This window comes from Paraburkholderia bannensis (assembly GCF_014200455.1).
Lineage (GTDB): Bacteria > Pseudomonadota > Gammaproteobacteria > Burkholderiales > Burkholderiaceae > Paraburkholderia > Paraburkholderia bannensis_A.
In genome coordinates, this window is record NZ_JACHBW010000014.1 from 57,672 (window position 1) to 173,014 (window position 115,343).

A 115,343-nucleotide genomic window follows, 5' to 3' on the forward strand; every position below is an offset into this window, starting at 1 on the left:
CGGCGATATAAAGCCGCGACTCGTCCGGCGAAAACGCCAGCCCGTTCGGCTTGACGAAATCGTCGGCAACGCGCCGCGCTTCGCGTTCACCGCGTGCGAGCGCGTAGACATGACAGCCGCCAAGTTCGCCATCCGCGCGAAAACCTTCGTAGTCGCTCATGATCCCGTAGTCGGGATCGGTGAACCAGATCGTGCCCTGCGAATCGACGATCAGATCGTTCGGCGAATTGAAGCGTCGGCCTTCAAAGTGCGAAACCAGCACCGCCACGCTGCCGTCGTGCTCCGTGCGTGAAATGCAGCGCCGGCCGTGCTCGCAGCTCACGAGCCGGCCTTCATGGTCGCGCGTGTTGCCGTTGCTGAAATTCGCGTTGATGCGAAACACGCCCACGCCCATGCCGGGCGCCCAGCGCATCATGCGGTTGTTGGGAATGTCGCTCCACACCAGCATGTCCCACGCCGGAAAATACGCCGGCCCCTCGGTCCAGAGGCAATCGCCGGCGATCTTTTCCAGCGGCGCGTTCGCCTGGATCAGCGAGCGAAAGCGCGCGTCGTGCACCTCGTAGTCGTTCTGCTTCATGCGCGTTTCTTTTCCGCCCAGGGCAGTTCGTCTTCCACGTAGGCCTTGACGATGGCATGGAACGACGCATCGCCCGAGAAGCCCAGCTTTTTCGCGCGCGTGACGTTCCAGCTCGACGGCCAACTGCTGACGATGCGCTCGATCACCTCGTCGGGCACCCACTCCACGCGCCCCACGGCCTTCAGGCCGCCGAACTTGCTCAGCTCTTCGATCATTTCGTCCACCGTCGTCGATACGCCCGGCAGATTGACGATGCGCCGCGTGCCCAGCGCTTGCGCATCGATCTCGCTGGCCGTTACGAGGCACTGCACCGCCTTGCGCGGCGACAGCAGCCAGATGCTGGTCGAGCCGCTCACGGGGCACACGGCCGTCTCGCCGTTTAGCGCCTCGCGCACGATGCCGCTCGCGAACGACGACGCCGCGCCGCTCGGACGCCCCGGCCGCACCGCGACGGTCGGCAGGCGCAGCACGCGCCCATCGACGAAACCGCGCCGCGAATAATCGCCGATCAGCAGTTCGGCCATTGCCTTCTGCACGCCATACGACGACTGCGGATCGAGCGCGGTATCGTCCTGCACTTCCTCGGGCAGCGCGCCGCCGTAGACCGCCACCGAACTGGTGAAGACGAGTCGCGGATGATGTCCGCGCGCGCGGCAGACTTCGAGCAGCGCACGCGTGCCATCGAGATTGATGCGCAGGCCCAGATCGAACTCCGCTTCCGCCTCGGCGCTCAGGATGGCGGCCAGATGGAAGATCACGGCCGTCTCCGTGTCGATCAGGCGCTCCAGCACCGCACGATCCGCCACATCGCCGGTTTCGACGCGCACGCGCGCATCGTCAGGCAAAGGCGACGCCGCGGGCGTGGTGTCGAGCAGAATCAGCTCGGTGATCGGCTCGGGCGTGCCGGCGTTCTGCAATGTCTTGCGCAACGCGCCGCGCGCGAGCAGATCGCGCGCAAGACGTTGCCCCAGAAACCCCGCACCACCGGTAATCAGCACTTTCATGTTCGATTGCTCCGTTCATGCTTGTGGGAACTGCGACGACTGAAACGGACCTGCGCGCCGCCAAATGACGTCAGCGCGCCGGCATATAAGGCCGGATCCAGCCGAGACCCGCCGACGCCGTCGTGCGCGGACGGTACTCGCAGCCGATCCAGCCGGTATAGCCGAGCGCATCGATGCGCTCGAACAGCCAGGGATAGTTGAGCTCGCCACGATCGGGCTCGTTGCGACCGGGCACGCCCGCGATCTGGATATGACCGATGCCCGACATATCGCGTTCGAGCTTCACGCTCAGATCGCCTTCGACGATCTGGCAGTGATAGCAGTCGAACTGGACCTGGAGATTGGGCGCACCGATTTCCTTGCAGATGGCGTGCGCGTCATCCTGGCGATTGAGCAGATAGCCCGGCATGTCGCGCGGGTTGATCGGCTCGATCAGGATCGTGACGCCTTCGGCCTGTGCGGCCTGCGCCGCGAAGGCGAGGTTCTTCAGATACGTTTCGCGCTGCGCCGCGCGCAGTTCGGGCGACGCGACGATCCCCGCCATGACGTGCAGCTTGCGGTTGCCGAGTACGCGCGCATAGGCCAGCGCCTGATCGATGCTGCGGCGGAATTCGTCTTCGCGGCCGGGCAAGGAGGCAATGCCGCGCTCGCCGTTGGCCCAGTCGCCCGGCTGCGTGTTGAACAGCACTTGCGTGAGCCCTGCCGCATCGAGCCGCGCCTTCAATTCCTCGGGCGTGTACTCGTAGGGAAACAGATACTCGACCGCCTCGAAACCGTCATGCGCCGCCGCCGCGAAACGGTCTGGAAAAGCGTGCTCGGTGTACATCATGGACAGATTGGCGGCAAAACGAGGCATCGAAAACTCCGGGGACGAACGAGGTGGTAAAACTGGCTTCACAGCGCTTTTCACAACGCATTTCACCACGCATTTCACAAAACTGGCAGCAAATCATTCTAAAAGCGCCTCACTACGCCAGCATCCGCGATAACCCTGAGACCGGTAACACGCTTGCGCCATCCGGCCGTCCGACAACAAACTGCACCGAGCCTTACATGGCATGTAATATGGAGCCTCTCGTGTGCGCGCCGCGCATTCAGCCCATGCGTGGGCATTCATACGCATTCGTACCCGTTCGTACCCGCTTCAACTACCTCTGCCGGTGATCTCCCTTTCCCGCCTTTCGTTTGCCCTCTGCGCCCTGCTACTCGCCAGCTTCACGGCGAGCGCCAGTCTCGCCGCCACGCCACGCTCGCACCACGGCGTGCCCCACGCGCATGTCGCGGCGAAGAAGAAAAAACTCACGCGCAAGCCGCGTCCGGTGCATCGCGCCACGCCCGCCGTCGTCACGAGCAAGCTGCCGGAGGCGAAACGGCGAGCGAAAGCAGCGCAGCGCACCAGACCCCGCCACCTGCCGCCGTCGCGCGCCTCCCTCGGCACAACGGCCCTGCCGACTGTCGCGAGCGCTTCAAGCGCCAACGCGCCGCGCCTGCTCGCGCGCTGCGGCTTCACGATGGCCTCGCGCACGCGGCTCTTTTCGCGCAATGTCTATATCGTCGATGAACAGACGCACACGCAGCTCTATGCGCGCAACGCCGATCACGTCGTACCCATCGCTTCGGTCTCCAAGCTGATGACCGCCGTAGTCTGGCTCGACCAGCGCCGCGCGCCGCTCGCGCAACGCATCGGCGTCACCAGCGCCGATCTGGACACGCTCAAGTTCACCAGCTCGCGCCTCTCGGTCGGTTCGAGCCTCACGCGCGCCGACATGCTGCATATCGCGCTGATGTCGTCCGAGAACCGCGCGGCGGCGGCACTCTCGCGCGACTATCCGGGCGGCCGCCCCGCCTTCGTCGCCGCGATGAACGCCAAGGCGCGCAGCCTCGGCATGGCGCACACGCACTTCGTCAACGCCACGGGCCTCTCGCCGCACAACGTCTCCACCGCGCGCGAACTGGCGAATCTGGTGCGCGCGGCCAATGGCTATCCGCTGATCCGGCGCTATTCGACCGACGACGAGCAACAGGTGCCGACCGGCCACGGCGAGCTTCAATATGTGAGCAGCAACCGTCTCGTGCGTTATGGCCGCGTCCAGGCGAGCGTGCAGAAAACCGGCTTCATCAACGAATCCGGCCACAACATGGTGATGCGCTTGATGGTGCATGGCCGCCGCCCCGTGATCGTGACGATGCTCGACAGCGCGAGCGCCGAAGGCTCGCGTCTGGACGGCGAACGGATTTCGCACTGGCTCAATTGCTCGCTGCGTTAGCCCCAGCAAAGCCGTTGCGCTACCGCTTCGCAAACCATTACAACGGCAGCGCATGCGTCGACAGAATCTCCTTGAGCACCATGAAGGATCGCACCTGCCGCACGCCCGGCAGATACAGCAACTGCTCCGCATGCAGCCGGTTGAAGCTTTCGCTGTCGCGCGTGCGCACCAGCATGAAGTAATCGAATTCGCCCGTCACCACGTGACACTCCATACAGCCTGAGACCTTGCGCGCCGCCTTCTCGAATTCGGCGAAGGCCTCGGGCGTCGATCGATCGAGCACGAAGCCGATCACCACCACCATCCCCGCGCCCAGCGCTTTCGGATCGAGCAGCGCCACCACGCTGCGAATCAAGCCCATCTCCTTGAGCCGCTCCACCCGCCGCAGGCAGGCCGGCGCGCTCAGCTTCACCTTGCTCGCCAGACTCACGTTCGAGATCGACGCATCCGTTTGCAACTGCCGCAGGATCGCGCGATCGATGCGGTCCAGCACCGGCGCGGCAGGCGCGGCGGCGTCGGTTTTGCGGGCTAATTTCATTGCGTGCTTCCCATACAAGACGAACGAAAAGTTTGTCGGCTGATGACTTCACGCCTCCAAAGTAAGTAATCGATATTTATTTCGCAAGCTCATTTTTCGCGTGCATTTCTATCATCCTTCTATCGCGACGGAACAATCCATCCTCGATAAACCAGGGAGCGACACATGAACCTCGACCGATTTCCCCGTTATCCACTCACGTTCGGCCCCAGCCCGATCCAGCCGCTCAAGCGTTTGTCCGCGCATCTCGGCGGCAAGGTCGAGTTGTATGCGAAGCGCGAAGACTGCAATAGCGGCCTCGCCTTTGGCGGCAACAAGACGCGCAAGCTCGAATACCTGATCCCGCAGGCGCTCGAACAGGGTTGCGACACGCTGGTTTCGATTGGGGGCATCCAGTCGAACCAGACGCGCCAGGTGGCCGCCGTGGCCGCGCATCTCGGGCTCAAATGCGTGCTCGTGCAGGAGAACTGGGTCAACTATCACGATGCGGTGTACGACCGCGTCGGCAATATCGAAATGTCGCGCATCCTGGGTGCGGACGTGCGGCTCGTGCCCGATGGTTTCGACATCGGCATCCGGCCCAGTTGGGAAGACGCGCTCGAAAGCGTGCGCCGTGCGGGCGGCAAACCGTTCCCGATTCCGGCGGGTTGTTCGGAACATCCGCTTGGCGGGCTGGGCTTCGTGCGCTTCGCCGAGGAAGTGCGCGAGCAGGAAGCGCAGATGGGCATGCGCTTCGACTACATCGTCGTATGCTCGGTGACGGGGAGCACGCAGGCCGGCATGGTGGTGGGCTTCGCAAAGGATGGGCGCGCCGATCGCGTGATCGGCATCGACGCATCGGCCAAGCCGGCGCAGACGCGCGACCAGATCGCCCGCATCGCACGTCATACGGCTGAAATCGTCGAGCTCGGCAAGCCGGTTCGCGACCACGACATCGTGCTCGACACGCGCTATGGCGGCCCGGAATATGGCCTGCCGAACGACGGGACGCTGGAAGCGATCCGGCTATGCGCGCGGCTCGAAGGGATGCTGACCGATCCGGTCTACGAGGGCAAATCGATGCAGGGAATGATCGACAAGGTGCGGTTGGGCGAGTTTCCGGAAGGCTCGAAGGTGCTCTATGCGCATCTGGGCGGCGTGCCCGCGCTCAACGCGTATAGCTTCCTGTTTCGCGACGGTTGAGCATCATGCGCGCCGCCTTCGATGTCGACGCCTCGCGCACATCGCGGCTGCGCGCGCCCTGATCGCTTCCACAGGTGTGCGCCGTGATCGCGCGCTATCCCGTTCAGGGCTAGTCGTTCGATCCCGCGTAATTCACCACCTCGACCCGGTTCGCGCCCTTGCCCACCGGATACTGTCTGGTCTCATGCAACGCGCCCGTCTTCGCATCGATGCGATAGACGCTCATGGTCGGCGACCACTGCCCGACTGCGAACAGGCAACGCCCCGAAGGATGTCGCCGATACCGCGCCGAAGCAAGCCATCGGCCTGTCCGGTTCGATCTTCAATATGTTCGGCAACGTGGGCGGCATCGTCACGCCCATCGTGATCGGCTATCTGGTGGCGAAAACCGGTTCGTTCGACAGCGCGCTGGCATTCGGCGGCGTGAACGCTGCGGTCACGGTCTTCAGCTATCTCGTCATCGTGAAGGAGATCAAGCGGGTGGAAGTGGCTTGAAGCGGTCTTCGCGCCCACGCCGGGAATCATCGACGCACTCGCCGCACCGCCTGCGCAGCACAACAGCATCGGCCAGCGCGATCCCCAGCGCGAAATCGCCAGAGCGCAAGCCAGCGCGCCAATCACATCGAAGTCTCCCCATCGTTTTTGTTGCGTGTGCATGCGCGCTTTAGCGCGTCAAGCTGGCGTCCACCAGACGCACGAGTTGCAGCAATGTTTGCGTGCAAGGCACTGCCATCGATACGGCGCGCGCGGCCTCGACAACCGCGCCGTTGATCGCCTCGATTTCGGTCCTGCGGCCCGCCAGCACGTCCTGCAACATCGATGGCCGATGCGAGCGATGATTCGCCAGCGCATGGCGCACGTTCGCGACCATATGCGTCTCGTCGACGGCAACGCCAGTGGCGCGCGCGACCGCAGCCACTTCGGCGACGATCTTCAGCGCGAGCTCAGGGCCGTCGGGCACGTTCGAGAGTTCGCCCACCGTGCATTGCGTGATCGCGCAGAGGCTGTTGAGCGCCGCATTGAACGCGACCTTTTCCCAGATCGTGATCCACACGTCAGGGTCGGCGCTGCATGCCAGGCCCGCCGAGTTGAGCGCCGCCACCGTGCGCGCGACGCTCACGCGCGTTTCGCCATCGGCGCTCATCAGGCGCGTCATGCCGCTGCCATGCGAACTCACACGGCCCGCCGAAGGTTTGTCGGCGGGCCACGTCGTCACGCCCACCATGATGCGTTCGCGCGGCACGCTGCGCGCAAGGCGCTCGACATTGCCCAGCCCGTTCTGCAGTGACAGCACCGAGGTATGCGGGCCGATCAAAGCACGCGCCGCATCGAGCGCCGCTTCGGTGTGCATCGTCTTCGTGAAGACGATCAGCAGCTCGGGCGCGCGCTGCGCCGCTTCGGGACGCAGCGCGCGCAACTTCACGACCACACGCTCGCCCCTGTCGGTGGACAGGCGCAGGCCGTCGCGGCGGATCGCCTCCAGATGCGCTTCGTCGATATCGAGCAGCGTGACATCGTGCCCCGCCTCCGCCAGCAGACCGCCGAACAACGACCCCATCGCCCCCGCGCCGAGAATCGCTATCTCCATCGTTTCATGCATTGCAGTCTCCTTCACACGTTGTCACGTTGTTTTATCCGAAGTCGTCAGCCGACGACGATTTCCACCAAGGCTGGCCACTGTACAGCCAACGCTTCGCGTAGCGCACCGGCCAACGCCACGACGTCCTCCACCGCGCCGCCCACCACGAAGGCGGGACGCGCACAGCCATCGAGGAGCGCGCCGATGCGCGTGAAGTCGATGACCGCATCGCGCACTGTCCACGTCTGCCGGGGATTGCCGGGATTGAATCTGCTGCGGCGCGCTGCCTGTCATTGCGCGATCTCCGGTTTGTTGAGCCTGTCGAATCGGGCATCTTGAATCGTCGATCGATTATCAGCGTCCCTCGGGTAACCAAAAATTTCCGATTCTGGCAAAAGGCATTACCTTTGGGCATGACCTACACCTTCCAGCATCTTCAGGCCTGCGCGACCATCGCCGAGTGCTGAACACGGAAGCATCAGTTGGCACGATTGCCGCCATAAGCGGACAAAAAATGCGCCATTTTGTGGTTCTGAATATTATGCCGAAAGCGGTGATACGCGTCGTTTTTGAGCCACGATAGGGAATTAGCGCGGGGCGCTGCTCAGGAGAGGGCCGCGGATGGAGGATTCAATGTGGGCTTTCAGGCGCAACAGTAAGATATGCTTAGCGACTCCACCCCGGTGGAGTTAAAGCAACGCCCGCAGGCATAGCGGGCGCGTCTGTCGTGACCCGCTGTCGCTGGGAGACCGCGTTAAGATAAACAGCCGGACGCGAGCAGTTCCTTAAACGCGGCTGAACGACTGCCTACCTCAGGCGAATACGCGCAGCACCGAACTGATGTCCGCTGCGTTAAACCCTAACGATGCGGCCTGCCGGTAGCAACTTTCCGCCGTATCAAGTAATGGCGTGGGGGCATGCGCATCAGCAGCCAACTGGCGCACAAGTTCCAGAGATTTGGCAAAAGACGCGATGGTCCCGCCCTGAGGACTGAAGTTTTCCCTGGCCATGCTTGGGCCACGAACCGCCAGCATAGAGGAACCTGCTGCAGACGTTGACAAGGTTTGCACAATCGATTGTGCGTCAAGGCCATAACGTGTTCCCAGGGCGATAGCCTCGGCAGCAGCCGCTGTATGGATTGCCACAAGTTGAACTGCCAGCAGCTTCATAGTCGCAGCTGCCCCGAAATCACCCAAGAACATTACCCTGTCGGCCCATGCATCAAATACATGCGCTATCGCAGCAAAAGCAGACTCGTTACCGGACACGAATACACTCGCCTGCCGGGCCGCAATCATGAACGGCGTCCCGCTAACCTCGCAATCGAGCATACTTGCGCCATAATTCGCGGCGATAACGCGTGCACGTTCTTTCAACTCCAAAGGGTACGTTCCAAGGCTAACGATGACATGATCGGGAGTTAGAGCACCGAGAAACCCCTCATCACGAAAAAGGGACTCTACAGCGTCACCATCTGGCAATGTCAGGAGGACCACTCGCGACGAACGAACTACCGCTTCTGCGCTAGAACAGGCTATCCCACCTTCACGGACAAACTCTTCCATTGGGGAGCGTCGGAAGGCGTTGACATACACTTGACGCCCCAATAGGTGTTTTGCGATCTCGGTACCGACTGCTCCCAGCCCGATGATTCCGACATGAGAAGTCTGCGTCTTCAATAACCTGGTCATCTTGTCCTCTACTCAACTGACGCTGCGCCGTTAGAAAACGAAACCTTCATCGTTAGCCCGCCTTCCATCAGAAGCCATTCGCGCAGTTGATAAGTGATGACGCCTTGACTGACCAGTGGATCTGTTTCGGCCACTTCGCGCGCCTGGTCGAGGCCAGTGACTCGTAGAATTGTTAGTCCGCCGCTTGCACCAGGGGGAGCTCCGCTACTTAGAAATGGCCCCGACGCGAAGATGAGCCCCTCCTTTTCCTTTGCGACCATCCAATCCAAATGCGCGCTCAGATCGAGGTCACTCATTTGCCTCCCGGTTGACTCGCGAAGCATGACAACAAGCTTGAGGTTGAGCATCCTTGCAAGAACCTCCTGAAGTGTACCGGTCATTGTCTTTCCATCAGTTTGGTTAGCAAATCGTCTCGCATCCTCCAACTACACTAGCGACGCAAAAATTACTTTCAACTGCAATGCTTGTGTTTGCAAATATACGACGAATGGTGATGGTTTTCATTGACGAGAGATATTCAGGTTAACCACTATGAGTGCTTCCGGGCGACAACCAGCCCTCGCCGAATCTGCTAGTGACCGTCAGGAACCGCGTTCGCAAGATGACATTGGCCCGCGAGTGGCAATCAAAAGATAGAGGTCCGGCTACTTAGAAGAGCTACATTTTGACCGGCGTTTTGAAGGAATCGCCATTCAGCGAGGAACGGAGGATAATATCCAGAATCGCGTTGGAGATCCGCCAATCCGATTCAGGGCAAAACATCCTTCGCAAGGCGAAACGGTCGGGAGACAATGTGGACCAGAAGGTACTTTCCGTCATGATCGCCGACGACCATACAATCGTCCGCGCGGGGATCGCAGCGCTCCTGACACACTATGCAGGATTCGAAGTGATCGGCGAAGCCAATAATGGCGTGGAAGCCGTGGAAATGTACCGCACGCACCGGCCGGATGTCGTCTTGATGGATTTGCGGATGCCTGAGATGGGTGGCGTGGCTGCAATCACGCAAATCAAATCGATAAATTCCAATGCCGCAGTCGTAATTCTCACCACGTTCGATGGTGATGAAGACATCTATCGCGGGATGAAAGCCGGCGCCAAAGGTTATGTTCTGAAGGACGCAAAGCCTGACGAGCTCATAGACTGTATCAAGGCCGTGAATCGGGGTCAAAACTATATTCCTTCCAACGTTGCGGCTAAACTGGTCAACCGGTTTGCGTCGCTTGAGTTGACAGACCGAGAGACTGAAATCCTCACCCATGTAGCAAACGGCGAGTCGAATAAGCGCATTGCGTCAAACCTCGAGATAACGGAGGGGACGGTAAAAACGCACATTGCGACAATTCTGGGAAAACTGGATGCGACCAGCCGTACAGAAGCGGTAGCGATTGCCCGCCGTAGGGGCCTCATTGAAGACTGAAGTCCGGCGCAAAATATCGTCCTCAACATCGTGAGACAAAAACACAATTGCAGGCGATCTGCGCTAGCCGGAGCGCCCTCGCGTCGCCAGGCCGGGCGCCTCATGTTCAGCGAGGGGTAACACTCAGAGGTGGTGCATCGACGGGATAGACAGCCCCTCGCTGCCGTGACGACAATCGCATTGAAGTTTCAAACTTATCTGGACTAGCAGCACGGCGTCACGCGCAAACTCCAGCTAGCCGATCCCTGGCATAGAGATGAAATTGCGCAACCCTTTCATCCGTTCGACCCACCTTGCAATATTTTTGAATTTGCTCATATCTATTCCTCCTTCACCAGCAAGTGCGGTATACGGAAAACACGCAATATCCCCGATTGTCGGCTGTCCAAGTTCAACCCATTCCCGGTCCGCCAGATGATGGTCAAGTATTTCGAAGGCTCTCACGGCTCCCGCCTGCAGCTTCGGCAAATCCATTTGATAATTCAATATCTTCACCAGGCGGGCACCGGCTGAGTTCATGATTTCACCGCCGCCTGTCGACAGCCACTGGCTGATTTTTCCCATCGCTTCGGCATTATCGGGATACCATGAATTCGTCGTATCGTAACGTTTTGCAAGATAGACGAGAATGGCCTGGGCATCTCTTAAACGCAAGTCATCATCTTCAAAAATTGGTATTTCCCCAAACGGGTTAAGCTTGAGATACGTTTCCGTCTTGTGCTCCTTGTTCACGAAATCCACGGGTACTTTCTCGTAGTCAAGCCCAAGAAATGACAAAAACAGGCGAACTTTGTAGCAGCTTCCCGACAGTTCAAAATCATAAAGGCGGCGCATTTGATCCTCCGGATGATGGCACTCTCATCTACCAGCAGCTTTGGCGTGCCACGAAACATGGTCGGCCACAAAGGTCGATACAAAGTAGTAGCTGTGATCAAATCTCTCGTGTCTTCGCAAAGTAACCGATTGCCCGGCAATCCGGCACGCCTCCTCTAACAATTCAGGTTTCAACTGCGAATGAACATACTCGTCTGCCATGCCTTGATCTATCAGAATCCCATCGGGAAAGCGCACACCGGTCGACGTCAAAAGCTCGCAGGCGTCGGCGCGCCGCCACGCCTGCTCGTTACCACCAAGATAACGAGGAAGCGCATGCCGGCCCCACGGGGAGCGCATTGCCGAGCAAATTGGCGCGAAGGCACTCACCGAGCCGAATATTCGTGGATACTTGAAAGCGAGGGTTAGAGCGCCGTGCCCTCCCATGGAGTGACCGGTGATTCCCACAAACGATCGACCCAACCCAAACTCGGCGACGACGATCGGAATCAGTTCCTTGACGATATAACTTTCCATCTTGTAGAACGAGGACCACGGAGGCTCGGTAGCGTCCAGATAAAATCCTGCGCCGCCCCCAAATTCCCAACTTTCGGATTCTCCCGGGATGTTCGCTCCGCGCGGGCTGGTGTCCGGAAAAAGGAGAGCAATTTTCGCCTGGGAGGCGTACGCCTGTGCGACCGCCTTGCTGGCAAACGTCTCCTCATTGCATGAGAGGCCGGCAAGGCATACGAGAAGTGGAACGTTAGAAAGGTTGCCGGTTTCAGGAACGAACAAGCCAAACCTCATTGGCAGGCCAATAATGGTCGAGTCGTGCCGATAGAAACGCTGCCAGCCAGAAAAACTGGCGTGCTGATTGAGCAGTTTCATGACTTTCGGCCTAGAAGACGACCACCGATCGTATGGATTCTCCCCGTTTCATCAGACTGAACCCCTCATTGATGTCCGCGAGCGTGAGATGATGCGTGATTAGCTCATCAATATTCAGCTTGCCTTCCATATACCAGTCAACAATCCTGGGTACATCGGTGCGTCCCCGGGCACCACCAAACGCTGAGCCTTTCCACTGACGTCCGGTCACCAGTTGAAAAGGTCGTGTGCTGATTTCCTGACCGGAAGCGGCCACGCCGATAATGAACGACTCGCCCCAACCCTTGTGACAACACTCCAACGCCTGGCGCATGGTAGTTACGCTACCGATGCATTCAAACGAGTAGTCCGCGCCGCCGTCCGTAATTTCAACAATTCGCGCGACAACTTCGTCAACATCGGTCGGATTCACAAAATGAGTCATGCCATATTTTTCCGCGAGCGGGACACGGGACGGATTAATATCGACGCCCACAATTCTGTTCGCGCCAACCATCTTCGCACCCTGTATCACATTCAGCCCTATGCCGCCCAGACCGAAAACCACCACATTGGCGCCGGCCTCCACCTTTGCCGAGAACACCACTGCGCCCACGCCTGTCGTAACACCGCAGCCGATGTAACAGATCTTGTCAAAAGGCGCATCCTCTCTAACCCTGGCGACCGCGATTTCGGGCACTACGATGTAGTTGGAAAAAGTAGAAGTTCCCATGTAGTGGAAGAGCGGCGCCCCTCCAACGGAGAATCGAGATGTGCCATCTGGCATCAAGCCTTGGCCTTGTGTTAACCGGATAGCCTGACACAGGTTTGTCTTGCGCGAGAGACAAAACTTGCACTGCCTGCACTCGGGCGTGTACAGCGGGATTACATGGTCGCCCTTCCGGACGGAATGGACATCGGCGCCGACGTCGACGACGACGCCGGCTCCTTCATGACCTAAAATCGCCGGGAAGACGCCTTCCGGGTCCGCTCCGGAGAGCGTGTAGTAGTCGGTATGACACACCCCTGTAGCTTTTACCTCAATCAGGACCTCTCCCGCGCGGGGGCCGTCAAGATCGACCTCTTCAACGGTCAATGGCTCACCTGCTCGCCAGGCGATTGCGGCCATGGTCTTCATTTGACGACTCCCGGGCTGGTTGAATATCTTTATAGTCTGGCAGTTGCCACGGCTAGCGCGCGCCCAATGATGGTTAAGACGCCCTATCCCAAAAGGTGGACCGCGTCGACATGACCGCTCAGAATTCGAGCCGGGCCCAATGCGCCGATACGAAATATGCTTCGAGTCACCTCTTTGGCTGACCGCGAACGCCCGTTGGCGCAAATGAGATGTGAAACCGCGAATTGTGTGTTTCGCTTGGGTTGTCGTCATCGGCCTCGCATTTCCGATCTGAGAGCCAAGGTTTCCGGCTGGGACGTCGATAAAAAGGCCTGCATTTCTGCAGGCCAGAAAAAAGCGGGGAACGACACCCGCTGGAGGTGAGGATGAACGCGGAACTGTTTTCGCCAGTACCTGACCAAACACAGCACTATACGGACTGATACGCACCTGCTGCGTAAGTGAGTTCGTAACTATGCGAATAGATCTCGAGGATATTACCGAAGGGGTCCTCCATATAGACCATTCGGTAAGGCTTCTCGCCCGGAAAGTAGAATCGCACAGGCATTCGCTGCTTCCCGCCAGCCGCCACAATTTCTTTCGCCAGACCCTCAACATCGGGATCCTGAACACAAAAATGAAAGATGCCCGTCTTCCAGTATTCAAAGTTGTTATGCGGATTTTCACTGTTAGTGAACTGGAAAACCTCGACTCCGATTCGATCTCCCGTTGACATGTGTGCGATTTTGAAATTTCCCCAGCCTTTTCCGAACACGTCGGTACACATCACGCCGACGGCTGACTCATCCTCAGTAATTGTGGTCGGTGGCATGATGAGGTACCAGCCCAAAACGCTCGTGTAAAAGTTCACAGCCGCCTCTACGTCAGGCACGGACAGCCCGATGTGAGAGAAAGATCGCGGATAGGCTTTGTCATGCGACATGAGAAACCTCCGTTAAGCCGCAGCAATGTGCGTCCGTCGATACGAGCAGCAACGCGTCGAGTGACTTTGTCTACAATAACCTGGTAGCGTCGCCGTTACGCTCATCCTTCCTGCCTCAGGACCATGAGCGAGAGGCCTGCAAATCCCATTAATCCGATTGTCGGCCCGCAAATCCAGATTCGGCCATGTGAATGGTCTTGAGCACCGCAACCTTCAGCATCGCCTGCCAGTCCGGAGCATCCGCAGGATCCAAGCCCCTCTTCGCTTGCCAGTTCATGGTGAAATCGAGTTCGCATCCACTATCCGTAACCAGAATCATGTTAGTTACGAAGCCTCGATAGACCGGGTGGTCGACAAGTTTGAAGACTATCGTCATAGACCGGGCGTCCCAAACAATCAATTCGTGGATGGGATCGCCAGGCCCGTGCATCATGCGCTCGACAGCGTTATCAGCGTATCGCCTCAGGATCTCCGCGGACGTAACATCGGGAACGTATCTTTCTGGACTCTCGATTTTATCGAGCAGAAGTTCCCAGAGGATCTTTGGTGATGCCGTTGAAGCCGTGCGGTGCATTGCGAGCGCCATGTCGTCTCCAGGAAAGATTCAAAACTCCACGATCGCCAATGAAAAACTAACAGAGCGCCAGCACGTTCGCATCTCTCTTTTTGCATAGGAGGTGTTACCGAGAACGTAACAGCACTGGCTTACTTCTTCGGTCACCAGGTGGCGGCGTGGAATTCACCCTTATCTCTCTGCTCATCACGCCGCGGCAGTTGCCTACCCGTCTATGCGCTTCAAAAGAAGCGCGAGGCATACGCCGGATACCGCACATGCAAATGCGAAGCGGTAATTGTCAGCGAGTGCCAGTGTGGTCGCCTGCACGCGAACGGCCCTGTCTAACAAGGCGAATGCTGACCCCGGAATGTCTGCGGCGCTTTGCGGCGCAGCCCCAAATGGGATGCTCTCGGCTACGAGTCGGTTCACCGTCAGCGGGTCGTACAACGAGACTTTGAGCCCCAGAACATTGGAATGGAACTGCTCACGCACACGTTCGAGAACACCAATCGACGTTGCGCCGACTTGACCACCGAACAGCCGCGCCGTTTGCACAACAGCACCAAATGTCAACGCGTATTGCAGCGTCACGTGCTTCGAGAAATAGTAGATGATTGACGTAAGCGCCATGGTCTGCCCAAGGGCCTGAATTAGCTGGGACGGTATGAACTGAGTCTCCGCCCAGTCCGGCGTGATTAGACTTCCCATTGCGAATGCAAGCGCGATCGTCGCAAAGCCCGTCACGATTATTTTTCGTGGATCAATGCGGAGCAGCACCATCGCGACCATCGGAGCAAATAAGAACTGAGGAATAGCCACCCATCGTAGGGTCTCCCCAACCTGCAACGGCCTCAGTCCACGTACTATCGACAAATACAGTGGCGGTATGAAATTCGTGTTGAGTACCATCAGTCGGACCAGCACAACGAGGCAAACCATCAGCGCAACGTTTCGTCTTAGAAAAAATGTCAGGTCTAAACCCGGATGTTCTGCTACGAATTCCCTCACGATAAATGCTGCGATTAATACGATCCCGCAATACACCAGCAAGCCAATGATTGGAGACTGGAACCAGAACAAGCGCTCACCTTGATCAAGCGCGGCATAGAGGAGACTAAAGCCCGTGGCTCCGAGCAACATCCCGATGTAATCGCCCTTCCCGGCCTGTGCTTTCGTCGGCTCGGCGGGCATGGCAGCCAGCAAGGCTGCAATGAAACCCACTGCCAGTACTGCGTTTTGCCAGAACAGCCAGTGCCAAGACAAATGCTCGCTATACCAGCCTTCAAGAGTCGCCGAAAGATTCAGGGACATCTCCAGGTTCATCGCGTAAGCTGCGACACCGAAGGGAACGAGATTCGGAGGCAGGGCCCGGATGACGAAACCTACGGTGACGGGCACAAACACTCCAGAAGCGGCACCGGCCAAGGCCTGCAGAGCCAGAAATGTGGGATAACCGCCAGAGAGCGGCAGGAGAGTCTCCGCAAGCAGAAAGGTGCAGGCCCCCGTGAGCAGTACGCGCCGCGTCCCCATCACAAAGGCCGCCCAGACCGCGATCGGTCCGACGAACATCTGGGCAACGGTGAAGGTCGTGTTGATCCAGGCGCCCTCGTCAAATCCGACACCAAGTGCGCCACGAATGTCGGCCAAACCGAGGACAGTAATACGCGACGTCAGTGTGGAGATAATTGCGCCTAGCAACACGGCAAATATTGCGGCCACCGGTCGGGTCTTGAGCTCCCGGAAATCAGTGCTGAGAGACGGCTTCCTGCCAATGATCGCGTCTGTCATAGCGTGCTCGGTTTCCGTGGGACGTCAGCGAAGAGTACCGCTCGGTGGCGCGCACACCACACATCAAGTTGCAGGCCTTTCCCTATTCCTTTTGATAGACGCCCCCCTGCGCCGCCGGCAACAGGTCAAGCAGATAAGCACGTGATTAAATTGATGTGCCGATTTGAACAGCAGGAGACGCTGTGTCTGAGGTGCAGAAACCAATCGGAACAACCAGGACCGTCAGGGGCATCGCCTTTCTGGCGCTTCTCGCATTTGCAGCAATCCTTGGCGCAATCATCTATTTTGCCTACCGGAGCGGCGAGAGGAGCACCGACGATGCTTACGTTACCGGGCATCTGCACCCTATATCGTGCAGGGTTTCCGGCACTGTCGAAGCGGTAATGGTTGACGACAACCAATTTGTACATGCGGGCGATGAACTCGCCCGGATTGACACCCGCGATTTTGAAGTTCGTGTGGCTCTTGAGCAGGCGAGAGTCGAACAGGCAATTTCCAACCAGGAAAGTGCGCGCGCTGCGATTGACCAGGCCAATGCAACCATTGCGAGTGCGGCCGCAGACAGCAGGAAAGCACAACTCGATTTTGCGCGAGCGGGTGAACTGATCCGTGAAACACCCCGTGGATTATCCCAGCAGGAATACGACGCTTCCGAGGCTGCGCAGGCTTCTGCACGAGCGAAGCTGCAACAGGCCTATGCCCAGTTGGAGGCTGCCAAAGCCAACCTCGTTGCAGCCCAGGCCGTTGAACGACAAAGTCGGGCAAATGTGCGGGACGCGAGCTTACAACTATCTTATACACATATACTTTCCCCTGTCGACGGCTATGTCGGACGAAAGACCATCGAAACAGGAGCCCGAATTTCCGCGGGAGAGACGCTTCTGTCGGTAGTCGAGCCTCGAGTATGGGTTGTCGCGAACTTTCGCGAAACTCAGCTAAGTCGGGTCCAGGTGGGAGACCCCGTCGAAATCTCCGTTGACGCGCTGCCCGCACTTAAACTTCACGGGCACGTTGACAGCGTCTCACCGGCGACGGGTGCCCAGTTCGCCCTTCTACCTCCCGATAACGCCACAGGTAACTTCACTAAAGTCGTGCAGCGGGTCCCCGTCAAAATACTGCTCGACAATTTCGACCACGGGCGCGCGCGCTTAGCGCCCGGTCTTTCGGTTACGGCAACGCTTGACGCGAAGCCTGCTCATGAATCCGACTAATAATCGAAATCGCCAGGCGCGTTTCGCATTTGGCCCGTTATTACTGTCAGGGGCATTTTTACTTACGGGATGCAACCTCGCGCCGAATTATGTGCGCCCGCAAGTTTCTGTAGACGGATTCTTCGCTCATCGCCAGCAAGCACCTGGAGGACAAGCGCCGCTCGGTCAAAATTGGTGGACCGCTTTCGGCGACGCCCAGCTTGATTCGCTGGTCGACAATGCCTTGGCTGCAAATCTGGACCTCAAGACGGCTGTCGCGCGCATTGAGCAAGCCCGAGCAGCGCTCGAGTCTTCTGATTCGTTCCTGTGGCCAACGGTCGATACTCGCCCAGGCTTCACGCGAAATCGCGTATCTGGCACGGTGGACAATGCTCTACCCAAGCGGATGATGCGAACGTGGGCGGTTCCATTGAACGCAAGCTACGAAGTCGATCTTTGGGGACGCGTAAGAGGTGACATCAAAGCAGGAGAGGAAAACCTCCTGTCTTCGGAAGCCGCCGCGGAATCTGCCAGACTGAGCATAGCAGCGGAAGTTAGCAGTCTCTATCTGACGCTCAAGTATACGGACCTCGACATAATCCAGCTGCGGCATGCAATTGATCTGCGGCGCGTCGCTCTTCAGCTAAATGAAGGTCGCCGCAAGGCTGGAGTCGCCAGCGATCTCGACGTCTTACGTGCAGAAACAGAACTAAGCACGACGGAGGCAGACCTCGCAGATGCGGTTCAGACCCGCGAAAACCTTGTGGACGGACTGGCGGTCCTTTGCGGCCGCTCTGCTACGGACTTCACCGTGTCTACGAATTATTCGCCCTTGACGATCCCAGTGGTACCTGTTGGATTGCCTGCGGAGTTGATTGAAAGGCGACCGGACGTCTACGCGGCGGAGCGTCAGTTGATTGCCGCGAACGAACAGATAGGCATAGCAAGGACCGCTTACCTGCCCTCCCTGACGCTAACCGCTGACGGCGGCTTTGCCAGCCGCGACCTTGGCACCTTCCTCGATAGAAACAGCTCTGTCTGGAGTCTGGCTGTCGGCCTGGGGCTCACGATTTTTGACGGAGGACGCCGCGACGCCTTGGTACGTTCGGCAACGGCGGGCTATGACGGCACGCGGGCGCTTTACGAAAAAAGCGTCCTTGAGGCTATACGTGAAGTTCAGGATTCGCTGAACGATATCGAAGCTAGCCGTGCCAGAGTGACAAAGTACGTCGAAGCCTCAAGAACCTCAGAAGCAACCGCGAGCCTTTCGCGCAGCAGATACCGGCATGGGTACATCAGCTATTTCGAGGTTGTCGATTCCGACCGTAACGCCCTTAACGCACAAAGAACACTGATCCATAGTCAGCAGGCTCTCGCTGTATCGACCGTGTCGCTTGTCAAAGCTTTGGGCGGTGGCTGGCAATCCTCGGACCTGGAGGTCAGATCGGCGTCTGGCGGCCCGGCAAGGTAAGAGAGTAAAAGCGGGACACTGCCTTAATGCCAGCTGACGCAGTTTTGAAATCAATCCGGTCGATGCTCACTTTGGCGTCACTTTACACCGTATCCAGCATGCCTCTGAGCTTTGAGCTAAGGTCCGCTTGCGCGTGAAGCCCATCTCGAACTCTTGTCATCACTTGCGCACGAACTTCCGCCGTGGCAGAGATTTTTTCCATTGATAATAAAACGTCATGAGTGCGCGAAATACCAACCTCGGCGTGCTCAATTACATCTTCGATGCCATTCACCGCTTTAGACGCAGCATCGTTCAGTGCGCTTGCGATGATACCAATCTCGCGGCTGGCATCTGCAGACCGCTCAGCAAGCTTTCGCACCTCTGCAGCAACGACCGCGAAGCCCTTACCTGCTTCTCTCGCGTGAGCCGCCTCAATCGTTGCATTGATCGACAAGAGGCCGGTCTGACGTGCGATTGCCTGCATGGTCTCGACAATCGGCCGAATCGACTGGGACTGCGCAGATAGTCGCTGGAAAGTGACGGCCGACGCCCGAGCAAATTCCGCAAGCTTATCGATTACTTTTGCCGCCTCCTGCGTGTTATTTGCTCCGTCAGCCACGTATTTTGCGGCGTCTCGCGCAATGCCTGAGGCCTCTTCCATTGCTTCAATGGACTGCCCAGAGCACGCAACGAGCTGACCTATCAGCGGTTCAATTAACGGCCGGAGGTCGTCCTGAACGCCATTGACATCACCAAGAGCATGGTCCGCAAAATGAGCAGAGCACTCCTCAGCCCTGGTCGGAACCAGCGCATCCATCTGCGATTGTCCAGTCATGCTCCGACGCCGGGCAGCGCTCCACGCCACGAGAGCGATTACGGCATTAGTGGCAGCACTAATCGCTAGCCCGGTGCATGCAATCGTCAGGCTACCGGCCGACGCAGTAGATACCAGCCACACAGCAATGACGAGGCATGCCGCAGAAAGCATAAGAGATATCCACCGAAAAGCTTGCATAACTCTACCTGAACGGAAAATGAAATACGCAGGTTGGGGAGCACAGCTGCGTAATGCAACGTTACCGGCCTATTTCACAGCCACAGAAGGAGCGCGACGTGCGCCTGAGTGACGCCACCCTGACGATACACATTGATTCCGCAACCGATCATTTGACTATCGTGTTTTCCAGCACACCAATCTTTTCGATTTCGAGCCTTACAACGTCGCCAATCTTCAGGAATTTTCTGTGAGCCATTCCCACGCCGGCGGGAGTCCCCGTAAGGATGACGTCTCCGGGATAGAGCGTGGTTCGCGAACTCAGATAGGCAATCTGCTCCGCAACATTGAAAATCATGTTGCTGGTGTTGGAGTCTTGCATCAGTTCGCCGTTGACCCATAGCTTCAGACCGAGGTTATAGGGGTCTTCGATGAATCCGGAGGGTACGAGTGAAGGACCCAAGGGGCACGAACCGTCAAAGCACTTCTGCGATACCCAGTCGTATGCGAAGGGTGAGTCTGCCGGGGCATCAGCGCGTTTCACATGATCTCGGGCGGAAAGGTCATTAGCTACGCTGTAACCAGCGACGTAGTCCATCGCCGACTCAATCGAAATATTCTTTGCCTGCCTTCCGATAATCACTGCGAGTTCGATTTCCCAATCGAGCTTTGTCGAATAAGCGGGCAACTGGACGTGAGCACGGTGACCGGTGAGCGCGCTGCGCGGCGTCTTAACGAAATGCCAAGGCAACTGGCCGGATGCCTTCGGGTTCTGGATTGGCACCCCCAGTACTCGCGACATCTCCTCCATGTGATCAACGTAGTTGGCGCCAGACCCGTACACAGCTGCCGGATTCACAACCGGCGAATGGAGCACGACCGTCGAAACCGGAACGCCTGCAAGCTCCCTTCCGCGTATTGGAAAATCCAGCGCGTCGACCGCCGTCGCAATCTCTCCGACCGCTGCCTCCCAGTTTTCAAGTATGCCCAAAACCGACTGATACTCCGGTCGAGTTTTGCTGATTAGAGCGGTCAATGCTTCCACAACGGGATAAACCTTGTCGCGGACGAGAATCCCGGCAGTTGGTATCCTGGCGGAAGACAGATATGTAACAAGCGAGAACGGGGCTGTCATCAAATGAACCTTCGGCTATTTTTGCAACGTCTTACATTACTTCTAGAAGCGGTCACCGAAATCGAACACATCGTCATGCTGGAAACCATCGTAATGCTGGATTTCCCACCAGTTATGATCAAGATCCTCGATGTAAAACGAGTAGACACCGTGCTGCAAAACCACGTCTGTCACCTGGCGTATCCCATAGTCACTTTGCTGGCTTTTAGCGGCATCGTGGGCAGCGTCTACTTCTTCGCGACTCGAAACGTCGATGCCCCAGTGGTTCAACAGGTTCGTCGGATGGAGGTCATCGCCGACCTCAACACAAAAAATATGGAATTTGTTGTGCCCAAACCGAATGGCCATTGCCGGCATCGCATGGCGAACGCACTCAAGCCCGAGGAACTCTTCGTAAAAACGGCGCGACTCATTGAGATTGCGGCACTCCAAGGTGCCATGCCCAAGCGCGTACGGTTTGACAATCGACGGCTTTGTTGCATCGGTGTGTGACGTTTCGGTGTTCATGATGTCTCCTCTCACTCTGCTAATGCTGTTGTATGGCCCGACTTTTCAACTGCGGTCAGGAAAGAATCCGCAAAGAACTCGTCAGGAGGCAAGCCGCGATGCGCAGTGAAATCAGCGCGCGCCGCATCCACCATCGCAGGCGCACCGCACGCATAGACTTGATGACCGGAGAGATCAGCAAAGTCCTCCATGACAATTTGATGGACAAAGCCGAGCCTGCCGGACCAGCCGCATTCGGGGGTCGCATGCGACAAGACGGGAACGAAACGGATATGGCTGTGCTCAAGCTCCCAGCGCTGAGCGACCTCGTAGGCGTATATGTCTGCCCGTTTTCGCCCCCCCCAATAAATATGAATCGGGCGTTTGATATTGCGCTTGATCGATTGCTCTACGATTGCCTTGATCGGTGCGAAACCCGTGCCGCTGGCCAACAAGACCATCGGCTTATCGGAGTCTTCGCGCAGGAAGAATGTTCCGAACGGCCCTTCAAAGCGGAACAGGTCGCGTTCTTTGGCGGTCGAAAACAAGTGGTCCGTGAAAAGCCCGCCGGGGATGTGGCGGATATGGAGCTGGATGAACGGCAAACCTTCTTCGTCCGGAGCACCAGCGAGAGAATAGCAGCGGCGCTCGCCGTTGGCGGTAATCATCTCCACGTACTGTCCCGCCATATAACGCATATTTTCGTTAGGCGGCATACGCAGCGTCAGCACTGCAACATCCGGCGCTGGACGCTCCAACTTTACGAGTCTGCAGGGATATATCTTCGGCTCGATCGCTGCGAGGCCTTCGAGTTCGCTGACCTCTACGACAAGGTCTGTCAGCGGTTTGGCGCAACACAGAAGCGCATATCCTTCCGCTCTGGCCGACTCGCTCAGATAGGTTGCAAGGACACTGCCGTGGTCTACGCTTCCTTCGATCACCTTGCCTTTGCACGTGTTGCAAACCCCGGTCCTGCAGCTGTACGGCAGTGAATTGCCAGCCGCCAGCCCGGCCGCAAGGATGGTCTTCCCCTCACCGACTACAAAGGCATGCCCGCTAGGTTTTAATACAACGTTGAACGACATCTCCGGCTCCACAATTAACTTGTATTTACAAACGTACGGATACATTTGCATTTACAAGTATTGTAGCTGGAAACTTTCCCCTTTCAACGCCACACAGTGTAAACACCTAGTCCTCAGCCAGAGGCTTCGCATGGACGGCGATGACGGAAATATTTTGATCGGCCTGCGTAAGTAATCGCTTAAGAAGGACGACATCTTATGTAAACATATGTTCTGGCGCGATCCGCTCATCAAGCTCGGCAGACGGAACCACCTTCCATGCTAACTCCCGCCCCTGATCCGTAAGCGTCACTGAAACCGCACGAGCATCGTCCTCCGCAAAACTTTTCATCGATTGTCTCCCGTCCTTAGGGTTTTTCACTAGCCGAGTCTAACAATTTGTGCTTGCAGTGCCGGCAGGCATATGTTGCAATTTATTTGCGTTTGCAAGTGTTCCAAACGCAAATTCATCAGTACCCTGCAAAAGGATCATCGAGGTGAGCCACGGACCATGGAGGTCCAATGTCCAACTGGCAATCTCTACTCAAATTTATATAGCAGTCCTAATTTATATACACATTAAAAGGTATGCTGAAATGATCACACTGGAACGGAGATACCAGTCATCGGGGGCAATCGGGAGGAAACTGATCAACTGCGGTGTGAAATACACGGCTGCGCTTGCCGCCGCACTGGCCGCGCTGGCACCTCTGGTTGCCAACGCAACCGAAGGGGGAGGGTCAATCTACCCTATCGGCGTGAACACAATTCTCGCTGGCTTCATGCCATCTCCAGGCGATTACGCCTATCTATATGGCGCAAGGTACGATTCAAACCATACCCTCGATGGTTCGGGTAACGACAAGGCCGGGATCAACAACTTTGGAGCTCATGTCAATGCCCTGGCGTTTCGTTATGACCATGTCTGGGACGGTGTCACGTTTCTCGGCGCTAACCTGATGACACGTATCGGAGTTCCGTTTGTCGACCTGCACCTTCACTTCGACGTGAAAACTCCCAAAGGGATTGTTCATAAAGATTCGTCGGATACCGGTCTATCCGATGCCGCCATTATCCCGCTCGCATTGGGCTGGCACAGCCCTCACCTGAACCAGATGGTTGGCATCGAATTTTTCCTGCCGACGGGGGACTACGACGTACATCGACTGGCCAACGTTGGACGTCACTATTACAGCATTTCGCCCGAGTATTTCTTCACCTTGAAGCCCATCGACAAGGTGGAGATCAGTGCCAAGGTCATGTATCTGTTCAACACCACGAACCACGAGACAAACTATAGCTCAGGCGACGAACTCATTATCGACTACAACCTCGGGTATCAGGTCACCCCAAAGCTGCAGGTCGGTGCGAACGGGTATTTTTACAAGCAGACCACCAACGACGTGCAGAACGGAGCAATCGTGAATGGCGGCAACGAGGGGCGCGTTCTGTCTGCGGGTCCATTCATCAAGTACCAACCCACCAGGAGCCTGGCGCTAGTCTTTAAATGGCAGCACGAGATGCTGGTGGAGAACCGCACCCGGGGTGACCGGTTCTGGTTGCAGGTTGCTTATAAATTCAGGTAGCGCGATCTGTCGGGGGCCTTCCTGTCCCGGTCCGGCTACTTAACCAGTTCCGGACTGGCAATTTCCTGCTCGATTGTGTCCAGACGCTCGTAGACATCGACGAGAGTGCGTTTTAGAAGCTTGAGGTTGGCGGCCGACAGTTCGCTCACTGCGACTGTTTCAAAGTGCTGCGCAATGGGCATCAGCTCTTCGACCAGTTTGTGACCGCGCGCCGTCAGGTTGATTGCAACCGTTCTCGCGTTGTTTTCAAGGCGACTGCGAGAAACGAGGTCAAGCTTTTCCATGCTTCCTATCAGCCTCGATAACGTCGACAGCTCGACCGTAGTCATCGCGGCAAGGTCGTTCAGGCGCTGATCCGGCGTCTCCCACAAGGCCGCCATTACCCGATACATGGGAAGACTTACACCATACGGCGCTATGCGGCGCGAGAACAGCTCGCCCATGCGAACGCCGACGCGGTTAAGGATGTACGGAAAGGAATCGGTCAATTTGTACACGAATCGCATCCTTTGTAGTCATCGAACAATTCTATCAAAACAACTGTTCCCACTGCATTACTTTCATTGCCAACTCTTGCATTTGCAACTATAGTAAATCCAACAAGGCACCTTTCTCTGCCTCGCCAACAAGGAGACAATATGGATGCCCCATCCATTCAGCAACCAGAGGTCGGAACAACATTCCGCGCGGCCATGCGCCGGCTGGCTTCCACCGTGACCATCGTCACATCCGCCGATGGCGCTCGCCATCACGGCATGACAATGACGGCCGTGAGTTCGCTTTCAATGGATCCGCCGTCAATGATTGTCTGCGTGAATCAGTCGACGTTTCTCCACGACATCATGCTTTCGGCCCGGCGATTTTGCGTCAATGTGCTGCGGCACGACCATGCGGCAGTTTCGACCGCGTTTAGCGGGGCATCCTCCCCGGAAGAGCGGTTCCAGATTGGGGCATGGCTCCAGACCGAAGATGGCATCGACTATCTCAGCGATGCCCAGGCGAACATTTTCTGCAAAAAAGTCGCCGCAGTTCCGTTCGGCACGCACACCGTTTTTATTGGAACAGCCGTTGACGTGGCGCTCAACGACGACGCAAAGCCGCTGCTTTATCGCAACGCCGCATATTGCTAGCCACCGTATTAACTGGCTTGGCACGACTGCGTGTGCCGGCCTTTTTCAAAATGAGGTCCATCATGATTGTTGCGGAAAAAGAGCTTGAATTTGCCGCCTCTTCCACCACTGCAGGGGTAACGGTAAATCAGTTGCGGGAAAAGATCGCCGCGTTCGGCCCCACCCTTCTGGCCGGCGCCGCGCAGGTGGAAACCGCGCGCCGCGTGCCGATGGCAAGCATTGAGGCGCTGCGGGAGGCGGGCTACTTTGAAATCCTGAAGCCGCGCGCATTTGGCGGACAGGAATTCGACTTTTCGGCACTCGTGGACCTGAATATCGACCTGGCCAAATACTGTGCTTCCACTGCGTGGGTTGCGGGCCTTCTATCGGCCCATCAGTGGCTCGTTGCCAATTTCCCGGAGCAGGCTCAGAAAGACGTCTGGAGCGATCCCAACGCGCTGGTGTGTGGCTCCTACGCTCCGGTATGCGCCGCGCAGCCAGCGGACGGTGGGTACGTCTTAAGCGGCCGATGGAGCTTTGCAAGCGGCTGCGAATGTGCTCAGTGGGCGCTCTGCGCCGCCATCCTGCCGCCCGGCGAGGGCCGCGAAAAACCGGCGCCGGCGTTTCTGCTTGTCCCTGCCACAGACTATACGATTGACGACACGTGGCACGTGGTCGGGCTGGCCGGCACGGGCAGCAAAACACTCGTCATCGACAACGTCTTTGTGCCGGCCCACCGCGCACTCATGTTCTCAGACACCGTAACTGGCAAGACCCCGGGCGCTCAACTGCACAACCATAACCCTGTCTATGCGATCCCGATGCTCAGCTCTGTCCCATCGTGCCTCGCCTCAGTTGCTGTGGGCGCCGCACATGGAGCACTAGAAGATTATCTGGCACGCACCAGCAACCGCGTGACGCGCGGCGCCGTGGCAGGTGGTCAAAACAAAATGGCCGAGTTTCCGACCATCCAGTTGCGTGTTGCCGAAGCGGCCGCTTCATGTGACGCGGCAAAAAAAGTACTGCTCTCGGACCTGCGCGAGCGCGAGGAGACCGTCAAGAACGGACAGGAAATTTCGGTGGAAGAACGCATCACCAGCCGACGCGGTCAAGCCTTCTCCGTATCCCTTGCAATCCGCGCGACCGAAGCTCTCAACGCGTCAACGGGCGGCCAGGGCCTGGATCTGTCACATCCGGTGCAAAGAGCATGGCGTGATGCGAACGCCGTTGGGCGGCACATCAGCATGAATTGGGACACCGTTGGCACGATGTACGGCCAGATGGCCTTGGGTCTCGAGCCAAAAGGTCAATACTGATAGTTATTGGAGATAGAAATGGCAGTTAAAGTTGATAGAAAAATCGCACTCGAAGAGCACTTTGCCATCGAGGAGACAGTGTCCGACTCTGCCGGCTTCGTGCCGCCTTCATACTGGGTTGAACTCAAGAGCCGCTTGCTCGACGTTCAGCACCGTCGAATCGAGGAAATGGACAAGCACGGTCTGGATCTCATGATCTTGTCCCTGAATGCCCCGACGGTGCAGGCTATTCCTGATACCCAGGCGGCCTACGACCTTGCACGTCGAGCCAACGACTTCCTCGCAGAACAGGTCACCAAACGGCCGGATCGCTTCAAGGGATTTGCCGCGCTGCCAATGCAATCGCCGGAACTTGCTGCCAGGGAACTGGAGCGATGCGTGAAGGAACTCGGTTTCGTTGGCGCTTTGGTTAATGGATTTTCGCAGGTCGGGGACGAAAAGACGACCGTCTACTATGACCAGGCGCAGTTCCGCCCTTTCTGGGCAAAGGTCGAAGAGCTGAACGTGCCCTTCTATCTGCATCCCCGCAACCCGCTTCCTTCCCACGCGCCTATTTACGAAGGACACCCGTGGCTGCTCGGACCGACATGGGCATTCGGGCAGGAGACGGCAGTTCACGCGCTTCGACTAATGGGCTCCGGCTTGTTCGACGAGCATCCCAAGCTCCAGATCATCCTCGGACACATGGGCGAAGGCTTACCATACAGCATGTGGCGAGTCGATAACCGAAATGCGTGGGTCAAGGCAGCGCCGAACTACCCTGCGAAGAAGCCGATCGCCGAGTATTTCCGCGCAAATTTCTATCTGACGACCTCGGGGAATTTCCGCACCCAGACGCTAATTGACGCAATCCTTGAAATTGGGTCCGACCGCATTCTGTTTTCGACCGACTGGCCATTCGAAAACGTCGACCATGCGGCAGACTGGTTCGACTCGGCTTCAATCAGCGACAACGACCGGCTGAAAATCGGCCGCACAAATGCCGCGCGGCTGTTCAAACTGGCTGAATGACCCAAATGCATTAGGCACTCGGTCGACAGGTCACAAACGGACAAGGAGTTAGCCCAAGCGGTAGCCCTTGTCCCGATAAATGGAGTGAGACACCATGAACGCACAGGTTATCAACGTGCACGACGAACTGGCCGATGCCAGCGTCGGAAAAACTCATATCAGACTGGGAATCATCCTGGCGCTACTTACGCTGTTTGACGGCTACGACACGTTTAACCCTGCTTACGTGATCCACTACGTTCGCGGCCCTTGGGGACTTACGCTACAGCAAGCTGGCTTGCTGGTGTCCACCGGTCTCCTTGGCTTTCTTTGCGGAGCAACGCTGCACGGTTTCGTAGCCGATCGTGTTGGCCGAAGGGTCACCCTGTTGGGCGGTCTTTCGATTGCCACAGTTTTCTCGCTAGCAACTGCTTTTTTTGCGCATTCCTTCGTCTCTTTCTGCGCGATTCGCGTTTGCACCGGCATTGGCCTCGGTGTGTTGCTGCCTCTGTCGACGACCTACATTAACGAGCTCGCACCGCGAAGGGTCGCAAATACATTCGCTCTGTGGGGCGTTGCACTCGGTTGGGCGATGGGCGGAGCTGCAGCGGGTGTGGTGGGCATATTCGTCACTCCGCTGACGGGATGGCAAGGCTTGTATTGGGTTGGCGCGTCATCGGTCGCCCTGATACCACTCATTTATTGGTACCTTCCCGAATCGCCCAAGTTTCTCGCATTGCGCAGTCGTGATGCGGAGTTGAAAGAGATTCTTTGCACTATCCGGCCAGAGCGAGAAGAGCTATATAAAAACGCGTCCATAGCGAGCGCGGGAGCGGCGACGCAAAGCTCCGTGTCCGCCCTTCTTGGTTCCCAGTACCGGCAACTCTCAATTGCTATCTGGACGGCGAGCTTTCTTTCCCTCTTTTGCGTATTTGGCTTATCCGGGTGGATACCAACGTTAATGCAAACACGTGGCGAGAGTTTCGCAGTCAGCTTTGGCTTCGGTGCACTGATGCAAGTGATGTCCTTTATCGGAGGCTTGTCCTGCGGTCACCTTGTCGACAGGTTCGGTCGACCACGCGCCTGGCTGTCCGCCTGGTGGTTTGGAGGTGCATTCTCCATTCTCGCGATGATATTTCTGAAAGGACACGCGGTAAATCTGATAAGCACAGCCGCCGCCGGCTTCTGCATCATCGGCGCCCAGTTCGTCTTGAACAACTACACGGCTGCATCCTACGAGACCGGCGTGCGTGCTACAGGCGTCGGCATGGAGCTTGGAATCGGACGGCTCGGCGCGATTCTGGGGCCCTTCATCGGAGGCGCTTTGCAGCAGAGCTTCGGCGGCTCGAACGTGATGCTTCTCGCGATCGTCTTGTCAGCCGCTGGCGCGGCCACAGCTGTACTTTTCGCTACCAGAAAACAGAGCTCTCAGGCGTCAGAACAGAACAGACTATCGGCGGCAGCCGCCCCCGAGGCGATACAGGGATAACAGGAAAGACGCATGACACACAACGCCGTTTCCAGAACGACAGAGTTCGTTTACGAGTCGCTACCGACACGGGTCATATTTGGGTCTGGGACACTCAACAACGTGGAACAGGAGGCGAAGCGTCTTGGGATGTCCCGGATTCTCCTGCTTTGCGGCCAGCCACACGAAAGCGTGACAAGCTCCATTGCTAAAAGCCTGGGCGACATCTACGGCGCAACATTTCTTGGCGCCCGCATGCATACTCCGGTGAACGTCACAGAGGAAGCAATGGCGCTGGTAAAAACCTCGCAGATTGACGGAATTGTTTCCATTGGTGGAGGATCGACCACGGGTCTCTCAAAGGCAATCGCCCTGCGCACCGATTTGCCGCAAATCATTTTGCCCACGACATACGCAGGCTCCGAGATGACGCCGATTCTCGGAGAAACCGACAACGGCATCAAGACAACCCAGCGAAGCCCGAAAGTTCTTCCTGAAACCGTTATCTACGATGTCGAGCTGACTCTTGACTTGCCACCGGCTATCGCAGGCGTTAGCGGTATGAACGCCGTAGCCCATGCTGTGGAAGCGCTCTACTCCCGAGATGCAAATCCCGTCATAAGTGCTCTCGCTATCGAGAGCGTCGCAGCTCTCTTGCGCTCGCTTCCACGTATCCGAAATGAGATGCACGACCTCGGCGCGAGATCGGACGCTCTCTATGGCGCCTGGCTTGCCGGCATATGTCTTGGGTCGGTAGGGATGGCTCTGCACCACAAGCTCTGCCACACGTTGGGGGGTATGTTCGATCTGCCGCACGCTGAGACGCACGCGGCTTTGCTGCCCCATGTACTCGCCTATAACAGCCCGGCGATACCGGAGGTGATGCAGCGGCTGTCCCATAGCCTTGGCGTCGACGACCCTGCACTTCACCTGTACCGCGTCAATCAGGCAATCGGCGCGACGCCCGCTCTCGCGGACATTGGCATGCCCGAGGATGGCATCGAACGCGCTACCGACCTCGCGCTCGCAAATCCATACTGGAATCCACGACCACTTGAGCGACACGCGATACGGGATCTGCTAGCCCGGGCCTACCGGGGTGATGAACCGAAACCATGAAACGCGGAACGCAGCATTCTCGCCTTTAAGCTACATCTGGACAGAAACCATGAATGCAAGCACGAAACAATCGTTTCCATTATTTGATGAGGCGCATTCCGCCGAAGCGGTGAATGCGCGCATTGGCCCCAACGTTGACCCACGCACTCGGGAAATAGCCAGCGCGGTTGTGCGACACCTTCACGCCGCTGTGAAGGAAATTGAGCCGACCCATGAGGAATGGCTCGCCGCGATCAACTTCCTGACGAACACGGGACACATGTGTTCCGACTGGCGGCAAGAGTTCATCCTCCTGTCGGACGTACTTGGTGTATCGATGCTCGTCGACGCCATCAATCATCGCAGACCGACACAGGCGACCGAGAACACGATCCTCGGACCGTTCTTCGTGGACGGGCTGTCGATATCTGATAACGGCACTAACATCTGTCGCGATGGCAAAGGCGAGCCTTTGGTCGTGCACTCACGGGTAGTCGACATCAAAGGTGCACCAATCTCCGGTGCGACCATCGACGTCTGGCAGACCAACGATGATGGCTTTTACGACGTGCAACAGCAAGGCATACAGCCTGAAGGGAATTTGCGAGGCAAGTTCACCAGCGATGCCGATGGGCGGTTCTGGTTTCGTTCTGTCAAGCCGCGCTTCTATCCGATACCGGATGACGGCCCGGTCGGGAAAATGCTTGGGAAGCTCGGGCGCCATCCCAACCGCGCGGCGCATATCCACTTCATTATCGAGGCGCCGGGCTTCGAAACGGTCATAACCCACATCTTCGCGCCGGATTGCCCTTATCTGCAGGAGGATACCGTTTTCGGCGTCAAGGAGAGCCTCATCGGTCGGTTTGAGCACGTTGAAGACGCGGATGCGGCTGAAAAACTGGGTTTTACGTCGCCCTTCTGGTCTGTTGAACAGGACTTCGTGCTTAAGCCATTGGCGTAGGCAGGCAGTCACAAGACGACAAAATGTCGGGTTACCGGTGGTGCGCGTAAAGAACGTCGCCCTTTATCTGGCTAGCAGGTCATGAACGTCGGCCTTTGGGAAGCAGATGCTGTCGTTGTGAAGCGACCGGCGCTGCTTCTCCTTTTTTGAGGCAACGTTTTGTTCCATTCCCCAGCTTTGCGACCTGCAAACCCGTTCGCATGGCAGTCGGGCGAAATGAGCCGCAAGGCAAACCTTCCGCGAATTTAATGACCGGCAAGTTCAGGTTTCACTAGCCGTCCAGGCTTTGTTCAGCCGCCCCAAAAATCGATTCGGCCGCCCCGGACTTCAGCCAGCGTTACTGCGGTTCGTAACTTGGAATCACGAAGTCAGCCAAGGCTACCATGTTGCTACGCTGGCGAGACACGCGCCGCCGATGCCTTGCGACTCCCGCGTCCCGTCAGCGGTGCGGCACACGGTGACCATGGGTGGCTGCCATTCTTCATAAAAATTACGCTCTCCCCCAACGTCGATGGAACCTCCAGCGAATGGCAGCTAATATTCAGGCAGCTGGATAAAGATTATCGCGCTGAACAAACCAAAGCGCCCCGTCTTCCAGGATATATCCGCTGTGCCCGGCACGCGAAGCTGTTGCAGCCGGAATGCTTCTTACACGAGAGAATACGTCCGTCGACCGTCTCAACGCCTCTGAACCGCCAACCGTGAGCACAGCCCCGCCCCGCGCTTCAGCCCTTAGTCCAACGCCGCCACACCGTGGGAATGAGGGCGTAGAAAGCTTTCAGCGTGTAAATTCCGCGTTGCAGGGCAGCCTCGAAAAGCTGGTCAACGCCTCGCGACCGGAAGAAATTCTCAGCACCCTGCTCTCAGAGGTGCGTGCAGTGCTGCGCGGGAAAGGAGCATGTCTCTTCGAATATGACCCGGCAAGAGATTGGCTGCAAATGACGCTCATCCTGTCTCCCGGCTACGCGTCAGATCCAGCGCTTGCCCCTGACCTGCAACCTTTCACCGTCGGGATATCGGCAACGCAAAGCCGCTTTTGGCGGCAGCTCATGGACACGCGACGCCCGTTCCTCATCGACGCAGCAAAAGAGGAACATGCCGAACTGTTTTGGCCCGGCACACGACAATGGCATATCGAATCGAATGAGCCCTTGGCCGTCGGAATTCCTTTGGCAGTAGGCGACGTTGCCCTCGGTTTCCTCGGGGTCTCGTTTTCAGGTCGCATCGATCTCTCAGATGCTGATCTGAATCTAGCGCAGGCGTTCGGCCATCAGGCAGCACTGACCCTGCATATGCTCAGGCTAGCCGAAGTGGCAAAACAGGCGGCTCTGGCCAAAGAGCGGGAGCGTGCCGCACGGCAGAGAGTCCGGGAACTCTCTGCAACCAATGACGCATTAAAACGCGCGTTAGATAGCCTTTCCGAAGAACCCGATATAAACCGGTCCATTAGCGGCATACTCGGCTCGATTGCAAGAGACCTCGGCGCGGATCACGGAGCGCTTTGGTTACGGGACCCGGCAACTGACACATACGCGGTGCGCCTCGTGTATTACAAGGGCGAGTTCGTAGATGCACGCTCTGGGCACCCTGCGACCAAGTCTTGGCCTCTCGCGCGTGACCTGCGGTGGCGCAGCCATATAAGGCGGCGCCGACCGATCCTGCACAAAGTCGCCGAACTGCCCGACTTGACCGATACCGACCGTGCGCTATTCACGCGGCTGGGTATCAAGCAATTGCTGGGGCTTCCACTAACGCTCGGTAGCGAAGTGATCGGTAGTTTCACCCTTCGCTTCACTACAGACCAATTCTTCTCCAGCGAACGGCTTGCGCTAGCGCAGACACTAGCCCACCAGGCAACGCTTGCCCTTCAACTGACCAGGCTTGCCGCCGATGGGCAAGAAAAAGAGAGGGTAGCGGCCACCCTGCTGGAACGAAATCGGCTCGCGAGAGATATTCACGACACGATTGCGCAGCATTTTATGGGCGTAATCGTCAATCTGGACGCTGGATTAACCAGCCCGGATCTCAAGACGCTAGCGCACCACGCGGAAAAAGCCCGAGAAACAGCGCGTTCCGGCCTTGAGGAGGCACGACTGTCTGTGAAGGCGTTACGAGCAGCCGCATTACAGACCGGTAGCATTTCACAAGGACTGCGGAAGGTCATCGATGCTTGCCTGGAGAATAGTCAGATAAGCTGGACGTTATCGGTTCCAGAAAATCTTCCGGCGCTCCACGAGACAGTTGAGCAGGAATTCGTGCGGATCGTCCAGGAGGCCTGCACAAATGTCAGGAAGCACTCTGGCGCGACACGCGTATTGGTGTCGCTCGACTATGCGGAGCAAGCTTTCCGGCTTTCCATTTCCGATGACGGCAATGGATTCGACATAGGCGCGCCCACGGAGGGTTTTGGACTAATTGGAATGGGCGAACGTGCAAAGCGGGTAGGTGCAACCCTGACCGTTTCCAGCAGGGTCAAGGAAGGCACCGTTGTGCGCGTTATGCTGCAGCCAACGCCTGATGAGAACACCCCGCCGCAAAGCTCAATCAAGCCTGACGCGAGAGACACAGGTAGCGCTATTTTCTGAGAACCTGCTCTGGCGGACTTCCGGGCGCCAGCGATGCGGCGCGTGCCAGCAGCACTTCGCGGTCGCGCGCGTTCTGCGTGAGCGCGGCGGCGCTTTCGAATGCCGCGCGTGCTTCATCTGGGCGCCCGAGTTTCGCGAGCAGGTCGCCGCGCACGGCGGGCAGCCACGGATACTGGCGCAGCGCAGGTTCCGCCTCCAACGCCTCGATCAACGCAAGCGCGGCTTGCGGACCCTGCGCCATGCCCACCGCCACGGCCCGGTTCAGACGCACGACCGGCGACGGATCGAGGCGCAACAATGCATCGTAAAGGCCGACAATGCGCGCCCAGTCGGTCTGCGCGGCGCTCGGCGCGCCTGCGTGGCAAGCCGCGAGCGCAGCCTGCAGCGCATACGGCCCAGGCACGCCCGAAGCCGCCGATGCACATTGCTGTGCCCGTTCGAGCGCCGCGAAGCCGCGCCGAATCAAGAGCCGGTCCCAGCGCGCGCGGTCCTGATCCGCCAGCAACACGGCGCGGCCTGCGCGATCCACGCGCGCGGGCAGGCGCGACGCCTGCAACTCCATCAGCGCGGCCAGTCCATGCACTTCGGCTTCCGCGGGCGCGAGTCCCTCCAGCATTCGCCCCAGCCGCAACGCTTCCTCGCAAAGCGCCGGACGCATCCAGTCCGCGCCCGAGGTGGCCGCATAGCCCTCGTTGAAAATCAGATAGATCACTTCGAGCACCGAAGCCAGGCGCCCGGCGCGCGCCTTCGCGTCGGGCACTTCGAACGGCACCTTCGCCGCCGCGAGCGCACGCCTGGCCCGCACGATGCGCTGCGCGACGGTGGCCTCGGCCACCAGAAAGGCTCGTGCGATTTCAGGCGTACTGAGGCCGCCCAGCAGGCGCAGCGTGAGCGCCACGCGCTGCTCGCGCGGCAGCACGGGATGGCAGGCGACGAACATGAGCCGCAACAGATCGTCGCCAATCTCGTTCTCGCGCGCGGCGTCGAGCGCATCGGCAATATCGGGAGCGAAATGCGCCTCCAGCGCTTCGAGATCCGCGCCGATCGCCCGGTGGGCGCGGGCGTGCGCGGCCGCGCGCCGCAAGCGGTCGAGCGCACGATGTCTGGCGGCGGTCATGAGCCACGCTCCGGGGTTGGCGGGGATGCCGCTCGCGGACCAGCTTTCGAGCGCCGCGACCAATGCGTCCTGCGCGGCATCTTCGGCGAGGCCCACGTCGCGCAGCACACGCGCGGCGTAAGCGATCACGCGCGCGCGCTCGATGCGCCAGACCGCCTCGATCGAACGATGGACCGCGGCAACCTTCCCGCCGTCCTGAGCCGTGCCCGGAGCCGCATCCTGAGCCATCAATGCGCGCCCTTCTCCACCGCTTCCGGCGACATATACATCAGTTCCCAGATATGGCCGTCCGGGTCTTCGAAACTGCGGCCGTACATGGCGTCGCCGTAATCCATCGGCGGGCGCTTCGAGGTGGCGCCTGCCGCCAGCGCCTTATCCACCAGCGTATTGACCTCGTCGCGCGACTCGCACGACAGGCAGGTGAGCACTTCGGTCTGCTCGCGCGCATCGACGAGCCTTTTATCAGTGAAGGTGCGCATGAAATCCGTCGTGAGCAGCATTGCAAAAATGTTTTCGCCGATCACCATGCATGCGGCTTTGTCGTTGGTGAATTTAGGCTCGAAGCGAAAACCGAGCGCGCCGAAGAAGTCCATCGAGCGCTTCAGATCGCTCACGCCCAGATTGACGAAAATGTGCTTGTGCATGATCGTTTCCTTGCTTGACTGAGGCTTGTATATTGATTTGGATAGCCAATTATTTGAATTTGCTCTGCGTTTCGAGCTTGCGAAAGCGTTCGATGCTTTCCAGATTTTCGAAGTCGTCGATTTCATAAAGCTGGCGCACTTCGATCTCGCCATCCATCTCCTTGCCGAAGGGCGCCGGAAAACGCCGTGCCCATTCGAGCGCTTCGTCGCGCGAACGCACCTGGATCAAGGTGTAACCGGCGATGAGTTCCTTTGTTTCCGCATACGGGCCATCGACAATATTGGGCTTGCCGTCCTTGTAGCGCACGCGAAAGCCATTCGAACTGGGCTGCAGCCCCGCTGCATCGAGCAGCACGCCCGCGCGCGCCAGCTCCTCGTGGTAGGTCGCCATATCGGCGAAGATGGTTTCATCAGCGGGTTGCTCGCCCGCTTCGCTTAGCGCATTGGCGCGCACCATGATCATGAATCGCATTGCGTTCTCCTGTGTGCGTGGATCGTGCTGATCGCATCGATCGTATCGGTCGTCGGGGAGTGAAAGCGGCATCGTGCGATGCGCTCATTGACACGACGCGCGACGCACACGCAAATCGACACAGCAAAGCGATTTTTTTACGGTTCCAGGGAAAGCACCAGGATTTCCTGGCTAGCGGAAGCACGGCCCCGTTTCGCGGACCTCGACGCTAGCCCATTGCGCCGCCGGGCAAGTGCGCGCGATTGCCAGCGCTTCTTCGCGCGTGGCGCAATCGACGAGGAAAAAACCGCCGATCATTTCCTTCGCCTCCGAAAACGGTCCGTCGACCACGCTCGTGCGCCCTTCGCGCACTTCCACGCGCGCGGCGTCGGTATCGGAAACCAGTGATTGCACATCGAGCAGAACGCCGCGCGCGTCGAGGTCTTCGGCGAATTCCACCATGCGCGCGTAGAGCGCTTCGCCTTCGGCTTGTGTGCGCGCTGCACGCTGGCCGCGCGGCTCGCTGATAAGCAGTAGATAGGGCATGTAGTGCCTACTCCATAAGATGCGCTTTGGCTCGGGAATCTGACGCGACTGTCAGCATAGCGCGCCGTCGCCTTCCCTGTTGCGGGCGGGATCGGAGTTTGGCTATCCGCTGCCAAAGGCAATGCCTTCAGCCAATGCCGTCAAGCAAGAGAAACTCAAACGTTCGAATGTTCGACCTGTTTTTCGGGAATCTCCGCACGCACGCGCAAATGACGCATGCAGGCCAGCACGGCAGGCATGGCGCGAATCGTCATGACCGACCTAGCAACCGCGAGTAACAATGGATAAAGCAGATTGTGATCGGCATGCGTGAACTCTACGATCAACACCACGGCGGTCAGCGGCATCTGCATGGAAGCGGCGAGAAACGCGCCTGCTCCAACCAGCGCACATGCACCGGGCGCGAGCGTCGGAAAGAAAAGACTCCACACGCCACCAAGCACCACGGCGAGCAATGCGCCGTTTGTCAGACCGGGGGTGAGCAGACCACCTTCTGCGCCCGCACGCAGGCTCGAAGACTCGATCGCAACCTTCAGCACAAGCAGCACGGCGGCCAGCGCGATGGTAAGACTGCCATCGAAGGACAGCGACGCGGCGCCTTTGCCGTTACCAGCGAGTTGCGGAAACACAATCACCAGCGCGCCGATCGCCGTGAAGTTCACGATCGACCACACGACCAGTTTCAAACCCCGCGGCGCCTGCGCGCGCGCACTGGAAGTGAGCTTGACGAAGCCTAATGCAGCGAGACCGAACAGCGGCCCGCAAACGGCGGCCCAGATCAGCAGCGGGCCGTTTGAGTAGAAGGCGGGAACGAGGTATTGCTGCTCGTTGCCCAAGCCGCTCCACGCCACGATCGCGGCGATGGTCGACGTCACCAGCGCGACAATCATGGCGCGCGGGGCAAACGTGCCCAGCAGCACTTCCAGCACGAACACCGCGCCGCCCAGCGGCACGGTGTATACCGCGGCCAGGCCCGCGCCCGCGCCGCACGCCACCATGAGACGGCAATCGTCGCTCGTGAGTCCCGCACGATGGGCAAGACGACCAGCAAACAGCGAGCCGATTTCGCGTGGGGCGACTTCCCGTCCGAGCGGCGAGCCCAGCGCGACCGTCACGATCTGCAGCAGCGCATGCACCATGCGTGCTGACGAAAGGCATACGCGGATCGGTGGAATTCACCGCCTTGCGAATGCTGACCAGCGGCTTGCCGTCGCGATACAACGCCCAGCCGATGCCCGCGACAGCGCCACAGAGCGACAGAACCGCAAGCCGGCGCAACGGCGATGCGGCGCTCACGCCTTCGAGAAAGCTTTCATGACCCACCCACTCGCCGATGCTGTAGTCATAGGCGACGTGCTGGATGGCATGCAGCAGCAATGCGAGCCCAATCCCGCCAAGCCCCGCGCCCATGCCCGTGAGGACCGTGACGAGCGCGAATGTCAAAGGCTTGCTGGGGGACTCGGCGGTGGAACTGGAACTCATGGGAGCGGCCTGAAAATGGGCATTAAGGGATAACCCGAATGGTATCCCGAGCGATACATGCGTTTCGTTACTTATTTTTCTCAATCAATGCGCTGATCGCATATATAGGGTGGAATTCACACGGTCCGGGTCCGCGTCGATCGCCCGCCTCGTCGTTGGACCTGCACGTGATGCGTAAGCGGCGGGCGGTTCTCGAAGTATTGCTGGATGCCTTTCTCAATCGCATCGGCCATCTTTTGCCGATAGGCGGTGTTCAAAATGCCTTTTCTATTCTTCTGGATTACTGATGAATGCTCTCTCCACCAGAACCGACGGAATATCGGGCGCCTTCAGAGCCGCGAATGCCGCCTGCCCGACACCGCTGCCATGCACTTGATTGATCTGGCCAATCTCATCACGCACGAACGCGGCATATTTGCGCGAGTCGTTCATTCTTCAAGCGCGAGCATAAGACCTTGAGGAGCAACACATACTCGTTGGATAGATGTCGATCGACTGTCTTGATTGATTTTCCTGCGCTCCACCTTTTAATAACTTGGCATTTCTTATTAATATTCAGACCATCTGGATACGCTGCAAGGTCGCGCGTTGCTCGTGCCAAGTCGACCCTATTTGGCGACACCACTCCCCCTATCGAATAATTGACCAAACCAAGATCAAATGCTCACATCTCACCCATCGAGTCGGGATTTACCCCAAGCGAATGAAGGCGCAAACCCCGCATGAGCGCCTCCAAACCCAGCAACGACAAAGGTTTCAGGCCGATCACCCCGCGCCGGCATGGCACAACGCAGCATCCCCGCTTCTTGACATAGACGCCTCCGTCCTCTTAAATAAATCAACTTGATTTATTTAAAGCGGGCCTTCAGGCCCCACCCGGAGGAGACGCGTGAGAAGTCCGCATGTGGGCCAGGGCAGCAATTCGGCCAATGTTCGCCGCTTCAATGAGCGCCTGCTATTGCAGGCGTTGCGGCGCGCCGGCGAAGCCTCGAAGGCCGATCTCGCCCGCCTCGCGAACCTCACCAGCACGGCGGTGGGCAGCATCATCACCTCGCTGATCCAGAGCGGCCTGATCGAGTTGAGCGGTCGACGCCTGGACGGCGGACGCGGGCAACCCGCCTCGCTGCTGCGCCTTTCGCCGCGCGGCGCGTTCGCCATCGGCGTGCGTCTGGACCGGACCAATATCGAAACCGTGCTGGTGAACTTCGCGGGCCAGATGATCGAGCGCCGCTCGCACGACATGCTGTTGCCCGGTCCGGCGCAAGCGCAGGAAATCGTCCAGCACGACATCCGCGAACTATCAGGACTGCTAGACAAGGAAGAACGCAAGCGTCTCGCCGGCATCGGCGTGGCACAGCCGTACAACCTGGGTAGCTGGCTGCGCGAACTGGGCCTGCCCCACGATACCTTCCGCGTCTGGAGCGAAGTCGATTTCGCGGGCGAGCTGGGCCGCGCGCTGGCGCTGCCGGTGTTCAGCGAGAACGACGGCAATGCCGCCGCCATCGCCGAAATCTTCTACGGTTGCGGGCGTCAACGCGACGATTTCCTCTACCTCTTCCTGGGCCCGGCCATCGGCGGCGGCATTGCGGTGGGCGGCGACTGCGTGCGCGGCCTGACCGGCAACGCGGGCGATTTCGCGGTGATGCCGGTGCCGCCCAGCACCCTGCCCTCGGCGTACAAGCCCGACGGCAAGTGGGACATCCTTCTGTCGCGCGCGTCGCTGATCGCGCTGCGCCGGCACCTGCAATATCGCGGCGCGCGCGTCGAAAGCCGCGCCGATATCGAAGGTCATATCGCCAGCGGTCATCCCGCCGTGGAAGAGTGGCTCGACGACTGCATCGACGCGCTAGCGCCCGCGCTGCGTTCGGCGCTGTGCGTGCTCGACGTGCCCGCCGTGGTGCTGGACGCGGACGTGGACGCGGGCCTCATCGACACACTCATGGAGCGGCTGCGCGGGGCCGTCGCGGCCACCGCGCCCGAAGCGAGCGGCACGCCCGAGCTGGTGCGTGGCACCTTCGGCCCGGATGCAGGCGCGCTCGGCGCGGCCACGCTGCCGATGTTCTTCAATTTTTCTCCGCGCGCGGGCATCTTGATGGGCGCCGGCGCGCAGATGCAGACAACGTCGCAAAACCCAACGCAAATGCTGGCGCAAGCCCAGGAGGTGAGCCATGTCGCGCTCTGAGTCGACGCCCCCGCTGCTGGAAATGCGGGGCATCAGCAAGACCTTTCCCGGCGTGCGCGCGCTCGACAATGTGCGCCTCTCGGTCTGGCCCGGCGAGATCCATTCGCTGATGGGCGAGAACGGTGCGGGCAAGTCCACGCTCATGAAGATTCTCTCGGGCGCTTACCAGGCCGATCCGGGCGGCGAAATCCTGCTCGACGGCCAGGCCGTGTTGATCGACGGACCGCTAGCCGCGCGCGAACTGGGCGTGGCCGTGATCTATCAGGAGCTGAGCCTTGCGCCCAATCTGAGCGTGGCCGAAAACATCTATGCGGGCCGCGAGCTGCGCAAAGGCGGCCGCCGCTTCGGCATGGTCGACCGCGCGGCGATGGAGCGCGGCAGCGAGGACGTGCTCACGCGTCTGGGCGCGACCTTTGGGCCAACCACGCTGGTGGGTTCGCTGTCGATCGCCGAACGCCAGCTGGTGGAAATCGCGCGCGCCGTGCATACCAAAGCGCGCATCATCGTGATGGACGAACCCACCACGCCGCTCTCCTCGCGCGAAACCGAACGTCTTTTCAAGCTGATTCTGCAACTGCGCGAGGAAGGCCTCGCGATCATCTACATCAGCCATCGCATGGCCGAGATTTACGAGCTGTCCGACCGCGTTTCGGTGCTGCGCGACGGCAGCTACGTCGGCACGCTGATGCGCGAGGAACTCAGCGCGGAAAGCCTCGTCGGCATGATGGTGGGCCGCGATATTTCGGGGTTCTACAAAAAGGCCCACGCGCCTTACGATCCGGGCAAGGTGGTATTGACCGTGCGCGACGTTGCCGACGGCAAACGCGTGCGCGGCTGCAGTCTCGATCTGCATGCGGGAGAAGTGCTCGGCATCGCGGGGCTGGTTGGCGCGGGCCGGACGGAACTGGCGCGCCTGATCTTCGGCGCGGAACCGCGCGCACGCGGCGAGATTGCTATCGACGGTCGCACCCTTGCCGTGCATACGCCGCGCGATGCCATCGACGCGGGCCTCGTCTATCTGACCGAAGACCGCAAGCATCAAGGCCTGTTTCTCGACATGAGCGTGCGCGACAACATCAACGTCGCCGTGGCCGGACGCGATGCGCGCTTTGGCGTGCTCGATCTCGCACGCGGCTCGGCCCGCGCAAAGGATTCGATTCGCGCGCTGTCGATTCGCGTACCCAGCCCGCGCGTCAATGTGGGTGCGCTCTCGGGCGGCAATCAGCAGAAGGTGCTGCTTTCGCGCCTGCTGGAAACCAGGCCGCGCGTGCTGATCCTCGATGAGCCGACTCGCGGCGTCGATATTGGTGCGAAGTCGGAGATCTACCGCATCATCAACGACCTCGCCAAAGCCGGCGTGGGCATCATCGTGATTTCGAGCGAGCTGCCCGAGATCATCGGCGTGGCCGATCGCGTGCTCGTCATGCGAGAAGGCGAATTCGCCGGAGAGCTGGGCGGCTATACCGGCAAGCCCATTGGCCAGGAAGCCATCATCGAACTCGCCACCGGCTCGCGGGGCGCGCTGGACGAAGCCGCCTGACACACGGCTGGCGGCATCGAAACACCTAAAAGACGAACGCAGCACGCACCCGTCGAAGAGATATTGAGGAGCACGACATCATGAAGAACATTATTCCCCGCCACGGCGTCGCGGCCAATGCCACACAAGCGGCGCAAGGCACGCAGTCCACGCGCAGCCAGGCCATCGACGGCCATCGCGCGCGTATGAAATCCATCATGCGCACCGCCGGCATGCTGCCGGTGCTGGTGCTGCTATGCATCGGCTTCGGCCTGCTCAACGACGGCTTCTTCACCTTCGAGAATCTGTCGATCGTCACGCAGCAGGCCTCGATCAATATCGTGCTTGCCGCGGGCATGACGTTCGTGATTCTCACGGGCGGCATCGATCTTTCGGTGGGCTCGATTCTCGCCGCTGCCGCCGTCGCCGCCATGCTCGGTTCGACCATTGCGGGCATGGGCTGGCTCGGCATTCCGGCTGCGCTGGGCGTGGGCTTGGGCTTCGGCGTCATCAACGGCGCGCTGATTTCCCTGCTGCGCCTGCCGCCGTTTATCGTCACGCTCGGCTCGCTCACGGCGGTGCGCGGCATCGCGCGTCTGATGGGCCACGACACCACGATCTTCAACCCGCAACTGTCGTTCGCGTTTATCGGCAACGGCTCGGTGCTCGGCGTGCCCTGGCTCGTGATCATCGCGCTCGTGGTGGTGGCCGCTTCGTGGTTCGTGCTGCGCCGTACCGTGCTCGGCCTGCATATTTACTCGGTGGGCGGCAATCCGGAAGCGGCGCGCCTCTCGGGCATCAAGGTCTGGGCGATCGAAATGTTTGTCTATGCCGTCTCGGGGCTGCTCGCTGGCCTCGGCGCGGTGATGTCGGCGGCGCGCCTCTACGCGGCAAACGGTTTGCAACTGGGTCAGTCGTATGAGCTCGACGCCATCGCGGCCGTGATTCTGGGCGGCACGAGCTTCGTGGGCGGCGTGGGTTCGATCGTCGGCACGCTGATCGGCGCGCTCATCATCGCGGTGCTCACCAACGGCCTCGTGCTGCTGGGTGTATCGGACATCTGGCAATACATCATCAAGGGTCTGGTGATCGTCGGCGCGGTGGCGCTCGACCGTTATCGCCAGCGCGGCTCCGCTCGCACCTGAAACGCTTTACCCAAAAACATCAACGGATTAAAACCGCGGGCGCAAGCGGTCCTCCTGCGCCCGCCCTGCACGACACTAACAGGACCTCTCTGGAGACATGTTCATGTTCAAGAAAAAGACTCTGCTCGCCGCTGCCGCTCTGACGATGGGATTCGCGCTCCAGGGCGCGCATGCCGCCGACAAGCAATTGAAGTCGATCGGCATCACCGTGGGTTCGCTTGGCAATCCTTACTTCGTGACCATCGTGCAGGGCGCGGAAGCCAAGGCGAAACAGATCAATCCGAACGCCAAAGTCACGGCCGTTTCCGCCGACTACGATCTGAACAAGCAGTTCACGCAGATCGACAACTTCATTTCGGCGCATGTGGACATGATTCTGTTGAACGCGTCCGATCCGAAGGCGATCGAGCCCGCTGTGCGCAAGGCGCGCGCCGCCGGCATCGTGGTGGTGGCCGTGGACGTGAGCGCAGCGGGCGCGGACGCCACCGTGCAGACCGATAACGTGAAGGCCGGTGAAATCTCCTGCGAATTTCTCTCGAAGAAGATCAACGGCAAGGGCAACGTGATTATCGAAAATGGCCCGCAGGTTTCCGCGGTGATCGATCGCGTGAACGGCTGCAAGCAGGTGCTCGCGAAATCGCCGGGCATCAAGGTGCTCTCCGACGATCAGGACGGCAAAGGTTCGCGCGAAGGCGGCATGAACGCGATGCAGGGTTATCTGACGCGCTTCCCGCAAGTGGCGGGCGTGTTCACCATCAACGATCCGCAGGCCGTGGGCAGCGATCTGGCTGCGAAGCAACTGCATCGCAGCAATATCGTGATTACGTCGGTGGACGGCGCACCCGATATCGAATCGGCTCTCAAGACGGATACGCTGGTGCAGGCTTCGGCAAGCCAGGACCCGTGGAAGATGGCGCAAACGGCGGTGAGCGTGGGCTACGACATCATGAACGGCAAGAAGCCCGCCAATCCGCTGATCCAGATGACGCCGCAACTCGTGACGCGCGATAACGTGGGCAGCTACAAGGGCTGGTCGTCGCAGCATTAAGCGCGGCGCGGGTCGAAGGTTTTACGCAAAAAGGGCGGCTTTCATAGCCGCCCTTTCGTTATTCCCGCAGCTTTACCGCAGTTTTACCGCAGCTTTACGACAGCACCGCATCCTTCGTCGTCACGCGGCGCGGAATGATCTTGAGATCATAGAACGTATCGGCGATCTTCTGCTGTTCCGCGATGACGCCCGCGGCGATCGGCCGGTATTCATGCGCGTAGTGCGAAAGACCAATCTGAATCGTTGCGGCGTCAAGCCCCTGAATCGGCGCGAGTTTCGCGGCGGCGGCGGCCGGATTCGCACGCACCCACTGCCCCGTCTTGCCGAGTTCGTCCAGCGCGACATTGAGCGCGTCCTTGCGCTTGATGGCAAATTCGCGCTGGCTCAGGAAGAACTGATGATGGCTGGCCACGCCGCTCGCGTCCGCCAGCAGTCGTGCGCCGTCCTGCGATTCCACTGCTGCGAGGAACGGGTCCCACACGGCCCAGGCGTCGATCGAGCCGCTTTGCAGCGCCGCGCGCGCATCGGCGGGTGCAAGGTACACGGGCTGAATATCGGTCAGCGCGATGCCGTGCTTTTGCAGCAGCGCGACGATAAACCAGTGCACGTCCGAACCGCGATTGAAGCCGATTTTCTTGCCCTTGAGGTCGGCGACCGATTTGATCGGCGACTGCTTCGCGACCACCACGCCTTCCGCGTGCGGCGTCGGCAATTCATAGGCCGTGTAGACGAAATCCGCGCCTGCGGCCTGCGCGAACACAGGCGGTGCTTCACCCACATAACCGAAGTCGATCGCCCCCACATTCAGCCCTTCGAGCAATTGCGGGCCTGCCGGGAATTCGGTCCACGAGACCTTGATGCCTTGCGGCGCGAGGCGCTGTTCGAGCGTGCCGCTGGCCTTGAGCAGCACGAGCGTGCTTGCGGCTTTCTGATAGCCGATACGGAATTGATCGGGTTGATATTTGGCCCAGGCAGGCAGCGCGGCGCCGGCGAGCGTGGCGCCAAGCGCGGCGAGCAGGGTGCGGCGACGTTCAAAGCGAATAGGGTTATTCATGGCTAAAGCGTAGCGTGACAGTGCAATGGAAGGTGCAAAAAATGCTACCTGTCACGCCGCATGAGCAGAAGTAACGAATCGCGCTAAGCAAATGACGCTGCGGGGATAGCGGTTTCGACGTTAATGCGCCGGATACAGCAAACGCGTCAAACGCACTCGATACGGTTGCGGCCGCCCTTCTTCGCGCGATAGAGCGCGACGTCGCTGCGCGAGAGCGTGATCTCGGCGCTGGCGTCATCGACCCGCAACGGCGTCACGCCAATGCTCACCGTGAGCGCCACCGCGCCTTCCTGCGCGCGCAGCGGCGCCTGCGCGATGCAGTCCTGAATGCGGCGCGCGACGATGCACGCGCCGTCCAAATCCGCGCCGCTGAGCAGGATCGCAAACTCCTCGCCGCCGATGCGCCCCGCCACGTCGCCACCATGCAGATGGTTGCGCAGCACATCGGCAAAATGGCGCAGCGCTTCGTCGCCGACCGCATGGCCGAAGCGGTCGTTGATCGATTTGAAGTGATCGAGGTCGCACATCATCAGCGCGCATTGCGGGCTGCCCGTGCGCCGCAACAGCACGAGTTGCGCGTCGAGACGGGACATGAAATGTCGCCGGTTCGCGAGGCGCGTGAGGCCGTCGGTCGTGGCAAATTCCTGCAATTCGGCTTCGATGCGCTTGCGTTCCGTGACATCCGTGATGAAGCCGTGCCAGACCGTCGATCCATCGTCGCGGCGTTGCGGCCGCGCATCGCCCTGACGCCAGCGCAGTCCTTGCTGTGGCAGCCGCACGCGATATTCCAGATGCCAGGGCGCGAGCGTGGCCGCCGATTCCGCGAGCGAGGCGCGCCAGGCGTCGATATCGTCGGGATGGATCAGCGCGTCGATGCCGGCGGCGTCGCTGGCCACCTGCTCCGGCGTCAACTCGTAGATCTCGCGGATGCCCGCACTGGCGTACGGAAACGAGGTGTGCCCGTCGGGCTCCCGGCGACACTGGAACACGAGACCCGGCACTTCATTGGTGAGATTGGTGATCAGATTGACCGATTCGCGCAGGCGTTCGGCCATTTCGCGCATCGAGGTCACGTCGGTCGAGGTGCCCACCATGCGCAGTGCGCGGCCATCGGCATCGCGCGCCGTGACCTTGCCGCGGCTGCAGATCCATTTATAGCTGCCGTCCTTGCAGCGGATGCGGTGTTCGACTTCGTACTGGTCGGTTTTGCCCTCGAAGTGCGCCTGCATGGTCGCCTGGACGTAGGCGAGGTCTTCGGGATGCAGACGAAGATAGCTGTCTTCAATGCGGCTCGTGATTTCGTCCTCGGCGTAACCGAGCATCGCCTTCCAGCCCTTCGAATAGCGGATCTCGCCCGTCACCACGTTGCGGTCCCAGATGCCCGTGCCACTGCCCGCGATCGCCAGCGCCAGCAGCCGTTCGCGCTCGCGCAGCGAGGCCAGTTCGGCGTGCAGGTCCGTTTCGGTCTGACTTGTCTCGCGCGTCTTGTCGGAAGGCGTCGTAAGCGCGGCGATCATGCTAGCGAAGTCGTCGAGGCTGGCGCGCTGCGCCGCCGTCAGTTCGCGCGGCGCGGGGTCGAGCAGACACAGACTGCCCAGCGCATCGCCGTTCGGGCCGGTGAGCGGCCAGGCGGCCACGAAGCGGTATGGCAGCGCGCTGACGCGTGACAGACATGCCTGCCACGCAGGGTCGGAGCCCAGATCGTTGACGACGAGCGGCGCGCCACTCCCTTCACTCGAATGACGATCATTGATGCGCTTCAGTTCCTGCAGCGCCTCGCACAACGTCGCATCCACGCCCGCGCCCAGCCGCTCGCGCCCGTCCACAGTGGCGCCGGGCAACAGGCAGGCGGCAGCCACGCCAAAATGACGGGCTGCCAGCCGCATCAGCGCGTCCAGCAATGGATCGCCTTCGGCCCGACCCACCCGCCCGTCGTTGCGCGAACCACGACCGGGCGCGACCGCAGGGACAGGCGGCGCAAGCGCGGCTTCGGCAGGCGACGGAGTGGCAGACATGACACGCGTTCAGGCTGAGGAATCGAGCGGCTAGTATATAGCGCGCGAAATTAACCGCAATGCATGATCCGTCGGCAAAAAAATCATCAAAAAATCGGTTGCATTAAAGGCGATTTAAAGGCTGGACGATTCAGCGGTGCTAACGATCCACCGGCCCGCGCAGGCGGAACACCCACCAGCCCAGCAGCACCGTGAATCCGGCCACGAGCACCACCATCAGCCAGAAGCCGTGATGATTTTCGGCGAGTGGAATACCGCCCACGTTCATGCCGAAAAAACCCGCGACGATATTGATCGGCAAAGCCAGCACCGTCACCAGCGTGAGCGTAAAGAGCGTACGGTTGTTCTGTTCTTCGAGACGCGCGCCGATCTCTTCCTGCAACAGCTTGATGCGTTCGACCAGCCCCGCCATATCGCCCAGCACGAGCGTGAATTCTTCAGTGGTTTCGCGCAGATCCTGCATATCGGCGATCTGCAGCCAGCGCGGCGGCCGCGCGAGCAGGCGGAACACGGCGCCCGGCTCGGGCGCGAGCATGCGTTGCAGGCGCACCAGGATGCGGCGCATGGCGGCAAGATCGTGGCGGCTGCCGAAGCGGCGCGAGGCGAGAAACTGGTCCTCGGCGCGATCGACATCGACGCTCGTGCGCCGCACGATCTCCACCATCAGATCGGCCTGGTCGCGCAACAGGTGAATCAGCAGATCGGCGGGCGAGCGGAAGGTTTCGCCGTTGCGCACATCGCCGCGCAGACGGTCGATGGAACGCAGCGGCTTCATGCGCGCCGTCACCAGCAGACGTTCGTGCGTAAACGACCAGAGCGTGGCGATCTGCGAGGGCGTGAGTTCGAAATCGAACATCACGTCGTTGACGACGGCATAGAGCGCGCCATCCACCTGCTCGATGCGCGTGGAGTGCGAACCCTCCACCAGCATCTCGAAGAAGCTTTCCGGCAGGTCCAGATGCGCGCGCATCCACGAGGCGCTCGCGGCATGCGCGAGATTGAAGTGCAGCCAGTAGAACGCGCCGTCGTGGGCTTGATCCTGCTGGCCGCCCTGCAGCGCGGCGAGCACATCTTCGCCCTTGACGGGCTGGCCCGGCTCGCCTGGCATGAAGCGGAATCCGCAGATCAAGCCCGACATGTCGGCGCCGTAGGTTGCAATGGACGAAGCGAGATCCATGGTCAGGTGGCCGTTTAATCGGCGCAAGCATGCCATATCCGCGCTTTTGCAGGCAAGCGCGCGCTTTCGTTCGTCCGACACACCCATGACATATTGACCGCGTTGCCGCACCGGTTTGCGTCGCTTCGTAAGCGATGCGCAGCCGCCCCGCTCAAACCCACACGTCGTTCTGCGCCGTGCGGCCGCCTTGCGCGCCGTCGCCGGTATTGAGCACGCCGCGTGGCTCGATCAGCAGCAGTTTCACTTCGGCGGGCGCGCTGGGCTTGTGTTCGACGCCCCTGGGCACCACGGCCATCTGCCCCGCGCGCACCACGAGGGTTTCATCGCCATTAGGACCGCCGCGAATGCCGATGTGCAGTTCGCCTTCGAGGACGATAAACGTTTCGTCGGTATCGGCGTGGCAATGCCAGAGAAAATCGCCCAGCAGTTTGACGACCTTGAACTGATAGTCGTTCATTTCGGCGACCACGCGCGGCTGCCAGTGCCCGTCGATCTGCGCGATCTTGCTGATGAAATCAATCGTCTGGGCCTGGCCGCGCGTGGCGGGCTGCGTGTGCAGGGAAAGTGACATGGCGAACTCCGTTCAATAAACCGATGACGCCAAGCGTAGCCGCGCCTGCGCCGCCCGTATTGAACGATCGTGGCGATTCGACCTTCAGCCGCGTGCGACCCGCTGCCAGGTTCCCGGCGTCATGCCGAAGGCCTTGCTGAAATGGCGCGCCATGTGGCTCTGGTCGGCGAAACCCGCCGCCGCCGCCGCGTGAGACAGCGCCGTGCCGGCCAGCAGCATGCGCCGCACTGCGTCGAGCCGGCGCATCGTCAGGTAGCGGTACGGGCTCGTGCCGTAAAAGTGACGGAAATCGCGCGACAGACTCCAGCGGTCGCGCCCCGTCAGCGCTTCCAGTTCCTCCAGCGCCACCGTGCGCGAACAATGCTCGTGCAGGAATTCGCGCGCACGGCGAGCCGCACGATAATCGCCAGCCGATGAAAGCCGGCCCGTGCCCGTGATCGCCGCCAGCGAATGGATGAATTCGCTCAGCGCGTCGTTCTGTTCGAGCGGTTCGAGCGTATGGCTCATCTGTTGCAGCAAGGACTCGGTGGCCGCCGACAGCCGCGGATCGGTCGTCAGGCCGCCTTCCAGAAACGGCAGCGCACTGCCGCTTAGCGCGTCCTGGAAGACCGAAGGCTGCACGTAGATCATGCGGTACTGGAAGCCCTCGCCCGTGCCGGCCTGGCCGTCGTGCGGTTCGTCGGGATGCAGCACGATGGTGTGGCCCGGCAGGCTGTCGCATTGTCCGCGCCGGTAGTTGAAGCGCTGCACGCCCGCCAGCGTGCGGCCGATTGCGTAGGTGTCGTGGCGGTGCATCGCATAGGCTTTGCCGTGGAAAAACGCTTCGATGCGCTCAACGCCTGCGATCGGCTCGGCGCGCTCGACCCAGTCGGGGCCGACGCGGTTGCGGTGTCGGTTCATGAAATCGGCGAATGAAAGACCGGCCGCCAGGCGACCGTTGCCGACGATTGTGGCACGATGCGCGGCCATCGGCAGGCATTGACTCCGCGTGCGGCAATAGTGGCGCCTTATCCGCTGCCCGATTGCGCATTCCGCTCGCCAAAGCCCTCCACTCGACGCAGCCCTGGACGCCCGCCAGCAAGCACGCGCCGGAACCGCCCCGCACGCGCGGCAAGCGGATGCAGGCGGCGCGCGTGGTGATGGGCCAGAAAGGCATTGCGGGTACGGCTATTAACGAAATCACCGCGGAGGCGGGCACTGCATTATTCGACGAAAAAGTCACCGGCGAAGTGTTTTGCAGTCCAGAGCGTGCGCGCGTGGTCGGTGTGCTGTCGCCATGCAGGGCGAACGTGAATCAGGTCCCAGGCGGCTATCTGATCGAGGAAAGCGTGTGAGGCTTCAACTCGGCCATCTATCACGCCAACTGCGACTTGCTGGGCATTGCGCTCGACACTTTCCCGGAATTGCTGCCACGCCGCCGCATCCAGTACACGGGGTACAGCATGGTGCGCAAACTGGAGAGCGAATAAACCTCGCTTCGATTCACCATTCCGATCAATCCGTCGCCTGCAAGACGCGACGAAAAAACGGCATCCGGAAACGTTTCCAGTTGCCGCACGCGCTTTTCGACCGGCCCGATGCAAGCGGCGCTGCAACGAGCATGCGGCATACCCAACGTTCGCGTAAGGGCATGTAAGGCGAACCCACCCGCCGCCAATCCGCGAGCCCATTCGATTCGCCGTTCTACAGCACGAATCCGCCATTCAATGCGTATTTTTGTGTGCTACGGGACAAACCCTCCCCCAACTCCGTGCGCAGTATGACTACACTTATTTTCGTCGGCAGCGCTCGCCGGCACGATGACTACTGGAGGTGTGCTGTGCCCCGCCTGATCCCCGCCTGCACCTCGCGCCCCGCCGCCGCGCTTGCTGTTCTTTTCGTCGGCACTGTCTGCCTCACCGTTCATGCAGGCACCCCTGCGCAGGCCGCCAAAGCATCCCAGGCGGCGCAGGCGTCTGATCAATCCGCTGCCGATCAAGCCGCCGCCGAGAAACATCCCGCCGCCTCGCCCGCAGCGATGGCGACGCCGGACTTCTTCGCGCTGGCCGACCGTTACGGTCCGGCCGTCGTGCACGTGATCGCGCGCGGCGGCGACGATCAGTCGGCGCCGCCCGAGCAGGAAGCGATCGACAACGACGATCCGTTCACCGCTTTCTTCAAGCGCACGCCGCGACCGCCCACTGCGGTCCAGACGCCAGGGCAGACCCAAGGTCAGGTCCAGAGTCAGGCCCAGAGTCAGGCCCAGAACGGCGGCGAACCGCGCGTGATGACGGGCAGCGGCTCGGGCTTCATCGTGAGCCCCGACGGCGTCGTGCTCACCACCGCGCACGTGGTGGACAACGCCCAGCAAGTCACGGTGCAGCTGACCGACAAGCGCGAGTTCAAGGCGGAGGTCGTCGCCGTCGATCCGCAGAGCGACGTCGCCGTGCTGCAGGTGAATGCGCACGATCTGCCGAGCGTGCCGCTGGGCGATTCGTCGAAATTGCGCGCGGGCGAACCGGTGCTCTCGATCGGCTCGCCAGACAGTTTCCAGAACACCGTGACGACAGGCATCGTCAGCGCGGCTTCGCGCACGCTGCCGGACGGCAATACGTTCCCCTTCTTCCAGACCAATGTGGCCGTCAATCCGGACAACTCGGGCGGACCGCTCTTCAATCGCTCGGGCGAGGTGGTCGGCATCGACGTGCAGGTCTACGCCGACCGCGACAGTTATACGGGACTGACCTTCGGCATTCCGATCGAAGCGGCAAACAGGTTCCGCGCGCAATTACAGGCGGCGCGCAAGACCGGCCCGGCAAATCAGCCCGATCAGGCCGACCCGGCCAACGCGGCGGCGGGTCCCACGCGCACTTTCGGCATGCAGGTAGAGGACGTGAGCCCGGGACTCGCGGCGGCGCTCGGCTTGCCGCATGCGGGCGGCGCGCTGGTCGACGCCGTGGATGCCGATTCGATCGGCGCGGCCGCGGGCGTGAAAGCGGGCGACGTGATCGTGCAGGTTGGCGAGCAGCAGGTGGACAGCGCGGCGACGCTCGCGAGCCAGCTCGCCGCCGTGCCGCCCGCCACGCAGACGCCGCTCAAGGTGATCCGCAACCGTCGGCCGATGCTCACGCGCTTCTCGAACGCGGCGCTCGATACGAAGCCCACGCGCACCGCCAAGGCGGCGATCACGGCCAGGAACGTCAAACCCTTGCATGCTGCTCCGCCAGCCCAGGCTGCTGACCAAACCGCCGCTTCGGTCGATCAGGCCGACGCCGCCGATGTGCAGGACGCCGCCGCCCCGGCTCCACGCGACGCGCGCGCCGTGGCCACCGTCACCGCCGATACGGACGGCGTCGCGGTCACACGCGTGAGCACCTCGGCGAAGATGGCCAAGCCCGCGCCCGTCCACAGTACGGCTGACCGGCTCGGCCTCGTCAGCCATGCGCTGAGCGAAGACGAACGCCGCTCAAGCGGCTTGCCGCTCGGTTTGATGGTGGACGCGGCAAGCGGCCCGGCCGCGCGCGCGGGCGTGCGCCCGGGTGACATCGTGCTGTCGCTCAACGACACGCTGGTCGAAACGCACGACCAGGCCGTCGCGCTCGAAGCGAAGGCGACGCGCAGCATGGCCCTGCTTATCCAGCGCAATAACGCGCGCAGTTTCGTCGACGTCAAATTGCAATGACGATATGGCCCGATGCCACTTCGGGCCATATCACACACTCCGCTACAAAGCCGCTACAAATCCGGACGGAATAACTCCCAGGCTGGTGCGTTCTTATCCATGCAGGCAGCGTCGAAACGAAGCCGATTCATCTGAACCGGCTCGATCGGCGGCTGCCGCGAGACCACACCATCTTATGAGGAGTTCGAAATGTCTATCCGCCGCGTATTGATCGCCACACTCGTCGCCGCCGCTTCCGTGGGCGCTGTCACCGAGGCATCGGCACAAGGTCTCACCCGCGAAGAAGTGCGCCAGCAATTGATCGAAGCCGAGGCCAACGGCTCGCGCTTTGTCACCGATACGTCTTATCCCGACGTCAGCCCCGTGTTCGCCCAGCAGGTTGAGCACGCCGCGCCAGCCCATGAAGCGAGCGGCATGGGCATGCCCCCAGCCGGCAAGAGCGATGCGGGCGCGCCGCCGACGGCCTGCGTCGGCCCGGCGAGCTACTGCAATATCTATCAGGGAAGTTGACGCCTCGATGTCGCCAGGCAAAAGCGTACAACGCCGAAACCCCGCTCATTGCGAGCGGGATTTCGGCGTTGGCATGCGAAAAGGTTTTTGATTGCGCCGCGCCGCTGCGCGGCCAGAAGTCAACGCAAGGTCAACGAGAAGTCAGCGCGAAGTCAACGAGAGGTCAGCGAGAAGTCAACTGCGCATAAACATCGTGCGAAAGTTGCAGCAGCACCTTGCGGTCGATGCCGCCCGACAGCGCGTAACCGAAGTCCCCGTCGATCCAGTAGAACACGCTCACGGGACCGTCTTCGTAAAGCTTGAATGCGGTGGTATTGCTGCTTACCTTGCGATGCGAGATGCACAGCGTCACGCGTTCGCCTTTCGCGTTGCGATACATGAACTGCGCGACATCGCCGTCCGGCCCCGGCAGCAAACGCCCGCCCATCAGTTCGAAACCGCTGCGCGACAGCATCGGCGGATGCACATCGGTGCCGAGCCGGTTGGCGAGCCATTGCACGAAATCCTGCTCCTGGCGTGCGCCCATCGTATCGGGGCGCTGGACTTCGGGCATATAGACCACATGCGCGAGCGCGGCTTCGTGAACGAAGTTCATGGTCGAGTCCGCGCTGACACTGCGCAGCGCCGCGTGGGTCGCCGCAACGTCGCCGCCATTCATCATGTCCGCCCCATAATGCGTGCCCCAGCCGATGCCGATACCCACCACCAGCGCCGCCGCAAAACCCGCGAACTTCGGCCAGTTGGCGGCCTCGCGCGGGTGATGCCTGACGGGACGCGGCGTCGCTGCCGCACGGTCGTCGGCAGCAGAATCCGACACCAGATCGCGCAGTCTCGCCGGCACCGGCTCGCTCAGCACGCGGTCGTAACGCTCGTGCAGCAGGCTGTTCAGCGAGAAGAAGTCGCTGGTGCGCGCCGCGAGTTCGGGGTTGCGTTCGAGTTCGCGCTCGACATCGGCGCGACGGGCTTCGGACAACGTGCCATCCACGTAGGCGTGGATCTCGTCTTCGGTCACGGGAAGTTGTTGCTCGCTCATCGCACCACCTTCAGGTTCGCACGCGGGACGGTTCCGGCCATCAGCGCCCGCAGGCGCTCCCGGCCTCTCGACAGCCTCGACATCACGGTGCCGATCGGCACGTCGAGCGCCAGCGCCACGTCGGCGTAACTCATTTCCTCCAGCCCCACCAGCAGGACGACTTCGCGCTGCTCGACCGGCAGGCGCTGCAAGGCGAAGTCGAGATCGCGCACTTCGAGCGTGCCGGTCTGGGTGGCGGGAACCGCGTAATCGGTTTCGGGCACGCTGTCGTCATCGACGGAGACATGCACGCCGCGCGCCGCCGATTTGCGCACCTGGTTCACAAACAGGTTGTGCATGATCGTGAATAGCCAGGCGCGCAGATCGGTGCCGGCGCGAAACAGCTCGGTGCGCGCGAGCGCGCGTTCGAGGGTGTCCTGCACCAGATCGTCGGCCAGTTCGCGGTTATTGATCAGCGCGCGGGCATATCGCCTCAGTCGCGGTACGTGTTCAATCAGCTCGTCACGGATGTCCATGTTCCATCCTTGTGTGCCCTCTCATTGCCGGGGTTGCGCGTCCCCGCGCGTATCCACGTTCGATCCGGTTTGTGCAATGTTTTGCGGCTCCCTCTCCATTTGCAGAGTCGCGGCGTCGGCGGCCCGCATCAGTCCGTGCGTGCGCGCGTTGCCCGCCAGCACCCAACGTTCGCCGTGCCCGATCCAGCCGATCAGGCGCAATCCGCCTACCCGGCGCGCGCTCCACTGCGGCGCATCGCGCTCGAACCACGCGCGCGTGGCGAGCAGCACGACCGGCTCCCCTTCGGCGTTCAGATAAGTCCAGCGTTGCGCGCGCGCGAACGGGCCGAGTTCGATCGTGCCCGACGCCACGAAGCGCAGGCCCACGGCGCTCAGATCGAACGGTGCAGGCCCGGCGGCGTGTGCGCCGGGCGCAAGCGCGTCGGCCACGGTGTCCGAAGCGCCTGAGGTGCCCGAGGTGCCTGAAGTCCCTGATCCCGGCGCATTTCCGCCGCCGGCTTCCATCAGCGCCATCACCGCTGCGTTGTTGAGCGCCTGAACACTGGGCTCGGATATCGCCAGCCACGCCAGCGCAGCGCCCGCCAGCGCGAGCGCCGCCATGAAGGCGGTCAGGCCGCGCCGCAGCGCACGCGAACGCGGCAACAAAGCCGGTCGCATCGACGCCATTTCGGACGCAACACCTGTTAGCGCAGCTTCGCCGAACGAGCGCCGCATCTGCGCATTGAGCCGTCGATAGAACAGGATCCGATGCCATTCGCCGGGCCGCCGCGCCAGATAGCGGCGCACGCGCGCCACCCGGTCGCTGGGCAGCGAGCCGTCGGTGTAGGCCTGAATATCGGCCTCGGAAACCGGCCGCTCGTCGGGCGGCCCCTGCGGAACCATGATCGTCGCGTGAATAAATGGGGACGATGGGCTAACGCGCGGCCAGCGCGCTTATTCCAGCAGAGCCAGGAAGATTTTTAAGGGCGAGATGATGGGCCTTTGACCGGCAACTGGCAACTGGCAACTCGCAAGTGGCCCAGATTGCACACCCGCTCAGCTGCGCGCCGTCACTTCGTTCGAGAACGCCACGCGGTTGCGGCCTTCGCGTTTGGCCCGATAAAGCGCGGCATCGGCTTCCTCGATCAGCGCTGTTTCGGCCAGCCCCGCCGACGGCGTCAGCGTCGCCACGCCCACGCTGATCGTCAGATGTTCGCTGACCTTCGATCCTACGTGCGGCAATTGCAGCGCCGCCACGTCGCGGCGCATTTTCTCCGCCATCAGGCGCGCGAACGCGCTGCCCGCGCCCGGCATCACCACCGCGAATTCCTCGCCGCCGAAACGCGCCACCAGATCGCGCGGCTGGCTCACCTCGCGGCGGATCGTGGTTGCCACGGAGCGCAGCACGTTGTCGCCCGCCACGTGGCCGTAGGTGTCGTTATAAGGCTTGAAGTAATCGACATCGATCATCAGCAGCGAGACTTCGGTGTTCTCGCGCTGCGCGCGCCGCCATTCCGCGCCGAGGAATTCGTCCAGATAGCGCCGGTTCGACAGCCCCGTCAAACCGTCCGAATGCGTGAGGCGGCGCAGTTCCAGATTCGCCCGCAGCAATTCCTGTTGCGAGCGGCGCAGCGCCCGGTAGGCCTCGTCGCGCTGAAGCATATTTACATAGGATCGCGAATGATATTTGACTCGCGCGATCAGCTCGATGCTGTCGGGCAGCTTGACGAGGTAATCGTTGGCGCCCGCCGCAAAAGCCGCGCTCTTGATCGCGGGCTCTTCCTTGGTCGACAGCACGATGATCGGCACGTCGCGCGTGGCGTCATTGGCGCGGTAGGCGCGCACCAGCGTGAGGCCGTCGGTGCCGGGCATCACGAGATCCTGCAGGATCACGGTCGGGCGCACCTGCTCGGCCATGCCCACGGCCTGCTCCGGATGCGAGCAATAGTGAAAGTCGATTTCGCGCTCGCTCGACAGTGCGCGCCGCACCGCCTCGGCGACGATCGCCTGATCGTCCACCAGCAGCACCATCATGGGCACATCGGCCGCGCCGGGCAAAGGCTGCTCAAGCGCCGTGCGCACGGCCTCCAGCGCGCCTTCGAGCGAAGCCTCGTCGGGCCCGCCTTCGGTCAGCGCAGCGTCAGGCGCGGATGAATCGTTCGGCTTCTCGGTCATGATGTCAGTCGCTTGGTGTATCCAGTATCGATGCGTGCGCGTCGGGCGAAGTTCCGGCAAGGGCGGCTATGCGTTCGGCATCATGCGGCGCGCGGCGTGCCCAGACGCCTCACCAGCTCGGTCGCGATGTCGGGCAGCGGCAGGATCGCGCGCGCGGCGTCCAGTGCCGCAGCCGCCTTCGGCATGCCGTACACGGCGCTGGTCGCCTGGTCCTGGGCGATCGTGTAGCAGCCCTTCGCGCGCAGCGCCTTCAGACCGATCGCGCCGTCGCGACCCATGCCCGTAAGCAGCACGCCGATGGCCTCGCCCCGCCAGTTCTCGACCACGCTATGGAAAAACGTGTCCACGGAGGGGCGGTACGGCGTCTCGGCAGGCTCGCGAGTGTAAGCCAGCTTGCCGTTTGCTGTCATGCGCAGGTGATCGTTGGTCGCCGCCAGCAGCGCCTCGCCCGGAGTCGGACGGTCGCCTTCACGGGCGATGCGCACCTTGAGCGCGGTCTGCCCGTCGAGCCAGTCGGCCATGCCCACGGCAAACGACTGGTCCACATGCTGCACGATCACGATGCCAGCGTTCAGCCCGGCAGGCAGCGCGCCCAGCACGCTCGCCAGCGCCGTCGGTCCGCCCGCCGATGCGCCGATCGCCACCAGCGGCGCCAGCACGCCAGTCCCCGCAGCGAGCGCCGCCGGAGCGCGCGTCGCTTCGGTCACGCCATTCACGCGGCCAATCTGGTCGATCTTGGCGAGCAGCAGGTCCATGGTGCTGCGCGCGTCCGCGCCCGCCAGCGTGGGGGTATCGACAGCATCGAGCGCGCCCGCGCCCATCGCCTCGTACACACGCCAGGCATTCGCGCCCACGCTGCTCGTGACGATCAGGATCGGGCACGGCGAGCGCGCCATGATGCGCCGCGTCGCCTCCACGCCGTCGATTTTCGGCATCACCAGATCCATGAGGATCACGTCGGGCTGCTGCGCCGCGCAGAAGTCGACGGCCTGCTCGCCGTCGGCCGCCACCCATAGCACGCGATGCCCGGGCCGCGCCGCAATCGCATGGCGCAGCGCCTCGACCGCGAGGGGCATGTCGTTCGCGATACCGATGTTCATCAGGTCGCCTCTCCGATCAAATCGTTCACGGCGTCGAGCAGCGCTTCGTCGTGGAAGCTGCCCTTGGTCAGGTAGTAATCGGCGCCGGCGTCGAGGCCGCGCCGCCGGTCGTCTTCGCGGTCCTTGTACGAGACGATCATCACGGGCACGTTGCGTTGATGCGGGTCGCTACGAATCATCGTGACGAGTTCGATGCCGTCCATGCGCGGCATGTCCACATCGGTGATGACCAGGTCGAACTGGCCGTTGCGCAGCGTGTTCCAGCCATCCATGCCGTCCACCGCGACCGTCACCGCATAGCCGCGTTTTTCGAGCAGCTTGCGCTCCAGCTCGCGCACGGTCAAGGAATCCTCAACCACCAGAATACGCCGGCGTTCGCGCGCGGCGGTGCTCGCCCTGCGCGTGACGCCCGCTAGCTGCCCTTCGCGCACGAGGCGCGCCACCGAAGCGACGATATCCTCGACATCGACGATCAGCGTCACGGTGCCGTCTTCGAGCAGCGCGGCGGCCGCCACGTTGCGCACCTTGCCGACGCGCGCATCGAGCGGCTGCACCGCCAGCGTGCGCTCGCCCGCGAAGCCGTCGACGGCGATGCCGTAGAACGCCGCGTCGTGGCCCGTGCCGTCGCTGATGAGCAGCACGCTCACATCGCCCGACGCGTTCGCGGCCGCCGTGGCGTCGCTCGCGCCGAGCAACTGGCGCGCGGTGACGAGGCCGATCGGCCGCCCTTCGTGGACGATATGCTGCTGGCCTTCGAGCATGTCGATGGACTCGCGCGGCACGCGCAGCGCACGCCGTACATGCGCGAGCGGAAACGCGTAAGCCTCGCCCGCGACATCGACGATCAGGCTGCGCACCACGGAAAGCGTGAGCGGCAATTGCAGCACGAAGCGCGTGCCGCGCCCCGCCGCGCTTTCGATGCGCACCGTGCCGCGCACCGCCTTGGCGAAGTTCTGCACGGCGTCGAGGCCCACGCCGCGCCCGGACACATCGGTCACGCGCTCGCGCATCGAAAAACCCGGCAGCAGCAGGAACTCCAGCAACTCCGGCTCGGACATGGTTTCAACCGCATCGGCCTGCGCGAGGCCGCGCGCCACGATCGCGCGCTTGAGCGCGGGCAGGTCCACGCCCGCGCCATCGTCGGCCACGGTGATCAGCAGCTTGCCCGCGCTGTGCCGTGCTTCGAGCGTGAGGCTCGCTTCTTCCGGCTTGCCGAGAAGCCGACGTGTGCCGGGATCTTCGATGCCGTGATCGAGCGCGTTGCGCAGCAGGTGGCCCAGCGGCGCGTCGAGCATGTCGAGGATGTCGCGGTCGACCTGGGTGTTCTCGCCTTCGATGACGAAGCGCACGCGCTTGCCGAGCGAGCGCGCGAGGTCGCGCACGATGCGCGGATAGGCGTGCGCCGTATCGCTGAACGGGCGCATGCGGCATTCGAGCGCCGAATCGTAGAGGCGTTGCGCGAGCTGGGTGCCGCGCCGGTCGATGCGATCGAGGTCGTCGAAGCGTTCGGCAAGCTGGCCGCCGAGCGCGGATAACTGCTCGCGGATCGCGGCGAGCGCCGCGCGCGCGTCGGGGCCGAGCGTATCGCCGTGGTGCTCGCTGAAGTTGCCGAGCGCGGCGAGCACGTCGCCCTGGGCGCGGCGCACGCGCAGCAGGCCGTTGGCGAACGGCCGCATGCGGCGCGACTCCACCAGCGATTCGCCCGCCAGACCCAGCAGACGTTCGAGCGTGCCGGCGCGCACCCGCAGCATGCGGTCGCCGTCGCGTTCGCGGCGCGCGGCGCCGGCCTGGGCTGCGGGCTGGGTGGCCGCTTCAGGGGTAACGGTGACTGCGGCGCTAGCTGCGGCGGCGGGGTCCGCAAACTCGCTGATCACCTCGCTGAAAGGTTCTGCCGGCTGCCGCGCTTCCTGCGGCGCTTCATTCGACGCTTGCACGCTGGCGAGACTCGCGGCGAGCAAGGCTTCCGGATCGAGCGGCGCCGACGGCTCAAGCGTGGCGGGAGCAGCCGATGCCGCGTTGCCGCTATTGACCAGCCGCTCGACAAAACCGTCCACCACGTCGCGCGCCAGCGGCGGCGCGCTCGCGTCGCCCGCCGCCATCAGCAGATCGATGCCGACCAGCAGCGCGTCGATGCGCCCCGCATCGACCGTCAGCAAGCCATGCTGCGCGGCGACGAAGCAATCTTCCATCGCGCTCGCCACGTCGACGGCCTCGGGCAGCCCGACGATGCGCGCCGCGCCCTTGAGCGAATGCGTCGCGCGCATGCAGGCTTCGAGCGTGGCGGCGTCGGCGGGCGTCGCTTCCAGCGCGAGCAGGCCCGCCGCGAGCGTGCGCGTCTGGGTTTGCGCCTCCTCGCGGAACAGGTCGAGCAGCGAGCGGCGGCTCAGTTCGTCATCGCTCATCGCAGGCTCCGGGTCAGTGCGCCAAACAGCGCATCGGGTTCGAGCACGCCTACCGAGCGGCCGCGCCACAGGAACACGCCGCGCACGTTGCGCCCTGCCGCGTGGGCCAGCGTGGCGGGTGCGGGCAGCCGTTCATCGGCGCCAAAATAGGCCACGCCTTCGACATCGTCGACCGGGAACGCCGTCATCTCGCCGTCCCATTCGGTGACGAGCAGGCGCGGCGTGGCGATGCGCGCGCCCTCGGACGCCGCGATCTGTGCGCTCGCATCGATGTGCAGCAGTTCCGCCAGCGACGCCGCGAGCGTGAGCACGCCGCGCACGTTGACGACGCCGAGCACCGCCTGGCTGCGCCGATGCGGCAGCGAGTGGATCGGCCGCGCTTCGCCCACGTAGCGCAGCGCGGTGGCCGGCAGCGCGAGCCATTCCGCGCCCACGCGGAACACCAGGGAACCGTCGCGACGCGCGGTGCTGGCCTGCGCCGCTTGAGTCAGGGGCGCGCCCTGCGCGCCTGAAGCGCTTGACGTGTGTTGCGCCGGGCGATCGAGCATGCGCGCGGCGGCCTGCTCGAACACCGGGCAATTGAGGCAGCGCACGTACTGCACGAGGCGCTCGCACGAGTTGTCGCCGCGCACGCCGATGCGGTTCCAGCAATCATCGAGCGGCGCGGCGTCAGGGCGGTGATCGTCACGCATTGGCGTCTCCCGGGCCGCGCGGCGATGCGCGTTCGGCACGGCGCATCAGGCGGCGCGCGCCGTCGGCGTCGCCCTGCACTTCGAGCAGCGTGGCCAGATGCGTGAGCGCCTCGTAGTGGCCAGGCTCCAGATAAAGCGCCTTGCGATAGTGGCCGAGCGCAAGCGCGGCTTCGCCCTGCGCGTCGGCGATGAGCCCGAGCAGATACCACGCTTCGGCGTCGTCGGGCGCGCTCTGGGCGTGCTGCGCGGCGGCATGCGCGGCGGCGTCGAGCGAACCGGCATCGGCCAGGCGGCGGGCCTCGGCGAGAGTGGGAGTGTCCGGCGTGCCGGGGATTTCAGCCCTGGCAGGCGTTGCCTTCGGCGCAGCGAAAACGGGCGTGGCGAATGGCGTCGCTGGACGCTTCATGGTCTGCGTCACAGACGGCTTCACAGACGGCTTCACAGTCGGCCTCACGGCCGCTTTCACGCCCGGGTTCACGGCCGCGTTCACGGCGAACTGCACAGGCAGCGCCGCCGCGCGCGCGGCCGGCACGCCATGCAGCGGTCTGAGCGCTGCGTGCAGCGATCTCTGCGGCGCGGCGTCAGGGCCGCCCCGCACGTTTTTTGCCGATCCCCCCAGCGCAGCGGCAGCGTGCGCCCCCTCGCCGCCCGGCCAGCGAAACCCGAACGCCAGCGGAATCTGCGCCGAGGCGAATTCATGGCGGATCATCAAGCCCGTCTCCGCCGGGCCGACGAAGATCATCCCGCCATCGGCGAGACGCGCGCGCAGCAGGCCGATCGCGCGGTCCTGCGCCTGGCGGTCGAAATAGATCAGCACGTTGCGGCAAAAGATAAAGTCGTAGCGCACGGGATGGGCGGCCAGCCACTCGAACAGATTGGCGCGCTCGAAGTGCACGGCGCGCTGCACCGCGTCGGCCAGTTGCCAGCCCTGCGGCGTGGCGTGGAAATAGCGCTCGCGAAACTGCAACGCATCGCCGCGAAACGCATTGCGGCCATAGAGGCCGCGCGCGGCTGCCTCGATCGAGGCCGAACTGATGTCGATGGCATCGATGCCGAACTGTTCGTGCGTGAAACCCGCGTCCAGCAGCGCCATGGCCGCCGAATACGGCTCTTCGCCCGTCGAGCACGGCGCGCTCAACACGCGCAGCACTTCGCCGGGGTGCGTCACGCGCCGCTCCATGCCGCCGCGCGCGAGCGCGTTAAAGGCTTCGCGTTCGCGGAAGAACCAGGTTTCGGGCACGACCAGCGTGTCAATCAGCGCCTGGCGTTCCGCGACGGTGGTCGTGAGCAAGCTCCAGTAGACGTCGTGCGCCGCGTCGCCGTTCACGGCTTGCGGTGCGACCGTCGCTGCCGCGCGCGCCGCCACGGCGCGGGCGAGCGCGTGGGCGCCGAGCGATTCGGCGTCGATGCCGGTTTCCTCCAGCAGCCAGTTCGCGAAGCGCGCAAGACTCATGGCGCGCGCTCCGTCGGCAAACCGCCGGCCACGGCGTCTTCACCACCCTGCCACGTGGGCGGATCGGGGAACAGCAGCGCGCGCACGCGCGCGTCGAGCAACTGATCGACCTTGACCCATTGCACGAAGCCATGCGCATCGCGTGCGACGGGCCCGAGCCAGCGTGCTTCGGGCGTGGCGATGCCGCCATCGGCAAAATCGCCGGGCGCAAAGCTCTGGGTGCGCGTCGCGCATTCGAGCAGCAGCGCGAGGCGGCGCGGCTTCAGCGTCTGCGGATCGGCGCGGTCGTTCACCAGCACGAGGCGCGTGGACATCAGCGCATGCGCGGGGCGGCCGAGCGCCAGCTGCGCCATATCGACCACCGGCGCCGGCGCGCCTTCATGATCGATCACGCCCGCGATGAACGGCGGCGTGCCCGCGAACGCGCGCACCGGCTGCAAGGGCAGCACGCGCACGATTTCGCGCGCGTCGAGCGCGTAGCGTTCGCCGTCCAGCTCGAAGACGAGAAAAAGCATCGGCGCTCCGTTCAGGGACAAGCCGGACTCAGTTGGCTCAACGATCGGCCCAACGATCGGCCCAACGATCGGCCAAAAATCACGCTTCGATCCGGAAACGCGAGACGCCCGTACGCAGTTCGTTGGCCACAAGCGTGAGATTGTCGATGGCCTGCGACGACTGGCGCAGCGACTCCGCCGTCTGCTGCGCGGCCTCGGACAGCTGCGTGAGCGCCTGGGTGATCTGCTCGGCGCTGGTGGCCTGGGCCTGCATGCCGTCGTTGACCACCTGGAAGCGCGGCGCGAGCGTTTGCACCGCACCGATGATCTGCGAAAGCTGCACGCCCACCGCCTGAACGTCGTGCATGCCGCGCCGCACTTCCTCGGCGAACTTGTCCATGCCCATCACGCCCGCCGACACCGCCGACTGGATTTCCTTGACCGTCTGCTCGATATCGAAGGTCGCCACCGCGGTCTGGTCGGCAAGGCGGCGGATTTCGGTCGCCACCACGGCGAAGCCGCGGCCATACTCGCCAGCCTTTTCCGCTTCGATGGCGGCGTTCAGCGAGAGCAGATTGGTCTGGTCCGCCACCTTGGTGATGGTCGCCACGACCTGGTTGATGCTGACGGCCTTCTCGTTGAGGATCGCGAGCTTGGCGTTCACCGAGCCCGCCGCCTCCATCACGCTGCGCATGGTGTCTTCCATGTGCGTGAGGCCGCTCTGACTGTTGGAGGCCAGCCCCGCCGACTGTTCGGCGACGGTCGCCACTTCGCCCATGGTGCGCACGAGATCGCGCGCAGTCGCGAAAATTTCGCGCGAGGTCGCGCCGATTTCGGTGGTGGTGGCCGCCGTTTCGCTGGCCGTGGCCTGTTGCTCCTTCGACGTGGCGGCCACTTCCGCCACCGAGGTCGTCACCTGCAGCGACGACTTCTGCGCCTGCGCAACCAGGCTCGCGAGTTCGTCGCTCATGCGGTTGAAACCGTCTTCCAGCACGCCGAATTCGTCGCGGCGGCCCAGATCGAGACGTTGCGTGAGATTGCCCATACGCATGGCGTCGTGTACTTCGACGAGGCGCGCCATCGGCCGGGTGATCGCGCGATGCAGCGTGTAGCCGGTCGCCAGCGCCGCCAGCAGCACAATCCCGAGCGCGCTCGCCAGCGTGATTTCCGTGCCCGTGACCGAAGTGCGGATGGTCGCGGCGGAAAAGTCGGCCTGCTTGCGGTTTTCCTCGACGAGCGTGTTGGCGGAGGCGACCACCTCGCGCCATGCGGCGTCCAGTTGCACGAAGTCGGTCTGCGCATCGCTGCGTTTGGCCGGCAGGTCGTGCACCACCGTCATCAACTGCGGCAGGAAGCGGCCGTAAGCATCGCGAAAGTGTTGATAGCGGGCGCGGTCGTCGGCACGGTAGATGGTCGCTTCGTAGTGGGAGGCGGCTTGCTCCACCTGGCTTAACGCGGCGGGCAGTTGCCCTAGCACGCGCTCGATGCCGGCGGCGTCCGGCTCGACGAAGGCGGCGCGCTCGACAAGCGTATAGGTCTGGTTCGCGGCGGCGCGCACCGAGGTCGCGTAGAACAGGCCCGGCACGGAATCGTGCGTGAGGCTCAAGGCTTCGTCGTCGATGGCGCGCAGGCGCTCCCACGAGATCGCGGCCGTCGCCAGCATCAGCACGAACAGCAAGCCGAAGCTAAGGACGATGCGCGTACCGAGTGTGTAGCGACCCTGGGTCTGACGGGGCAGTCCGGCTGAACCGGTACGGGGCATGGCTGTGCTCATTACGCGTGGGCTTATCCGGTTGGCGTGAACCGGCGCCGGGCGCGCACAACGGCGTCAGACCGAAAAAACTCGGCGAACGGATTGCGGGCGGGCGCACGGCGCGGGCAAGGCCCGCGCATGCGGGCTTCCGGGCCGTAGTGTAATGCGTTTGCGCACTTTTATGGGATGAGGGAAGTCGGGGATAGGGTAGCGACGCCGCGTGCCGATAACCCGGCGCGGCGCCGCTGCGCCGCCATCGGCGCCATCTTGCAGCGGATTTTCGGGACAAATCCGTCACGCCGACTTGCGCACGAAGCGCGTCACGGCGTCCACCACCATCTCGCGATGGCGCGCGCGCAGACGCGGATGCGAGGGATCGCGCCCGAACGCCGCGCCGAAGGTATGGCGGTTGCCCACGCGATGGAAACACATCGAGCTGATCAGCAAATGCAGGTCGATGGGATCGATGTCTGCGCGGAACACACCCGCGCTCACGCCGCGCGCGAGCAGGTCTTCGATGGTGCGGATCACGCTGGCGTTGCGGCTGCGGAACGTCTTGAGCCGCTCGATGTACTTCGCGCCGTGGATGTTCTCGATGGTCACGAGACGCACGAAGTCGCGATGGCGGTCGTGATAGTCGAAGGTGAATTCGACCAGACGTTGCAGCCCTTCATCCGGACTGAGCTCGTCGATGTGCAGGTCTTGTTCCAGCGCGCGGATGTCACCGTAGACCTTGTCGAGCACCGCTTCGTACAGCCCTTCCTTGCTGCCGAAGTAGTAATACAGCATGCGCTTGGTGGTGTTGGTGCGCTCGGCGATCGCGTCGACGCGCGCGCCCGCGAGGCCCATTGCCGAAAACTCGGCGGTTGCCACATCGAGGATATTGCGTTTGGTCTGCTCGGGATCGTACTTGCGCCGGCTTTCGGATTGAGCGTCGTTACGTTCGGCCGAAGCCGCCGGTCTTGCCATAATTATTGTGTGGACCGCAAGTAAGGAGGGATGCGGCTGATTCTAGCATGGCCCTTGCCGGGCCTTACCCGGCTGGGCGGCCCGCTCGTGCGCAGCGGGCCGCCCTCGCATCGACGTTCGAATCAGAGCTCGATACGTTTGATATCGCCCACGATAAAGATGTACGACGCCGCGCCAATCAGCGCAATCGTGCCGATGAAAGCCAGCGCCCAGACGAACGAGCCCGTCGCGCCCACGATCATGCCCACCACCAGCGGCGTGATGATGCCCGCGAGGTTGGCGGCCAGGTTGAAGATGCCGCCCGTGAGGCCCAGCATCCCTGCCGGTGCGATATCCGACACCAGCGTCCAGCCCAGCGCCGCCATGCCCTGGGCGAAGAACGCCACCGAAAGAATCACGATCACCGCGACGTTGCTTTCGACGAAGTTGGCCAGAATGATGCTCGACGCCAGCAGCAGACCGGCGATGATGGGCAGCTTGCGCGCCACGTTGGCCGAGACGCCGCGGCGCAGCATCCAGTCCGAGAACGTGCCGCCGAACATCACGCCAATCGAAGCGGCAATGAACGGCATGATCGCGAAGAAGCCGATCTTGAGCCAGCCCATGTGGCGCTCGGTGGCCAGGTAGGTCGGGAACCACGTGAGGAAGAACACCAGCGTCGAGTTGCCGGCGAACTGGCCGAGGCAAATGCCCGCGAGCTGGCGCTTGCGCAGCAGCTTGCCGGCCATGCGCCAGTCGAAGCCGCCCTTGCCCTGCTTGCCTTCATTACCGGCCTGTTGTGCCGCTTCCACCTTGCGCTCGTACCGGGCCAGACCGCCGCCGGCCTCGATATAGTCGAGTTCCGCACGGTTGGCCGCCGGGTGATCGTGCGGCTCCCGATAGAACGCCCACCAGACGAAGCCGAAGGCGATGCCCACGCCGCCCACCACATAAAACAGCGAGCGCCAGCCATACGCGCCCATCAGCGCGAACAGGAACGGGCTGAAGAACGCCAGGCCGATATACTCGCCCACCGTATAGGTGCCGGTAGCGAAGGCGCGTTCGTGCTGCGGGAACCAGGTTGCCACCACGCGGCTATTGGTCGGAAAGCACGGCGATTCGGCCGCCCCCAGCCCCAAGCGGCAGGCAAAGAGCGCACCGACGCTGCCGATGAAGCCCTGCACCAGCGTGCAGAGCGACCAGAGCGTCATCGACAGGAAATAAGTGACCTTGCTGCCGAAACGGTCGAGAAACACGCCACCCGGGATCTGCGCAACCACATAGCTCCACGAAAAAGCCGAGAACACGAGGCCCATCAGCGCGGCATTGATGCCCAGTTCCTTCGTCAGCTGCGGCGCGGCGATGCCCAGCACCGTTCGGTCCAGGTAATTGATCATCGTGCCGATCGCGAGCAAACCAAGGATGCGGTAACGCGCTTTCGTGCGGCGCAGCGCGCCCTGTGCGGGTGCGGCAGCGACGCCAGGCGCGTCGCGCCCCGTGGATACGGGTGGTGCCATTTCTGTCTCCTGATCCTGAGTGCCTGTGGAAGGCTCGTTGTGGTCTTTGTGGTGTTGCTGTATTAACCGGCGTCTTGCGCGAGCATCGCCTGCAGATGCGCGTACATGCGCTCGGCATCGGGTTCCATGCCCGTGAACAGCCGGAACGCGTCCACGGCCTGGTACACCGCCATGCCGCCACCGCTGAGCGTGCGGCAGCCGCGCGCCTCGGCGGCTTCGAGCAGCGCCGTGCGAATCGGGAAATACACGATGTCCGCGACCCACAGGCCCGCGTGCAGATACCCGGCGGGCAGCGGCAGGCCGGGCAGCTTGGCCATGCCGGTGGGCGTGCAGTGAATCAAACCCGTGGCGCCGGCGAGCGTCGCTTCGAGCGTGGCGCTGCTGCCCGCGCTCACCCGCGCGGCGGGGAAACGCGCCTGCAGTTCGGCGGCGAGGGTCGCTGCGCGATCCGCATCGACGTCGAACAACGTGAGCGCGCGCGCGCCCATCTGCAAGGCCGCATGCGCGACCGCTGCGCCCGCGCCGCCCGCGCCCAGTTGCACAACGGATTCGAGCGACACATCGGGCAGGCCGCGCTTGAACGCCGTGGCAAAACCCGACCAGTCGGTGTTATGGCCAATGCGCTTGCCGTCGCGAAACAGCACCGTGTTCACCGCGCCCAGCGCGCGCGCATCGTCCGAGAGTTCGTCGAGTAGCGGAATCACCGCCTGCTTGCACGGATACGTGATGTTCAGGCCGTCGAAGCCCGCTCGCTGCGCAGCGAGCAGCAGTTCCGGCAGGTTGTCGATCGTCAGGCCGAGCGGATCGAGGTCGAGGCGGCGATACACATAGTTGTAGCCCAGTTCGCGGCCCTCTTTCTCATGCATCGCGGGTGTGAGCGACCCGCCGATGCCCTTGCCGATCAATCCGCACAGAAAGGAGCGCGGCTTCAGTTCGTTGTTCTGCGCGCTCATTGCGCCTCCTTCCTTGCCGATGCGGTTTGCGCTGCGAGCAACGTGGCCATGCGCTCAAGCGCGAGCACATACCCCTGCGTGCCGCAGCCTACGATGATTCCCGATGCCACTGCCGAAACGAACGAGTGATGCCGGAACGCCTCGCGCCGATGCACATTGGATATATGCACCTCGATCACGGGCTTGGCGATCGCCGCGAGCGCATCGGCGAGGGCAACCGATGTATGCGTGTAAGCAGCGGGATTAATGACGATGCCGTCGATCCGGCTGCGCGTTTCGTGCAGCCAGTCGATCAGTTGATGCTCGGCGTTCGACTGACGAAAGTCGATCGCGAGGTTCAGACGCGCGCCCGCCTCGCGGCAGCGGTTCTCCACATCGCCCAGCGTTTCAGTCCCATATATCGCGGGTTCCCGCGTTCCCAGCAGATTCAGATTCGGCCCATTGAGGACCAGTACCGACGGCAATTGCATTACGCGCTCCACTACGACGTCTCGACAGGCGCGGTCTTTGCGCTCGATCGCACTGCATGGCTTCATGCATGCGGCCGATCGGCACACCCAACGCATGGCCGCCAGTGTGCCGCGCGCACGCCTGCCGGTCATCCTGGGGTTTCCCAGAATTTGTACTAACTAGTTAGTTTGGCTATTCTTGCGACACTCCTGCGGCGCGGGCCGACCCTGCCCCGGATCGCGAGTTCTATGCTTAACGTTATTGCCGCTGTATCGCCATCGTTGTCGCAACCGCTGTATCGCCACAAAAAGCCGCCACGCCATGATCCCGACGCACCCAGCCCCCGCCGCCGCTTTTCCCGCTCTTGCCCCTCTGTGCCGCTCGATCGCGACGGTGTCGATCAGCGGCACGCTCGCGGAAAAGCTCGCCGCGATCAGCGCGGCCGGCTTCACGGGCGTCGAGATCTTTGAAAACGATCTGCTCTATTTCGAAGGCTCGCCCGCCGATGTGCGCCGCATGGCCGCCGATCACGGCCTCGCCATCGTGCTCTATCAGCCGTTCCGCGATTTCGAGGGCGTGAGCGCAGCGCGCCTCGCGCGCAACGTCGAACGCGTCAAACGCAAGTTCGATGTGATGCACGAATTGGGCACCGATCGCCTGCTGGTATGCAGCAGCGTCGCGCCCGATGCGATCGACGACGATGCGCTCGCCATCGATCAGTTGGGCGAACTCGCGAAGGCAGCCGCCGAAGCGGGCGTGGTGACCTGTTACGAAGCGCTGGCGTGGGGTCGCAACGTGAGCACGTATCGTCACGCCTGGAAGCTGGTGGACGCGGTGAATTCGCCGAATCTCACGCTTGCGCTCGACAGCTTTCACACCCTGTCGCTCGACGATACGCCCGATGCGATTGCGTCGATCCCGGGCCACCGGATCGGCTTCGTACAGATCGCCGACGCGCCGAAAATGCAGATGGACGTGCTCGAATGGAGCCGCCATTACCGCTGCTTCCCGGGACAGGGCGACTTCGCGCTCGCGGATTTCACGGCGCAGGTGGTCAAGAGCGGCTACCAAGGGCCGCTTTCGCTGGAGATCTTCAACGACGGCTTCCGCGGTGCACCCACGGCCGCGACCGCAGCGGACGGCCATCGCTCGCTGCTGTTGCTCGAAGCGTTGACGCACGAGGAACTGGCAAAGGACAACAATGCCACCGCTGGCGCCCCGCTCTACACGCCACCGGCCGCGCCCGCGCATGCGCAGTGGCAATTCCTCGAATTCGCGGTCGATGCGGCCGCGCGCGAACGCGTAGCCAGTCTGCTCGACAAGCTGCATTTCCGCCGCGCGGGCCAGCATCGCTCGAAAGACGTGACGCTCTATCGGCACGGCTCGGCCGCCATCGTCCTGAATGCCGAACCCGATTCGTTCGCCGATGCCTTCTTCCAGCGTCATGGTCTGTCGCTGTGCGCTTGCGCGCTGCGGGTAGACGATGCGCGCCTCGCGCTCGAACGCGCCGCGGGCTTCGGCTATCAGCCTTTCTCGGGCCGCGTGGGCCCGAACGAGCGCGTGGTGTCGGCGGTCCAGGCGCCGGACGGCAGTCTTAACTACTTCGTTAATGAGGAGCCAGGCAAGCCGACGCTCTTCGAAGCCGACTTCGTGCTCACCGATGTGGACGGTCCGACCGAAGTCGGCCCAATTGCGGGCATCGATCACGTGAGCCTTTCACTGCCCGCCGGTTCGTTCGATTCATGGGTGCTGTTTCTGAAATCGGTGTTTGGCTTGCAGGCGAGCGCCGCCGTGCTGGTTCCGGACCCCTACGGCCTTGTGCGGAGCCGCGCCCTCTTCAGCGCCGATCGCGGCCTGCGCGTGGTGCTCAACGCCTCGGTCGACCAGCACACGGCCGCAGCGCAAACCGTGCGCGCCTATCACGGCACGGGCCTCAATCACGTCGCGTTCAGCACCGGCGATATCTTCCGCGCGGTGACCGAATTCGAAGCGGCGGGCGTGCCGCTGCTGCGCGTGCCCGCCAATTACTACGACGACCTCGAAGCGCGCTTTGCCATGTCCGCCGATTTTCTCGACGCGCTGCGTCAGCACAACCTGCTTTACGACCGCGACGAAAAAGGCGGCGAATTCCTGCACGCCTACACCGAAACGCTCGACCAGCGGTTCTTTATCGAACTGGTGGAGCGGCGCGGCGGCTACGACGGCTACGGCGCGCCGAACGCCGCTGTGCGGCTGGCAGCGCAAGCGCGCCAGCGAGCGAGGGCAGCCCGCGAGCAAACCGAATAAACCGTCTTCAATGGCGAGCCTGCAATCATAAGAAGGCCGCCCGGACATCAATACAAAAAACCGCAGACCCGGTGCCGCGCAGGCGGCCCACCCCGCACGACGCTCACCAGATTCGTGCGGATCGATTCAAAACAATAAGTAATCCTGCCTTTCACATGGAGACTCACGACGATGAAGAAGACTGGCTTCGACCCCGGCATTTTCCTGGCGGCGGGCGCCGCGCTGATCGCCAACCCGGCATTCGCCCAGAGCAGCGTGACGCTCTATGGCGCGGTCGACGATGCAATCACCTACGTCAACAACCAGAACGGTCACTCGAACGTCTACCTGCGCCAGGGTAACGTTTACGCCTCGAAGTTCGGCCTGCTTGGCAAGGAAGATCTCGGCGGCGGCACTTACGCGATCTTCGATCTGCAGAACGGCTTCGATCCCAATAGCGGCGCGCTGCAATCGAGCGGCCTGATCTTCAATCGTCAGGCGTATGTGGGCCTGAAAAACAACCAGGCGGGCCAGTTCACGCTTGGCCGTCAGTACACGCCGTATTACCAGTTCGTCGGCCCGCTCACGGGCAGCAACTGGCTGACCGGCGCAACCGGCGCGCACCCGGGCGATATCGACGGCCTGGACACCACGATTCGCATCAACAACTCGGCGATCTACACCACGCCCGCCTGGTACGGCCTGCAGGCCAGCGCGATGTATGCGTTCGGCGGCATCGCGGGCAGCACCGGCAAGGGTCAGACCTGGAGCGCGGCGCTGCGCTATAACAATGGCCCGCTCGCACTCGCAGCCGCGATCCTGCGCATGGACAACGCCGCGCTCACGAGCGGCTTCGATACCTCGTCGACGGCGAGCTTCGGCAAATCGTCGCTGAATACGGGCTATGTGTCGGCGCGTGCGGTGCAGCATGTGGCCGTGGCGGGCAACTATACGATTGGCAACCTCATGCTGGGCGCTTCGTATTCGAACGTCGAATACCTCGCGGGCGGCAAATCGCTGTTTGCCAGCACCGCCGTGTTCAACACCTGGGCCGCGCTTGCCACCTACCGCTTCGCACCGGCGTTCGACGTGGGCGGCGGATTTGCCTACACGATGGCATCGAAAGCCAACGGCATCGCCAGCGCAGCGCGCTACGAGCAGGTCTCGCTCAAGGAGACGTACCACCTCTCGAAGCGTACCTCGCTCTATGCCTTGCAGGGCTACCAGCACGCGAGCGGCCAGACGCTGGGCGCGAACGGCGCGGGGAATATCGTCAATGCAAGCCCGGCGGTAGGCGACTCGCAGAACAGCACGCCGTCGAGCACGCACTCGCAGTTCGTAGGCATGGCAGGCATCGCGCTGCTGTTCTGATCGACTGGGAGACACGGCGGCCATCGCGCGTCAATCTGACGCGAATGGCGCGGCAGCCGCGTGGGGCGCGGGCCGTGGCGCACAAGCACGATGCCGCCCTGCCATGCTGCCGCAACAGTGCCGCGCGTTGTGCGACACTGTTGCGTCTCGAAAGGGCGCCGCCATCGCGGCGCGCCTGACGCGCCCCGCTGCCTTACCCTCATGATGCCGCGACGTATGCAAACGATTGCGGCAATCGTGCTATTTTCCGGCGCCGCGCGCGAGGCTCACGAGCCCAACCCAAAGCGCACACTCATGCCGGACATCCCCATTTCCCCCATAGGCGCGGTCCCTCCTCGCCGCCGCGGTCTCGCCATCACGCTGTTCTTCCTCGTTATCGCCATCGGCGCGATCTACGTTATCGATCATCTGTTCGTCGATCTGCGCGCCGTGCAGGAAAGCTCTGCGTTGCCCTTCGTGCTGCTCGCCGTCGCGCTGATGATCGCGCTCGGCTTCGAGTTCGTGAACGGCTTTCACGACACCGCCAATGCGGTCGCCACCGTGATCTACACGCATTCGCTCGAACCGCATCTCGCCGTCGTGTGGTCGGGCATGTGGAATTTCCTCGGCGTGCTGGTGTCGAGCGGCGCGGTGGCGTTCGGCATCCTGCAACTGCTGCCGGTCGAACTGATCCTGCAGGTGGGCAGCAGCGCGGGCTTCGCGATGGTGTTCGCGCTGCTGATCGCGGCGATCATCTGGAATCTGGGCACCTGGTATCTCGGTCTGCCTTCGTCGAGCTCGCATACGCTGGTGGGTTCGATCATCGGCGTGGGCATCATGAACCAGTTGATCAGCGGACCGTCGGGCACCTCGGGCGTGGATTGGGCGCAAGCGGCGGGGGTCGGCAAGGCGCTGCTGCTCTCGCCGATCGTGGGCTTCGTGCTGTCCGCTCTCTTGCTGCTCGCGCTGAAGTTCGTCGTGCGCAAACCCAGCCTCTATCAGCAGCCCCAGCCGAACAAGCCGCCGCCGTTCTGGATTCGCGCGTTGCTGATCGGCACCTGCACGGGCGTGTCGTTCGCGCACGGTTCCAACGACGGGCAAAAAGGCATGGGTCTCATCATGCTGATCCTGATCGGCGTGGTGCCCACGGCCTACGCGCTCAACAAGGCGGTGACCCCGAGCGAAACGGAAGCCTTTGTGGCCGCCGCACGCGCGGCCTCGATCACACTCGTGCACTACACGCCCGCTGACGCGTCCATCGCGCCGCCCGCCGATCCGCGCAACGAAGTGCAAGCCTATGTGCGTACGCATCGCCTGCAACCGGCCACGCTGCCCGCCTTGCGCGCGTTGACCGATACCATTGCGGATCAGGTGAGTCTGTCCGGCTCGATGGCGCAGGTGCCACAGGTTATCGTCGACAACGTGCGCAACAACATGTACGTGGCCTCCGAAGCCATCCGGCTGATGGAGAAAGCGAAAACACCCGCGTTTTCCGCCGCCGATGCCGCCACGCTCGACGACTTCCGCAAGCAGATGGATCACGCCACCAAGTTCATACCAACGTGGGTGAAGGTGGCTGTCGCGATCGCGCTGGGACTGGGGACGATGGTGGGATGGAAGCGCATCGTCGTGACCGTGGGCGAGAAGATCGGCAAACAGCATTTGACCTATGGACAGGGCGCGTGCGCCGAAGCCGTGGCGATGCTCACGATCGGCATGGCGGACGTCTACGGCCTGCCCGTTTCGACAACCCATGTGCTCGCCTCGGGCGTAGCGGGCACGATGGCCGCCAATGGCTCCGGGCTGCAATGGTCGACGGTGCGTAATCTCGTGCTTGCGTGGGTGTTGACGCTGCCCGCTTCGATTGCGCTATCCGCTGCGCTGTATTGGGTATTTCGTCAGGTCTTCTGATCAATCGATGAGCGAGGCGCGGCGGCGCTCAAATGCGCCCCGCGATGTCCGCTTCGACACGTCTGCGCAGATCGCGCACGACGCCTGCAGCAGGCACCAGCCACCACGTCGGCGCCTGCACGCCGAAGTCCCACGCAATGCGCGTCGTGCCCGCACCGGCTGCATGCGCGCGGCAGCGGAACGTCACGGTCTGATGCGCCTCGCTTTCGCCATGTTGTCTGGTCGAAAAGCGCAGCACTGCCTGCAGCGTGAAACTGGAATCGTCGGGCGACAGCGCGCCTGTCTCGATCTGCCAGCTTGCACCATGACGCCCCGTACCACGCAGCGCCGCGCCGACGCGTTGCCAGGTCTCGCGCGCGGGCAGCGGCACACCATGCATGCGGCCCGCGCGATCCGCGCGATGCAGGGTGCGCTGCGACCATGCGAAGCCGCCCGCAAGAATCGCCCCGGTGGCAATCAGCACCGCTTGCAGCAAGACCCCAAGCCAGCGCCAGGAACCCGTCGCATCGAACACACTGAAGACGAGCCGATGCGCCGCCACGAACAGCACGATCAGCACCACCACCGCGGCGCTGAGCGTCATGAGCCAGCCGCGCGATGGATCGTCGAAGCGCGCAAAGAAGAAATTGCGGATGGGATGGCGGGCGGTGGGCGCGAGATCGTGATCGGCCAGAGCTTCGGCGGCGTGCTCGGCGGTAGCCTGATCTTCAGCCTCTGAGGCCGCCTGCTCGTTGTCGCGCCAGACGGCATGGGCTGCTCGCTCGCTTGCCACATCGTCGCGCAGACGCACGATCTCGCCGATCAAGCGCTCACGCTCGGTCTGCATGCGGGCGATTTCGGCCAGCGCGCGCAGTCTGTCGCGCTGCAGGCCATCCAGTTCTCCATGCAGGCGCTCGCGGCGCACTTCCAGTTCGCGCATCTGCTCGCGCACGCGCAGAAGTTGCGCATTGCCGGGCACCGTGCCGCTTGAGGGCGCCTGGTGATGCATGGCCCAGTACGCTTCCAGCACCTCGCGCGCTTCCTTGATGCGCTTGAACTGCTCGTCGGCCCAATGCAGCGACGCGGCGCTAGGATGCCGCCATTTGTCGGGATGGAGGATCTGCGCGAGCTGTCGATAGTTGTGCTTGATGTCGGCCGCGCTGGCGCCGGGCTCAAGATCGAGCCGGTAATAAAGCCGGTCGTAGTCTTCGTGGGTCCGTGGGTCGGTAGCGGGCATGACCGAGGTGTCGGATGGTTTCTGATGGCTTTGTTCAGTCGAATCGCCGCAATCGGCACACCTGCGAGCGCAGCCGCAGCGCAACGATGATGTCCCCAAAGGTATATCACGCGTGCGCTGCACGCAAGGCGCATGCCTTCAAAGCCGCCGCGCGAGCATCCGGCTGAGTGTCGCGAACGCAACAGCCGGTAATTCGTGGAGCTTGCGCACGACCACCGCATGCGGATAAAACGCCTCGACGGAATCGTCCTGAATGCCGATTCCGACGAGCTCGATGCCCTGTGCGCTCACCTCGTCCACGCGCGCCTGCAGGTCGTGGCGCAGGATGGCGGGATCGCCGTCGCTGGTGGACGGGCAGCCGTCCGAGAGCACGAATAGCAGACGCCGCCGCGCCTTGCGCGCCGACAGCCGCGCGGCGGCCCATGTGAGCGCTTCGCCGTCGGGGTTCTCATGACCGCATTCGATCACTGCCAGGCCGCTTGCATCGCGTGCGTCAAAACGCTTGAAAACGCGCAGATCGAGCCTTTCGACAAAGCGGTTATAGCCGCCCAGATCGATGCCTGCCGCGCGCGCGCGCTCGTAATATTCGCGCATCGGCGGCGATTCCACCGAGCTATAACCGAGCACTTCGGCCTCGAAACCAAGCTGCATCAGCGCATCGGTCAGCGCGGCCGCGCACAGGCGCGCGAGTTCGATTTTGCGGCCCGCCATCGAGCCGCTCAGATCGAGCAATAGCGTGACAGCAGCATCGCGCCCGCTGGCGTGCGTGCTCACGCGAAACGGCGTGCGATAGCCACGCGAAACCGCCAGCCGCGCCAGCGCGCTGCGGTCGATTTCGCCGCGCTCCTGCTCGCGCTTCCAGTGCGCGAGTTCGTCCGCCTTGAGCACGCGTTCGAGATGTGTCTTGAGCGTGCCAGTCTCCGCGCGCGCGAGCGCGCGCAGCTTGCGCCAGGCCGTGGCGTCGCCGCTGCCGGTGAGATCCGTGACGATATCGAAGGCGGTGGTGAGGGGAATCGAGCACTGAGGCCTTGCAGAAGCGCTTTCGGGGCGCATCGCGCGCGGCGCAGCCGCATCGGCCTCGGAAAGCACCGCGCCGGGTGCGGAAGTCTGTGCATCGGCGGCCGCGTCAAACGTCTGCGCACCGGGTTCGCGGGTGGCTTGGGCAGCGGGCGCTCCGTCCAGCGTCAGCGCGAATTCCGTGTCATCTTGTGCGCCGAATTCGTCAAATTCGCGGGCGAACGCTTCGTCGTCGAGCGCTTCGATTGGGCGCGCCGTTTGCATCATGTTGTTCGCACCGCCCGAGGCCAGCGAGCGCACGCCGGCGACGATGGCCCGCGCGGCCAGAATGCTCGCGCCAGTCGAATCGCTCTCACGCGCCGCCGCAAGCGGACCTTGATCGACGTCGAGCACCCGCAGCGCGGCCGCCAGCGAGCTCGCACCGCGCTCGTTGACGTCGGGCGGTTCGCCCCATAGCGTACGCTCGAAGGCCCACACCAGACGCTCGGGCCAGGTGAGCGTCTGCCATCGGCGCGCCGCGTCATGCGCGAGTTGCGCCCGCCAGCAAGTCATATAACGCTTCGCGCCCGGCAAATCCGCCACGAGACGCCTCCAGACCCGCCGGTCTTCTATCACCTGCGCGATGCGCCCCGTCACGCCCGCCTGTGCCGTATCCAGCCGATGCGTTGCGCTGTTCCGCCAGCGCGCGGCGAGAAGATCCAGGTAGCCGGTAAGCAAGGCCTCCTCGCCCTCGACATCCTCAATTGATTCGCCATCCTTTGTTATTTTCAGAACGCGCGACGGCAGCACAAAGCGCTCATGCTCCACACGCGGACCGCCCGCGCCAATCGAAACGCTCAGGCGCGGCTCGCCGGTCAGCACGCGCGCGAGCTTGCTCAAACGCACTTCAAGATCGTCGATCCGGGTGCTGTCCATAAGCTCGTTACATCACGTAGCCGCGCCGGAACCGGCATCGAAAATCACGTGATGGCGAATGATGCTGCGTATCAGCGCGGCATCCTCCGCACTCACCTTCGCGTAGATTGCAGGCCCTGCGGCGCGCTCGACGTCGCCCGTGCGCAGCATCAGTTCCGCCCAGTCGATCAAACGGCGCGTGGAAAACGCGCTCGCGAGATCTTCGCGCGCGAATGCGGCGCGACAATCGGCAGCAACGGCGGCAAGCGTGCGCGCAATCGCAGGCGTGAGCAACGGCAAGGTGCGCCGCAATACTTCGGCTTCCTCTTCTTTCGAAAGATAATCGAACAGATACACGCGCCAGCGATCGAGAAAGGCTTCGTTGAGCAGATTTGCCCCCTGATACAGGTGCCGCCAGGCGCTCATCGCACCCGCCGCGTTAGCCGTGGCGAACAAACGAAACGACGCATGCGGCTCGACGATTTCATTGCCGCGCTCCTTGAGCAGCAGCCTGCCATTCGGCTCCAGCACGGCAGTCAGCACCGCCAGAATCGAAGGCTCGGCAAAATCGAGTTCGTCGATAATGAGCCAACAGCCCTCGCGCATCGCCACCGGCAGCACGCCGTCCACCCAGACGGTCTCGCCGCCCTTCACGGTCCAGAACCCCACAAAATCGCCGATGGTGGTCTGCCCGTTCATGTTCGCACGCAATACTGCGTGTCCCGTGCGCGCGGCCACCTGCTCGATGAAACTGGTCTTGCCCGAGCCGGTGTGCCCGATCAGCAGCACGCGACGGTTCTCGACAATATCGAGCGCGATATCTTCGCTGCGCGCAGTGAAGAGGTAAGCGTCGTTGATGCGCGGCACAAGCGCCGATGGCGTGCCTTCATGAGCACGCGGCATGTCGACGTTGCCGATGCGCACGCCCTCGTGCCGGACCGCTTCGCGCGTCTTGCGCCCAAGCTCGACGGCACGCTGAAGCTCCACCGCAAAGCGGCTGCCCGCTTCCACCGCGAGCGCCTCGTCCTCGCGATCCGCATCGGAAACAAAGCCCTCGCGACGCCACTTGAGCAGCTTTGCTTCGAGATTGTCGAGATCGACCACGGTGTCGATATCCACTCCGTTGTCTCCCGCCTCGCCATGACCATGCTCGATGCGGAACATATGCGCGCGCTCGGAAAGCGATACGCGCCACCATTCGCGCGCCGCGCCCGCGCCGCGCGAATAAAGACCTTCAGGTCCGTCGTCTGGAACTGCGAGAGCCCGGGTATTCATCGGCAAATCATCTTTAGAGGCGGAAAGCGCGTGAAAGAAAAGAACTAGGGAAAACCCCGTTTTCAGCCATTCATATTACGCGCTCGCGATTATCGAGTGAGCCGCCGCGCCGGCCATCCCAACCCTCGCGAACGCCCGGATAGCGGGCAATTGCGCGCTGCGCCAGTCCATGTTGTGCCAGTGCGACACTGAATTAATTTTATTTCGGAAGTTTTAAGGGTTCGAAATATTATCGCCACTTTCGTGCACGGGGCACCGTCCACGATACCGGTTCGAAGACTAATGCCAGCGCCGCACCCCTGCTCCGCTGGATCAATTAAAAACGGGGATGACATGAAGAAGACCACCGCAGCAATCGGCGCAGCACTGCTCGCCCTTTCGGCACAGTCCGCATTTGCGCAAAGCTCGGTTACGCTGTACGGCCTCGTCGATACGGCGATCCGCTATCAAACCAATGCGAACGCAGCCAACGACGGCCTCGTCGAAATGCGCGAAGGCGCCATCACCCCCAGCCGCTGGGGCCTGAAGGGCTCGGAAGATCTGGGCGGTGGCCTCGCCGCAGTCTTCAAGCTGGAAAACCAGTTCAACCTCTGGAACGGCAAGCTCTCGAACACCACCAACACGCTGTTCCAGCGTAACGCCTACGTGGGTCTTTCGAGCCAGCAATACGGCACGCTGACGTTCGGTCGCCAGCAAACGCCGTTCTTCGAGGAAATGGGCAACACGTTCGATCCGCTGACCGTCGCCGACTACTGGCAGGACAGCTGGGCGTACAACCCGGTCGGCCCGTTCCTGTTCACGAACAGCTCGGCCAAGTACACGAACACGATCGGCGGCCTGCATGTCGAAGCGATGTATGGCTTCGGCGGCGTGGCGGGCAGCACCGGCGAAAACAGCATGTACGGCCTGACGGCTTCGTACACGTTCGGCCCGGTTGCAGCGCTGGTTGGCTGGCAGCAGAACGACGTCGCCGGCAAGAAGTTCAACCTCGCCAACGTCGGCCTCGTCTACTCGGTCACGCCGGCGGTTCGCCTGCTGGCAGGCTGGCTGCACTCGCAGGACAACTCGGGCACGGTCGACCAGGCCGAACTGCAAACCGGTTCGCTGCCGACGAGCGCTGTGAGCCCGAACCGTATCGACGACAACTTCTACGTGGGCACCACGTGGCAGGCCACCGCGCCGCTGGCGATCACGCTGGCCGGCTACTACGGCCACGCACGCAACGCGTCGTTGGGCAATGGTTCGCTGGGCAACGGTATCAACTACTCGGCAACGCTGCTTGCCGAATACTCGCTCTCCAAGCGCACCGAAGTCTACGGCACGGTCGACTTCACGCGCGGCACCGGCGCTTATACCATCGACTATCCGGGCCGCAACAACCAGACCGGCGTCGCTATCGGTCTGCGCAACCTGTTCTGATGTCGCTGCCGGCCTGGCAGGATCGGCCGGCACAGCACACGATCCACGGATCGTCGAAAACCGCATGCGTAGCCCGCGTGCGGTTTTTTTTCGTCCGCGTTTCGTCCGCGTTATCAAGGGGCTGGGCGCGGCTTGTGTGTCGGGCAGGCGAAAAACCCTTGCGGGCGCACCTAAAAGACGCGAAATCAGCGGAGAACGGGCCAAAAAGCGCCCACTGGCCCCAAATTTGGCGGACCAGGACGCCACAGCGGCACGTATGGGATAATTACAGAGTTTGCCCGAAGCGCCGCTCAAAAGGCCTGGCTGCGCGGGCGTTCGAGGGGCCTTTATTCCCGTGGCCCGCTAATTTTCCAGCGATTTTTCACTAGCTCCCACGATGCCCGCATACCGCTCCAAAACCTCCACCGCCGGCCGCAACATGGCAGGTGCGCGCTCCCTCTGGCGCGCCACCGGCATGAAAGACGAAGACTTCTCGAAGCCGATCATCGCCGTCGTCAACTCGTTCACCCAGTTCGTGCCCGGCCACGTGCACCTGAAAGACCTGGGCCAGCTCGTCGCGCGCGAGATCGAAGCCGCGGGCGGCGTCGCCAAGGAATTCAACACCATCGCTGTCGATGACGGCATCGCGATGGGCCACGACGGCATGCTCTACTCGCTGCCTAGCCGCGACATCATCGCCGATTCGGTCGAATACATGGTCAACGCGCACTGCGCCGACGCCATGGTCTGCATCTCGAACTGCGACAAGATCACCCCGGGCATGCTGATGGCCGCGATGCGCCTGAACATCCCCGTGATCTTCGTGTCGGGCGGCCCGATGGAAGCGGGCAAGACGCGCCTGGCGAACCCGGTCACCAAGGCGATCGAAGTCAAGAAGCTCGATCTGATCGATGCGATGGTGATTGCCGCCGACAGCAAGTACTCGGACGCGGAAGTGGCCGAAGTCGAACGCTCGGCCTGCCCGACCTGCGGCTCGTGCTCGGGCATGTTCACGGCCAACTCGATGAACTGCCTGACCGAAGCGCTGGGCCTCTCGCTGCCGGGCAACGGCACCGTGGTCGCCACGCACGCGGACCGTGAACAGCTCTTCAAACGCGCCGGCCGCCGCATCGTCGAACTCGCGCGCGAGTACTACGAGAACGAAAACGAGCGCGTGCTGCCGCGCTCGGTGGGCTTCAAGGCGTTCGAGAACGCCATGACGCTCGACATCGCCATGGGCGGCTCGACCAACACGATTCTTCACTTGCTGGCGATTGCGCAGGAAGCCGAAATCGAATTCACCATGCGCGACATCGACCGCCTCTCGCGCGTCGTGCCGCAGCTGTGCAAGGTCGCGCCCAACACCAACAAGTACCACATCGAAGACGTGCACCGCGCCGGCGGCATCATGGCGATCCTGGGCGAGCTGGCGCGCGCCGGCAAGCTGCACACCGACGCGCCCACCGTGCACGCGCCGACGCTCAAGGACGCGCTGGAGCAGTGGGACATCACGCTCACGCAGGACGAAGCGGTCAAGACCTTCTACATGGCAGGGCCGGCAGGCATTCCCACGCAAACGGCGTTCAGCCAGAACACGCGCTGGCCGAGCCTCGATACCGACCGCGCCGAAGGCTGCATCCGCTCGTACGAGCATGCGTTCTCCAAGGAAGGCGGCCTGGCGGTGCTGACCGGCAACATCGCGCTGGACGGCTGCGTGGTGAAGACAGCGGGCGTCGATGAGAGCATCCATGTGTTCGAAGGCACGGCGCACGTGACCGAATCGCAGGACGAAGCCGTCGCGAACATTCTCGCCGACAAGGTCAAGGCCGGCGACGTGGTGATCGTGCGTTACGAAGGCCCCAAGGGCGGCCCGGGCATGCAGGAAATGCTCTACCCCACGAGCTATATCAAGTCGAAGGGGCTGGGCAAGGAATGCGCGCTGCTGACCGATGGTCGCTTCTCGGGCGGCACCTCGGGTCTGTCGATTGGCCACTGCTCGCCGGAAGCGGCGGCGGGCGGCGCAATCGGTCTGGTGCGCAACGGCGACAAGATCCGCATCGACATTCCGAACCGCTCGATCAACGTGCTGGTGTCGGACGAAGAACTGGCGCGTCGCCGCGAAGAGCAGAACGCGAGGGGCTGGAAGCCGGTGCAGCCGCGTCCGCGCAAGGTTTCGGCAGCGCTCAAGGCATATGCGAAGCTGGTGATGTCGGCCGATAAGGGCGCTGTGCGCGATCTTTCGCTGCTCGACGATTGATGGTGTTGGGATTGCGCGGGGCTTTCTTCGGCTCGCGTGATTGTTGGTTGGGAAAAGCCGCTCATGGAGCGGCTTTTTTTAAATCAGCTGCGCCAATCGCATAGTCATCGGCGCTGCACTACATCTCTGATCGCACTGGATGCGCTCAAGGATTCGGTTGCGCACGCAACATTATCAGCGTCGGTCCAGGCAATCGAAGTGACCGCGATCGATCCGTCGAGCGTCGTGCCCGCCGATGCGGAAGTCCGCGTTCTGCCAATCGTGATGCCGGGAGCGCTGGCCGTGGTGGTCAGCGTGCTCGTGGCGGCGTATTAAATCGAGTGGCTGGCTGCCTTCCGCTTTTAGTCGCGCTTATACGAGGCTTGAAATGAGATGGCAACCGCACGTTGCACGATGCCCATGTCGTGCGATCGGAAGCCCCTCGTCTTTCATCGATTCATCGCCGATTCGAATTAAATTCATCATCCACTTCCGACTCAAAGAATTAATAACAATTGCTACGAAAAACATTTTTCTCTCAAACACGATATGAAGTGTGTCTGGAAGTCTCCCGAATGATCTGCGACGAAACTTCTCAAAGCCATCAGTCCGAAATCGCTGAAATAGCTAGTGTCTAAAGTTGCGATCTCATCGACGTAAGTGCGGGATCCGTCTTGAAGCAGCAGCGAGTACGCTAATGCATTCTCAGCCGCTACTTGTGTTCAATTCGCCAATCTATCCTTTACTCTTTGCGGAATTTTTTCTGCATTGCTGGACCGAATCATAAGTTCCCTGTAGTGACCATACGCCTTCAGCGCCTTATCATTGACTCCGAGATCCCAATATGAGTCGGCAATATTCAACCACGCCACGGCACGATTCGGCGAAGCCGCGATGACAGTTGATAAAACTGAAATCGCAGCCTCATTTTTTTTGTCAATTGAAGTGCGTACGCGTAGTCATTCAGAGCAGGGACCACCCCCCTTCATTGCTGGATCAGATAGCCACGCCGTTTGATAGGCGTTTGCGTAAGGCGCCAAAGTGCTCACGGCGTTCTGCGGTTGATCCGTTTTCAAGAAATTGACCGATTCCTGATGCGCCGCGTCAAGATAATACTCAAACTTCTGCCGGTAATCGGATCCGCTTGCAACTAGTTTATATGTGCCGGTTAAATCGATATCGTCGGCGCAAATGCCTTGCACATCGGCTTCTGTCACATATAATTCTGAGTCAGTCATCTGCAGAGAAACTCGATGCCCGCTTACCGCCGTTGGTTTGAGATCAGCGATGGAATTATGGACAGGCGCAATATCCGTCTTGATTTTCCCGCTGTCGCGGTCGAACTCTCTAGTCCTGATAAAGCAATCCGCTGATGTGGATGCTCCATTCTGCTGTGCACCGCACGACAGATATAAAATATATCTATTGCCGTATTCAACTAAAGAAGCGTCGGATCCTTGCGTTGAGAATAATTTAACCAAAGCCTCCGCATGAGCAGAAATTGGCGGAATAAAAGATACGGCTACGATCAGTGTATTAATGTCTTTTTCATCTTGCAATTCCTGTTGCGCCTTCACTCTTTCCGATCGATATCCAGGCAAATGAAGCCACCGTCCGCTTGCGGCCAGACGAATCTGTCAAAGCCGACTGAATCCTGACCCATCTTTCGGCGAAACGCCGAAGTAAATCTGACCCACCCAGTTCCGTGTCACGCGGCGGCGGCTTTCGCAATTGCCCGCGTGGTCTGTCCAGCTTTTCGTTTGTCCTTCAGTCTTTAGCTCTCGCCGGTAATCTGCACGATATGCGCGTGATGCAGCAGTCGGTCGAGCATCGGTGCCGTCAACGTCTGGTCATCGGCGAAGGCCGTGGCCCATTGCGTGAACGGCAGATTACTCGTCAGCACGATGGCCCCACGCTCGTAGCGTTTGTCACCGACAACGATGTACTTTTTTCCCGGCATGTCTGCTAGCCCTTATTGCGGAACACTCCAGCTAAACGTCTGGGGCTTGGCTTTCCGCGCCGCCTCAGCCGGCGGCGTCACCATCGTGATCGTTGCATGCCCTGGATCCCGAAGGTTGATCAGAGCGTTCGATTTACCGTCGCCGTAGCCCATCATCGTCGCCAGCGCAATCTGCACGAAGGTCGAACTGACGCCCGTGTCGCCTCCGATGCGATGCTGCATGTCGAAAGCGTCAGCGGGATCGTCCAGATCGATTTTCTGCTTGTTGTCATGCAGTGACTGGACCAGCAGTGCAAGATTCGCTGTCGACGCTCCGGTGTCGTAGAACATGCGCTCCGGCTGCACACCCTGAGGTAACGTCGAGAGCGCTTCCTCCCAGCCGGCACGCAGTTTCTCGATCTTGTCGGCTTTTTTCGCCGGCTCACCGTGACCGTTCGTGAGATCCACTCTTACCGGACGATGCAGGTTCGCGAGCACCGGCCACTGATCGTACTTGGCGAGTTGCCACGAGGTCCAGGGAACGGGCACCCACGGATTGGGTTTGAACCCAGCCGGGAATTTCAGATTCTCGGTCTTGTAGAACTCCGGCAACTTTGCCTGCCAGTAGTCGTTCGTCGGATCACTGACGCCGTCGCCCGGTTTGGGATAGGCGCGCTGCTCTTTCCAGTAGTAATTCGAGAGCTTTACGACGTCATACTGTGTTTTGGTCTTATCAAGGATGCCCTCGGTTTCCGTCGCATACGGCCGAATCAAATGGTCGACACGATCCGTCCGGGTGACTAGCAGCCCCACCACTGCGTCAGGCTGCGTGGGAACAAAATTCCCGTCTTTATTGAACTCCGGAATCCGGGAGCCCGGCGTCGCGGAAAAGCCTCGCGTGATTGCACCATCCTGAGCCAGAACGAACACCGCAGGAAGATCAGGGTGATCGTCGAAAAGCTTGAACAGCTTTCCCACTACCTCAGACCCATCTGCCGTGTTGATGTCATTCACGCGAATGTAAAAGCTGTTGCCAGTTCCGGATCCGTTGTCCGCGTCTCCAAGGAACGCCCCCAGCTGCGTCGCGGACTTTTGTGACGGATCAGTAGGCGGCCCAACGAGCACAGTCGGTATTGGCCAGTATTCAACCCAGTCAAGGATCGTATAGCTCACGACATTATTCGAGCGGCGGCCAAACTGTTCCCAGCGCGTGCCGTAGGACCACTCATAGTCCTTGGGGTCGCTCAGCAACACTGTGCCCTTCGGCCCGGCTTCGTCAATACGCATGAGCAAGGCACGCTGGCGAAAGCGGTCTACCGTTACCCCGATCCTTCGAACTTCAAGGGCAAATTGCGGGCCACCTGCCGTCGAAGCGGCTACGGCGGGAACAGCAGGCGCGGCAACCAGCGCGCCACCGGCTGTTCCTTTTTCCCCAGCGTTGGCCGTACGCGCGAAGCCGGTAAAGGCGAATGCGCCCGCGGCGAGGAGCACGACTGGGGCGAAAAACAGGATTAGGCGTTGTGGCATCGAGAGGCTATCCAAGACAAAAATGTTCTGTGAAACCATCACAAGCATTCGGGTGCCCGAGGGGCGTGTCAGTGTCTAGCCATATCGCAATCACGGGAGCGGGACTGAGTTCATCGGATTCTTTGCGAGCGATTCGGTGAGCGGCTTGTTTCTATCGACGATGTGTTCGTCCACCAGTCGTTTCACTGTCTTGGGGTCTTTAGGTACGAGACTCTCGTCGGGAAATTTGTCTTTCTGGTTATAGTCGTTCGTCGCACTCACATACTGTTTGGTCGTATCGTCGAATGCGTCATACGCTCCGTTGCCCATCGCTGCGAATCAAGTACAGCACTTCCAGCAGGAGTGCCCGAATCAGCTTCTCCGGCGCGATGCTCGGGCGCCCCCCCCTTGCGTCGCTCTCGTACATACGCGAAAAGACCGCATCCATGCGAATGAGCGCATCGTTCAACCACAGCCGAATCGGCCGCAACGGGTCATTGGCCGGAACAAAGTCATCTAGCCTGCACATCGTGAACATCGACTTGGTATAGCCGTCCGCTCCGCGAATCGCTTCAGTCTCAGTGTGGTCCGATTCCTTGCTTCCACGTTTACTCCTCCCGCCCGGATGACGTATGCGGGAGGTATTTCAACAGCCTGCTAAACGACCGAGTTGCCTGGTGGTTGATTTAATTTTATGCAGGACCCCAACACGAAGGCATGGGAGTCTTGGACGAGCCAAACTGGCGACGCTCACGGCCCCCTTCAACCGACGACTCTCTCGTCTTGGCGTTAGACCAGGCTTGAGATGAGATGGCAACCGCACGTTGCACGATGCCCATGTCGTGCAATCGGAATGCCCCCGTCTTTCATCGATTCATCGCCTTCCTCGATAACGTTTGGTCTCACATCTGTATGCTGAGGGCATGACACACGGTCGCCTTTTCGAGCAACGTAACGCCCCTCAAACCGCATGCTGGTAGAGCCAGTTTCTACCTTGCCTTGATGATCCGTGGAGTCACCGATCCGAATCAGGTTGATCATACAGTTGTCTCTATGCGCTCATTTCCTGTTGACGTGAACCTTACAATGCGCATCGGCGATTCCCTCAGGATGGTCTGCACTTAAATATGTCCAAACCGTCATTTGGGGATTGAACGCAATAGCAATGTCCCCATCCTTCGTCTGATAGAAGTAACTGCCATCACTGGCGGCATGACGAACCCCATGGATGGTAATTGATGCTCCAGGATCTCGGGTGTCAATCGTTACGACGCCGTACAATCCGAAATTGCAAACATACGAACGACCCAGCGTCGGCTTGTTTGCGGAGCCAGCGTCAGCCAGCGCTGACTCGGCAAAAAGCAATGAAAATAAGAAAAAAATAGTTGTTGAAATTTTTTTCATTGTGTCAATCCTTGTATTCGCCTACCCATCAAATGCGACCTCATTCAACATCGCTTTACTCCCCATCAATCAGAGCGATAGAAAAAGGCTGCGGGCGATAGGGTTCTAGCCCAGGGGTCGTCCCATGATAATGCATCGCTGTTCCAACGCCATAGCGCGGTCCAGAGAGCGCGTTGATCCAAGCCAAATTGACTGCGTCGGAATAGTTCGGATTTGCATAGTTCAGATTGGTTCCGACGCAGGATGGCTCCCCATTTGCACGGTCACGCAGATAGGAATCCATCAGATCATTGACCCTCTGGCTCACAAGACTCACGGGAATCTGCTCCACTGACGACCGGTGGTGTTGGTTTCTCGCAATCGGTCCGTTAATGTCCGAGAACTGATTGTATTGGTTAACAACCGCCGACACAGTGCTCCCGAATTGGCTACCAGGTACAAATCGACCGGAGGCTACACGATTCAAGATCGTATCGACGATTCCTTTCGCTTGCATGTCGCCCGCGAACTGAACCCATTCAGTTTGAAGCGTTTTCTTCAAATCAAGTACGTCTTTTGCGGTCAACGTCAAAATCTGATCACCGCCCGCGGAGTTGATAAAGTTGGCAACAAGTCCAATGGGATGGAAATGCCATACTGTCGTAGTCTTCGGGAAGCCGTCGACATTAGAAATCTGTTCCCACCATTGCAGCTTTCCAATACGCTCTATCTCTGCCTGCCACAGCCACAACAAATTCTTCATTAACGGTGACAGGTCCTGCCACTTGCCTAAGCCACCTCCCCATTCGCTTTCGTAACGCACGACCAGATGCGTGAGTGCCTCAGCGACCCAAGGTATTTCTTGCGCATGTTGAATCTCATGAGCAGTCACTTTCCCGTCATGGTTTGCATCAATTGCCTTCTCCAGCTTGACAATCATGTCGCCGGCATTGACCTTGAGCGCGCTGGGCTCGAATTCCGACTTTTCTTCGCCCGGCAAAAACTGATCGGTTGCATAGATGTAACGTTTGATCATGTCTACTGGCTTGATGCCGCTGTTGTCGACAAGATCAAAGCCTGGCCATTCCCACGGACTGCACCACCGTGTCAATGGATGACCTTCTTCACATACCCAACCTCGCCGGACTGTTCCGTCCTTGGACCCAACCGCGATATTCCACCAATGGCAGCCCTTGTCGTCTATAGCAATGTCCTCCGTCGCCGCCTGATTGAGATCCGTGCGTCGGAAGACATCCCGAAAGTCTGCTCCCGGGCCCTTGGCCTTGGATAGGCTTAACGGAAAGCTGGACCAAGCCTTTACGACATCCGTCGTCGTCGTGTTCGCGATCTTGGCATCCACCCAGACAGGGGAGCCAAAGTTCGTTAGTGTTGCAGGATGGTGTGCATGTGGATGAGCATGCGCCTGTCCCGAATGGGGGTGATTCGTTCCCGTTGGTGCCGCAGGCATCGTCTTCGGCTGGACCTTTATCCATCTGGACTTCGTCGAGGTGCTTACCGGTACCAACGTCAACCCACCTTGGCTATGCGAAAGCGATTTATCAGGATCGGAGATTTCCGTAACGAACAACGCCCCTGCTGAGATCTCAAGAAAACTCTTTGTTGGCGTAAGTTCTTTCGCGCGCGCCTGACTCTTCACTATAAACGGTTTCAATTCCGACCCGGCGAAAACCTCAAGATGTAAGAGCTGTCGCGTCGCTTGCGCCTTAAGCAGCTTCGCATCCGTGTATCGCAAATAGTGTCCTAATTGCCCGACTACTTCCCCTGCCTTGACTTTATATGGCTGCTTCAAAACCACCACAGCGTCGAGCGGCCTCGGGTCCATCACCACGTCAAGTTCGTTCACATAGACCCAACTCCATTGCGCATGCTCCGACACCGCTTTACCGACGACCGCCGCAACCGCTTCGCCACTTTTAATCGACTTGATCTTCCCCCAGCCCGGGTGCTGCGGGTCGGTATCGGAAATTGTCAGCTCAGTCCCCTTGGGAAGCAGCCCGATGACTTTACCGTTGGGCAAGTCACGAATTCGGATACCTTTAATCGCCACAGGCGTGGGCGTATTGTCGGTCGTTTTTTCCCCTACCGTTTGTTGCGGGAGCACAAAACCTGCGTTGATAAAATCGCCAAGCACGTCGTTGCTTGTGCTGCCTGCTGGTGATGACTCGGGTGCCTTTGGCTTCGGTACCTCCTGCTGGTCCGTTGACTTGTCGCCCACGCGATAGTACTTGTCCCCCTCCCAGTAAGCCATCGGCGTGATACTGGGCGTCGACGTGCCTGACGTCTGTTTCTGTTGCGCTTGATAGCTATCCCAATCCATCAAATGCATATATAGGCTGAAGAACGTCAGCGTCTCGTCCGGATTGGGCTTAGGTGCGCTTGGAGCACCTGGTTCAGTAGTGGAAGATGCTGACTGCTGGGGAGTTGCCGCGGGATAAGCGGCATTGGCTTGCGCGGACGGCGTTTGTGTCGTGGCTGCATTCTGTTTGGGCGGCGTCGGCGGCAACTGAAGTTGGTGCCGGATGAGTACAAAACTGGTCGAATAGAGCGCATGCCGGCCGTCGTCATAGACCTGCTCAGGATATTTGCTATCCATGCGATAGGCGACGACCTCGCCATCAGCGATCGCCTTCACTCCGCCGTCCTGTTTGAGCATAGCGGCGGTTCCTTGGTCGAAATGGATCCCGCCGTGCCACATTCCACTCGTACCGATCGGAAAGAAACCGTCCTCCGCTTTGGCCAGCGCTTTCATATAAGTCATTGGATCAGTCGCGTCATCCTTGCCAACTGGCGCGAACGGAAATGACCAGTTCAACCGGGTATAGATCGGCGCAGCGGGAGCAGCCGCGGGATGGTGCGCTGATTGCGTCGGATGCGCTGGATGCGCGTGAGGGTGCAAATTGGAGCTCATGTGTTTGCCGTAACCGCAAAGAAAGTTATAGCGTCTTTGTTCAGCCAGAAAAAAGCGAACCTCGTCCGCCATCCGTCGAAACGGGACTCGCCTGTAACGGGTTGTGAACGGTTCCACTCCCTCCCCCCGGCTTCTCCCAGTCCGCGCACTTCTCCAGAATCTGCCCCGTCGTCACGTTCTCAATCACCCCCGACTTGATGCTGATATACGACCCGCCCGCACCGAGCCAGATTTCCTTCGCCGCCGTGATGACGACGCGGCCATTCGAACTTTCGACCGTCACATCGTCGAGACCCGCCATCGTGATCGGGCCGCCTTGCGCCTGAATGCTCACCGGCCCTTTCGCAGCAAACACCTTGATTCCAAGGTTTTGCGCGAACAGGCTGATCTTGTCCATCACGCTCGCAAGCAGCGATTTGCCCGCACCGATGTTGACGTCGTTGCCTGCAACAAGATTGACATGCTTGTTCGCGGTGACATGCACCGATTGCTGCGACGAGGCGGCGATGCCATCGGGACTTGACAGCAGCATCACCGGCTTCGCGAAGCCATTCGCGTTGCCCGTGCCGCCACCTGCCGTGCGACCGCCATTGGACGTTGTGCCTGCAACCGATTGCTGGGTCGCATCGGTGAATGTCTTCAGCGCATCATGGCCGTCCTGCAGGCTTTCAGCCTGGTTCGTCTGGCTCGATTTCGATACGGTGTCGAGCAAAGCCTCCGCAGCCGCGAGCTGCCCGGTCGCCGCCGAGACGTTCATTGGCTGCGCGCTCGACGGCTGCGTCGACACATACAACCCCTGCTCTGCACGCACTGCGCCATACGCGCCCGATTTCAGGTCGAATCCCCGCCCGAGGAACGACCCGCGGGTGTTATCCGTATGATCAACCAGATACCCCAGATGGAGGTGCGAAGCAAAGCTCGTCGTGTAAAGATGAACGCGGTTCTGGCCGCTCGAATCGTCAAGCACCAGCTGGTTGTAGCCGTCGCCGCCAAATTCACGCGAACGGAAGCCGGACAACACGCCGTTCGTGTTCCACACCGGCATTGTTTCGCCGCCATGCAGGCGCGAGATGACCACGGGCATATCGCAGTCGCCGTTCACGAACGCAACGAGTACCTGGTCACCTTTGCGTAGCGGGAAATACCCGCCGCGCTTCGATCCCGCATCCGGCATGGCCGCGCGAATCCAGGCCGATGCCTTTTCGTTGCGATCCTTGCGGCTATAGGTCATCCATACCCGGACGCGATTGCCATCATCGGTGGTGATTTCTTCGTTCTCTGCCGTCGCCACGATACCGGTCTGGACGTGCATTTCGGGCTTGCGGTGCTCGAAGGGACTGCGGAATGGCACGAGGCGGCGCTGTGCCTCGATTTCCACCTGGATAAAGCCCACGCTGCCGTCCGCATGACGCACGTCTGTGCCGCCCCGGGCAGTCTTCGCCTGCTCGACGGCTGCGCGCAGGCTCTTGGGAAAGCGCGCGAGCGTTTCCATGCCCGGTACGTTGTTCTGGATCAGCCAGTCGCTGGCAATAATCGCCAGCTCGCGATCCTGCTCAGGCAACCTGTCGAAATCAGGATGGCCGCTTAACGTGAACCAGTAACCCGGAAGCGCATAGCGCGGACTACCCACCGCGAAGTAGCGTTTTGCGCGCGAGGCCCATTCTTCTGTCCTGATTCTCGCCTGCAGTTCGCCCTGGTCCGAGCCGCCCCAGCTCTGCGAGCCGGCGTAGAGGTAATCCTCCCCCTGTGCTGGCAGTTCGTCCGTGTCCGCGGCTGGCATACTGATCTGTTTGGGGAGATCCGGCCGCTTATAGTCGACGCTCGCCAGTGTGAGCGTCGCGCTCTGCACTTCCTGCTGCTCGCCTAGTTGGGTCAGCCCGTCAAACTCTTCGTTGGTGCCGGCGCGGCTGAATTTCAGTTCCTTCTGCGGAAGCTGGGGCCCAAAGTAAAGATCGTCCGCGATCACTACCGTGTGCGACTTGCCATCGCTCGCGAAGTCGAAGCGCGGGAACACCCCCACCTCTTCCATGCTGCGGTGGACGAAATTCCAGTCAGTTTCCCATTGCACGCGGTTTGAGTATGAGCGGATCGGCGAGCGCAGGTCAAAAGTAAAGCTGCCATTTGCCTGGGGATGCTTCGCGAACACATCAGACAGGATGTCGCGACCGCTTGCTTCCTGCCAGTCGCGGCGATCGCTGCTGAGTTTGAGAAAGCTCAACCACGATGAAAAATGGAGCTGAAAGTACGTCACCCCGCCGTCGCTGCCAAGGCGCAGGGCGCGCTGCACGTAGCCGTGGATTGGCAGGTAATTGCCATCGGACTGCCTGATCCACAGCGTGACCGGTTGCAGCATCAAGCCGCTGAGCTTGATCTGGTCGTCGAATGTCGATGCAGCATCGACCGTCACGTCGAAATTGCGACCGAGTCTGGCGTTGATCCTGATATAAAGCGGAATCAACCAGTCTTTGCCTAAAGGCGTATCGAGTTTTGCAAGACGGTCGAGTTGCGCGTATCCGGTGCGCAGCGCGTTGTCCAGCATCTCAGAAGCCATGGTGTTCCCCGTTCAGACGTAAATGCAACGTCGCCACCTGTTAATGGAAAAAGTGGACTACGTGTTTTGCTCGGTGATAGAGTAATTCTGACCGGAAATTAGCGTTGTCGGTAAATTTGCCAATCCATAAACGAATACCGGCCCATTAATTCGCGAATATTATCAAAACGATTCTTTGCGCGCAGCATGGGAGAATTGCTTTTCTAAATATTATTGGCGATCGAGCTGATTTAATGCGGAATGTGTTTTCAAAACGCTTTCAACGCGAGCATTCGTTCCATTGCAGACTCTCGCTTCGCTATAAATCGCCCTTACACGTGCTCCTTCAAATACTTCGCCGTATGGCTCGCTGCGACATTGGCGACTACGTGCGGTGTGCCGCAGGCCACCATCTTGCCGCCTTCATCACCGGCGCCGGGGCCGATGTCGATCACCCAGTCGCTGTTCGCCGCGACGCGCATGTCGTGTTCCACCACGATCACCGTGTTGCCCGCATCGACCAGTCCCTGTAGTTGCGTCATCAGCCGGTCGACGTCGGCGGGATGCAGGCCGGTGGTCGGCTCGTCGAGGATATAGAGCGAGTCGCCGCGTTGCGCGCGCTGCAGCTCGGTTGCGAGCTTGATGCGCTGCGCTTCGCCGCCGGACAGTTCCGTCGCGGGCTGGCCGAGCCGCAGATAACCGAGGCCGATGTCCTGCAATACCTTCAGCGCGCGCATCACCGGCCGTTCGGCGGCGAAGAATTCACAGGCAGTATCGACTGTCATCCCAAGCACTTGCGCGATATTCCTGCCGCCCCACTCGATTTCAAGCGTCTGCGCGTTGTAGCGCGTGCCGTGGCAGGTCGAGCACGGCGCGTACACCATCGGCAGGAACAGCAGTTCGACGCTGACAAAGCCTTCTCCCTCGCAGGTCGGGCAGCGCCCCTTCGCGACGTTGAACGAGAAGCGGCCCGCGTCGTAGCGGCGCTTGCGTGCAGCAGGCGTGTCGGCGAAGAGCTTGCGCACGTGGTCGAAAAGACCGGTGTAGGTCGCGAGGTTCGACCGCGGCGTGCGGCCAATCGGCTTCTGATCGACCTGCACGAGCCGGCGGATCGACGTCATGCCTTCGACGATGTCGCCGCCTGTCGGCTGCGTCTCGCCGGCGAGGAGCGGGTCGACTTCGTCGTCGGCATCCGGCGCGATGGCGCGCCCGAGATGGCCCGCGACGAGTTCCGGCAGCGCCTGGCTCACGAGGCTCGACTTGCCCGATCCCGAGACGCCCGTCACGGTCGTGAAGCAGCCGAGCGGAAACGCGGCGTCGAGTTCGTGCAGGTTGTTGCGCGTGATCTTCGAGAGCCGCAGCCAGCCGGCAGGCTCGCGCGGCGCATGCGTCTCGCGCTTGTGCATGGCGAAGAGATGCTTGCGCGTCTGCGACGCCTCCACCTTCGCAAGCCCCGGAGGCGGTCCGCTATAGACGACGTGTCCGCCGTGCTCGCCCGCGGCTGGCCCGACGTCGACGAGCCAGTCGGCGCGCCGCATCATGTTGAGATCGTGTTCGACGATGAAGAGCGAATTGCCCGCCGCCTTCAGGCGTTCCAGCGCCGCGAACAGCGCTTCGCCGTCGGCTGGGTGCAGGCCGGCGGAAGGCTCGTCGAGCACGTACACGACGCCGAACAGCTGTGACGACAGTTGCGTCGCGAGTCGCAGGCGCTGGAGTTCGCCCGACGAGAGCGTCGGCGTCGCGCGATCGAGCGCGAGGTAGCCAAGGCCGAGATCGGTGAGCGTCGTGAGGCGTTCGAGCAGTTCCTCGGCGATGCGCTGTGCCGCGATGCGCTTCTCGTCGGACATGTTCGGCGTACGCCGCACATCGGGCGAGGCCTTGTGCGCCGAGCGGCCCTCGGCGACGCGGCGCTCGGCCGCCTCGCGCATCGCGTGGCGGCTGAGGATCGCGTCATCGCTCGCGATGGCGTGCGCGGGCACTTCGCCGCGCGCGATCGGCGCGAGCAGCTCGGCGACGCGCGCGAGCGGCATTTGCGAGAATCCGGCGATGTCGAGTCCCGCGAACGTCACCGACAGCGCCTCGCGCTTCAGTCGCTTGCCGTCGCAGGTCGGGCAAACACTGCCGACGATGTATCGGGACACGCGCTTTTTCATCAGCGCACTCTGCGTGTTCGCGAACGTGTGCAGCACGTAGCGGCGCGCGCCGGTGAACGTGCCCTGATAGCTCGGTTCCAGCTTGCGTTTGAGCGCGACGCGCGTTTGCGCGGGTGTCAGCCCGGCGTAGACCGGCACCGTCGGCGTTTCGTCGGTGAAGAGAATCCAGTCGCGATCCTTCTTAGGCAAGTCGCGCCAAGGCTTGTCGACGTCGTAGCCGAGCGTCACCAGGATGTCACGCAGGTTCTGACCATGCCACGCGGGCGGCCAGGCGGCGATCGCCCGCTCGCGGATGGTCCGTGAATCGTCGGGCACCATCGACTTCTCGGTGACCTCGTAGATGCGCCCAAGCCCGTGGCACGTCGGGCACGCGCCCTGAACCGTGTTCGGCGAAAAGTCCTCGGCGTAGAGCATCGGCTGCTTCGGCGGATAGTGGCCGGTGCGCGAATAGAGCATGCGCACGAGGCTGGAAAGCGTCGTCACGCTGCCGACCGAGGAGCGCGTGCTCGGCGTGCCGCGCTGCTGCTGAAGCGCGACGGCAGGCGGCAGCCCTTCGATCGCATCGACCTCGGGCACCCCGACCTGTTCGATCAGCCGCCGCGCGTAAGGCGCGACCGACTCGAAATAGCGTCGCTGCGCCTCCGCATAGAGCGTGCCGAACGCGAGCGACGACTTTCCCGAGCCGGACACGCCGGTAAACACGACGAGCGCGTCGCGCGGAATATCGACGTCGACGTTCTTGAGATTGTGTTCTCGCGCGCCTCGTACGCGCACGAAGCCGCGCAGGCTTTGCGCAGTTTTATCGACGGGCAGCGTGTTCATGCGTTGCGATGCCAGCAAGTGTCGCACCCGAAGCCAGCGCGGCTACGATGGAAGCTTGGCCGCTAGTACATCGATACTCATGATTTCCGGCGGTTTGGCGAAGAGATCGGGCGCCTTCGCCATCAGCGCCTCGGCTACTTTGCCCGCGAGGTGCGCCTGGCGGCCGGCGTCGTCGGGAAACGCGTCGAAGATGCCGTACACCGACGGCGCCATTTTCAGCCCGAACCATGCGATCGTCGCGGGTTCCTGCTCGACGAGCGGCAGTCCGCCCATCAGGAAGCTTTCGACTTCCTGCTCCTTGCCCGGCTTCGCTTCGAGCCTGACGAACAACGCTGTCTTGATCATGCCTGCCTCCTTGTTGATGCTATTGCGGGCATCGACGGGAATCCCCGACGATCTCTAAAACGCGGCATCATGCGTGGTGGAACCGAAGCGGCGCCGTTCCATGTTTTCGCCTGCGCTCCCCACGATATCATGCAACATGCCGCCGCCCGCGCGCGGTGCTGAACAGCTTGATCGTTTCCCGATTGAATGCGGGAATATCATCGGGGTTGCGGCTCGTGACGAGGTTTTGGTCGACGACGACCTCCTGATCCACCCATTCCGCTCCCGCATTCTTAAGGTCGGTTTTGAGCGATGGCCACGAGGTCATGCGCCGGCCGTGCGCCGCGCCCGTCTCGATGATGGTCCACGGGCCGTGGCAGATCGATGCCACCGGCTTGCCGTCATCGAAAAACGCCTTTGCGAAAGCCACCGCTTTCGGCTCCATGCGCAGCGCATCCGGATTCAAGACGCCGCCTGGCAGGAGGAGCGCGTCGAAGTCTTGCGGCTTGGCGTGGTCGAGGGCGACATCGACCGGGAACTCGTCTCCCCATTTCGTGAAGTCCCAGGCGCGGACGTGCTTATTCCTGGGCGAGACGATGCGCGTCTCGGCGCCGGCTTCGTCAAGCGCCTTACGAGGCTCGACCATTTCGACTTGCTCAAATCCTTCCTCAACCAGAATTGCGATCTTCAGTCCTTTGAGAGTTTCATTCGTCATGTCTTGACTCCTACGATGAGCTTTCGCCTGGAAATTGCGTCGCCCGGGTCCCTGTCGTTCACGTTCCGGCGGACATCAGGATGGCCTTGCTTGCACATGTGGCAGCGGTCGCAGGCGCCGTCATGATGTTGCGGAACGATCTCCGGTGCCCTCGCGAGCCAATGACCCATCCGTTTATCTCACCCTACGCATGTGACGACGCGGAGCGCCCGAAGGGCAGGAGCAGTCGAGCGCCCCGTATCCCCTGCCGGGTCTATGCGGCTTTTTTTACGCTACCGTGCGGATCGATGACGAATTTCTTCGGCGAGCCCTCGCTGAACGTCTTGTAGGCGTCAGGCGCCTGCTCCAGCGTGATGATCTCAGTGTTCAGCATGGCGCCAAGATAGGGCATCCGATCCCACAGGATCGCCATCATCAGGTCGCGGTTGTAGTGCATGATCGGTGCCTGCCCCGCCGTCAGTTTCGGCGACTTGATCCAGGCTTTGCCGAAGTCAACGGGCAACTGGCCCTTCTTCGTCAGATCGGTGCTTGCCTTCGGGTCGGCGTCGGTATAGATGCCGGGGACGCCCATCGCCCCACCGGCCCGCACCACTTCGATAAGCGTATTGATCACCGCCTCCGAGTGCTCGCTGTCCGCCTCCGGACCACAGCCGTGCGCCTCCAGCCCGACGCAATCCACGCCGCAATCCACTTCCCGCTTGCCGAGGATCGCTTCAATCTGGTCGGCCACCGGCGTGTCCTTCGTGAGATCGACCACCTCGCAGCCATTATTCTTCATCAGGTCCAGCCGCGCCCGGTTGGTATCGGCCACGATGATGCAGGACGCGCCGATCAGGCGAGCTCCCGCCGCCGCACACCGGCCCACTGGCCCGGCCCCGGCGATATAGACCGTCGAGCCCACCTTGGCGCCCGCCTCCATCAGACCATGGAAGCCGGTCGGCAGGATGTCCGACAACAGCGTGAGATCGCGGATCTTCTCCATCGCCTGGTCCTTGTCCGGGAAAGGCAACAGGTTCCAATCGGCGTAAGGCACCATGAGGTAGTCGGACTGGCCACCCTGCCAGCCACCAAGATTGAAGCCATAGGCGCCGCAATCGACGGCGTCATTGACGTTCATGCACACATCGGTGTGCCGCTCCTTGCAATTGCGGCAGCGCCCGCAAGAGACGTTGAACGGGACCGAACATAGGTCGCCCGTCTTGATGAACTCCACGTCCGGCCCGACCTCGATGACCTCCCCGGTCATCTCATGTCCCATCACCATCCCCATAGGCGCGGCAAAGCGGCCGTGGTAGATGTGCTGGTCGCTGCCACAGATATTTGTCGTCACGATCTTGAGGATGGCGCCATGATTGGCTTTCTTGCCTTTCGGCGTGATCAGCTTCGGATAGTCGAAAGTCTGCAGCTCCATCTTCATCGGACCCATGAATGTCACTACGCGATTGCCACTTCCAGCCATGATATCTCTCCTTGTTAGGCATACGAACTATTGTGCGATCCCGGCGAGCGCGATTGCGGCGGCTGTTACGCGCTGCTCGCGCGCAACGAACACAGCGGCTCCGGATGCGTGGCGTTCCCGGTAGAGAGGGATGCAGCCAGCGAAGATCATGACGTGGCCTTGATTGGACATGTCGATCTCGAAGTAACCCCACTCACACACTGGCGACCAGGTGTCTGTCCGAATCGGCCACCGCGAGTTGATGGGCTGGCCGATTTCGCCGAGCTTCGCTTGTGCTGCGGCAATGATTGAAGGTGCTTTACTGAAAGTGAGTATAGGACGTTCCTCGGGAAACACTGGTCTATTCGGCTCATCGGTCATCGACGGCGTAGCTGTCGACGGTGTGAGAGTCAGATCACAAAACGGCGTCCCACGATGAAGCGGAAAGCGCGGGTAAGAAACGCGCAAGCTAGCTTCAACGCTTTCTCGCCGAAATTAAAAGATCACCCCACGGTCGCGGTTTTTGGCGATAACTTAGCGATACTAACCAAAATACAAGCGAGGTCGCCCGCCAATTGACCTTGAGCGGATGCGGCGAATGTACTTCCCGCAGCAGCGGCACGGCTTTTCCAGCGAAGCACGGTATTACCGTACTGTGATGCGCACGTTCTCAGGCATGAATCTGGCCATTGAGAACGCGCTCGATGCGACCACACTGTTGACGCTCCGGCGACTGCTGATCGCGCATGAGCTTACGCGTACGGTGTTCGACGAGATTGAATTATCCCGTGACGCCAGCGAGTTTACCGGTCAACGACAGTCTATCTCCAACGTCCATCGATGACGGACCGTGGGGCCTCCCCGCGCTCCTGCGCGAGCGACGGATAGTCGGTATATCCGCGTTCGCCGCCTCCGTAGAACGTAGACGGATCCGGCGAATTGAGCGGAGCGCGCGACCGAAGGCGTTCCGGGAGGTCGGGATTGGCGATGAACAGGCGTCCGAACGCGATCAAGTCCGCCTTGCCGTCCTCGATCCATCTTTCCGCACTGCCGCCGTCGAAACCGCCCGCGACCATCAGCACGCCACGATAGGTGCGGCGTATCATCTCGCTCATGCGTTTCGCGCGCTCCGTGAAAACGACATCCTCATCGGTCGCCGCCAGTGCGGGATTGACGACGTGCAAATAGGCCAGCCCGTATCGATTGAGCTTCTCGATGACATAAGAAAAAGTCGCCTCTGGATCGTCATCATGCATGTCGTTGAAGGTGCCGAGAGGGGACAGCCGGACGCCGACCTTTTCTGGCCCCCACACTTCGCAAACCGTTTCGATCACCTCGAATAGCAGCTTGGCCCGACGCTCGCTCGATCCGCCGTATTCGTCCGTGCGGCGGTTCGAGCCGGACAAAAGAAACTGATCGAGCAGATAGCCGTTCGCTGCGTGCACTTCGACGCCGTCCATTCCGGCAGCCTTTGCGTTGCGCGCCCCCCTGAAGTACTGGCGTACAAGATACGGCATCTCTTCGCCCTGCAGCGCGCGAGGCGTGACGCAAGGCGCGACGACGCCCTCACCGCGCTCGTTCTCGATGAACGCCTCCGCTTTCGGCAAGACAGCAGAGGGCGCAACGGGCGGCATTTCATCGGGCTGCAACGAGGGGTGCGATATGCGTCCGACGTGCCAGAGTTGCATGAACATCAAGCCGCCCGCCTCGTGCACGGCGTGCGCCACGACCCGCCAGCCTTCGATCTGCTCACGACTATGGATCCCTGGCGTCCATGCATAGCCCTGTCCTTGCATCGACACCTGCGTCGCCTCGCTGATGATGAGCGCGGCCGCTGCGCGCTGCGCGTAATAGCAGGCGTTGAGCTGCGACGGGATGTTGCCAGGTTGGCTCGCGCGCGAACGCGTCAGGGGCGCCATCACGACACGATGGCGCAGGTTGAGGGAGCCCACCTTCATGGGTTCGAAGAGCTTGCGCAGCGGGACTTGCTCGTCATGCTGTCCGGCTTCTCCGGGCGCACTTTCGGTATCAGACATATCCGCTCCTCGTGTTTTTGACTCGGCCCGAAAAGTGCTGACTTAGACGCTTCGAAGCGTCGGCGTCAAATGACATCGACAGGATCCGGCTCTCCGTGCAGTCTAGCCATAACCCGCGTGCGCTTCTTTCCGGTTTCTGCGCAGATGTGTCGCAATCCTGCGGTTACCCGGTCCATCGCTCCATCGGGGAGCAGATGCGGCCCTACCGTGCTCGCAGCACACCTCTGCTGCACGGCGCGCAACTTCAATGGAGCGCGGCCAACGCGTCGTCGATCGGTTCACTGCCACCGGCAAACCCGACGATCCTGTTGACCAGGCCCACCCTGAGCGCTTCGAGCACGACGTTGGCAACATCCTCGCGCGCAACGGGAGCTTCAGCGGACTGCGCGTCGGTCACGACCTCAATCGTCCCGGTACCCGGCTCCATGGTCAGTGTGGCGGGACGCAGCACGAGATAATCGAGGCCACTGCCGATTAGATAATCGTCCGATGCGCGCTTCATCTGCGCGTAATGCCGAAGCTCATCTGGGGCGCGTTCAGGGGCGTATGCCAGCAAGGTGCTGACGACGATGAAGCGGTCCGCGCCATATTGCTTCGCATAGTCCACCGCCTTAATGATCGCGTCCCGATCGATCTGACGCTCCTGCCCGGCGCCCTCGGTTTCCGCGGATCCAGCGGCAAAAATAATCGTATGAATCCCCGCGAGCGCCGCGCCGAAGTCCTGAGCCAGGTCGACGATCGCGGTGCTCGCGCCGAGGCCTTCGAAATGGGCCAGACGAGTCTCGTCGCGCAGCAACGCACGAAACGGAATGCCCGCACGGTGCAATTTTTCCGCCACTAGCCGACCGGTGCGGCCGGTGGCGCCAATTAATGCAGTGCTCATCGTGTCTCTCCAAATGCAATCACGGTCGCTAGAGACGAAGATCGTCACCTCCATCACGCAAATCAACAATCACAGCATGACGACACTCAGATCGACGTCGCTGATCCGCGGGTTGGCGAGAGACGGGAGCGTACGTGAAGCCGGAGATGCTCGACACCATGGAGCTCGTGTGCTCGACGCAGCGAAATTAATCAGCTAGTGACGTTTCGGTGGGCAAGCCGGAATATGCGAGGCGTCACACCTGTATATCGATGAAACACGTCGGTGAAATGCTGTTGAGTCTGAAACCCCGCGCGCGCGCCAACCTCAGCCAGGGGAAGGGTTTCCTCACACAACATCGTCCTCGCAAAGTTCACTCGTGCGAGTGTCACGTACAGATGGGGCGAGTTACCTGTCGCCGCTTTGAAAACGCGCGCAAAGTTTGAGGCACTCATGTGCACCAGCACTGCAAGTTGCTCGACCAAAATGCTTTCGGCTATGTGCTCATGAACGAAGAGTTCAATGCGAGTCAGCATTTGACGCGTACGTGGCGCGTCCGGCTCCGCCACACCAGCACAGTGCCCGTAGCGCAAAGCGATGTGCACCGAGATGACATCGGCAAAAGCGTCGGCGCAGGCAGCGTCGATCAGATTCGCGCTATGCAAGGCACACAATGTATCCACGGCCTCGCGCAGGAACGGATCCCAGGACGTAGTCCATTTCGGGACCGTGGAAAAGGCCTCTTGCGAGACTTGCCCAAGTACGCGTGATTTGAGTGCGATAACCCATCCATTGGGATCGCTGTCAGCGATCGTGGCTAACGTCGCCGCCGCCGGAATAACGGCGACAAATGGCGCACCTATCAGGATGGAGCGACTCATTCCGAGGTCGTCGCAGCCCGCAGCCTGCACAATAGTGGAACCTGTGGGCACAACGAGCCGAAATCCCGGCATCAAATTCATCCTGCGGTCAGCACAAGCGACGTTCATCGGTTGGCAGGGTAGCCCGTGACCCAGGGTCGATCTTGTAGCCTGATTCATGACAAGCAGGCCTCTCTTTTCCACCGGCTTGGTACCAAAAGCTTAGATCAAGTTCAGGGCTGCCTAAGACGGATTCGTCATATGGGCAGCAGCGCCCTTCCTCGTTTGGCGTAGCCGGACACCAGGCAGGCAACACCTCCTTTCAGAATGGATTCGGCAAGCTGACAGCACGCAGCACAACGACTCGTCGAGTTTATACGCGACCTTCTGGAAGGCGTAACTTCAGGGGAAGGTCAATACCGCAGGTTAGCGATACGACGCCCACCTCATGAAAGACGGCGCGCGGTACTATCTTCGTCGGCCCCGTCCCTTATACCCCATGTCCCATGGAACTGAAGCAGATCCACTACTTCATCGCGCTTTTCGAAGAAGGCACGGTCACGCGCGCCGCCAGACGGCTCAACATCGCGCAACCGGCGCTCAGCATGCAGATCGCCAAGCTCGAAGCGGAAATCCGCCAGAAGCTCTTCGAGCGTGGGCCGCACGGCATGGCGCCGACCGAAGCCGCACGGTTGATGTACCGCCTTTACACGCCGATCATGCGCGACATCGATCACGCACGCGAGCACCTGAGTCGTCGCGACGTCATCGTGACGGGCCGCGTGTCGCTGGGCATGGTGTCGTCGGAGGCTCAGAGCGTATTGCCCGAATCGCTCGCCAGATTCGATGTGCTTTTCCCGCAAGTCGAAGTCTCCGTCGCCGATGGCTTCAGCGCGCAACTGATCGACGCGGTCGAATCCGGCCGGCTCGATGCCGCCATCATCAACAAGCCGCGCGGACGGCTGACACTCCACGTAGAGCCTTTGCTCGTCGAAGAAATGGTGCTGGTGACGAGCGTGGCGCATGGCCCAGAACTGCCCGACGAGATCGATCTCACGCAGCAGTCGGGCATCGAATTTGTGCTGCCCACGCGCCGCAACGGCCTGCGAGGCGCGCTCGACGCCGCGCTGATGGCGGCTGACGTCGTCATCAAGCCGAAGTTCGAAATCGATCTGCTCAGCACCATCGTGCAGTTCGTTGAGCAGAGCAGTGTCGCGACGATCCTGCCGCGCGTCGTCGTGCAGGCGAAAGTGGACGAAGGGCGCTTGCGCGCACGCACGATCGCGTCGCCGCCGATCGTGCGCCACATCATTCAGGTCACGCATCCGAAGCGGCCGATCGGGCCGGCCGCCCAGGCGCTCATCACGATTATCACTGACGAGATAAAGCGCGTGACGACGGGTGTTCTGGGGAAACAAGCGCCTTAGCGGCCGCGTTCCAACGGTTCGCGCGCACCACCCGGAAGGTCGCTACGCGTACCGAAAAGCGTGTCGCAGATCGGGAACGTGAGGTTGAAGTTCTGTGTCGCCATCACTTCGGGATCGTGGTGTGTGGCATGCAGGCGCCGCACTGTGTTGACGAGCGGAACACGGTCGAGGAACGGGCTGTCGGTGACGTGCGAGAGCGTATGCAGGCCCTCGTACATCAGGAAGTACGCCGCCATCGTGAAGAGCGCGATATAGCCTGCGTTGCGGGAGAATACGAACCCGATCAAGAGCGCGAACGGCACGGCCGCCAGCACGAACGCAACCGGCGCAAAAGGCGGAAACAGCAGCGCGCGCCAGTGACGGTGCCCCTTGTATTCAAGCGTCACATGCGTGAAGAACCGGTGATGGACGGCGCAATGGCGCTTGTAGATCATGCTGAAATACTTCGTCGGACGATGCAGCACGTAGCGGTGCGCCGCCCATTCCGCCCAGTTGCCGAACAGAAAGAGCGGAATGACCGTCAGCCATTCGGCGAACGTCGGTGCATGAAGCTGCATCAGGCAGTACGCGATCACGCCGCCGGTGAAGAGCAAGGTGAAGCCAAGGTGCATTTCGCCGCGATACCACCATGGCGTGGCATTGACATACTCGTCACGGAACTTGCAGGAGCGCGCACGAACGTCTTCTTCGTATTTCATCGATGTCTCCAGTTGTTGTGAAAGGCGCGCGCCCGTTGGCGTGCGCCTTTTTGCCCAATGACTCAGGAGGGACTGCGCGCGGAACCGCCTTCGAGCTTGCCGAGCGTCTCGGGCACGACGAAGGCGCCCACGAGAAAGATCACGCTGATTGCGCCGACGAAGATCGCTAGCGTCATCGGCAACTGGCTCGCGTCCTTCGCCACCAGCGACACGGCCGTCGGCATCACTCCGCCGATCGCGAAGCCGATATTCCACGAAAGGCCCGTGCCGGTCGCGCGGATCGAAGTCGGGAAGCGTTCGTTCAGGAAGATCAGGATCGGCGCATAGCCGGCGCTGCCGAGCGCGCTGAGAAGGACTGCATAGACGCCGACCATCGTGATGCTGTTGGCGGTCGGCAGCAGCAAAAATAGCGCCGGCAACGCGACGAGCCGGATCAGCCCGATCCACACGAACGCACCCTTGCGGCCGATGAACGTACTGAGGTGCCCTGCCGCGATCGAAGCGATCACCACGGCCACGCTGCAGATCATCAGGATCGCGGCGGCGGCACCGTTCGGCGCATGACTCACGACTTTGAGGAACGTCGGCAGGTAGCCCGATGTCAGGTAGTAGCCGCTGCCGCCGCCGATGGTCAGCAGCAGATTGACGAACAGCACGCTGCGATATTCACGCGAGAAAAGCGTGCGGATCGGCGAGCGCGCCACTTCGACGCTCGCGCTCTTGACCTGCGCGATGGCACTCGCAGCCTTTTCGGCGGCGAGCTTCTTCCACAGAGGCGACTCTTCAAGGCTGTTGAACACGAAGAGACCCAGCACCGAGCTGATGATGCCGGTGAAGAACATGCAGCGCCAGCCCCATACGTCAAAGGCATCGCCGGGGAAAAGCGCCGACATCGCGAGGAACGTCACTGAAGCGAGCAGCGCGCCGATCCCCGCGCCGCCGCCGCCGATCAGCCCCGACACCGCGCCGCGATACTTCGGCGCGACGGATTCGGTGCCGATGGTATGCGTGGATGCGACCACACCGCCGACGAACACGCCCTGCACGAGCCGCAGCAGCAAGAACAACACCGGTGCGACGACGCCCGCCTGCGCGACCGTCGGCAGCACGCCGAAGGCCGCCGTCGAAATACCGACGCCGACGACCGCGACGATCATCGCGCCCTTGCGGCCGTGACGGTCCGCGTAAGACCCGAAGAGCGCGGAGCCGAGCGGCCGCATCAACAGCGTCACCGCAAACGACGCGTAGACCGCAGCGAGCGAAAGCATCGCGTGCTCGGACGGGAAGAACAGACGCCCGACGATCGGTGCGACGTACAACAACACGAACAGGTCGAACAGATCGAGCGCCCAGCCCATGCACGACGCCAGCACCGCGCCCATGATCTGCCGCTGATTGACCGGAAGCACGGTGGCCCCGTCTTGCGCTGCTACAGACATTTGTATCTCCTTGTGTGTCACAGGCGCGCTTTGTTGGATGCGCGCTCTTGTCTCGGTTGAAAAATCGTCAGTGGGCCGCGGCGAGCGGCGATGCCACGCTCGCCCCTCGCTGGGCAACCATCGCGTCGGCGATTTTCTCGGCGATCATGATGGTCGGTATGTTCGTATTCGCCGATGGCAGTCGCGGCATCAGCGATGCATCCACAACGCGCAGCCCTCGTGTGCCCCGGACGCGGCCTTGCGTATCGGTGACGGCGTCGCGGTCCTGTGCGCCACCCATGCGGCAGGTGCCGCTCGCATGCCACACGCCGAACACGTTCGCGCGGATGAAATCGGTGAGCGCGCGCTCGTCGTGGATCAGCGAAGCCATCCTCAGGCCGCGCGTGAAGAAGCGTTCGATCAGCAGACGCCGCAGCGGCGCCGGTGCGTCGAGCAGCGCGCCGAGCATCGCAGTCAGCCGCGCATTGCCTTCGCCAACCTCGCTCAATGCCTTCACGCGCGGCGAGAAAGCCGCCGGAAAGAAGTCGCGCGCATCGCGTCCCAGACCCGATGCATCGACAATGCGCGCCAGCATCTGCACGCCAGCGGCGAGCCGTTGCAGATCGCGTTCGTCGTCGAGCAGATTCAGATCGACGCGCGGCGCAACGGCCGCATCGGGCGACGCCAGTTGCACGCGGCCACGCGAATACGGCCGGTTGCACCACAGGAAAAAGAGGCCGAGCCGGTTGCCGAGCGCATGCCACGCGGCGCGCGTCGCGCTCGACAGATACAGGTCGGACTCGTCGCAGCCCGCGACGCCCGAACTCATGCGCGCGGCCATCATGCTCGCGCGGCGTCGCGCGAGCGGCATGCGAAAGCGCGGTTCGAGAAAATGACAGAACGTGAGCGACGGATGATCCTGCAGATTGAGTCCGACGCCAGGCAAATCCACCGTACACGGGATGCCCATCGCCACAAGTTGGCGCGCATCGCCGATACCGGCGCGCATCAGCATCGCGGGCGACTGCAACGCGCCCGCGCTCAGCACCACTTCACCCGCGTCGAAACGCACGCGCTCGCCGTTCGCCGCAATCGCGACGACCCCGCGCGCCGTCGCGCCTTCCATCACGATGCGCTCGACGCGCAGATTCGAATAGATTTTGAGATTCGGGCGCTTGCGCGTGGCTTCGTCGAGATAGGCGATGGCCGTCGACACGCGCTTGTCGTCGAGGTTCGAGAACGCGCCCGCAAAGAAGCCATCGCCGAATTCGCCGTTCTGGTCCTGAAGTTGCGCGAAGCCGTTCGCGCGCAAACCCTTCGCGAATGCATGACAGAACGCCGGCCAGTCCTTCGGCAAGATGCGGCGGATCGGCACGGGACCGTCGCCGCCGTGCAACTCGCCGCCGGGAAAGTCCACGTCGCGTTCGAGCTTGCGAAAGTACGGCAGCACCTCGCGCCACGACCAGCCGTCGGCGCCGTTCGCGGCCCATTCGTCGTAGTCGCGCGGCAGGCCGCGGTTGGCCGACTGCACATTGATGCTCGATCCGCCGCCCATCACGCGGCCCTGCTCGTAGACGCGCGGCGCGGCGTGCTGCGTGGCTTTCGCTTGCAGATCGGGCCAGATGTACGTGTCGCCGCAGAAGACGGGCATCGGATAGCTGTCGAGTATCGCCGCGGGCACCGCGCCCGGCGGCGTATCAGCGCCCGCCTCGATCAGCGCGACGCGCACCGACACCTGCGCCGACAGCCGATGCGCAAGCACGCATCCCGCCGAGCCGCCGCCTACGATCACGTAGTCGAAGCGCTCCATCGCGTTGTCTCCTCTTGTCTCGTCCGCCGCGTGGCGTGTCAGGTATCAGCTGCCGCGAAACACCGGCTTGCGCTTGCCGTGAAACGCTTCGACGCCTTCGCGGAAATCGTCCGACGCGCGCAGACGGCTATAGCAATGCCCTTCAAGTTCGATCGCGATCGACAACGGTGCGTCTTCCGAATCGTTCAAGAGCTTCTTCGCGGTGCGCTGCGCGAGCGGCGAGAACGCGCGCAGTTCGTCGACGAGCGCATCGGTTGCCGATTCGAGTTCGGCGTCCGCGACGCAATCGACCGCGATGCCCCACTCGTAAGCCTGCTTGCCCGGAATGCGGCGCGAGCGCATCACGATGTCCTTCGTGCGGCCGATGCCCACCATCGATTGCAAACGCGCCGAGCCTCCCGAGCCGGGAATCTGGCCGAGCTTCTGCTCCGGCAGCGCATAGCGGGTCGTATCGGTGACGATGCGGAAATCGCACGCCAGCGACAACTCGAAACCCACGCCGAAGCAGAAGCCGCGATTGGCCGCGATTACCGGCTTGGAGCAGCGCGCGGGCGCCGCGATGTTCCAGGCGAGCTTCGATACGTGCTCCGGCGAGGCTTCCAGAAAGCCCTTGATGTCGCCGCCGCTCGAAAAATGCTCGCCCTTCGCGCGCACAACGATCACGCGCACGCGGTCGTCCTCGTCGAGGGCTTCGAACACGGCGCGCAACTGGTCGCGTGCGTGCATCGAAATGACGTTGAACGGCGGCCGATGCAGGATGATGTCCGCGCGCTCGCGCTGCGCGTCGATTTCGACCGAGAAGCCGTCGAGGTCTTGCAGCAGCGTCTGGCCGCGATGGTTGAGGTCACTCATTGTGTTACTCCTTGGTGGTTGCGGTAGGTTGCGCGGCCTGCGCGTTCGAATCGGGCGTGTACTCGCCCGCTTGCAGCTTGCGGCGCAGAATCTTGCCGACCGGCGACTTGGGGATGTCGTCGACGAAGACGTAATCGCGCGGGCGCTTGAAGTTGACGAGGTCGGACTGGCGGCACCAGGTATCGAGCCCTTCGGCATCGACGTAATCGCGGCGCTTGATGAATGCCACCACGCGCTGGCCCCAACGCTCGTCCTTGATGCCCGCGACCGCGACTTCATCGACGGCGGGATGCAGCGACAACACCGATTCGATATCGACCGGCGAGATGTTTTCTCCGCCGCTGATGATCATGTCGTCGACGCGGCCGGTCACGTAGAGATCGCCGTCGGCATCGAAGTAGCCGGTGTCGCCGGTGAAGTACCAGCCGTCGCGCAGCGACTTCGCGTTGGCGTCCGCACGGTTCCAGTAGCCTTCGAACGCTTCGTCGCCTAGCAGGTCCACGATGATCTGCCCTTCTTCGCCGACTTCGGCGATCTCATCGGGCGAGAGCGCGTCTAGCTTCACGACGCGCAGCCGCGTATTGATGCCCGCGCGGCCCGCGCTGCCGGGTTTCTTTGTCGCGTCCTGGTCGATGCTGAACGTGTAGACCTCGGACGAGCCGTAGTGATTGACGAACAGCTCCGGCTCGAACGCGGCCGAGAGGCGCTTGAGCAGGCCGTCGTTCATCGGTGCGCCCGCGAAGCCGAGCTTTCTGACCGACGATGTGTCCGCGCTCGCGAACGCGCTGTCGGCAAGCAGATCGTGATAGAGCGTCGGCACGAGATAGAGGCAGGTGAGCGCGTGCTTCGAGATGCATTCGAGCGCGAGCTTCGCGTTCCAGCGCCGCACGCAGACGAACAGGCCATCGACGAGCGCCATCGCGAGCAGCGAGCGCACGCCCATCGTGTGATAGAGCGGCATCACGCCGAGCGTCCGTTCGCCGCGCCTGTAAAGGTTCTGCGCGACGTGCGCGAGCGCCCCCGCGCGTTCATGCCGATGCCGGCGCGGCACGCCCTTGCCTCTGCCCGTCGTGCCGGACGTGTAAAGGATCAGCGAGATGTCGTCGGCGGTGGCGTGCGTCGTGTCCGTCACGTCGCCGCTGCGCGTTCGTTCGACGATGAGCGCATCGAAGGTGGTGGTGCGGCCGGGCGCATCGTCGAGTCCGACGCGCGGCACTTTTTGCGCAGCGGCGCTCTGCGCGACGGAATCGGCGCTGACGGGTTCGTAGACGATCGCCTTCGCCCCTGCGTCGGTCACGCAGTATTCGACTTCTTCCGGCTTCGCGCGCCAGTTGAGCGGGACGATCACGATGCCCGCAAACTGTCCGGCCCAATGCAGCGTCGCCATTTCCCAGCGGTTTTGCAGCACGACGAGCAGCCGGTCGCCGCGTTGCAGACCGAGCTCTCGCAGGCCAACGGCGACATTCAAGATAATGGGATACCACTGCGCGTACGTCAGTTGCACATCGCCATCGACCAGCGCCAGCGCGTTAGGACTACGCTCGACGCTTTGCAGAAAGGTGCGTCCGAGATCAAGCATGTTCGACCTCCTTCGTGCCTGCCTCGGCCCGGCGGCGCGCGGCCACGTCGAGCACCGCAGCCACGATGGGCGTGTAGCCCGTACAGCGGCAGATATGACCCGAGAGCATCTCGCGCACTTGCTGTTCGGATGGATCCGGTACGCGTTGCAGATAGTCCGCGCACGACATCAGAATGCCCGCCGTGCAGAAGCCGCATTGCAGCGCATGATGCCGCTGGAACGCCTGCTGCAGATCGCCAAGCGTCTGATCGGGCGCCAGGCCTTCGACGGTATCGATATGCCGCCCGTCGGCCTGCACCGCGAGCATCAGGCACGAGCGCGCCGCGACGCCATCGACCTGCACGGTACAGGCGCCGCACACGCCGTGTTCGCAGCCGACGTGCGTGCCGGTCGCGCCGAGTTCGTGCCGGATGAAGTCCGACAGCAGTTCGCGCGGCTCGCAATAGCCGCTTCGTTCGCGGCCGTTCAGCGTCAGCGCGATGCGCTGCGCTTTGCCGTGCCGCATCATGGTGTCCGATGTCTTGCTCACTTTGCCTCCTCGATCACGCGCCACCCGAGTTGCCGGACCAGATTCCGGCGATATGTCGCGCTGATGTGCGCATCGTCCTGCGCGTTCAGTTTCCAACTCAAATCGTTCAGTGCGCCGCGCAAGTCGTCGCCCTGCAGACGCGGCCATTGCTCCGTCACCGGCCGGTCCGCGACGCCGCCGACCGCAATACGGATCGAATCGTCGGTGACCACGGCCGCGCACGCGACGATCGCGAAATCGCCGTGGCGCGCGGAAAATTCCGCGAACGCGTAGCGCTCGCCTGCCTTGCGCAGCGGGAAGCGCACCGCTTCGACGAGTTCGTCGGGCTCGCGCGCGGTCATCAGCATTCCCTGAAAGAAGTCCTGGGCGCCGAGCGTGCGGCGCCTCTTTCGCGAGCGCAGCATCACGTCGCCGCCGAGCGCCGAAAGCACGAGCGGCAACTCGGCGCTCGGGTCCGCATGCGCGATCGATCCGCACACGGTTCCGCGATTGCGAATCTGAAAGTGCGAGATATGCGGGAAGGCCATCGCGAGCAGCGGCGCTTCGTCGGTGAGCGTGCTGCGCCATTCGACGCTGCCTTGCGTCGCCGCCGCGTTGACGACCAGATGCCCCGCCTGCTTGTCCACGCGCACGGCGTCGAGTTCGGCGGTGCGCGAGATATCGACGAGCACCTTCGGCTGCGCGAGCCGCATATTGAGCACGGCCATCAGCGACTGGCCGCCCGCCAGCACGCGGGCGTCTTCGCCGTATTGCGCAAGCGCGTCGAGCGCGTCCTGCGCGGTCATCGCGCGCAGGTAATCGAACGGTGCGGGCTTCATGCGTGCCTCCTGAAACGTGCGAGGAGTCTCGCGATCCACGATCCGTGCGCTTGCACCGGCTTGCCCGCCGCCTGCCGGCCGAGCGATTCGAACAATTGCCTGAGCACCACCTTCGCCGCGCCTTCGAGCATGCGGCCGCCAACCGCCGCGACCTTGCCCGATACCTGCGCTTCGTAGTCGTACGTGAGCCGCGTGCCGTTGCCTTGCGGCGTCAGTTCGACGAGACCGCTGCCGCGTGCGCTGCCGAGCGGCGAGATCCCGGCGCCAGCGAGTCGCAGGCGGCGCGGCGCATCGATCTCGGACAAGCCGATACGCGCCTCGAAACGCGCCTTGATCATGCCGACGCCCACCGTCACGTCCGCGCGATACTGGTTCGGCGCGGTCTCTTCGAGCGCGTGACAGCCGGGAATGACGTTCGCGAGCGCCTTCGGATCGAGCAGCACGGCGAACACCGCTTCGGGCGTCGCGGGCAGATCCACCGTTCCCTGCGCCGTCAGCGCGCGCCCGCCGCCCGGCGTCGTGGGCTTCGTCGGGGCCGTTTCGCGGTATTCAGGGCGCGAGGGTTCCGGATCGTCCATGCCGATCATCGCCATCACTTTGGGCGGCGTGAGCGGCAGGCGAATGTCTTCGACGCCGAGCGCGTCCGCCACCGCATTCGCGATGCAAGGCGGCGTGCTCATGTTGTTGCCTTCGCCGAGACCCTTCGCGCCAAGCGGCGTGAAAGGCGAAGGCGTCTCCAGATGCACGATCAGCGGATCGGGCACTTCGCAGGTCGTCGGCATCAGATAGTCGGCGAGCGTGCCGGACTGGAAGCTGCCGTCCGCGCCGTAGCGGAACTCTTCCATCAGCGCCGCGCCGACGCCTTGCGCGAACGCGCCGCGAATCTGGCCATCGGCGAGTGCGGGATTGAGGATGATGCCGGCGTCGTGCACGGTCACATAGCGGTCGATGCGCACGCGTCCCGTCGCGCGATCCACTTCGACGCCGCACATGTCGAACGCGAAGCCATACGCCGCCGATGTATTGATGCGGTCTTGTTCGTCAGGCGCATCCATGTGCGGCGGCGACCAGAACACGGTTTCGCGCAGGCCCGGCTCTTCGCCCTCCGGCAACAGCGCGGGCGCCCAGTGCGGCGCATTGCTCGCGGCGCGCGCGAACGGCAGCGCGCGGTCTTCGGCGTCGTTCGGAAAGACGCGCGCGCCTTCGAAGCGCACGTCGCCGGGCGCGCAGCTGAACTGCTTCGCGAGCACGCGCGCGAGTTTGTCGCGCACGCGCGTCGCGGCGAGATACACCGTGCCCGCCACCGCGCCCGCGAAGCGGCTCGAATAATTGCCCGCCGCGACAGACCAGGCGTCCTTGTGCGTATCGAATTCGACGTTGACGACGATGTCCTTCGGATCGAGCCCGAGCACGTCGGCGACGACTTGCGCGCACACTGTCATGTGGCCCTGGCCCGCGGGTGTCGATGCGATCGTGACGACCACGCCGCCGAGCAGATCGACGCTGACGGTCGCGCTCGCGATCGCGCCGTTCTTCGGCCCGGCTTTCCTGCGTGCGTCGGCGGGCATCACGGTCGTGATATAGCCCATGTTCGATACCGACGGCTCGACGATCGCGGCGAAGCCGATGCCATACAGCCGCCCTTCGTTGCGCGCGGCGTCGCGGCGCGCAACCAGTTCCCGGTATCCGCCTTCGTCGAGTGAACGGCGCAGGGCTTCCTGATAGTTGCCCGAATCGAGCAGCGCGCCCGCCGCCGCGCGATACGGGAACGCATCGGCGGGAACGAAATTGCGGCGATACACGTCGAGCACATCGAGCTTCAGTTCGATCGCGATGCGCTGGATCAGCCGCTCCAGCGCGAAGTACACCTGCGGTCCGCCGAAGCCGCGCACGAGCCCCGTCGGCGTCTTGTTCGTCAGCACGACGCGATTGCGCACGAGCAGATTCGGGATCGCGTACGCGCCCGTCAGGCAGCCGTGCATCCGGTAGAAGGTCGCGGGCTCGGGCGCGCGCACGTAGCCGCCGACGTCTTCCAACTGATCGTAGGACAGCGCGACGATGCGGCCATCCGCTTCGACGGCCGCTTCGATCGTTGAAACACGCGCCGTCGCCGATGTCGCCGCGCTCAGGTGTTCGAGCCGATCCTCGACCCACTTCACCGGCGCGCCCGCCTTGCGCGACGCGAGGCACATCAGCACCACGTACGGAAACACCGCCTGCTTCACGCCGAAGCTGCCGCCGGAATCGCGCGGGGCCTTATGACGCAGCCGATTGGCAGGCACGTTCAACGCCATCGCCATGACGGCGTGCAGCGAGAACGGCCCCATGAAATTCGACGTGACGTCGTAGCCTTCATCGCCCGAAAGATACTCGGCGATCACCACGCCGCACTCGATCGGCGCGCAGGTGTTGCGCGGATAATGCGCGACCAGCTTCACGCGATGCGGCGCGCGCTCGAAGGCCGCTTCCGGCTCGCCGTAGCGGAAATGCCGGTCGCTGATGACGTTGCTGCCGACGCGTTCGTGCAGCACCGGCGCGTCGTCCTTCGCGGCTTGTTCGATCGACGTCACGGGATCGAGCATCGCGTAGTCGACCCTGATCAGATCGAGCGCGTCTTCCGCGAGAGCACGCGATTCGGCCATCACGACCGCGACCGGCTCGCCGACGTAGCGCACCCGGTCCATCGCGAGCGCCCACTGTTCCATCGGCGCTTTCACGCCGACGACGAACGGTCGCGACCACGCACGCAAATCGCCGCGCGTGAGCACGGCGCGCACGCCCGCGAGTTTTGATGCGGCCTCCGTATCAATCGACAGGATGTCCGCGTGCGCGTGCGGCGAACGCAGAATCGCGGCGTGCAGCGTGCCCGGCTTGACAGCGATGTCGTCGCCATAGCGGCCACGGCCCGTCAGGATCGCCGGGTCTTCGAGGCGCTCCATCGAGCGTCCGACGTGACGCTGCGGCGCGGTCGCTTCCCGCATCTCTTTGCCGGCGACGCGCGCGTCCATGTCGGCGAATGCGGTTTCGCGCTGATTCATACCCTTACTCCTCTAGTGCGGCGCGGCCGCCGAATTCATCGGCGAGACCGCTCCAGCGGCGCGTAATCTCGCCGTGCTCGATGCCGAACAGATCGAGAATGCGCCCGACCGTGTGGTCGACCACGTCCTCGATGGTCTGCGGATGCGCGTAGAACGCGGGCACCGGCGGCATTACGATCGCGCCCATTTCCGTGGCGAGCGTCATGTTGCGCAGATGCGCGAGATTGAGCGGCGTTTCGCGCGCGACCAGCACGAGGCGGCGGCGCTCCTTGAGCATCACATCGGCGGCACGCGTGAGCAGGTTGTCCGCGAAGCCGTTCGCGACGCCCGCGAGCGTTTTCATCGAACATGGCGCGATCACCATGCCTTCGGTCAGAAACGATCCGCTCGCCACCGCCGCGCCAATATCGCGCACGTTGTGCACCACATCGGCAACGGCTTCGAGATCACCACGCGCGAAGCCGAGTTCCTGTGCGGCCGTCACCGCGCCCGACGCCGACACGACGAGATGCGTCTCGTGCGTGCCGAGCCGACGCAGCGCGGCGAGCAAACGCACGCCGATCACCGCGCCGCTTGCGCCCGACATGCCGACGACGATGCGCTTCTTTCGTTCAGTCATGATCGCGCGCCAACCAGGCGTCGAACGCGCTGTTGTCAGCAGCGAGGAGTGCGTGCAGATCGACCGTGTCTTGCCCAGGTATGTGTACGCGCGTGAACACATGCGCGGGATATACGACCGGGCGCGTCGCATCGAGGCCCATCTTTGCGCTCACGCCTTGCAGATGCGACGGCGCATCGTCTGGCTGACCGACCGTCGTCGAGGGATCGAGCGGCGAACCTTGCGCGCCTGCTATTACGACGAGATCGCGATCAGCCTGGAAGCGCGTCGCGATCGCCCATTCGATTTCGGCGGGATCGTGCACGTCCACATCGGCATCGACGACGACGACCTGCTTGATGTCGTAATGTGCGCCGAACGCGCAGAGGATGACGTTCTTCGCTTCGCCTTCGCGCTTCTTGTCGAATTGCACCCACAGGTGATAGCGGCACACGCCGCCCACCGACAGATGCACGTCCTTCACGGCGGGATGGCTGCGCTGAAGATGCGCGAGCAACGTGGCTTCGCGGGGAATCGCGCCGAGCAGCAGATGCTCCATTTCGGCTGGCACGATCGTATGAAAGACCGGCTCGCGCCGATGCGTGAGCGCCGTCACTTCGATGACTTCGCGTGCTTCCATCGCGCTGTAGTACTTCGGAAATTCGCCGAACGGACCTTCCGGCTCGCGCACGTTCGGCAGAATGCGCCCTTCGATGACGATCTCCGCAAACGCCGGCACGTGCACGCCGTTCGTCACGCATTGCGCGACAGGCAGCGGCGCACCGCGCAGCGCGCCCGCGATTTCCAGTTCGTCGTGATCGATCGGCGTGATCGCTTGCGACGCGAGCATCGTAAGAGGATCGACGCCAATCACGATGGCGACGTCGAGCGCATCGCCCGCTTCTTCGGCTGCGCGCTGAAACGCGTAGAGATGGCGCGGCAGCAGCAGGATCGCCATGCGATCGGGGCCGTGCACCTGAATGCGGTTGATCGAGACGTTCTGCACGCCGGTGCGCGGATTGCGCGCGATCACGAGACCGGCGGTGATGTACGGGCCGTTGTCGTGTTCGCTGTGGGTGGGAATGGGCAGCAGCGCGTGAAGATCGATGCCGCTCGTATGCACCACTTGCTGACAGGGCGCGTCCTCGCGTTGA

The 115,343-nt window shown here is 61.9% G+C and carries 95 protein-coding genes and 9 pseudogenes (2 of these 104 cut by a window edge); 28 read left to right on the plus strand and 76 right to left on the minus strand.

Annotated elements, in window-relative coordinates; all coding sequences use genetic code 11:
* The 3 genes from F4827_RS22865 to otnI form a co-directional block, all read right to left on the minus strand.
* A protein-coding gene (locus F4827_RS22865; protein ID WP_183727549.1) for an SMP-30/gluconolactonase/LRE family protein crosses the window boundary here: on the minus strand, positions 1-577 show its 5' portion. Its footprint begins 329 nt before the window's first position; only the first 577 of its 906 coding nucleotides appear in the window; its start codon is at positions 575-577; its stop codon lies off the left edge, out of view.
* Positions 574-1,581: a D-erythronate dehydrogenase gene (gene denD, locus F4827_RS22870; RefSeq protein WP_183727548.1), complete on the minus strand. Its 1,008-nt coding sequence runs from the start codon at positions 1,579-1,581 to the stop codon at positions 574-576. Before denD ends, F4827_RS22865 begins: the two co-directional genes overlap by 4 nt.
* A gap of 70 nt (positions 1,582-1,651) precedes the next feature.
* On the minus strand, positions 1,652-2,437 hold the full coding sequence (otnI, locus tag F4827_RS22875) for a 2-oxo-tetronate isomerase (protein ID WP_183727547.1): 786 nt from the start codon (positions 2,435-2,437) through the stop codon (positions 1,652-1,654).
* A gap of 304 nt (positions 2,438-2,741) precedes the next feature.
* Between otnI and F4827_RS22880 the strand changes: the two genes are divergently transcribed.
* Positions 2,742-3,848 (plus strand): serine hydrolase, encoded by a 1,107-nt coding sequence (locus F4827_RS22880; RefSeq protein WP_311674222.1) that lies wholly within the window; start codon positions 2,742-2,744, stop codon positions 3,846-3,848.
* Between the two features lie 37 nt (positions 3,849-3,885).
* Here F4827_RS22880 and F4827_RS22885 read toward each other — a convergent pair whose 3' ends face one another.
* Positions 3,886-4,386: an Lrp/AsnC family transcriptional regulator gene (locus F4827_RS22885; RefSeq protein WP_183727546.1), complete on the minus strand. Its 501-nt coding sequence runs from the start codon at positions 4,384-4,386 to the stop codon at positions 3,886-3,888.
* Between the two features lie 165 nt (positions 4,387-4,551).
* Here F4827_RS22885 and F4827_RS22890 point away from each other — a divergent pair, with 165 nt between their 5' ends.
* Positions 4,552-5,568, plus strand: coding sequence for a 1-aminocyclopropane-1-carboxylate deaminase (locus tag F4827_RS22890; protein ID WP_183727544.1), 1,017 nt, complete (start codon positions 4,552-4,554; stop codon positions 5,566-5,568).
* A 109-nt stretch (positions 5,569-5,677) separates the two neighbouring features.
* Here the strand turns inward: F4827_RS22890 and F4827_RS22895 are convergent, their stop codons facing one another.
* Positions 5,678-5,794 (minus strand): hypothetical protein, encoded by a 117-nt coding sequence (locus F4827_RS22895; RefSeq protein ID WP_183727542.1) that lies wholly within the window; start codon positions 5,792-5,794, stop codon positions 5,678-5,680.
* Between the two features lie 47 nt (positions 5,795-5,841).
* On the opposite strand from F4827_RS22895, the pseudogene F4827_RS22900 reads away from it, so the two are divergent.
* Positions 5,842-6,063, plus strand: a pseudogene (locus F4827_RS22900) (MFS transporter); the annotation flags it as partial.
* A gap of 169 nt (positions 6,064-6,232) precedes the next feature.
* Here the strand turns inward: F4827_RS22900 and F4827_RS22905 are convergent.
* The 4 genes from F4827_RS22905 to F4827_RS22920 form a co-directional block, all read right to left on the minus strand.
* A complete protein-coding gene (locus F4827_RS22905; protein WP_183727661.1) occupies positions 6,233-7,156 on the minus strand; it encodes a ketopantoate reductase family protein in 924 nt (307 codons plus the stop codon).
* Between the two features lie 56 nt (positions 7,157-7,212).
* Positions 7,213-7,383: a hypothetical protein gene (locus tag F4827_RS22910; RefSeq protein WP_183727540.1), complete on the minus strand. Its 171-nt coding sequence runs from the start codon at positions 7,381-7,383 to the stop codon at positions 7,213-7,215.
* A 576-nt stretch (positions 7,384-7,959) separates the two neighbouring features.
* The gene (locus F4827_RS22915) at positions 7,960-8,838 is read right to left on the minus strand and encodes an NAD(P)-dependent oxidoreductase (RefSeq protein WP_183727538.1); all 879 of its coding nucleotides are present in this window, start codon (positions 8,836-8,838) and stop codon (positions 7,960-7,962) included.
* A gap of 8 nt (positions 8,839-8,846) precedes the next feature.
* On the minus strand, positions 8,847-9,218 hold the full coding sequence (locus F4827_RS22920; RefSeq protein ID WP_183727536.1) for a YciI family protein: 372 nt from the start codon (positions 9,216-9,218) through the stop codon (positions 8,847-8,849).
* A 413-nt stretch (positions 9,219-9,631) separates the two neighbouring features.
* Here F4827_RS22920 and F4827_RS22925 point away from each other — a divergent pair, with 413 nt between their 5' ends.
* Positions 9,632-10,258 carry a response regulator transcription factor gene (locus tag F4827_RS22925; protein ID WP_311674217.1) on the plus strand — a complete coding sequence of 209 codons (627 nt, stop codon included), beginning with the start codon at positions 9,632-9,634 and terminating at the stop codon, positions 10,256-10,258.
* Positions 10,259-10,492: 234 nt separating this feature from the next.
* Here the strand turns inward: F4827_RS22925 and F4827_RS22930 are convergent, their stop codons facing one another.
* From F4827_RS22930 to F4827_RS22955, 6 genes are all read right to left on the minus strand, one after another.
* The gene (locus F4827_RS22930) at positions 10,493-11,092 is read right to left on the minus strand and encodes a glutathione S-transferase family protein (protein WP_183727534.1); all 600 of its coding nucleotides are present in this window, start codon (positions 11,090-11,092) and stop codon (positions 10,493-10,495) included.
* Positions 11,093-11,116: 24 nt separating this feature from the next.
* Positions 11,117-11,959, minus strand: a complete 843-nt coding sequence (gene fghA / locus F4827_RS22935; protein ID WP_183727532.1) for an S-formylglutathione hydrolase — start codon at positions 11,957-11,959, stop codon at positions 11,117-11,119.
* 10 nt (positions 11,960-11,969) lie between these two features.
* Positions 11,970-13,076, minus strand: a complete 1,107-nt coding sequence (locus tag F4827_RS22940; RefSeq protein WP_183727530.1) for an S-(hydroxymethyl)glutathione dehydrogenase/class III alcohol dehydrogenase — start codon at positions 13,074-13,076, stop codon at positions 11,970-11,972.
* 409 nt (positions 13,077-13,485) lie between these two features.
* The gene (locus F4827_RS22945; RefSeq protein WP_183727528.1) at positions 13,486-13,998 is read right to left on the minus strand and encodes a lactoylglutathione lyase family protein; all 513 of its coding nucleotides are present in this window, start codon (positions 13,996-13,998) and stop codon (positions 13,486-13,488) included.
* Between the two features lie 148 nt (positions 13,999-14,146).
* Positions 14,147-14,584, minus strand: coding sequence for an AtaL-like protein (locus tag F4827_RS22950; RefSeq protein WP_183727526.1), 438 nt, complete (start codon positions 14,582-14,584; stop codon positions 14,147-14,149).
* A gap of 192 nt (positions 14,585-14,776) precedes the next feature.
* The gene (locus F4827_RS22955; protein WP_183727524.1) at positions 14,777-16,342 is read right to left on the minus strand and encodes an MFS transporter; all 1,566 of its coding nucleotides are present in this window, start codon (positions 16,340-16,342) and stop codon (positions 14,777-14,779) included.
* 182 nt (positions 16,343-16,524) lie between these two features.
* On the opposite strand from F4827_RS22955, the gene F4827_RS22960 reads away from it, so the two are divergent.
* Both F4827_RS22960 and F4827_RS22965 read left to right on the plus strand, forming a co-directional pair.
* Positions 16,525-17,553 carry an HlyD family secretion protein gene (locus tag F4827_RS22960; RefSeq protein ID WP_183727522.1) on the plus strand — a complete coding sequence of 343 codons (1,029 nt, stop codon included), beginning with the start codon at positions 16,525-16,527 and terminating at the stop codon, positions 17,551-17,553.
* Positions 17,540-19,003, plus strand: a complete 1,464-nt coding sequence (locus F4827_RS22965) for an efflux transporter outer membrane subunit (RefSeq protein ID WP_183727520.1) — start codon at positions 17,540-17,542, stop codon at positions 19,001-19,003. Before F4827_RS22960 ends, F4827_RS22965 begins: the two co-directional genes overlap by 14 nt.
* Positions 19,004-19,085: 82 nt before the next feature.
* Here the strand turns inward: F4827_RS22965 and F4827_RS22970 are convergent, their stop codons facing one another.
* From F4827_RS22970 to F4827_RS22985, 4 genes are all read right to left on the minus strand, one after another.
* On the minus strand, positions 19,086-19,820 hold the full coding sequence (locus F4827_RS22970; RefSeq protein ID WP_221303782.1) for a methyl-accepting chemotaxis protein: 735 nt from the start codon (positions 19,818-19,820) through the stop codon (positions 19,086-19,088).
* Positions 19,821-20,148: 328 nt separating this feature from the next.
* Positions 20,149-21,114: a fumarylacetoacetate hydrolase family protein gene (locus F4827_RS22975; protein WP_183727515.1), complete on the minus strand. Its 966-nt coding sequence runs from the start codon at positions 21,112-21,114 to the stop codon at positions 20,149-20,151.
* Positions 21,115-21,156: 42 nt separating this feature from the next.
* The gene (locus tag F4827_RS22980; RefSeq protein WP_183727513.1) at positions 21,157-21,621 is read right to left on the minus strand and encodes a VOC family protein; all 465 of its coding nucleotides are present in this window, start codon (positions 21,619-21,621) and stop codon (positions 21,157-21,159) included.
* Between the two features lie 11 nt (positions 21,622-21,632).
* Complete coding sequence (locus F4827_RS22985; protein WP_183727511.1) at positions 21,633-22,685, minus strand: CDP-6-deoxy-delta-3,4-glucoseen reductase; 1,053 nt, start codon at positions 22,683-22,685, stop codon at positions 21,633-21,635.
* A gap of 575 nt (positions 22,686-23,260) precedes the next feature.
* On the opposite strand from F4827_RS22985, the gene F4827_RS22990 reads away from it, so the two are divergent.
* Positions 23,261-24,250 carry a transporter gene (locus F4827_RS22990; RefSeq protein WP_183727510.1) on the plus strand — a complete coding sequence of 330 codons (990 nt, stop codon included), beginning with the start codon at positions 23,261-23,263 and terminating at the stop codon, positions 24,248-24,250.
* A 35-nt stretch (positions 24,251-24,285) separates the two neighbouring features.
* Here F4827_RS22990 and F4827_RS22995 read toward each other — a convergent pair whose 3' ends face one another.
* On the minus strand, positions 24,286-24,747 hold the full coding sequence (locus tag F4827_RS22995) for a MarR family winged helix-turn-helix transcriptional regulator (protein ID WP_183727509.1): 462 nt from the start codon (positions 24,745-24,747) through the stop codon (positions 24,286-24,288).
* A 141-nt stretch (positions 24,748-24,888) separates the two neighbouring features.
* Here F4827_RS22995 and F4827_RS23000 point away from each other — a divergent pair, with 141 nt between their 5' ends.
* The 7 genes from F4827_RS23000 to F4827_RS23030 all read left to right on the plus strand — a co-directional run bounded on the left by F4827_RS23000 (position 24,889) and on the right by F4827_RS23030 (position 33,777).
* On the plus strand, positions 24,889-25,380 hold the full coding sequence (locus tag F4827_RS23000) for a flavin reductase family protein (protein WP_183727508.1): 492 nt from the start codon (positions 24,889-24,891) through the stop codon (positions 25,378-25,380).
* A gap of 62 nt (positions 25,381-25,442) precedes the next feature.
* Positions 25,443-26,675: an acyl-CoA dehydrogenase family protein gene (locus tag F4827_RS23005; RefSeq protein ID WP_183727507.1), complete on the plus strand. Its 1,233-nt coding sequence runs from the start codon at positions 25,443-25,445 to the stop codon at positions 26,673-26,675.
* An 18-nt stretch (positions 26,676-26,693) separates the two neighbouring features.
* Positions 26,694-27,686 (plus strand): amidohydrolase family protein, encoded by a 993-nt coding sequence (locus tag F4827_RS23010; protein WP_183727506.1) that lies wholly within the window; start codon positions 26,694-26,696, stop codon positions 27,684-27,686.
* Between the two features lie 94 nt (positions 27,687-27,780).
* Entirely contained in the window at positions 27,781-29,154 is a 1,374-nt protein-coding gene (locus F4827_RS23015; protein ID WP_183727505.1) for an MFS transporter, read from the plus strand.
* 12 nt (positions 29,155-29,166) lie between these two features.
* Positions 29,167-30,252 carry a maleylacetate reductase gene (locus F4827_RS23020; protein ID WP_183727504.1) on the plus strand — a complete coding sequence of 362 codons (1,086 nt, stop codon included), beginning with the start codon at positions 29,167-29,169 and terminating at the stop codon, positions 30,250-30,252.
* Positions 30,253-30,301: 49 nt separating this feature from the next.
* Positions 30,302-31,192: an intradiol ring-cleavage dioxygenase gene (locus F4827_RS23025; protein ID WP_183727503.1), complete on the plus strand. Its 891-nt coding sequence runs from the start codon at positions 30,302-30,304 to the stop codon at positions 31,190-31,192.
* 797 nt (positions 31,193-31,989) lie between these two features.
* Complete coding sequence (locus F4827_RS23030) at positions 31,990-33,777, plus strand: GAF domain-containing sensor histidine kinase (protein ID WP_183727501.1); 1,788 nt, start codon at positions 31,990-31,992, stop codon at positions 33,775-33,777.
* Here the strand turns inward: F4827_RS23030 and F4827_RS23035 are convergent.
* The 6 genes and pseudogenes from F4827_RS23035 to F4827_RS23060 form a co-directional block, all read right to left on the minus strand.
* On the minus strand, positions 33,767-35,122 hold the full coding sequence (locus F4827_RS23035; RefSeq protein ID WP_183727499.1) for an RNA polymerase sigma factor: 1,356 nt from the start codon (positions 35,120-35,122) through the stop codon (positions 33,767-33,769). The genes F4827_RS23030 and F4827_RS23035 overlap by 11 nt on opposite strands.
* Positions 35,122-35,538 carry a VOC family protein gene (locus F4827_RS23040; RefSeq protein ID WP_183727497.1) on the minus strand — a complete coding sequence of 139 codons (417 nt, stop codon included), beginning with the start codon at positions 35,536-35,538 and terminating at the stop codon, positions 35,122-35,124. The genes F4827_RS23035 and F4827_RS23040 overlap by 1 nt, the downstream gene beginning before the upstream one ends.
* Before the next feature lie 49 nt (positions 35,539-35,587).
* Positions 35,588-36,010: a YciI family protein gene (locus tag F4827_RS23045; protein ID WP_183727495.1), complete on the minus strand. Its 423-nt coding sequence runs from the start codon at positions 36,008-36,010 to the stop codon at positions 35,588-35,590.
* Between the two features lie 171 nt (positions 36,011-36,181).
* Entirely contained in the window at positions 36,182-36,535 is a 354-nt protein-coding gene (locus F4827_RS23050; RefSeq protein WP_183727493.1) for a YciI family protein, read from the minus strand.
* Positions 36,536-36,690: 155 nt separating this feature from the next.
* Positions 36,691-38,017, minus strand: a pseudogene (locus tag F4827_RS23055) (chloride channel protein).
* A 267-nt stretch (positions 38,018-38,284) separates the two neighbouring features.
* Positions 38,285-38,449: an N-acetylmuramoyl-L-alanine amidase gene (locus F4827_RS23060; protein ID WP_183727491.1), complete on the minus strand. Its 165-nt coding sequence runs from the start codon at positions 38,447-38,449 to the stop codon at positions 38,285-38,287.
* A 457-nt stretch (positions 38,450-38,906) separates the two neighbouring features.
* On the opposite strand from F4827_RS23060, the gene F4827_RS23065 reads away from it, so the two are divergent.
* The 4 genes and pseudogenes from F4827_RS23065 (at position 38,907) to F4827_RS23080 (ending at position 43,911) form a co-directional block, all read left to right on the plus strand.
* The gene (locus F4827_RS23065; RefSeq protein ID WP_183727489.1) at positions 38,907-40,199 is read left to right on the plus strand and encodes an ROK family transcriptional regulator; all 1,293 of its coding nucleotides are present in this window, start codon (positions 38,907-38,909) and stop codon (positions 40,197-40,199) included.
* Positions 40,186-41,739, plus strand: coding sequence for a sugar ABC transporter ATP-binding protein (locus F4827_RS23070; protein ID WP_183727487.1), 1,554 nt, complete (start codon positions 40,186-40,188; stop codon positions 41,737-41,739). Before F4827_RS23065 ends, F4827_RS23070 begins: the two co-directional genes overlap by 14 nt.
* Positions 41,740-41,912: 173 nt before the next feature.
* Positions 41,913-42,863: pseudogene (locus F4827_RS23075) on the plus strand (ABC transporter permease subunit); the annotation flags it as partial.
* A gap of 103 nt (positions 42,864-42,966) precedes the next feature.
* Entirely contained in the window at positions 42,967-43,911 is a 945-nt protein-coding gene (locus tag F4827_RS23080; protein ID WP_183727483.1) for an ABC transporter substrate-binding protein, read from the plus strand.
* A 94-nt stretch (positions 43,912-44,005) separates the two neighbouring features.
* Here F4827_RS23080 and F4827_RS23085 read toward each other — a convergent pair whose 3' ends face one another.
* The 5 genes from F4827_RS23085 to F4827_RS23105 form a co-directional block, all read right to left on the minus strand.
* On the minus strand, positions 44,006-44,965 hold the full coding sequence (locus F4827_RS23085; RefSeq protein ID WP_183727481.1) for a sulfonate ABC transporter substrate-binding protein: 960 nt from the start codon (positions 44,963-44,965) through the stop codon (positions 44,006-44,008).
* A 146-nt stretch (positions 44,966-45,111) separates the two neighbouring features.
* Positions 45,112-46,980, minus strand: coding sequence for a diguanylate cyclase (locus F4827_RS23090; protein WP_260175381.1), 1,869 nt, complete (start codon positions 46,978-46,980; stop codon positions 45,112-45,114).
* Between the two features lie 139 nt (positions 46,981-47,119).
* Entirely contained in the window at positions 47,120-48,157 is a 1,038-nt protein-coding gene (locus F4827_RS23095) for a transporter (RefSeq protein ID WP_183727479.1), read from the minus strand.
* A gap of 151 nt (positions 48,158-48,308) precedes the next feature.
* Positions 48,309-48,728 carry a cupin domain-containing protein gene (locus F4827_RS23100; protein ID WP_183727477.1) on the minus strand — a complete coding sequence of 140 codons (420 nt, stop codon included), beginning with the start codon at positions 48,726-48,728 and terminating at the stop codon, positions 48,309-48,311.
* Between the two features lie 84 nt (positions 48,729-48,812).
* Positions 48,813-49,628: an AraC family transcriptional regulator gene (locus F4827_RS23105; RefSeq protein WP_183727475.1), complete on the minus strand. Its 816-nt coding sequence runs from the start codon at positions 49,626-49,628 to the stop codon at positions 48,813-48,815.
* Between the two features lie 122 nt (positions 49,629-49,750).
* Between F4827_RS23105 and F4827_RS23110 the strand changes: the two genes are divergently transcribed.
* The 3 genes from F4827_RS23110 (at position 49,751) to F4827_RS23120 (ending at position 52,899) form a co-directional block, all read left to right on the plus strand.
* Positions 49,751-50,062: a hypothetical protein gene (locus F4827_RS23110; RefSeq protein WP_183727473.1), complete on the plus strand. Its 312-nt coding sequence runs from the start codon at positions 49,751-49,753 to the stop codon at positions 50,060-50,062.
* Positions 50,063-50,547: 485 nt separating this feature from the next.
* Positions 50,548-52,389: a trypsin-like peptidase domain-containing protein gene (locus F4827_RS23115; RefSeq protein ID WP_183727471.1), complete on the plus strand. Its 1,842-nt coding sequence runs from the start codon at positions 50,548-50,550 to the stop codon at positions 52,387-52,389.
* Between the two features lie 189 nt (positions 52,390-52,578).
* On the plus strand, positions 52,579-52,899 hold the full coding sequence (locus F4827_RS23120; protein ID WP_183727469.1) for a DUF4148 domain-containing protein: 321 nt from the start codon (positions 52,579-52,581) through the stop codon (positions 52,897-52,899).
* 163 nt (positions 52,900-53,062) lie between these two features.
* Here F4827_RS23120 and F4827_RS23125 read toward each other — a convergent pair whose 3' ends face one another.
* The 15 genes and pseudogenes from F4827_RS23125 to aroQ form a co-directional block, all read right to left on the minus strand.
* Positions 53,063-53,932 (minus strand): anti-sigma factor, encoded by an 870-nt coding sequence (locus F4827_RS23125; RefSeq protein ID WP_183727467.1) that lies wholly within the window; start codon positions 53,930-53,932, stop codon positions 53,063-53,065.
* Positions 53,929-54,447 carry a sigma-70 family RNA polymerase sigma factor gene (locus F4827_RS23130; RefSeq protein ID WP_183727465.1) on the minus strand — a complete coding sequence of 173 codons (519 nt, stop codon included), beginning with the start codon at positions 54,445-54,447 and terminating at the stop codon, positions 53,929-53,931. The genes F4827_RS23125 and F4827_RS23130 overlap by 4 nt, the downstream gene beginning before the upstream one ends.
* A 21-nt stretch (positions 54,448-54,468) precedes the next feature.
* Entirely contained in the window at positions 54,469-55,329 is an 861-nt protein-coding gene (locus F4827_RS23135; protein WP_183727463.1) for an anti-sigma factor, read from the minus strand.
* Between the two features lie 153 nt (positions 55,330-55,482).
* The gene (locus F4827_RS23140) at positions 55,483-56,601 is read right to left on the minus strand and encodes a diguanylate cyclase (RefSeq protein ID WP_183727461.1); all 1,119 of its coding nucleotides are present in this window, start codon (positions 56,599-56,601) and stop codon (positions 55,483-55,485) included.
* An 80-nt stretch (positions 56,602-56,681) separates the two neighbouring features.
* A complete protein-coding gene (locus tag F4827_RS23145; RefSeq protein WP_183727459.1) occupies positions 56,682-57,701 on the minus strand; it encodes a chemotaxis response regulator protein-glutamate methylesterase in 1,020 nt (339 codons plus the stop codon).
* On the minus strand, positions 57,701-60,103 hold the full coding sequence (locus F4827_RS23150) for a hybrid sensor histidine kinase/response regulator (protein WP_183727457.1): 2,403 nt from the start codon (positions 60,101-60,103) through the stop codon (positions 57,701-57,703). Before F4827_RS23150 ends, F4827_RS23145 begins: the two co-directional genes overlap by 1 nt.
* Positions 60,100-60,795 (minus strand): chemotaxis protein CheW, encoded by a 696-nt coding sequence (locus F4827_RS23155; protein WP_183727455.1) that lies wholly within the window; start codon positions 60,793-60,795, stop codon positions 60,100-60,102. The genes F4827_RS23150 and F4827_RS23155 overlap by 4 nt, the downstream gene beginning before the upstream one ends.
* Positions 60,788-62,248: a protein-glutamate O-methyltransferase CheR gene (locus F4827_RS23160; RefSeq protein WP_183727453.1), complete on the minus strand. Its 1,461-nt coding sequence runs from the start codon at positions 62,246-62,248 to the stop codon at positions 60,788-60,790. Before F4827_RS23160 ends, F4827_RS23155 begins: the two co-directional genes overlap by 8 nt.
* Positions 62,245-62,763 carry a chemotaxis protein CheW gene (locus tag F4827_RS23165; RefSeq protein ID WP_183727451.1) on the minus strand — a complete coding sequence of 173 codons (519 nt, stop codon included), beginning with the start codon at positions 62,761-62,763 and terminating at the stop codon, positions 62,245-62,247. The genes F4827_RS23160 and F4827_RS23165 overlap by 4 nt, the downstream gene beginning before the upstream one ends.
* 79 nt (positions 62,764-62,842) lie before the next feature.
* Positions 62,843-64,012, minus strand: a pseudogene (locus F4827_RS23170) (methyl-accepting chemotaxis protein); the annotation flags it as partial.
* Positions 64,010-64,516, minus strand: a pseudogene (locus F4827_RS36010) (MCP four helix bundle domain-containing protein); the annotation flags it as partial. The pseudogenes F4827_RS23170 and F4827_RS36010, both read right to left, overlap by 3 nt.
* A gap of 273 nt (positions 64,517-64,789) precedes the next feature.
* Positions 64,790-65,464: a TetR family transcriptional regulator gene (locus F4827_RS23175; protein WP_183727447.1), complete on the minus strand. Its 675-nt coding sequence runs from the start codon at positions 65,462-65,464 to the stop codon at positions 64,790-64,792.
* A gap of 122 nt (positions 65,465-65,586) precedes the next feature.
* Complete coding sequence (locus tag F4827_RS23180; RefSeq protein WP_183727445.1) at positions 65,587-66,960, minus strand: MFS transporter; 1,374 nt, start codon at positions 66,958-66,960, stop codon at positions 65,587-65,589.
* Between the two features lie 62 nt (positions 66,961-67,022).
* A complete protein-coding gene (locus F4827_RS23185) occupies positions 67,023-67,913 on the minus strand; it encodes a shikimate dehydrogenase (RefSeq protein WP_183727444.1) in 891 nt (296 codons plus the stop codon).
* The gene (gene aroQ / locus F4827_RS23190) at positions 67,910-68,383 is read right to left on the minus strand and encodes a type II 3-dehydroquinate dehydratase (RefSeq protein WP_183727442.1); all 474 of its coding nucleotides are present in this window, start codon (positions 68,381-68,383) and stop codon (positions 67,910-67,912) included. The genes F4827_RS23185 and aroQ overlap by 4 nt, the downstream gene beginning before the upstream one ends.
* A gap of 352 nt (positions 68,384-68,735) precedes the next feature.
* Here aroQ and F4827_RS23195 point away from each other — a divergent pair, with 352 nt between their 5' ends.
* The 3 genes from F4827_RS23195 (at position 68,736) to F4827_RS23205 (ending at position 73,889) form a co-directional block, all read left to right on the plus strand.
* Positions 68,736-70,649: a bifunctional sugar phosphate isomerase/epimerase/4-hydroxyphenylpyruvate dioxygenase family protein gene (locus F4827_RS23195; RefSeq protein WP_183727655.1), complete on the plus strand. Its 1,914-nt coding sequence runs from the start codon at positions 68,736-68,738 to the stop codon at positions 70,647-70,649.
* 171 nt (positions 70,650-70,820) lie between these two features.
* Positions 70,821-71,999: a porin gene (locus F4827_RS23200; protein WP_183727440.1), complete on the plus strand. Its 1,179-nt coding sequence runs from the start codon at positions 70,821-70,823 to the stop codon at positions 71,997-71,999.
* A 294-nt stretch (positions 72,000-72,293) separates the two neighbouring features.
* Positions 72,294-73,889 carry an inorganic phosphate transporter gene (locus F4827_RS23205; RefSeq protein ID WP_183727438.1) on the plus strand — a complete coding sequence of 532 codons (1,596 nt, stop codon included), beginning with the start codon at positions 72,294-72,296 and terminating at the stop codon, positions 73,887-73,889.
* Positions 73,890-73,917: 28 nt separating this feature from the next.
* Here the strand turns inward: F4827_RS23205 and F4827_RS23210 are convergent, their stop codons facing one another.
* The 3 genes from F4827_RS23210 to F4827_RS23220 all read right to left on the minus strand — a co-directional run bounded on the left by F4827_RS23210 (position 73,918) and on the right by F4827_RS23220 (position 78,291).
* Positions 73,918-75,105, minus strand: a complete 1,188-nt coding sequence (locus F4827_RS23210) for a J domain-containing protein (RefSeq protein ID WP_183727436.1) — start codon at positions 75,103-75,105, stop codon at positions 73,918-73,920.
* A 138-nt stretch (positions 75,106-75,243) separates the two neighbouring features.
* A complete protein-coding gene (locus F4827_RS23215; RefSeq protein WP_183727434.1) occupies positions 75,244-77,037 on the minus strand; it encodes a cobaltochelatase CobT-related protein in 1,794 nt (597 codons plus the stop codon).
* Positions 77,038-77,049: 12 nt separating this feature from the next.
* Positions 77,050-78,291, minus strand: a complete 1,242-nt coding sequence (locus tag F4827_RS23220) for an AAA family ATPase (protein WP_183727432.1) — start codon at positions 78,289-78,291, stop codon at positions 77,050-77,052.
* A gap of 333 nt (positions 78,292-78,624) precedes the next feature.
* On the opposite strand from F4827_RS23220, the gene F4827_RS23225 reads away from it, so the two are divergent.
* Together F4827_RS23225 and ilvD are read left to right on the plus strand one after the other, a co-directional pair.
* Positions 78,625-79,710: a porin gene (locus tag F4827_RS23225; protein ID WP_183727430.1), complete on the plus strand. Its 1,086-nt coding sequence runs from the start codon at positions 78,625-78,627 to the stop codon at positions 79,708-79,710.
* A gap of 376 nt (positions 79,711-80,086) precedes the next feature.
* A complete protein-coding gene (gene ilvD / locus F4827_RS23230; protein ID WP_183727428.1) occupies positions 80,087-81,946 on the plus strand; it encodes a dihydroxy-acid dehydratase in 1,860 nt (619 codons plus the stop codon).
* Positions 81,947-82,297: 351 nt separating this feature from the next.
* Here ilvD and F4827_RS23235 read toward each other — a convergent pair.
* From F4827_RS23235 to F4827_RS23300, 14 genes and pseudogenes are all read right to left on the minus strand, one after another.
* Positions 82,298-82,405: pseudogene (locus tag F4827_RS23235) on the minus strand (PAAR domain-containing protein); the annotation flags it as partial.
* A gap of 479 nt (positions 82,406-82,884) precedes the next feature.
* Positions 82,885-83,502 (minus strand): hypothetical protein, encoded by a 618-nt coding sequence (locus tag F4827_RS23240; protein WP_183727424.1) that lies wholly within the window; start codon positions 83,500-83,502, stop codon positions 82,885-82,887.
* A 200-nt stretch (positions 83,503-83,702) separates the two neighbouring features.
* A pseudogene (locus F4827_RS36015) lies at positions 83,703-83,885 on the minus strand (ATP-binding protein); the annotation flags it as partial.
* Between the two features lie 12 nt (positions 83,886-83,897).
* A complete protein-coding gene (locus F4827_RS23250) occupies positions 83,898-85,430 on the minus strand; it encodes a DUF2875 family protein (protein ID WP_260175380.1) in 1,533 nt (510 codons plus the stop codon).
* A 268-nt stretch (positions 85,431-85,698) separates the two neighbouring features.
* Positions 85,699-85,938, minus strand: a pseudogene (locus tag F4827_RS23255) (IS5/IS1182 family transposase); the annotation flags it as partial.
* Between the two features lie 221 nt (positions 85,939-86,159).
* Positions 86,160-86,411, minus strand: a complete 252-nt coding sequence (locus F4827_RS23260; RefSeq protein ID WP_183727422.1) for a PAAR domain-containing protein — start codon at positions 86,409-86,411, stop codon at positions 86,160-86,162.
* An 18-nt stretch (positions 86,412-86,429) separates the two neighbouring features.
* Positions 86,430-86,774 (minus strand): hypothetical protein, encoded by a 345-nt coding sequence (locus F4827_RS23265; RefSeq protein ID WP_183727420.1) that lies wholly within the window; start codon positions 86,772-86,774, stop codon positions 86,430-86,432.
* Between the two features lie 55 nt (positions 86,775-86,829).
* A complete protein-coding gene (locus tag F4827_RS23270; protein ID WP_260175379.1) occupies positions 86,830-89,682 on the minus strand; it encodes a cell wall hydrolase in 2,853 nt (950 codons plus the stop codon).
* Between the two features lie 40 nt (positions 89,683-89,722).
* Positions 89,723-92,233, minus strand: coding sequence for a type VI secretion system Vgr family protein (locus tag F4827_RS23275; RefSeq protein WP_183727418.1), 2,511 nt, complete (start codon positions 92,231-92,233; stop codon positions 89,723-89,725).
* Between the two features lie 311 nt (positions 92,234-92,544).
* Positions 92,545-95,187 (minus strand): excinuclease ABC subunit UvrA, encoded by a 2,643-nt coding sequence (locus F4827_RS23280; protein ID WP_183727416.1) that lies wholly within the window; start codon positions 95,185-95,187, stop codon positions 92,545-92,547.
* A gap of 42 nt (positions 95,188-95,229) precedes the next feature.
* Positions 95,230-95,532, minus strand: coding sequence for a putative quinol monooxygenase (locus tag F4827_RS23285; RefSeq protein ID WP_183727414.1), 303 nt, complete (start codon positions 95,530-95,532; stop codon positions 95,230-95,232).
* A 127-nt stretch (positions 95,533-95,659) separates the two neighbouring features.
* Positions 95,660-96,226 (minus strand): type 1 glutamine amidotransferase domain-containing protein, encoded by a 567-nt coding sequence (locus tag F4827_RS23290; protein ID WP_183727412.1) that lies wholly within the window; start codon positions 96,224-96,226, stop codon positions 95,660-95,662.
* Positions 96,227-96,479: 253 nt separating this feature from the next.
* Positions 96,480-97,685: an alcohol dehydrogenase catalytic domain-containing protein gene (locus tag F4827_RS23295; RefSeq protein WP_221303783.1), complete on the minus strand. Its 1,206-nt coding sequence runs from the start codon at positions 97,683-97,685 to the stop codon at positions 96,480-96,482.
* A 27-nt stretch (positions 97,686-97,712) separates the two neighbouring features.
* Positions 97,713-98,045: a hypothetical protein gene (locus F4827_RS23300; protein WP_183727410.1), complete on the minus strand. Its 333-nt coding sequence runs from the start codon at positions 98,043-98,045 to the stop codon at positions 97,713-97,715.
* Positions 98,046-98,211: 166 nt separating this feature from the next.
* Here F4827_RS23300 and F4827_RS35490 point away from each other — a divergent pair.
* Positions 98,212-98,451: pseudogene (locus F4827_RS35490) on the plus strand (transposase); the annotation flags it as partial.
* Positions 98,452-98,485: 34 nt separating this feature from the next.
* On the opposite strand, the gene F4827_RS23310 reads toward F4827_RS35490, so the two are convergent.
* From F4827_RS23310 to F4827_RS23320, 3 genes are all read right to left on the minus strand, one after another.
* On the minus strand, positions 98,486-99,700 hold the full coding sequence (locus tag F4827_RS23310) for an alkene reductase (RefSeq protein WP_183727406.1): 1,215 nt from the start codon (positions 99,698-99,700) through the stop codon (positions 98,486-98,488).
* Positions 99,701-99,944: 244 nt separating this feature from the next.
* A complete protein-coding gene (locus tag F4827_RS23315) occupies positions 99,945-100,583 on the minus strand; it encodes an SDR family oxidoreductase (protein ID WP_183727404.1) in 639 nt (212 codons plus the stop codon).
* 191 nt (positions 100,584-100,774) lie between these two features.
* Positions 100,775-101,443: a helix-turn-helix domain-containing protein gene (locus tag F4827_RS23320; protein WP_260175378.1), complete on the minus strand. Its 669-nt coding sequence runs from the start codon at positions 101,441-101,443 to the stop codon at positions 100,775-100,777.
* 485 nt (positions 101,444-101,928) lie between these two features.
* Between F4827_RS23320 and F4827_RS23325 the strand changes: the two genes are divergently transcribed.
* Entirely contained in the window at positions 101,929-102,849 is a 921-nt protein-coding gene (locus F4827_RS23325; RefSeq protein WP_183727399.1) for a LysR family transcriptional regulator, read from the plus strand.
* On the opposite strand, the gene F4827_RS23330 is transcribed toward F4827_RS23325, so the two are convergent.
* From F4827_RS23330 to F4827_RS23375, 10 genes are all read right to left on the minus strand, one after another.
* Positions 102,846-103,547 (minus strand): sterol desaturase family protein, encoded by a 702-nt coding sequence (locus F4827_RS23330; protein ID WP_183727397.1) that lies wholly within the window; start codon positions 103,545-103,547, stop codon positions 102,846-102,848. The two genes, F4827_RS23325 and F4827_RS23330, sit on opposite strands and share 4 nt — an antisense overlap.
* A gap of 62 nt (positions 103,548-103,609) precedes the next feature.
* Positions 103,610-104,986 carry an MFS transporter gene (locus F4827_RS23335; RefSeq protein WP_183727395.1) on the minus strand — a complete coding sequence of 459 codons (1,377 nt, stop codon included), beginning with the start codon at positions 104,984-104,986 and terminating at the stop codon, positions 103,610-103,612.
* 67 nt (positions 104,987-105,053) lie between these two features.
* Complete coding sequence (locus tag F4827_RS23340; RefSeq protein WP_183727393.1) at positions 105,054-106,775, minus strand: GMC family oxidoreductase; 1,722 nt, start codon at positions 106,773-106,775, stop codon at positions 105,054-105,056.
* Between the two features lie 45 nt (positions 106,776-106,820).
* Positions 106,821-107,627 (minus strand): enoyl-CoA hydratase/isomerase family protein, encoded by an 807-nt coding sequence (locus F4827_RS23345; protein WP_183727390.1) that lies wholly within the window; start codon positions 107,625-107,627, stop codon positions 106,821-106,823.
* A 4-nt stretch (positions 107,628-107,631) separates the two neighbouring features.
* The gene (locus tag F4827_RS23350) at positions 107,632-109,206 is read right to left on the minus strand and encodes an AMP-binding protein (RefSeq protein ID WP_183727388.1); all 1,575 of its coding nucleotides are present in this window, start codon (positions 109,204-109,206) and stop codon (positions 107,632-107,634) included.
* A complete protein-coding gene (locus F4827_RS23355; protein ID WP_183727385.1) occupies positions 109,199-109,735 on the minus strand; it encodes a (2Fe-2S)-binding protein in 537 nt (178 codons plus the stop codon). The genes F4827_RS23350 and F4827_RS23355 overlap by 8 nt, the downstream gene beginning before the upstream one ends.
* Positions 109,732-110,553, minus strand: coding sequence for a xanthine dehydrogenase family protein subunit M (locus F4827_RS23360; RefSeq protein WP_183727383.1), 822 nt, complete (start codon positions 110,551-110,553; stop codon positions 109,732-109,734). The genes F4827_RS23355 and F4827_RS23360 overlap by 4 nt, the downstream gene beginning before the upstream one ends.
* Complete coding sequence (locus F4827_RS23365) at positions 110,550-113,591, minus strand: molybdopterin cofactor-binding domain-containing protein (protein ID WP_183727381.1); 3,042 nt, start codon at positions 113,589-113,591, stop codon at positions 110,550-110,552. The genes F4827_RS23360 and F4827_RS23365 overlap by 4 nt, the downstream gene beginning before the upstream one ends.
* Before the next feature lie 4 nt (positions 113,592-113,595).
* A complete protein-coding gene (locus F4827_RS23370) occupies positions 113,596-114,210 on the minus strand; it encodes a UbiX family flavin prenyltransferase (RefSeq protein ID WP_183727379.1) in 615 nt (204 codons plus the stop codon).
* Positions 114,203-115,343, minus strand: the 3' portion of a protein-coding gene (locus F4827_RS23375; RefSeq protein WP_183727377.1) for a UbiD family decarboxylase. It continues 353 nt past the right edge of the window; the window shows 1,141 of its 1,494 coding nt (coding positions 354-1,494); its start codon lies beyond the right edge, outside the window; its stop codon occupies positions 114,203-114,205. Before F4827_RS23375 ends, F4827_RS23370 begins: the two co-directional genes overlap by 8 nt.

What these genes read in the sequence shown, in the direction of transcription:
- F4827_RS23225 (WP_183727430.1), top strand. Translation starts at nt 78,625, where the DNA reads ATGAAGAAGACCACCGCAGCAATCGGCGCAGCACTGCTCGCCCTTTCG.
- F4827_RS23180 (WP_183727445.1), bottom strand. Translation starts at nt 66,960, where the DNA reads ATGGCACCACCCGTATCCACGGGGCGCGACGCGCCTGGCGTCGCTGCC.
- F4827_RS23125 (WP_183727467.1), bottom strand. Translation starts at nt 53,932, where the DNA reads ATGAGCGAGCAACAACTTCCCGTGACCGAAGACGAGATCCACGCCTAC.
- F4827_RS23315 (WP_183727404.1), bottom strand. Translation starts at nt 100,583, where the DNA reads ATGAGCACTGCATTAATTGGCGCCACCGGCCGCACCGGTCGGCTAGTG.
- ilvD (WP_183727428.1), top strand. Translation starts at nt 80,087, where the DNA reads ATGCCCGCATACCGCTCCAAAACCTCCACCGCCGGCCGCAACATGGCA.
- F4827_RS23155 (WP_183727455.1), bottom strand. Translation starts at nt 60,795, where the DNA reads ATGCGTGACGATCACCGCCCTGACGCCGCGCCGCTCGATGATTGCTGG.
- F4827_RS23095 (WP_183727479.1), bottom strand. Translation starts at nt 48,157, where the DNA reads ATGGATCTCGCTTCGTCCATTGCAACCTACGGCGCCGACATGTCGGGC.
- fghA (WP_183727532.1), bottom strand. Translation starts at nt 11,959, where the DNA reads ATGAAACTGCTCAATCAGCACGCCAGTTTTTCTGGCTGGCAGCGTTTC.
- F4827_RS23330 (WP_183727397.1), bottom strand. Translation starts at nt 103,547, where the DNA reads ATGAAATACGAAGAAGACGTTCGTGCGCGCTCCTGCAAGTTCCGTGAC.
- F4827_RS23025 (WP_183727503.1), top strand. Translation starts at nt 30,302, where the DNA reads ATGAATGCAAGCACGAAACAATCGTTTCCATTATTTGATGAGGCGCAT.
- F4827_RS23010 (WP_183727506.1), top strand. Translation starts at nt 26,694, where the DNA reads ATGGCAGTTAAAGTTGATAGAAAAATCGCACTCGAAGAGCACTTTGCC.
- F4827_RS23100 (WP_183727477.1), bottom strand. Translation starts at nt 48,728, where the DNA reads ATGTCACTTTCCCTGCACACGCAGCCCGCCACGCGCGGCCAGGCCCAG.
- F4827_RS23260 (WP_183727422.1), bottom strand. Translation starts at nt 86,411, where the DNA reads ATGATCAACCTGATTCGGATCGGTGACTCCACGGATCATCAAGGCAAG.
- F4827_RS23215 (WP_183727434.1), bottom strand. Translation starts at nt 77,037, where the DNA reads ATGGACAGCACCCGGATCGACGATCTTGAAGTGCGTTTGAGCAAGCTC.
- F4827_RS22965 (WP_183727520.1), top strand. Translation starts at nt 17,540, where the DNA reads ATGAATCCGACTAATAATCGAAATCGCCAGGCGCGTTTCGCATTTGGC.
- F4827_RS23295 (WP_221303783.1), bottom strand. Translation starts at nt 97,685, where the DNA reads ATGGCTGGAAGTGGCAATCGCGTAGTGACATTCATGGGTCCGATGAAG.
- F4827_RS23015 (WP_183727505.1), top strand. Translation starts at nt 27,781, where the DNA reads ATGAACGCACAGGTTATCAACGTGCACGACGAACTGGCCGATGCCAGC.
- F4827_RS22890 (WP_183727544.1), top strand. Translation starts at nt 4,552, where the DNA reads ATGAACCTCGACCGATTTCCCCGTTATCCACTCACGTTCGGCCCCAGC.
- denD (WP_183727548.1), bottom strand. Translation starts at nt 1,581, where the DNA reads ATGAAAGTGCTGATTACCGGTGGTGCGGGGTTTCTGGGGCAACGTCTT.
- F4827_RS23370 (WP_183727379.1), bottom strand. Translation starts at nt 114,210, where the DNA reads ATGACTGAACGAAAGAAGCGCATCGTCGTCGGCATGTCGGGCGCAAGC.
- F4827_RS23340 (WP_183727393.1), bottom strand. Translation starts at nt 106,775, where the DNA reads ATGGAGCGCTTCGACTACGTGATCGTAGGCGGCGGCTCGGCGGGATGC.
- otnI (WP_183727547.1), bottom strand. Translation starts at nt 2,437, where the DNA reads ATGCCTCGTTTTGCCGCCAATCTGTCCATGATGTACACCGAGCACGCT.
- F4827_RS22950 (WP_183727526.1), bottom strand. Translation starts at nt 14,584, where the DNA reads ATGGCGCTCGCAATGCACCGCACGGCTTCAACGGCATCACCAAAGATC.
- F4827_RS22990 (WP_183727510.1), top strand. Translation starts at nt 23,261, where the DNA reads ATGATCACACTGGAACGGAGATACCAGTCATCGGGGGCAATCGGGAGG.
- F4827_RS22980 (WP_183727513.1), bottom strand. Translation starts at nt 21,621, where the DNA reads ATGAACACCGAAACGTCACACACCGATGCAACAAAGCCGTCGATTGTC.
- F4827_RS23070 (WP_183727487.1), top strand. Translation starts at nt 40,186, where the DNA reads ATGTCGCGCTCTGAGTCGACGCCCCCGCTGCTGGAAATGCGGGGCATC.
- F4827_RS23275 (WP_183727418.1), bottom strand. Translation starts at nt 92,233, where the DNA reads ATGGCTTCTGAGATGCTGGACAACGCGCTGCGCACCGGATACGCGCAA.
- F4827_RS22940 (WP_183727530.1), bottom strand. Translation starts at nt 13,076, where the DNA reads ATGAAGACCATGGCCGCAATCGCCTGGCGAGCAGGTGAGCCATTGACC.
- F4827_RS23350 (WP_183727388.1), bottom strand. Translation starts at nt 109,206, where the DNA reads ATGCTTGATCTCGGACGCACCTTTCTGCAAAGCGTCGAGCGTAGTCCT.
- F4827_RS23325 (WP_183727399.1), top strand. Translation starts at nt 101,929, where the DNA reads ATGGAACTGAAGCAGATCCACTACTTCATCGCGCTTTTCGAAGAAGGC.
- F4827_RS23345 (WP_183727390.1), bottom strand. Translation starts at nt 107,627, where the DNA reads ATGAGTGACCTCAACCATCGCGGCCAGACGCTGCTGCAAGACCTCGAC.
- F4827_RS23145 (WP_183727459.1), bottom strand. Translation starts at nt 57,701, where the DNA reads ATGAACATCGGTATCGCGAACGACATGCCCCTCGCGGTCGAGGCGCTG.
- F4827_RS22930 (WP_183727534.1), bottom strand. Translation starts at nt 11,092, where the DNA reads ATGCGCCGCCTTTATGATTTTGAACTGTCGGGAAGCTGCTACAAAGTT.
- F4827_RS23365 (WP_183727381.1), bottom strand. Translation starts at nt 113,591, where the DNA reads ATGAATCAGCGCGAAACCGCATTCGCCGACATGGACGCGCGCGTCGCC.
- F4827_RS23050 (WP_183727493.1), bottom strand. Translation starts at nt 36,535, where the DNA reads ATGCCCTATCTACTGCTTATCAGCGAGCCGCGCGGCCAGCGTGCAGCG.
- F4827_RS23265 (WP_183727420.1), bottom strand. Translation starts at nt 86,774, where the DNA reads ATGAAAAAAATTTCAACAACTATTTTTTTCTTATTTTCATTGCTTTTT.
- F4827_RS23090 (WP_260175381.1), bottom strand. Translation starts at nt 46,980, where the DNA reads ATGTCTGCCACTCCGTCGCCTGCCGAAGCCGCGCTTGCGCCGCCTGTC.
- F4827_RS22985 (WP_183727511.1), bottom strand. Translation starts at nt 22,685, where the DNA reads ATGTCGTTCAACGTTGTATTAAAACCTAGCGGGCATGCCTTTGTAGTC.
- F4827_RS23185 (WP_183727444.1), bottom strand. Translation starts at nt 67,913, where the DNA reads ATGAGCGCGCAGAACAACGAACTGAAGCCGCGCTCCTTTCTGTGCGGA.
- F4827_RS23210 (WP_183727436.1), bottom strand. Translation starts at nt 75,105, where the DNA reads ATGCCCGCTACCGACCCACGGACCCACGAAGACTACGACCGGCTTTAT.
- F4827_RS23160 (WP_183727453.1), bottom strand. Translation starts at nt 62,248, where the DNA reads ATGAGTCTTGCGCGCTTCGCGAACTGGCTGCTGGAGGAAACCGGCATC.
- F4827_RS23120 (WP_183727469.1), top strand. Translation starts at nt 52,579, where the DNA reads ATGTCTATCCGCCGCGTATTGATCGCCACACTCGTCGCCGCCGCTTCC.
- aroQ (WP_183727442.1), bottom strand. Translation starts at nt 68,383, where the DNA reads ATGCAATTGCCGTCGGTACTGGTCCTCAATGGGCCGAATCTGAATCTG.
- F4827_RS22895 (WP_183727542.1), bottom strand. Translation starts at nt 5,794, where the DNA reads ATGAGCGTCTATCGCATCGATGCGAAGACGGGCGCGTTGCATGAGACC.
- F4827_RS22945 (WP_183727528.1), bottom strand. Translation starts at nt 13,998, where the DNA reads ATGTCGCATGACAAAGCCTATCCGCGATCTTTCTCTCACATCGGGCTG.
- F4827_RS22905 (WP_183727661.1), bottom strand. Translation starts at nt 7,156, where the DNA reads ATGGAGATAGCGATTCTCGGCGCGGGGGCGATGGGGTCGTTGTTCGGC.
- F4827_RS23310 (WP_183727406.1), bottom strand. Translation starts at nt 99,700, where the DNA reads ATGTCTGATACCGAAAGTGCGCCCGGAGAAGCCGGACAGCATGACGAG.
- F4827_RS23165 (WP_183727451.1), bottom strand. Translation starts at nt 62,763, where the DNA reads ATGCTTTTTCTCGTCTTCGAGCTGGACGGCGAACGCTACGCGCTCGAC.
- F4827_RS23085 (WP_183727481.1), bottom strand. Translation starts at nt 44,965, where the DNA reads ATGAATAACCCTATTCGCTTTGAACGTCGCCGCACCCTGCTCGCCGCG.
- F4827_RS22955 (WP_183727524.1), bottom strand. Translation starts at nt 16,342, where the DNA reads ATGACAGACGCGATCATTGGCAGGAAGCCGTCTCTCAGCACTGATTTC.
- F4827_RS23045 (WP_183727495.1), bottom strand. Translation starts at nt 36,010, where the DNA reads ATGCGATTCATGATCATGGTGCGCGCCAATGCGCTAAGCGAAGCGGGC.
- F4827_RS23200 (WP_183727440.1), top strand. Translation starts at nt 70,821, where the DNA reads ATGAAGAAGACTGGCTTCGACCCCGGCATTTTCCTGGCGGCGGGCGCC.
- F4827_RS23280 (WP_183727416.1), bottom strand. Translation starts at nt 95,187, where the DNA reads ATGAACACGCTGCCCGTCGATAAAACTGCGCAAAGCCTGCGCGGCTTC.
- F4827_RS23300 (WP_183727410.1), bottom strand. Translation starts at nt 98,045, where the DNA reads ATGACCGATGAGCCGAATAGACCAGTGTTTCCCGAGGAACGTCCTATA.
- F4827_RS23270 (WP_260175379.1), bottom strand. Translation starts at nt 89,682, where the DNA reads ATGAGCTCCAATTTGCACCCTCACGCGCATCCAGCGCATCCGACGCAA.
- F4827_RS23060 (WP_183727491.1), bottom strand. Translation starts at nt 38,449, where the DNA reads ATGAACGACTCGCGCAAATATGCCGCGTTCGTGCGTGATGAGATTGGC.
- F4827_RS23080 (WP_183727483.1), top strand. Translation starts at nt 42,967, where the DNA reads ATGTTCAAGAAAAAGACTCTGCTCGCCGCTGCCGCTCTGACGATGGGA.
- F4827_RS23360 (WP_183727383.1), bottom strand. Translation starts at nt 110,553, where the DNA reads ATGAAGCCCGCACCGTTCGATTACCTGCGCGCGATGACCGCGCAGGAC.
- F4827_RS23335 (WP_183727395.1), bottom strand. Translation starts at nt 104,986, where the DNA reads ATGTCTGTAGCAGCGCAAGACGGGGCCACCGTGCTTCCGGTCAATCAG.
- F4827_RS23250 (WP_260175380.1), bottom strand. Translation starts at nt 85,430, where the DNA reads ATGGTTTCACAGAACATTTTTGTCTTGGATAGCCTCTCGATGCCACAA.
- F4827_RS23005 (WP_183727507.1), top strand. Translation starts at nt 25,443, where the DNA reads ATGATTGTTGCGGAAAAAGAGCTTGAATTTGCCGCCTCTTCCACCACT.
- F4827_RS22975 (WP_183727515.1), bottom strand. Translation starts at nt 21,114, where the DNA reads ATGACAGCCCCGTTCTCGCTTGTTACATATCTGTCTTCCGCCAGGATA.
- F4827_RS23035 (WP_183727499.1), bottom strand. Translation starts at nt 35,122, where the DNA reads ATGGCTCAGGATGCGGCTCCGGGCACGGCTCAGGACGGCGGGAAGGTT.
- F4827_RS23220 (WP_183727432.1), bottom strand. Translation starts at nt 78,291, where the DNA reads ATGAATACCCGGGCTCTCGCAGTTCCAGACGACGGACCTGAAGGTCTT.
- F4827_RS23020 (WP_183727504.1), top strand. Translation starts at nt 29,167, where the DNA reads ATGACACACAACGCCGTTTCCAGAACGACAGAGTTCGTTTACGAGTCG.
- F4827_RS23130 (WP_183727465.1), bottom strand. Translation starts at nt 54,447, where the DNA reads ATGGACATCCGTGACGAGCTGATTGAACACGTACCGCGACTGAGGCGA.
- F4827_RS22885 (WP_183727546.1), bottom strand. Translation starts at nt 4,386, where the DNA reads ATGAAATTAGCCCGCAAAACCGACGCCGCCGCGCCTGCCGCGCCGGTG.
- F4827_RS22920 (WP_183727536.1), bottom strand. Translation starts at nt 9,218, where the DNA reads ATGACCGGTACACTTCAGGAGGTTCTTGCAAGGATGCTCAACCTCAAG.
- F4827_RS23175 (WP_183727447.1), bottom strand. Translation starts at nt 65,464, where the DNA reads ATGGCAAGACCGGCGGCTTCGGCCGAACGTAACGACGCTCAATCCGAA.
- F4827_RS23000 (WP_183727508.1), top strand. Translation starts at nt 24,889, where the DNA reads ATGGATGCCCCATCCATTCAGCAACCAGAGGTCGGAACAACATTCCGC.
- F4827_RS23105 (WP_183727475.1), bottom strand. Translation starts at nt 49,628, where the DNA reads ATGAACCGACACCGCAACCGCGTCGGCCCCGACTGGGTCGAGCGCGCC.
- F4827_RS23140 (WP_183727461.1), bottom strand. Translation starts at nt 56,601, where the DNA reads ATGACCGAGAAGCCGAACGATTCATCCGCGCCTGACGCTGCGCTGACC.
- F4827_RS23320 (WP_260175378.1), bottom strand. Translation starts at nt 101,443, where the DNA reads ATGAGTCGCTCCATCCTGATAGGTGCGCCATTTGTCGCCGTTATTCCG.
- F4827_RS23205 (WP_183727438.1), top strand. Translation starts at nt 72,294, where the DNA reads ATGCCGGACATCCCCATTTCCCCCATAGGCGCGGTCCCTCCTCGCCGC.
- F4827_RS22915 (WP_183727538.1), bottom strand. Translation starts at nt 8,838, where the DNA reads ATGACCAGGTTATTGAAGACGCAGACTTCTCATGTCGGAATCATCGGG.
- F4827_RS22970 (WP_221303782.1), bottom strand. Translation starts at nt 19,820, where the DNA reads ATGACTGGACAATCGCAGATGGATGCGCTGGTTCCGACCAGGGCTGAG.
- F4827_RS23150 (WP_183727457.1), bottom strand. Translation starts at nt 60,103, where the DNA reads ATGAGCGATGACGAACTGAGCCGCCGCTCGCTGCTCGACCTGTTCCGC.
- F4827_RS23285 (WP_183727414.1), bottom strand. Translation starts at nt 95,532, where the DNA reads ATGATCAAGACAGCGTTGTTCGTCAGGCTCGAAGCGAAGCCGGGCAAG.
- F4827_RS23135 (WP_183727463.1), bottom strand. Translation starts at nt 55,329, where the DNA reads ATGGTTCCGCAGGGGCCGCCCGACGAGCGGCCGGTTTCCGAGGCCGAT.
- F4827_RS23040 (WP_183727497.1), bottom strand. Translation starts at nt 35,538, where the DNA reads ATGCACAAGCACATTTTCGTCAATCTGGGCGTGAGCGATCTGAAGCGC.
- F4827_RS23290 (WP_183727412.1), bottom strand. Translation starts at nt 96,226, where the DNA reads ATGACGAATGAAACTCTCAAAGGACTGAAGATCGCAATTCTGGTTGAG.